The sequence below is a fragment of the Microbacterium sp. NPDC089190 genome, assembly GCF_040701795.1.
Taxonomy (GTDB): domain Bacteria; phylum Actinomycetota; class Actinomycetes; order Actinomycetales; family Microbacteriaceae; genus Microbacterium; species Microbacterium galbum.
In genome coordinates this window covers 1-114,247 of record NZ_JBFBHF010000003.1, presented here as the reverse complement: position 1 = coordinate 114,247, position 114,247 = coordinate 1, and the positions used below count along the sequence as shown (strand labels likewise).

General features: G+C 70.4%; 100 protein-coding genes, 1 tRNA gene and 1 riboswitch (1 of these 102 cut by a window edge). Of the genes, 36 read left to right on the top strand and 65 right to left on the bottom strand.

Going from position 1 to position 114,247, the window contains the following annotated elements:
- On the bottom strand, nucleotides 1-669 hold the 5' portion of the coding sequence (locus tag AB0230_RS10430; RefSeq protein WP_366375616.1) for an AzlC family ABC transporter permease. It extends 60 nt beyond the left edge of the window; 669 of the gene's 729 nt are visible here — the first part of the coding sequence; its start codon is at nucleotides 667-669; its stop codon lies off the left edge, out of view.
- Nucleotides 670-735: 66 nt separating this feature from the next.
- On the opposite strand from AB0230_RS10430, the gene AB0230_RS10425 reads away from it, so the two are divergent.
- The 4 genes from AB0230_RS10425 (at nucleotide 736) to AB0230_RS10410 (ending at nucleotide 8,304) form a co-directional block, all read left to right on the top strand.
- Complete coding sequence (locus AB0230_RS10425; protein ID WP_366375614.1) at nucleotides 736-1,287, top strand: helix-turn-helix domain-containing protein; 552 nt, start codon at nucleotides 736-738, stop codon at nucleotides 1,285-1,287.
- A gap of 258 nt (nucleotides 1,288-1,545) precedes the next feature.
- Nucleotides 1,546-4,470 (top strand): Ig-like domain-containing protein, encoded by a 2,925-nt coding sequence (locus AB0230_RS10420; RefSeq protein WP_366375612.1) that lies wholly within the window; start codon nucleotides 1,546-1,548, stop codon nucleotides 4,468-4,470.
- Between the two features lie 439 nt (nucleotides 4,471-4,909).
- Entirely contained in the window at nucleotides 4,910-7,819 is a 2,910-nt protein-coding gene (locus tag AB0230_RS10415) for an Ig-like domain-containing protein (protein ID WP_366375610.1), read from the top strand.
- 116 nt (nucleotides 7,820-7,935) lie between these two features.
- Nucleotides 7,936-8,304, top strand: a complete 369-nt coding sequence (locus tag AB0230_RS10410; protein ID WP_366375608.1) for a DUF2200 domain-containing protein — start codon at nucleotides 7,936-7,938, stop codon at nucleotides 8,302-8,304.
- A gap of 4 nt (nucleotides 8,305-8,308) precedes the next feature.
- Here AB0230_RS10410 and AB0230_RS10405 read toward each other — a convergent pair whose 3' ends face one another.
- From AB0230_RS10405 to AB0230_RS10385, 5 genes are read right to left on the bottom strand one after another with little or no spacing between them, the layout of a single operon-like run.
- Nucleotides 8,309-9,508: an amidohydrolase family protein gene (locus AB0230_RS10405; RefSeq protein WP_366375606.1), complete on the bottom strand. Its 1,200-nt coding sequence runs from the start codon at nucleotides 9,506-9,508 to the stop codon at nucleotides 8,309-8,311.
- Between the two features lie 4 nt (nucleotides 9,509-9,512).
- A complete protein-coding gene (locus AB0230_RS10400; RefSeq protein WP_366375604.1) occupies nucleotides 9,513-10,787 on the bottom strand; it encodes an ABC transporter permease in 1,275 nt (424 codons plus the stop codon).
- Nucleotides 10,784-11,872 (bottom strand): ABC transporter permease, encoded by a 1,089-nt coding sequence (locus AB0230_RS10395; RefSeq protein ID WP_366375602.1) that lies wholly within the window; start codon nucleotides 11,870-11,872, stop codon nucleotides 10,784-10,786. The genes AB0230_RS10400 and AB0230_RS10395 overlap by 4 nt, the downstream gene beginning before the upstream one ends.
- The gene (locus tag AB0230_RS10390) at nucleotides 11,869-13,401 is read right to left on the bottom strand and encodes an ABC transporter ATP-binding protein (protein ID WP_363392159.1); all 1,533 of its coding nucleotides are present in this window, start codon (nucleotides 13,399-13,401) and stop codon (nucleotides 11,869-11,871) included. Before AB0230_RS10390 ends, AB0230_RS10395 begins: the two co-directional genes overlap by 4 nt.
- Nucleotides 13,401-14,447 carry a BMP family ABC transporter substrate-binding protein gene (locus AB0230_RS10385; RefSeq protein ID WP_315995361.1) on the bottom strand — a complete coding sequence of 349 codons (1,047 nt, stop codon included), beginning with the start codon at nucleotides 14,445-14,447 and terminating at the stop codon, nucleotides 13,401-13,403. Before AB0230_RS10385 ends, AB0230_RS10390 begins: the two co-directional genes overlap by 1 nt.
- Before the next feature lie 181 nt (nucleotides 14,448-14,628).
- On the opposite strand from AB0230_RS10385, the gene AB0230_RS10380 reads away from it, so the two are divergent.
- Nucleotides 14,629-15,657, top strand: coding sequence for a LacI family DNA-binding transcriptional regulator (locus AB0230_RS10380; RefSeq protein ID WP_366375599.1), 1,029 nt, complete (start codon nucleotides 14,629-14,631; stop codon nucleotides 15,655-15,657).
- On the top strand, nucleotides 15,654-17,057 hold the full coding sequence (locus AB0230_RS10375) for an amidohydrolase (RefSeq protein ID WP_366375597.1): 1,404 nt from the start codon (nucleotides 15,654-15,656) through the stop codon (nucleotides 17,055-17,057). The genes AB0230_RS10380 and AB0230_RS10375 overlap by 4 nt, the downstream gene beginning before the upstream one ends.
- 8 nt (nucleotides 17,058-17,065) lie before the next feature.
- On the opposite strand, the gene AB0230_RS10370 is transcribed toward AB0230_RS10375, so the two are convergent.
- The 11 genes from AB0230_RS10370 to AB0230_RS10320 all read right to left on the bottom strand — a co-directional run bounded on the left by AB0230_RS10370 (nucleotide 17,066) and on the right by AB0230_RS10320 (nucleotide 31,750).
- Nucleotides 17,066-17,791 carry a creatininase family protein gene (locus AB0230_RS10370; protein ID WP_366375595.1) on the bottom strand — a complete coding sequence of 242 codons (726 nt, stop codon included), beginning with the start codon at nucleotides 17,789-17,791 and terminating at the stop codon, nucleotides 17,066-17,068.
- On the bottom strand, nucleotides 17,791-19,704 hold the full coding sequence (gene typA / locus AB0230_RS10365; protein WP_315995357.1) for a translational GTPase TypA: 1,914 nt from the start codon (nucleotides 19,702-19,704) through the stop codon (nucleotides 17,791-17,793). The genes AB0230_RS10370 and typA overlap by 1 nt, the downstream gene beginning before the upstream one ends.
- A 159-nt stretch (nucleotides 19,705-19,863) precedes the next feature.
- On the bottom strand, nucleotides 19,864-21,540 hold the full coding sequence (locus AB0230_RS10360) for an ABC transporter family substrate-binding protein (RefSeq protein ID WP_315995356.1): 1,677 nt from the start codon (nucleotides 21,538-21,540) through the stop codon (nucleotides 19,864-19,866).
- Between the two features lie 4 nt (nucleotides 21,541-21,544).
- Nucleotides 21,545-23,737, bottom strand: a complete 2,193-nt coding sequence (locus AB0230_RS10355) for a dipeptide ABC transporter ATP-binding protein (RefSeq protein ID WP_366375593.1) — start codon at nucleotides 23,735-23,737, stop codon at nucleotides 21,545-21,547.
- The gene (locus AB0230_RS10350) at nucleotides 23,730-24,653 is read right to left on the bottom strand and encodes an ABC transporter permease (protein WP_363392168.1); all 924 of its coding nucleotides are present in this window, start codon (nucleotides 24,651-24,653) and stop codon (nucleotides 23,730-23,732) included. Before AB0230_RS10350 ends, AB0230_RS10355 begins: the two co-directional genes overlap by 8 nt.
- Before the next feature lies 1 nt (nucleotide 24,654).
- On the bottom strand, nucleotides 24,655-25,635 hold the full coding sequence (locus AB0230_RS10345) for an ABC transporter permease (RefSeq protein ID WP_315995353.1): 981 nt from the start codon (nucleotides 25,633-25,635) through the stop codon (nucleotides 24,655-24,657).
- A 217-nt stretch (nucleotides 25,636-25,852) separates the two neighbouring features.
- Nucleotides 25,853-26,401: a PH domain-containing protein gene (locus tag AB0230_RS10340; protein ID WP_366375590.1), complete on the bottom strand. Its 549-nt coding sequence runs from the start codon at nucleotides 26,399-26,401 to the stop codon at nucleotides 25,853-25,855.
- Nucleotides 26,402-26,439: 38 nt separating this feature from the next.
- Entirely contained in the window at nucleotides 26,440-28,104 is a 1,665-nt protein-coding gene (locus tag AB0230_RS10335; RefSeq protein WP_315995351.1) for an ABC transporter ATP-binding protein, read from the bottom strand.
- Nucleotides 28,101-29,048: an ABC transporter permease gene (locus AB0230_RS10330; protein WP_366375588.1), complete on the bottom strand. Its 948-nt coding sequence runs from the start codon at nucleotides 29,046-29,048 to the stop codon at nucleotides 28,101-28,103. The genes AB0230_RS10335 and AB0230_RS10330 overlap by 4 nt, the downstream gene beginning before the upstream one ends.
- A complete protein-coding gene (locus tag AB0230_RS10325) occupies nucleotides 29,038-29,967 on the bottom strand; it encodes an ABC transporter permease (protein WP_315995349.1) in 930 nt (309 codons plus the stop codon). Before AB0230_RS10325 ends, AB0230_RS10330 begins: the two co-directional genes overlap by 11 nt.
- A gap of 163 nt (nucleotides 29,968-30,130) precedes the next feature.
- The gene (locus AB0230_RS10320; protein ID WP_315995348.1) at nucleotides 30,131-31,750 is read right to left on the bottom strand and encodes an ABC transporter substrate-binding protein; all 1,620 of its coding nucleotides are present in this window, start codon (nucleotides 31,748-31,750) and stop codon (nucleotides 30,131-30,133) included.
- A 164-nt stretch (nucleotides 31,751-31,914) separates the two neighbouring features.
- Here AB0230_RS10320 and AB0230_RS10315 point away from each other — a divergent pair, with 164 nt between their 5' ends.
- The gene (locus AB0230_RS10315) at nucleotides 31,915-32,790 is read left to right on the top strand and encodes a type II CAAX endopeptidase family protein (protein ID WP_366375586.1); all 876 of its coding nucleotides are present in this window, start codon (nucleotides 31,915-31,917) and stop codon (nucleotides 32,788-32,790) included.
- A 53-nt stretch (nucleotides 32,791-32,843) separates the two neighbouring features.
- Here the strand turns inward: AB0230_RS10315 and AB0230_RS10310 are convergent, their stop codons facing one another.
- The 8 genes from AB0230_RS10310 to AB0230_RS10275 all read right to left on the bottom strand — a co-directional run bounded on the left by AB0230_RS10310 (nucleotide 32,844) and on the right by AB0230_RS10275 (nucleotide 43,469).
- Nucleotides 32,844-34,589, bottom strand: a complete 1,746-nt coding sequence (locus AB0230_RS10310) for an ABC transporter substrate-binding protein (RefSeq protein WP_366375584.1) — start codon at nucleotides 34,587-34,589, stop codon at nucleotides 32,844-32,846.
- A gap of 173 nt (nucleotides 34,590-34,762) precedes the next feature.
- Nucleotides 34,763-37,642, bottom strand: a complete 2,880-nt coding sequence (gene gcvP / locus AB0230_RS10305) for an aminomethyl-transferring glycine dehydrogenase (RefSeq protein WP_366375582.1) — start codon at nucleotides 37,640-37,642, stop codon at nucleotides 34,763-34,765.
- Complete coding sequence (gcvH, locus tag AB0230_RS10300) at nucleotides 37,639-38,013, bottom strand: glycine cleavage system protein GcvH (protein ID WP_315995344.1); 375 nt, start codon at nucleotides 38,011-38,013, stop codon at nucleotides 37,639-37,641. Before gcvH ends, gcvP begins: the two co-directional genes overlap by 4 nt.
- Entirely contained in the window at nucleotides 38,010-39,242 is a 1,233-nt protein-coding gene (locus AB0230_RS10295) for a glycine cleavage system aminomethyltransferase GcvT (protein WP_366375580.1), read from the bottom strand. Before AB0230_RS10295 ends, gcvH begins: the two co-directional genes overlap by 4 nt.
- Nucleotides 39,243-39,399: 157 nt before the next feature.
- A riboswitch (glycine riboswitch) is annotated at nucleotides 39,400-39,494 on the bottom strand.
- 60 nt (nucleotides 39,495-39,554) lie between these two features.
- Nucleotides 39,555-40,049, bottom strand: coding sequence for a hypothetical protein (locus AB0230_RS10290; protein ID WP_366375578.1), 495 nt, complete (start codon nucleotides 40,047-40,049; stop codon nucleotides 39,555-39,557).
- Nucleotides 40,033-41,847: an alpha/beta hydrolase gene (locus tag AB0230_RS10285; protein WP_366375576.1), complete on the bottom strand. Its 1,815-nt coding sequence runs from the start codon at nucleotides 41,845-41,847 to the stop codon at nucleotides 40,033-40,035. Before AB0230_RS10285 ends, AB0230_RS10290 begins: the two co-directional genes overlap by 17 nt.
- Nucleotides 41,844-42,140: a hypothetical protein gene (locus tag AB0230_RS10280; RefSeq protein ID WP_315995340.1), complete on the bottom strand. Its 297-nt coding sequence runs from the start codon at nucleotides 42,138-42,140 to the stop codon at nucleotides 41,844-41,846. The genes AB0230_RS10285 and AB0230_RS10280 overlap by 4 nt, the downstream gene beginning before the upstream one ends.
- A 153-nt stretch (nucleotides 42,141-42,293) precedes the next feature.
- A complete protein-coding gene (locus AB0230_RS10275; protein ID WP_363579485.1) occupies nucleotides 42,294-43,469 on the bottom strand; it encodes a MarP family serine protease in 1,176 nt (391 codons plus the stop codon).
- Nucleotides 43,470-43,702: 233 nt separating this feature from the next.
- Between AB0230_RS10275 and AB0230_RS10270 the strand changes: the two genes are divergently transcribed.
- The 6 genes from AB0230_RS10270 to AB0230_RS10245 are packed head-to-tail and all read left to right on the top strand — an operon-like array spanning nucleotide 43,703 to nucleotide 50,142.
- Nucleotides 43,703-44,437 carry an NUDIX domain-containing protein gene (locus AB0230_RS10270; protein WP_366375573.1) on the top strand — a complete coding sequence of 245 codons (735 nt, stop codon included), beginning with the start codon at nucleotides 43,703-43,705 and terminating at the stop codon, nucleotides 44,435-44,437.
- Nucleotides 44,438-44,449: 12 nt separating this feature from the next.
- Nucleotides 44,450-45,781, top strand: a complete 1,332-nt coding sequence (gene nadA / locus AB0230_RS10265) for a quinolinate synthase NadA (RefSeq protein WP_366375571.1) — start codon at nucleotides 44,450-44,452, stop codon at nucleotides 45,779-45,781.
- Nucleotides 45,778-47,271: an L-aspartate oxidase gene (nadB, locus tag AB0230_RS10260; RefSeq protein ID WP_366375569.1), complete on the top strand. Its 1,494-nt coding sequence runs from the start codon at nucleotides 45,778-45,780 to the stop codon at nucleotides 47,269-47,271. Before nadA ends, nadB begins: the two co-directional genes overlap by 4 nt.
- The gene (gene nadC, locus AB0230_RS10255) at nucleotides 47,265-48,122 is read left to right on the top strand and encodes a carboxylating nicotinate-nucleotide diphosphorylase (protein WP_366375567.1); all 858 of its coding nucleotides are present in this window, start codon (nucleotides 47,265-47,267) and stop codon (nucleotides 48,120-48,122) included. Before nadB ends, nadC begins: the two co-directional genes overlap by 7 nt.
- On the top strand, nucleotides 48,119-49,249 hold the full coding sequence (locus tag AB0230_RS10250; RefSeq protein ID WP_366375565.1) for a cysteine desulfurase family protein: 1,131 nt from the start codon (nucleotides 48,119-48,121) through the stop codon (nucleotides 49,247-49,249). Before nadC ends, AB0230_RS10250 begins: the two co-directional genes overlap by 4 nt.
- The gene (locus AB0230_RS10245) at nucleotides 49,246-50,142 is read left to right on the top strand and encodes a glycosyltransferase family 2 protein (protein WP_366375563.1); all 897 of its coding nucleotides are present in this window, start codon (nucleotides 49,246-49,248) and stop codon (nucleotides 50,140-50,142) included. The genes AB0230_RS10250 and AB0230_RS10245 overlap by 4 nt, the downstream gene beginning before the upstream one ends.
- A gap of 158 nt (nucleotides 50,143-50,300) precedes the next feature.
- Here AB0230_RS10245 and AB0230_RS10240 read toward each other — a convergent pair whose 3' ends face one another.
- Nucleotides 50,301-52,238: an ABC transporter ATP-binding protein gene (locus AB0230_RS10240; protein WP_366376227.1), complete on the bottom strand. Its 1,938-nt coding sequence runs from the start codon at nucleotides 52,236-52,238 to the stop codon at nucleotides 50,301-50,303.
- A 200-nt stretch (nucleotides 52,239-52,438) separates the two neighbouring features.
- Between AB0230_RS10240 and AB0230_RS10235 the strand changes: the two genes are divergently transcribed.
- Entirely contained in the window at nucleotides 52,439-53,932 is a 1,494-nt protein-coding gene (locus tag AB0230_RS10235; protein ID WP_366375561.1) for an MDR family MFS transporter, read from the top strand.
- Nucleotides 53,933-54,489: 557 nt separating this feature from the next.
- Nucleotides 54,490-55,038, top strand: a complete 549-nt coding sequence (locus AB0230_RS10230) for a type 1 glutamine amidotransferase domain-containing protein (protein WP_315995330.1) — start codon at nucleotides 54,490-54,492, stop codon at nucleotides 55,036-55,038.
- 343 nt (nucleotides 55,039-55,381) lie between these two features.
- On the opposite strand, the gene AB0230_RS10225 is transcribed toward AB0230_RS10230, so the two are convergent.
- A complete protein-coding gene (locus AB0230_RS10225) occupies nucleotides 55,382-56,209 on the bottom strand; it encodes a DNA-formamidopyrimidine glycosylase family protein (protein WP_366375559.1) in 828 nt (275 codons plus the stop codon).
- Between the two features lie 13 nt (nucleotides 56,210-56,222).
- Nucleotides 56,223-57,632, bottom strand: a complete 1,410-nt coding sequence (locus AB0230_RS10220) for an SPFH domain-containing protein (RefSeq protein WP_315995328.1) — start codon at nucleotides 57,630-57,632, stop codon at nucleotides 56,223-56,225.
- A 177-nt stretch (nucleotides 57,633-57,809) separates the two neighbouring features.
- On the opposite strand from AB0230_RS10220, the gene AB0230_RS10215 reads away from it, so the two are divergent.
- A complete protein-coding gene (locus AB0230_RS10215; protein WP_366375557.1) occupies nucleotides 57,810-58,220 on the top strand; it encodes a glucose-6-phosphate dehydrogenase in 411 nt (136 codons plus the stop codon).
- A 72-nt stretch (nucleotides 58,221-58,292) separates the two neighbouring features.
- On the opposite strand, the gene AB0230_RS10210 is transcribed toward AB0230_RS10215, so the two are convergent.
- Both AB0230_RS10210 and AB0230_RS10205 read right to left on the bottom strand, forming a co-directional pair.
- A complete protein-coding gene (locus tag AB0230_RS10210; RefSeq protein ID WP_363579505.1) occupies nucleotides 58,293-59,261 on the bottom strand; it encodes an aldose 1-epimerase family protein in 969 nt (322 codons plus the stop codon).
- A gap of 98 nt (nucleotides 59,262-59,359) precedes the next feature.
- On the bottom strand, nucleotides 59,360-59,530 hold the full coding sequence (locus AB0230_RS10205; RefSeq protein WP_074697048.1) for a CsbD family protein: 171 nt from the start codon (nucleotides 59,528-59,530) through the stop codon (nucleotides 59,360-59,362).
- 172 nt (nucleotides 59,531-59,702) lie between these two features.
- Here AB0230_RS10205 and AB0230_RS10200 point away from each other — a divergent pair, with 172 nt between their 5' ends.
- Complete coding sequence (locus AB0230_RS10200; protein WP_366375555.1) at nucleotides 59,703-61,019, top strand: D-alanyl-D-alanine carboxypeptidase; 1,317 nt, start codon at nucleotides 59,703-59,705, stop codon at nucleotides 61,017-61,019.
- Nucleotides 61,020-61,053: 34 nt separating this feature from the next.
- On the opposite strand, the gene AB0230_RS10195 is transcribed toward AB0230_RS10200, so the two are convergent.
- Nucleotides 61,054-61,749, bottom strand: a complete 696-nt coding sequence (locus AB0230_RS10195; protein ID WP_366375553.1) for a hypothetical protein — start codon at nucleotides 61,747-61,749, stop codon at nucleotides 61,054-61,056.
- On the bottom strand, nucleotides 61,733-62,266 hold the full coding sequence (locus AB0230_RS10190) for a sigma-70 family RNA polymerase sigma factor (protein ID WP_366375551.1): 534 nt from the start codon (nucleotides 62,264-62,266) through the stop codon (nucleotides 61,733-61,735). The genes AB0230_RS10195 and AB0230_RS10190 overlap by 17 nt, the downstream gene beginning before the upstream one ends.
- A 220-nt stretch (nucleotides 62,267-62,486) precedes the next feature.
- On the opposite strand from AB0230_RS10190, the gene AB0230_RS10185 reads away from it, so the two are divergent.
- Both AB0230_RS10185 and AB0230_RS10180 read left to right on the top strand, forming a co-directional pair.
- Complete coding sequence (locus AB0230_RS10185; protein WP_363392212.1) at nucleotides 62,487-63,197, top strand: CHRD domain-containing protein; 711 nt, start codon at nucleotides 62,487-62,489, stop codon at nucleotides 63,195-63,197.
- A gap of 113 nt (nucleotides 63,198-63,310) precedes the next feature.
- Entirely contained in the window at nucleotides 63,311-63,838 is a 528-nt protein-coding gene (locus AB0230_RS10180) for a class F sortase (protein ID WP_363543303.1), read from the top strand.
- Nucleotides 63,839-63,844: 6 nt separating this feature from the next.
- On the opposite strand, the gene AB0230_RS10175 is transcribed toward AB0230_RS10180, so the two are convergent.
- From AB0230_RS10175 to AB0230_RS10165, 3 genes are read right to left on the bottom strand one after another with little or no spacing between them, the layout of a single operon-like run.
- The gene (locus AB0230_RS10175; RefSeq protein WP_315995320.1) at nucleotides 63,845-64,459 is read right to left on the bottom strand and encodes a response regulator transcription factor; all 615 of its coding nucleotides are present in this window, start codon (nucleotides 64,457-64,459) and stop codon (nucleotides 63,845-63,847) included.
- Entirely contained in the window at nucleotides 64,456-65,838 is a 1,383-nt protein-coding gene (locus AB0230_RS10170; protein ID WP_366375548.1) for an ATP-binding protein, read from the bottom strand. The genes AB0230_RS10175 and AB0230_RS10170 overlap by 4 nt, the downstream gene beginning before the upstream one ends.
- The gene (locus tag AB0230_RS10165; RefSeq protein ID WP_366375546.1) at nucleotides 65,839-66,399 is read right to left on the bottom strand and encodes a hypothetical protein; all 561 of its coding nucleotides are present in this window, start codon (nucleotides 66,397-66,399) and stop codon (nucleotides 65,839-65,841) included.
- A gap of 179 nt (nucleotides 66,400-66,578) precedes the next feature.
- Between AB0230_RS10165 and AB0230_RS10160 the strand changes: the two genes are divergently transcribed.
- Nucleotides 66,579-67,448, top strand: coding sequence for a hypothetical protein (locus AB0230_RS10160; protein WP_315995317.1), 870 nt, complete (start codon nucleotides 66,579-66,581; stop codon nucleotides 67,446-67,448).
- A 143-nt stretch (nucleotides 67,449-67,591) separates the two neighbouring features.
- Here the strand turns inward: AB0230_RS10160 and AB0230_RS10155 are convergent, their stop codons facing one another.
- The 6 genes from AB0230_RS10155 to AB0230_RS10130 all read right to left on the bottom strand — a co-directional run bounded on the left by AB0230_RS10155 (nucleotide 67,592) and on the right by AB0230_RS10130 (nucleotide 72,688).
- On the bottom strand, nucleotides 67,592-68,341 hold the full coding sequence (locus tag AB0230_RS10155) for a hypothetical protein (protein ID WP_315995316.1): 750 nt from the start codon (nucleotides 68,339-68,341) through the stop codon (nucleotides 67,592-67,594).
- 79 nt (nucleotides 68,342-68,420) lie between these two features.
- A complete protein-coding gene (locus AB0230_RS10150) occupies nucleotides 68,421-68,960 on the bottom strand; it encodes a hypothetical protein (RefSeq protein ID WP_366375544.1) in 540 nt (179 codons plus the stop codon).
- A gap of 97 nt (nucleotides 68,961-69,057) precedes the next feature.
- Nucleotides 69,058-69,933, bottom strand: a complete 876-nt coding sequence (locus AB0230_RS10145) for a hypothetical protein (RefSeq protein WP_366375542.1) — start codon at nucleotides 69,931-69,933, stop codon at nucleotides 69,058-69,060.
- Between the two features lie 67 nt (nucleotides 69,934-70,000).
- Nucleotides 70,001-70,759 (bottom strand): response regulator, encoded by a 759-nt coding sequence (locus tag AB0230_RS10140; RefSeq protein ID WP_366375540.1) that lies wholly within the window; start codon nucleotides 70,757-70,759, stop codon nucleotides 70,001-70,003.
- 47 nt (nucleotides 70,760-70,806) lie between these two features.
- Entirely contained in the window at nucleotides 70,807-71,898 is a 1,092-nt protein-coding gene (gene ychF / locus AB0230_RS10135) for a redox-regulated ATPase YchF (protein ID WP_366375538.1), read from the bottom strand.
- Nucleotides 71,899-71,938: 40 nt separating this feature from the next.
- A complete protein-coding gene (locus AB0230_RS10130; RefSeq protein WP_315995314.1) occupies nucleotides 71,939-72,688 on the bottom strand; it encodes a class I SAM-dependent methyltransferase in 750 nt (249 codons plus the stop codon).
- 236 nt (nucleotides 72,689-72,924) lie between these two features.
- Between AB0230_RS10130 and AB0230_RS10125 the strand changes: the two genes are divergently transcribed.
- Complete coding sequence (locus tag AB0230_RS10125) at nucleotides 72,925-73,518, top strand: 3'-5' exonuclease (protein WP_366375536.1); 594 nt, start codon at nucleotides 72,925-72,927, stop codon at nucleotides 73,516-73,518.
- 137 nt (nucleotides 73,519-73,655) lie between these two features.
- A complete protein-coding gene (locus tag AB0230_RS10120; RefSeq protein WP_366375534.1) occupies nucleotides 73,656-75,044 on the top strand; it encodes a DNA recombination protein RmuC in 1,389 nt (462 codons plus the stop codon).
- Between the two features lie 544 nt (nucleotides 75,045-75,588).
- Here AB0230_RS10120 and glpX read toward each other — a convergent pair.
- Nucleotides 75,589-76,578 carry a class II fructose-bisphosphatase gene (gene glpX / locus AB0230_RS10115; RefSeq protein ID WP_366375532.1) on the bottom strand — a complete coding sequence of 330 codons (990 nt, stop codon included), beginning with the start codon at nucleotides 76,576-76,578 and terminating at the stop codon, nucleotides 75,589-75,591.
- A gap of 177 nt (nucleotides 76,579-76,755) precedes the next feature.
- On the opposite strand from glpX, the gene fbaA reads away from it, so the two are divergent.
- Nucleotides 76,756-77,784 carry a class II fructose-bisphosphate aldolase gene (gene fbaA / locus AB0230_RS10110; RefSeq protein ID WP_315995310.1) on the top strand — a complete coding sequence of 343 codons (1,029 nt, stop codon included), beginning with the start codon at nucleotides 76,756-76,758 and terminating at the stop codon, nucleotides 77,782-77,784.
- A gap of 247 nt (nucleotides 77,785-78,031) precedes the next feature.
- Here the strand turns inward: fbaA and AB0230_RS10105 are convergent, their stop codons facing one another.
- The 5 genes from AB0230_RS10105 to AB0230_RS10085 are packed head-to-tail and all read right to left on the bottom strand — an operon-like array spanning nucleotide 78,032 to nucleotide 81,527.
- Nucleotides 78,032-78,577: an MOSC domain-containing protein gene (locus AB0230_RS10105; protein WP_366375530.1), complete on the bottom strand. Its 546-nt coding sequence runs from the start codon at nucleotides 78,575-78,577 to the stop codon at nucleotides 78,032-78,034.
- Nucleotides 78,578-78,618: 41 nt separating this feature from the next.
- Nucleotides 78,619-79,320 (bottom strand): zf-HC2 domain-containing protein, encoded by a 702-nt coding sequence (locus tag AB0230_RS10100; RefSeq protein WP_366375528.1) that lies wholly within the window; start codon nucleotides 79,318-79,320, stop codon nucleotides 78,619-78,621.
- Nucleotides 79,317-79,823, bottom strand: coding sequence for a sigma-70 family RNA polymerase sigma factor (locus tag AB0230_RS10095; RefSeq protein WP_366375526.1), 507 nt, complete (start codon nucleotides 79,821-79,823; stop codon nucleotides 79,317-79,319). The genes AB0230_RS10100 and AB0230_RS10095 overlap by 4 nt, the downstream gene beginning before the upstream one ends.
- A 52-nt stretch (nucleotides 79,824-79,875) precedes the next feature.
- A complete protein-coding gene (locus tag AB0230_RS10090) occupies nucleotides 79,876-80,469 on the bottom strand; it encodes a DUF6264 family protein (RefSeq protein WP_366375524.1) in 594 nt (197 codons plus the stop codon).
- A complete protein-coding gene (locus AB0230_RS10085) occupies nucleotides 80,466-81,527 on the bottom strand; it encodes a 4-hydroxy-3-methylbut-2-enyl diphosphate reductase (protein WP_363579539.1) in 1,062 nt (353 codons plus the stop codon). The genes AB0230_RS10090 and AB0230_RS10085 overlap by 4 nt, the downstream gene beginning before the upstream one ends.
- A gap of 128 nt (nucleotides 81,528-81,655) precedes the next feature.
- Here AB0230_RS10085 and xseA point away from each other — a divergent pair, with 128 nt between their 5' ends.
- The 7 genes from xseA (at nucleotide 81,656) to AB0230_RS10050 (ending at nucleotide 88,118) form a co-directional block, all read left to right on the top strand.
- Nucleotides 81,656-83,008 carry an exodeoxyribonuclease VII large subunit gene (xseA, locus tag AB0230_RS10080; RefSeq protein ID WP_363392242.1) on the top strand — a complete coding sequence of 451 codons (1,353 nt, stop codon included), beginning with the start codon at nucleotides 81,656-81,658 and terminating at the stop codon, nucleotides 83,006-83,008.
- Nucleotides 83,009-83,018: 10 nt separating this feature from the next.
- Nucleotides 83,019-83,249, top strand: coding sequence for an exodeoxyribonuclease VII small subunit (locus AB0230_RS10075; protein WP_295780378.1), 231 nt, complete (start codon nucleotides 83,019-83,021; stop codon nucleotides 83,247-83,249).
- On the top strand, nucleotides 83,249-83,881 hold the full coding sequence (locus AB0230_RS10070) for a DUF4245 family protein (protein WP_366375521.1): 633 nt from the start codon (nucleotides 83,249-83,251) through the stop codon (nucleotides 83,879-83,881). Before AB0230_RS10075 ends, AB0230_RS10070 begins: the two co-directional genes overlap by 1 nt.
- Nucleotides 83,882-83,889: 8 nt before the next feature.
- The gene (locus AB0230_RS10065) at nucleotides 83,890-84,534 is read left to right on the top strand and encodes a carbonic anhydrase (RefSeq protein WP_366376225.1); all 645 of its coding nucleotides are present in this window, start codon (nucleotides 83,890-83,892) and stop codon (nucleotides 84,532-84,534) included.
- Between the two features lie 74 nt (nucleotides 84,535-84,608).
- A complete protein-coding gene (locus AB0230_RS10060) occupies nucleotides 84,609-86,003 on the top strand; it encodes a class II fumarate hydratase (protein WP_315995302.1) in 1,395 nt (464 codons plus the stop codon).
- A gap of 46 nt (nucleotides 86,004-86,049) precedes the next feature.
- Nucleotides 86,050-87,465, top strand: coding sequence for a HAMP domain-containing sensor histidine kinase (locus tag AB0230_RS10055; RefSeq protein WP_366375519.1), 1,416 nt, complete (start codon nucleotides 86,050-86,052; stop codon nucleotides 87,463-87,465).
- A complete protein-coding gene (locus AB0230_RS10050; protein WP_363392250.1) occupies nucleotides 87,462-88,118 on the top strand; it encodes a response regulator transcription factor in 657 nt (218 codons plus the stop codon). Before AB0230_RS10055 ends, AB0230_RS10050 begins: the two co-directional genes overlap by 4 nt.
- Nucleotides 88,119-88,433: 315 nt before the next feature.
- Here the strand turns inward: AB0230_RS10050 and AB0230_RS10045 are convergent, their stop codons facing one another.
- Both AB0230_RS10045 and AB0230_RS10040 read right to left on the bottom strand, forming a co-directional pair.
- Nucleotides 88,434-89,795 (bottom strand): PhoH family protein, encoded by a 1,362-nt coding sequence (locus AB0230_RS10045; protein ID WP_315995299.1) that lies wholly within the window; start codon nucleotides 89,793-89,795, stop codon nucleotides 88,434-88,436.
- Between the two features lie 247 nt (nucleotides 89,796-90,042).
- Complete coding sequence (locus tag AB0230_RS10040) at nucleotides 90,043-90,825, bottom strand: isoprenyl transferase (protein ID WP_315995298.1); 783 nt, start codon at nucleotides 90,823-90,825, stop codon at nucleotides 90,043-90,045.
- Nucleotides 90,826-90,980: 155 nt separating this feature from the next.
- Here AB0230_RS10040 and AB0230_RS10035 point away from each other — a divergent pair, with 155 nt between their 5' ends.
- Nucleotides 90,981-91,673, top strand: a complete 693-nt coding sequence (locus tag AB0230_RS10035) for a hemolysin III family protein (protein ID WP_363392295.1) — start codon at nucleotides 90,981-90,983, stop codon at nucleotides 91,671-91,673.
- Nucleotides 91,674-91,764: 91 nt separating this feature from the next.
- On the opposite strand, the gene AB0230_RS10030 is transcribed toward AB0230_RS10035, so the two are convergent.
- A complete protein-coding gene (locus tag AB0230_RS10030) occupies nucleotides 91,765-92,040 on the bottom strand; it encodes a hypothetical protein (protein WP_315995297.1) in 276 nt (91 codons plus the stop codon).
- Nucleotides 92,041-92,103: 63 nt separating this feature from the next.
- Here AB0230_RS10030 and AB0230_RS10025 point away from each other — a divergent pair, with 63 nt between their 5' ends.
- Together AB0230_RS10025 and greA are read left to right on the top strand one after the other, a co-directional pair.
- Nucleotides 92,104-92,499: a DUF4307 domain-containing protein gene (locus AB0230_RS10025; protein WP_315995296.1), complete on the top strand. Its 396-nt coding sequence runs from the start codon at nucleotides 92,104-92,106 to the stop codon at nucleotides 92,497-92,499.
- 106 nt (nucleotides 92,500-92,605) lie between these two features.
- Nucleotides 92,606-93,097, top strand: coding sequence for a transcription elongation factor GreA (gene greA / locus AB0230_RS10020; protein WP_295840371.1), 492 nt, complete (start codon nucleotides 92,606-92,608; stop codon nucleotides 93,095-93,097).
- A 445-nt stretch (nucleotides 93,098-93,542) separates the two neighbouring features.
- On the opposite strand, the gene ilvA is transcribed toward greA, so the two are convergent.
- Both ilvA and AB0230_RS10010 read right to left on the bottom strand, forming a co-directional pair.
- On the bottom strand, nucleotides 93,543-94,772 hold the full coding sequence (gene ilvA / locus AB0230_RS10015) for a threonine ammonia-lyase (RefSeq protein WP_363392254.1): 1,230 nt from the start codon (nucleotides 94,770-94,772) through the stop codon (nucleotides 93,543-93,545).
- Nucleotides 94,769-95,959: an AI-2E family transporter gene (locus AB0230_RS10010; RefSeq protein ID WP_366375515.1), complete on the bottom strand. Its 1,191-nt coding sequence runs from the start codon at nucleotides 95,957-95,959 to the stop codon at nucleotides 94,769-94,771. The genes ilvA and AB0230_RS10010 overlap by 4 nt, the downstream gene beginning before the upstream one ends.
- Nucleotides 95,960-96,028: 69 nt before the next feature.
- Between AB0230_RS10010 and AB0230_RS10005 the strand changes: the two genes are divergently transcribed.
- Nucleotides 96,029-97,270: a crosslink repair DNA glycosylase YcaQ family protein gene (locus AB0230_RS10005; RefSeq protein ID WP_366375513.1), complete on the top strand. Its 1,242-nt coding sequence runs from the start codon at nucleotides 96,029-96,031 to the stop codon at nucleotides 97,268-97,270.
- 45 nt (nucleotides 97,271-97,315) lie between these two features.
- Here the strand turns inward: AB0230_RS10005 and AB0230_RS10000 are convergent, their stop codons facing one another.
- The 11 genes from AB0230_RS10000 to AB0230_RS09950 form a co-directional block, all read right to left on the bottom strand.
- Nucleotides 97,316-97,885: a LemA family protein gene (locus AB0230_RS10000; RefSeq protein ID WP_315995292.1), complete on the bottom strand. Its 570-nt coding sequence runs from the start codon at nucleotides 97,883-97,885 to the stop codon at nucleotides 97,316-97,318.
- Nucleotides 97,886-97,987: 102 nt separating this feature from the next.
- Nucleotides 97,988-98,060, bottom strand: a tRNA-Leu gene (locus tag AB0230_RS09995).
- Between the two features lie 214 nt (nucleotides 98,061-98,274).
- Complete coding sequence (locus tag AB0230_RS09990; RefSeq protein WP_315995291.1) at nucleotides 98,275-99,675, bottom strand: FAD-dependent oxidoreductase; 1,401 nt, start codon at nucleotides 99,673-99,675, stop codon at nucleotides 98,275-98,277.
- Nucleotides 99,672-100,991, bottom strand: coding sequence for a S8 family serine peptidase (locus AB0230_RS09985; RefSeq protein ID WP_363392259.1), 1,320 nt, complete (start codon nucleotides 100,989-100,991; stop codon nucleotides 99,672-99,674). The genes AB0230_RS09990 and AB0230_RS09985 overlap by 4 nt, the downstream gene beginning before the upstream one ends.
- Nucleotides 100,988-101,506, bottom strand: coding sequence for a DUF501 domain-containing protein (locus tag AB0230_RS09980; protein ID WP_315995289.1), 519 nt, complete (start codon nucleotides 101,504-101,506; stop codon nucleotides 100,988-100,990). Before AB0230_RS09980 ends, AB0230_RS09985 begins: the two co-directional genes overlap by 4 nt.
- Before the next feature lie 100 nt (nucleotides 101,507-101,606).
- Nucleotides 101,607-102,224, bottom strand: coding sequence for a septum formation initiator family protein (locus AB0230_RS09975; protein WP_366375510.1), 618 nt, complete (start codon nucleotides 102,222-102,224; stop codon nucleotides 101,607-101,609).
- A gap of 296 nt (nucleotides 102,225-102,520) precedes the next feature.
- Complete coding sequence (gene eno / locus AB0230_RS09970) at nucleotides 102,521-103,801, bottom strand: phosphopyruvate hydratase (RefSeq protein WP_315995287.1); 1,281 nt, start codon at nucleotides 103,799-103,801, stop codon at nucleotides 102,521-102,523.
- Nucleotides 103,802-103,863: 62 nt separating this feature from the next.
- Nucleotides 103,864-104,544 (bottom strand): O-methyltransferase, encoded by a 681-nt coding sequence (locus tag AB0230_RS09965; protein ID WP_366375508.1) that lies wholly within the window; start codon nucleotides 104,542-104,544, stop codon nucleotides 103,864-103,866.
- Nucleotides 104,545-104,575: 31 nt separating this feature from the next.
- Entirely contained in the window at nucleotides 104,576-105,367 is a 792-nt protein-coding gene (locus tag AB0230_RS09960; protein WP_366375506.1) for a cytochrome c oxidase assembly protein, read from the bottom strand.
- A gap of 123 nt (nucleotides 105,368-105,490) precedes the next feature.
- Nucleotides 105,491-106,300, bottom strand: a complete 810-nt coding sequence (locus tag AB0230_RS09955) for an SGNH/GDSL hydrolase family protein (protein WP_315995284.1) — start codon at nucleotides 106,298-106,300, stop codon at nucleotides 105,491-105,493.
- Nucleotides 106,301-106,415: 115 nt separating this feature from the next.
- On the bottom strand, nucleotides 106,416-107,858 hold the full coding sequence (locus AB0230_RS09950; protein WP_363579561.1) for an MFS transporter: 1,443 nt from the start codon (nucleotides 107,856-107,858) through the stop codon (nucleotides 106,416-106,418).
- A gap of 122 nt (nucleotides 107,859-107,980) precedes the next feature.
- Between AB0230_RS09950 and AB0230_RS09945 the strand changes: the two genes are divergently transcribed.
- The gene (locus AB0230_RS09945) at nucleotides 107,981-108,838 is read left to right on the top strand and encodes a helix-turn-helix transcriptional regulator (protein ID WP_363392271.1); all 858 of its coding nucleotides are present in this window, start codon (nucleotides 107,981-107,983) and stop codon (nucleotides 108,836-108,838) included.
- A 45-nt stretch (nucleotides 108,839-108,883) separates the two neighbouring features.
- Here the strand turns inward: AB0230_RS09945 and hisS are convergent, their stop codons facing one another.
- Together hisS and AB0230_RS09935 are read right to left on the bottom strand one after the other, a co-directional pair.
- Nucleotides 108,884-110,131 carry a histidine--tRNA ligase gene (gene hisS / locus AB0230_RS09940; RefSeq protein WP_366376223.1) on the bottom strand — a complete coding sequence of 416 codons (1,248 nt, stop codon included), beginning with the start codon at nucleotides 110,129-110,131 and terminating at the stop codon, nucleotides 108,884-108,886.
- 127 nt (nucleotides 110,132-110,258) lie between these two features.
- Complete coding sequence (locus AB0230_RS09935) at nucleotides 110,259-110,864, bottom strand: MazG family protein (protein WP_366376221.1); 606 nt, start codon at nucleotides 110,862-110,864, stop codon at nucleotides 110,259-110,261.
- 336 nt (nucleotides 110,865-111,200) lie between these two features.
- On the opposite strand from AB0230_RS09935, the gene AB0230_RS09930 reads away from it, so the two are divergent.
- On the top strand, nucleotides 111,201-113,873 hold the full coding sequence (locus AB0230_RS09930; protein WP_366375503.1) for a phosphoenolpyruvate carboxylase: 2,673 nt from the start codon (nucleotides 111,201-111,203) through the stop codon (nucleotides 113,871-113,873).
- The last annotated feature ends 374 nt before the right edge of the window (nucleotides 113,874-114,247 follow it).

Here is a 114,247-nt window from a genome sequence, read left to right as displayed (position 1 = left end):
GAACAGGCCCACGGCCACGGCCACCCCGGCCGCGGCGATGACCGGAATGCCGGGCATGAGCACGGGTGTGAGGAGCGCCGCCACGACGCCCGCACCGGCGGCGACCGCGAGCGGCTGTCGCCCGCGTAAGCGCGGCCACAGCAGGGCGAGGAAAGCTGCTGCCGCCGCCGCATCCAAACCGTACGCGCGCGGGTCGCCGAGGACGTCGCCGAGAAGAGCACCGAGCAGCGTCGAGAGGTTCCAGCCGATCCAGATCGCCACCCCGGTGACCCAGAACCCGGCTCGGCGCGCGCGCGGCTCGGTCTGGGCCAGGCCGACGGCGACGGATTCGTCGATCGTGAATTGCGTCGCGCCGGCCTTCCGCCAGAAGCCTCCCGCCACCACCGGGGCCATCCGCATCGCGTAGGCCGCGTTTCGCACGCCCAGCAGCACCGCCGAGGCGATGGCAGCGGGGGCGGCGGCAACTCCTCCGGCGGCGATCACGCCGACGAAAGCGAACTGCGACCCACCCGTGAACATCAGCAGGCTCAGCACGCAGGTCTGCCAGACATCGAGACCGGATGCCACCGACAGAGCGCCGAACGAGATGCCGTATGCGCTGGTGGCGAGAGCCACGGCAAGCCCTTGGCGGGCCGCGACACCCTCGGGTGTTCGGAAGAGCGAACGCATGGCCATCATCGTGAACGATGGTCGCGCCGTTCGTCAAGTCGAACAATCGCCAAGCAGAATGAACGCATGACCGAGCTCGGCGACCGCATCGCGACGACGCTCCGCCGCGAGCGAGAGAGACGCGACCTCAGCGTCTCGGAGCTCGGTCGGCGCGCCGGGGTCGCGAAGGCCACGATCTCCCAGCTCGAGAACGGCGGCGGTAACCCCAGCGTCGAGACGCTCTGGGCGCTGGCGAGCGCTCTCGACGTCCCCTTCGCCGTCTTCGTCGACGAGGGCGTCCGCTCCCCCACCCTCATCCGCGCCGGAGAAGCGGCCACGGCGGTGCCGTCCTCGGCATCCGACTATTTGGCCGTTCTGCTGTCGGCGAGCCCTCCGCACGCGCGCCGTGACATCTACCTCCTGAGTGCCGAACCGGGCTCGCCGCGCGTGTCCGACCCGCACCCCCGCGGCACCGTCGAGCACCTCGTGATGGTCAGCGGTCGCGGGCGGGTCGGTCCCGCCGACGCCCCCTACGAGCTCGCCCCGGGTGATTATCTGTCTTACGCGGGTGATGCTCGCCATGTGTTCGAGGCGCTGACCCCGGGCATGAGCGCCGTCTGCGTCGTCGAGTCGCACTGACCGCGCCTCGGACATCCGCACTCTCCGTCGTCCGGGCAATCGCGGGGATTCAGAGGATTCACCCCTCGTCTCGACGAGGTGGCCGGGAGGCGACAGAGCGCCAAGATGCGTGTCCTCCCCGCTTTTCCCCGTCAGTTCACCTCAGCCCGGAACTCATGCACACATGTGCGCCGATCAGATGAGATGGCCGAGCGTGCGGATGCCACTGCGCCGCCGCTTCTCGCCCGCTCTCCTCACGAACCCGGGGTACACATCGCCATGACCGCACCCTCGTCGACGCCCGCGCCCACCCCGACAACCCCCACGCTGTCGCGCCGCCACGTGCTCGCCGGTGCGGCCTGGGCGGTCCCCGCGATCGTCACCGTCACCGCCACGCCGGCCTTCGCCGCCACCTCGTCCGACGCGACCACGACCGTCACCACTCCGAACATGCAGGCGCCGGCTTCCGGGACCGTTGTGGTCACGGCCGTCGTCACGAACGCATCGGGCCAGCCCCTCGCGGGCCAGTCCGTGGCCTTCTCCGGACCTGCGGGCTCGACCTTCTCGCCCGACACCGCCACCACCGACGGCTCCGGCATCGCGACGAGCACCCTCACCACTGCGGATGCCTGGGCACTGCCTGGGAGCAGCGTGACCGTCACCGCGCTCAGCAACGGCGCCTCCGGCACCGCGCCGTTGACCGTGCTCGGCGCGAACGCTTACTCGGTGGGCGCGAACTGGTCGGATGCGACGCCCGGAACGCGCGACGACAACTCCGTGGCGCAGCTTCGACAGGACTTCCCCTCCCCCATCGTCGCCATCGCCTCCAGCCTCGCCGCCGGCGAGAGGCCGCTCTTTCCCGACAGCGACACCTACAACGTCCCGAGAGTGTTCACGCTCGCGCTCCTGCGCGATGGCACGGTATGGGCCGTCGGCAGCAACGCGGAGGGGCAGCTCGGAGACGGCACCACCATCGACCGCGCTACCTGGGCACCCATCCCCGGACTCTTCGACGTGAAGCAGATCTCCACCCAGGAGGGCACGGGATATGCCCTCCTCTCCGACGGCACCATCCGCTCCTGGGGATCGAACGCGCACGGAAGCCTCGGCAACGGCACAGACGTGAGTTTCTCGACCACCCCGGTCGCCGTGTCCGACATCTCCACCGCCACCCGCCTGGGCAACGGAATCGCCCTCCTCGCCGATGGCACCATCCGCACCTGGGGCTCCGGCTACGCGGGACGTCTCGGCAACGGCTCCGGCGTGGACCACAACGTCCCGGTCGCCGTCACCGGGATCGACACAGCGGTCCGCGTCGCCGCGAACGCGAAGTGCGGCTTCGCCGTGCTCGCCGACGGGAGCGTCAGGGCGTGGGGCGCGAACCAGAACCGCGAGCTCGGCGATGGCACCACCGAGCTTCGCGAAGAGCCCGTCAGCGTCCTCGACATCAGCACCGCCGTCGACATCGCGTGCGCGGGGTCGAGCGCGTACGCGTTGCTGAGCGACGGCACGATCCGCGCCTGGGGCATTAACGGCTACGGACAGCTCGGCGACGGCACCACCGAAGAACGCACCGCTCCCGTCGCCGTGAAGGGAATCTCCACCGCCGTTGCCATAACGGGCACGTCGGACGGGGGCTTCGCCCTCCTGAACGACGGGACCATCACGGCATGGGGAGGTGCCCCGGGCATTCCCGACTCAGGCCCCGGCACGATCACCGGAACGCAGAACGTGACCACGCTGGCCGCCAACGGATACACGTTCACGGGCTTCTTCATCGTCGGCGAGCGGGTTTTCGATGTGTACGGCGTGGTCGTCGAGGCCGGCGGCGATTACAACTACGCCTACGTCTTTCTCAAGAACGCAGAAGGCGAGAATCTGGTCGGCGGTCAGATCATCACGATGACCGCCCCGAGCGTCCTGTCCGTTCTGGTTCCAGACCGGGACGGTAACTTCGTCCACGGGAACTCGGCCGTCAGCAGGAACCCCTATACGCTTTTCGGCCTGGCCGCCCCCGACCCTTGGACTACCCCCGGGACAACCCTCGATCTCACGGTCAGCAGCGCAGGCGCCAGTGCCATTGCTCCCGCGAGCGTCGTCGGCGCGAACGCTTACGCTGTGGGCGCGAACGATTTCCAGGAGTCGGGAACCCCGTCTTCGGCATCCGTCCTGTCGGAGCCGACCCAGCTCCGCAAGAGGTTCTGGTCTCCGATCACCGCGGCTGCCAGCGGAAGGCGTTTCTCCGTCGTTCTCCTCTCCAGCGGACAAGTGCTGATTACGGGTGACAACCGTTACGGACAACATGGCGCCGGTTCCAACGACCCGATCGACGGATACTGGACGCTCGTCGACGGCATCGACGACGCCGTCGGCATCGCCGTTGCAGGCGACACCTGTATCGCTCTGCTCTCCTCTGGAAGCGTGGTGCAGTGGGGCAGGAATCTCAACCCTCACGACGACGACTCATTCGTGACGACGCCTACCCCGGTCGATGGCATCACCGATGCCATCCAGATCGCCGGCTCGAGCACGGCGTTCTTCGCGCTCCGCCCTGACGGAACGGTCTTGGCCTGGGGGTACAACGAGACCCTGGAGTTCGGCGTCGGGTGGCCCGTGGTGTACCGCTCCTCCCCCGAGGCCGTTCCCAACCTGTCGAATGTCGTCGAGGTTCAGGCCGCATCGCATACCGTATTCGCGCGCCTGTCGACCGGGGAGGTGTACTCCTGGGGCTCCAACGATGGCGACGGCACCCTCGGAAACGGCACCGCGAACGAATACACGGAGGGCTCGGTCGGAGTCCCCATGCAGATGACACCCGGTCCGGTCACGGGCATCGACAACGCCATCCGCATCGCGGCAGGCCCCTCGACCGGGTATGCCCTGCTCGCCACGGGACAGATCGTCGCATGGGGGGGAAATTCCTCCGGGGAAGTGGGCGACGGCACCACCGACATCCGCAGAACGCCCGTCCCCGTCTCCGGCATCGCCAACGCGGTCACGATCGGCGCCGGGTACTACTGCGGATACGCGATCCTCGCCGACGGCACGTCGCGCGCGTGGGGAAACAATGAGCTCGGACAGCTCGGTGACGGCACTACGACGAGCCAATCCGCACCGATACCGCTCCTGCCCCAGGGTCGCCCGCTGAAGGGCTTCTCTACCAGCGTGCAGTGGGCGAGCTCGATCTTCATCACCGTCCCCTGACCGCCCTCCCCCGCTCTGTCGGGGTGTGCGTCTGACCACGTGCACCCCGACAGGTCCTCCTCGAGGAGCAGTGGCATCCGTGTCGGTGGTCGCGGGTGAAAACCGCACGCACATCAGGCGAAGGTGAGCTTGCCTCACGGCAGCCGTGACGCGCGTCGCGCCCGTATCGTCACCCGCCCCGCCTGCCGGGACGCCGCACGCACTGCGCACCGATCACGCCGTCCTCCTCGAATACGGAGACAACCGGGCTCCTTATCGAGGATCTCCGTGGACGCAATGCCGACCCGCCGCCACGGTCCGCGGGTCATCCCGCGCCGCTTCACCTCACCCGAGGCGGAACCGGGGCGGCGTTCCGTCTCGGCTAGACAGTCCAGATAGCAGGGTCTCGTTGAACCTCGCTCCTCCTCGCTCTCCGACCGCACCCGAGGTGTCCACCGCCATGACCGCATCCGTGCCCAGCCTGAATCCCGCCACACCCGCACTGTCTCGCCGCACCGTCATCGCCGGGGCCGCGTGGTCGATCCCCGTGATCGTCGCCGTCACCGCGACCCCCGCGTTCGCCGCCGCCTCGAACGTTCCCACCGTCACCACGACGACGCCCAGCATGCAGGCTCCCGCCGCAGGGCAAGTCCTCGTCACCGCCGTGGTCAAGGACGCCTCCGGCGCCCCGCTCTCGGGTCAGCCGGTATCGTTCACCGGGCCGTCGGGCACGACCTTCTCCCCCTCGACGGCGACCACCGACGGGGCGGGTACCGCCGCGAGCACGCTGACCACGAACGACGCGTGGGCCCTCCCCGGAAGCAGCGTCACCGTCACCGCGCTCAGCAACGGAGTGTCCGGCAGCGCGCCCCTCACCGTGCTGGGCGCCAACGCCTACGGCCTCGGCGACAACACGAATGGGATGATCGGAAACGGCTCTTCTGCGTCGCAGATCAGTCCCGCGGCGCAGCTGTCGTATTCCTTCCCCGCGCCTCTCCTGCAGATCGCCTCTGGGAACGCGTTTTCACTCGCCGTTCTGAAAGACGGCACGGTCTGGACAGTCGGAGCCAACGACGCGGGCCAGCTCGGAGACGGCACGACAAGCCCTCGCACGACCTGGGCACAGGTGCCGAGCGTGACCGGCGTGGTCCAGGTAGCCGCGGCGATGACCACGAGCTACGCCCTCCTCTCGGACGGCACGATTCGCGCCTGGGGCGGAGGAGGCGGGAGCGCCGACGACAACACCCAGACTCTCAACCAGCTCGGCAACGGAACGAGCGGCGGCAGCAGCGTCCCTGTCGTCGTCTCCGGAATCACGACTGCCACGCAGATCTGCGCGAGCGGGATGACCGCAATGGCCCTACTCGGCGACAGAACAGTCCGCGTCTGGGGCGGAAACGGAACCGGCCAGTACGGTACAGGGAGCTACGACGAATCGGACGTTCCGGTGGCGGTGCCCGGCCTCAGCGGCGTCGTCCAGGTCGCAATGGGCGGTTTCAACGGTTATGCGTTGCTGTCTGACGGCACGATCCGCTCGTGGGGTGCGGGATGGGACGGCGCCCTCGGCAACGGCACCACCAACCCGAGTCTCACTCCTACTGCCGTCGCCGGCATCACCACCGCCACCCGGATCACCGCGGGGCAGTCGACCGCATACGCGCTCCTGGCAAGCGGTGAAATCCGCGCTTGGGGACGTGGGCAGGAGAACCAGCTCGGCAACGGCGCAGCCAGCGACAGCAGCACCCCCGTCGCCGTCGCCGGCATCAACACCGCTACTCAACTCGCCTCTGGATACGAATCCGCGTACGCCATCCTCGCCGACGGCTCCGTCAAGGCCTGGGGAAACGGGCGGAGCGGCCAGCTCGGCGATCCGACCATCTCCTCCGCATCCACCCCCGTCACGCTCGCGGGAACCACCAACGTCACCCGCGTCACCGGCAGCGGCAACCCGGCGAACACCTTCCTCATCGTCGGAGATCGCATCGTTTCGTTCTCTTCGGCCGCCCCCACCACCATCACCGCCGGCGAGATCGCTCCCCTGCAGGTGACGGTCGGGACGAACCCCGACGGATCGCCGCTCGCCGGGCAGACCGTCGCGTTCACCGCAGGTGCAGGGACGAATTTCAATCCCACGAACGCGAAGACGAATTCGAGCGGATCGGTCGCGACGACCCTGTTCTCGACCGACCCGTGGGCCACGCCGGGAAGCACCCTCACCGTGAGCGCGTCGAGCGGCGGGTACACCGCGACGAAGGAGCTGACCGTCTTGGGGGCTAACGCTGTCGCCGTCGGTGACAATCGGGCCGGCCGCACCGGCACGGGCACCCCCAGCGCCGTCGTGGGCGCGCCGTGGCAACTCATGCGCGTCTTCCCGTCACCGATCACGGCCATCGCGGGCGGGGAGCAGTTCACTCTCGCGCTGCTGGCGGACGGCACTGTGTGGGCCGTCGGTTCGAACGACAGCGGTCAGCTCGGCGACGGCACGACGAACGACCGGTCGACCTGGGCGGTCGTCCCCGGCATCAGCAACGCGGTCGGCATCGCCGTCGCCACACGCACCGGCGTGGTCCTCCTGGCGAACGGCACCGTGATGCAGTGGGGAGCCAGCCTTGACGAGTTCAACCGCAGCACGACACTGACTCCCACCGCGGTTCCGGGCGTCAGCGACGCCGTTCAGATCGCGGCGGCGGGTATGACGGTCTATGCAGTTCGACCGAACGGCAGCGTCCTCGCCTGGGGGAGCAATTTCACATGGCTACTGGGTGACGGTTCGACAGGTCAATACCGCGCGGCCCCAGGACCGGTATCGGGCATCACCAACGCAATCGAAGTGACTGCGACGAACAACACCGCTCTCGTGCGGCTCACCACCGGGGAGATCTACGCGTGGGGATCGAATGGCAGCGGCGCGCTGGGGAACGGCACCGAAAACGATCGCTCCAGACCCGGCTCGGTCTCCGTTCCCAGCCAGAAGTACCCGCAGCCGGTCACGGGCATCACGACAGCGAAGAAGATCGTCGCCGGAGGCTATGCGGTCTACGCGCTGCTGACCTCGGGCGAGATCCGCTCGTGGGGCTGGAACTCCTCAGGGCAGCTGGGTGACGGCACGATGACCGATCGCACCACCCCGGTCTCCGTCTCCGGCATCCGCAATGCCGTCACGATCGGCGCAGGATTCGAAAGCGGATACGCAATCCTCGCCGATGGGACGAGCCGGGCCTGGGGCGGCAACAGAGACGGTCAGCTCGGCGACAACACGACGACGAATCAAAGCACTCCGATCGTCATCTCCCCCTCGGCGCCCGCCGGAAAGCCGCTGAAGGGCTTCGGCTCCCGGCCCGCCTGGACCACGACGCACTTCATCTTCTGATTCTTCGAACCCCGAGACGCTCCGGAGCCCCGCCGTACGCTCCGGAGCGTCTCGGCGTCGTGGCCCTGGCGGCTGCGACCGGTGCGCCTGCACGCATCACGCCCTACGGTGGACCCATGTCCCGCGTCTTCGACATGGCGTTCTCGTCGGTCTACCCCCTCTACCTGGCGAAAGTCGAGCGCAAGGGGCGCACGAAGGACCAACTGGATGCCGTCATCCGCTGGCTGACCGGGTTCGACGACGCCGCGCTCGCGCGGCACATCGAGGGAACGACGACCTTCCGCGCCTTCTTCGACGAGGCGACGCTCAACCCGCACGCGAATCAGGTCACGGGAGTGATCTGCGGCATGCGGGTCGAAGAGATCGAGGATCCGCTGATGCACCGCATCCGCGTGCTCGACAAGCTCGTCGACGAACTCGCGAAGGGACGGCCGCTCGCGAAGGTCCTTCGGGGCGGAGAGGGCGTCTCGTCACCCGCGGGGTGAGCCCCTATCCGGGGAGAGAGCCCGCCACCAGCCGTCCGCGCGCCACGACGGCGACGACCGACTCGGCGCGGAGCGCCCCCGCGTCTTCCCAGGGGCGCCCGCGGACCACCACGAGGTCGGCGGCGAAGCCGTCGGCGATGCGGCCGAGGTCGTGGCCACGGCCGATCGCGGCGGCCGCGCGCGACGTCGCCGACTGCAGCGCGCGAGCGGCATTCCAGTCGAAGACCCGCGCCATCGCGCGCAGCTCCTCCCACTGGTCGTCGAAGCCCACGTGGAAACCGTTCGCGTCGGTGCCGAGGACGAACTCCACCCCGGCCGCCGCGGCGGCGCGGAAGACGGGGTCGCGCCCCGAGACGAGCTCCTGCGCGATCTCGCGCTGACCGGGGGCCACCGGCACCGATCCATCGGCGATGCGGTCGTTGATGAGCAGGGTCGGTGCGACCGTCGTGCCGCCGGCGACCATCTGCGCCGCCAGGGCGGCCGTGAGCTTCGTCGCGTGCTCGACCGAGTCCACGCCGTGGGCGAGGGCGCGGCGGATGCCGTCCTCGGTATGGGCGTGCGCGGCGACGCGCATCCCCAGCGCGTGCGCCTCGTCGACGATCGCCGCGATCTCGGCATCCGTGTAGTTGCGCCACGACGCCTTGTCGCCGACGGAGAGCACCCCACCGCTGACGGGGACCTTGATGCCGTCGGCGCCCGAGCGCGCCCAGCGGCGCACGAGAGCCCGACAGGCGTCGGGGCCGTCGGCCACCGGCTTGCGGTCGACCACCGCGGGCGGGGTGAAGAGGTCGCCGTGGCCTCCGGTCATGTTGACCAGGCCGTGCGCGAGCACGCGAGGACCCTCGATCACGCCCGCCTCGAGGGCGCGGGAGAGCGAGAACTGGATGTCGTCCGCCGCAAGGTCGCGCACCGTCGTCACGCCCACGGCGAGCGCGCGCCGGGCGTGGGCGAGGCCGTGGAGCACCTGCTCCTCGGGGCGCGTCGTCAGCGGCCACGACAGGAAGTCGGCCGGGGTGTCGGAGGCGTTGCCGATGAGGTGGACGTGCGTGTCGATCAGACCGGGAATCACCGTCAGGTCCGCGTCGCCGGCGGACGCGGCGATGTCGACGGACGAGATCCGGCCCGCGCTCCAGCCCACCGTTCCGACGCCGCGATGCGCGTTCCCGTCCCAGATGTGGACACCGGATAGTTCATTGACGCTCACGCGATCACCTCGAGGAGTTCTGACGGGGGAAGAATCTGCCGAGGGCACGCGGCGGACGCATACGCGTCCCGGCCACCACGAGCACCGCGAGGGTGACGAGGTACGGGGCGGCCGTCGCGAGCGCGCTCGGGAGGGGCAGGACGAGGGCGGCGACCAGCAGGACCGCCCCGAGGATCAGGGACGGAACGGCCGCGCGGACCCCGAGGCGGCGGCGCAGACGCACCGCGCCGAGAACGACGAACACGGCGCCCAGGACGAACAGCATGCCGCGGAAGGTCTCCGGACGGCCGAGACCGACGGCGTCGCTGAAGCCGAACAGGGCCGATCCCGCGAAGACACCTCCCGGCATCCAATTTCCGAAGATGAGGGTCGCGAGGCCGATGAAGCCGCGACCGGCGACCTGGTTCTCGACATAGCCCTGTGAGATCAGCACGAGGTAGCCGCCGGCGAAGCCGGCCATGCCGCTGCCCACGAGCACGGCCAGGTAGCGCGTGCGGTGCACGTGTCCGCCCAGCGCCTGCAGCGCGGCCGGCTCCTCCCCCGACGCGCGCATGCGCAGACCGAAGCGCGTGCGCCACAGCACGAACGCGGTCAGGGGGATGAGGGCGAGGCCGATGATCGCGGCCAGGGACACATCCCGGGTGAGACCGCCGACGATGCCCGCGAGGGGTGAGAGAACCGGGATGCCGGTGGCCTCGAGATCGCGCAGAGGATCGGGGGTGCCGAAGCCGCCGGAGAGGAACGGCAGACTCACGCGCGGGACGTTGCCCTCGATGCGCGGCGAGCGCGCGACGTTGCCGCCGTCGAGTCCGCTGAAGACGATGTCGGAGAGGAAGCGGGCGAGGGCCGCGGCGAGCACGTTGATCGCGACACCGACGACGAGCTGGTTCAGGCCGAGCTCCAGGCACAGCACCGCCATCAGCAGCCCGAAGACGAGCCCGCCGACGACACCGCCGATCAGGGCGACCCACGGGCCGCCGAACCAGCCGAAGAGGCCGGCTCCCCACGTTCCGCCGATCATCATGCCCTCGAGGCCGACGTTGATGACGCCCGCGCGCTCGGAGTACAACGCGCCGACGGCCACGACGGCGATGGGGACGGTCAGGCGCAGGGCGGAGCCCCACGTCGACGAGGACGACAGGCCGGGTGCATCGCACACCCATTGCGCGATGAGGAGGAGTGCGAACCCGAGGAGCACCCAGGACAGGACGCTGCGCGCGCGTCGGCGCGCCGAGGAGGGGGCGCGGGATGCCGCGGGGGCGGTGGTCACTGCGGTCATCTCGTCGACGCCTCCTTCGCACGACCGACGCGGGTGCGCCGGATCGCCGCCATGAGCGCCAGACGACGCTCGCCGTTCTCCACGACCCAGTAGCCGAGGGCCGAGCTCAGCAGCACGACCGCGAGGAAGAGCGTGCCGACCTCGGTGGGGAGCTTGACGATGCCGAGCACCTGGGCGCTGCGCTCCACGAACGCCAGGACCAGGGCACCCAGCGCCGTGCCGATCGGGTGCGAGCGGCCGAGCAGGGCGGCGGCGAGCCCCGTGAACATCAGGTCGGTCGGAAGGGTGCCGTCCAGCCGGTGCGCGGTTCCGAGCACGTGCGGCAGGCCCACGAGACCCGCGATGGCGCCCGAGGCGAGAAGCGAGGTGACGATGCGGCGCCGGACCGAGATGCCGGCGGACTCCGCGGCATCCGGAGACAGGTTCGCCACCGTCACGGTGTAGCCCCACACGGTGCGCTCGTGCAGGAGGAAGAACCCGATGCCGAGCAGCACGGCGAGCGGGAGGAAACCCGAGATCTGCACGCGTCCGCCGAGGTCGATGAGCGCGGGCATCGAGCCGTTCCCGCCGATCGGCGCCGAGCCGGTGTTCTGGCCCCCGCCGGAGCGGAACACGTCGGCCAGCAGCACGGCGACGACCGTGGTGGCGATCGCGTTCATGAGGATCGAGGTGATGACCTCGTTCACCCCGCGGTACACCTTCAGCAGGGCGGGCACGAGAGCCCACGCGGCCCCGGCCGCGGCACTCGCGAGCAGCGTCAGCGGGAGGGTGATCCACAGCGGGAACGGCAGCGAGGCGGCGACGACGGCGCCCACGAGCGCCGCGACGCGGTACTGCCCGTCGACACCGATGTTGAACAGCCCCATGCGCAGCGAGAAGGCCGCCGCGATCCCGGCGAAGTACAGCGGGATGGCGTTGTTGACGGTGGATGCCAGGGACTCCGGCGTCGTGCCGTAGGTCCACATCACCTCGAAGGCGGATGCCGCGGAGTATCCGGACACGGAGAGGAACAAGGCCGTGACGACCAGCGCGAGCACGATCGCGATGACCGGGCCGGCGACGGTGCGGAGGATGCGGGAAATCATGCGGCCTCCTCCCCGCCGCGCGCGCCGGTCATGTACTCGCCGACGGTGCCCGCGTCGACGCCGCGGGCGTCGAGCTCGGCCACGATGCGTCCGCGGTGCAGCACCAGGATGCGGTCGGACAGCGCGAGGATCTCGTCGAGGTCGGCCGAGACGAGGAGGGTCGCGAGGCCGCGGTCGCGGGCGGCGGTGAGCTCGCTCCAGATCGCGGCCTGCGCGCCGATGTCGACGCCACGCGTGGGATGGGCGGCCAGGAGCAGGCGCGGGGAGCGCAGGAGCTCGCGGCCCACGATGAACTTCTGCTGGTTTCCACCCGACAGGGTCGCCGCTCTCGTGGCGGGCCCCCCGCCGCGCACATCGAAGGCCGCGATGATCTCGGCCGCCGCCGTCGCGGCGGCGGCACGGGAGAACCAGGGCCCGCGCCGCACGGGGGCGAGCTGCTGGTAGCCGAGCACGGCGTTGTCGCGGAGGGGCAGTGGCAGCACGATCCCGTCGCGGTGGCGGTCCTCCGAGATGTAGCCCATGCCGCGGGCCCGCCGCTGAACGGTCGTCGCCGCGCTGACGTCGTCGTCGTCGAGGAGCACCGTGCCCGTGGCATCCGCTCGTCCGATGAGGGCGGCGAGCAGTTCGGACTGCCCGTTGCCCTCGACCCCGGCCACGCCGACGATCTCGCCCGCGTGCACGCGGAAGGCGACGTCGGAGAGCAGCGGGACGGCTTCGATTCCCGCGACCGTCAGCCCGCGCGTCTCGAGGACCACCCGGTCCGAGACGGGCGACTCGCGCGGGGTCACGACGGGCATCTCGGATGCCACCATCAGCCGCGCCAGCTGGGGTGCAGTCGTCTCGGCGGGCACGGCGGTGCCGACCACCCGACCCGCGCGGATCACCGTGATGTCGTCGGCGAAGGAGAGCACCTCGTCGAGCTTGTGGGAGATGAAGATGACCGCCGCGCCGGCGCGCGTGAAGTCGCGCATCGCGGCGAAGAGGGCCTCGGCCTCGGCGGGGACGAGCACCGCGGTCGGCTCGTCGAGGATGATGATGCGCGCGTCGCGGTACAAGACCTTGAGGATCTCGACGCGCTGCCGCGTACCGACGCCGAGATCCTCGGTCTGGGCGTCGACGGGGACCGGGAAGCCGGTGCGCTCCGCGAGCTCGCCCACCTCACGGCGTGCGCGCGCTGCGTCGATCAGCACCGGCGGACCGGGTTCGTCGGCGAGGACGACGTTCTCCCACACCCGCAGGGCGGGAGCGAGCAGGAAGTGCTGGTGCACGATGCCGATGCCGGCCGCCTGCGCGTCGCGCGGCGAGCGGAAGGTCACGGGAGCGCCGTCGATCTCGATCGTCCCCTCGTCGGGGCTCTCCTCGCCGGAGAGGATCTTCATGAGCGTCGACTTGCCCGCGCCGTTCTCACCCACCACCGCGTGCACGCTTCCCGCGCGGACCGTGAGGTCGATCCGGTCGTTCGCGGTGAACGTCCCGAAGCGCTTCACGATGCCGCTCAGGCGCACCAGCACCTCCTGCTCGTCGGTCATCACAGGGCCGTCGGAACCGTGATCTTGCCGTCGACGATGTCCTTCTCGATCGCGGCGAGCTGGTCGGCGTACGCGTCGAGGAAGCCACCCGAGGTCGAGTATCCGACACCGTCGTTCGACAGGTCGTAGCGCACCTCGCCGGGCTGGAGCGAGCCGTCCAGGAACTCCGAGATCGAGGTCTTCACCGCGACGTCGACGTTCTTGATCGCCGAGGTCAGGATGAACGGCTTGATGGTGTCGGAGACCGTCTGGTAGACGTCGGCGTCGACACCGATGGCCCAGTTCTTCTTGGCATCCGTCGAGCTGGCGGCCGCTTCTTCGTAGACGCCCTGACCGGATCCACCGGCGGCCGCGTAGACGACGTCGGCGCCGCCGGCGTACATGGACGCCGCGGCCTCCTTGCCCTTCGTCGGGTCGGAGAAGCCGGTGAAGTCGCCGAGGGGCGCGAGGTAGGTCTTGTCGACGACGATCGACGGGTCGACCGACTTCGCTCCGGCCTCGAAGCCGGTGAAGAAGTTCTGGATGCTGGGCTGGTCCACTCCGCCGACGAAGCCGACGTGCTTCGAGGTCGAGGCCAGGGCCGCCGCGACCCCGACGAGGTAGGACGACTGCTCGGCCGCGAAGGAGATCGTGGTGACGTCGTCGATGACCGTGCCGGTGTCGGCGTCGACCTGCACGAAGGCGGTGTCGGGGTGGGCGGTCTCGGACATGGGCTGCTGCCACTGGAAGCCGATGCCGATCGCGAGGGACGCGTTCTGCGACAGGGCGAGGTCGACGCGGTCCTGGTAGTCGTCGGTGTTGGGGCTGGAGAGCTCCAGCGGCGCGAACGAGTCCTCCTGCTGGGCCTCGGTGAACCCCTTGTAGGCGCTGTCCATGAAGGAGAAGTCACCGGTGGTGCCGTACAGCAGCGCGATCGTCGGTCCGTCGGACGCGGCCGAGGCCGACCCGGTGTCGGCGGTCTTGCCGCCGCAGCCGGTGAGCGCCAGAGCGGCGACGGTGAGGACGCCGCCCATCGTGAGCAGGGATCGGGTCAGGGGGCGTGACATGGGGACTCCTTCGGTTCGGGTGGGGCGCAGGTCATGTAATCGATTGCACACTGGTCGGACGAATGAGGGGGATGCGACCGAGAGTCACCTTACTCATACCCGTCATTGCTGCCGATTTCAGTCGTGTTGCGGTTCGATTTCGTCACACGTGGGTTGGTAATCGATTGCGTACGCTGAGCGAGTGACCGATTCCGCGCCCTCCGACGAGCTCGCCACCCTCGCCGATGTGGCCTCCGAGGCAGGGGTCTCGACGGCGACCGTGTCGCGCGCGCTCTCGGGATCCCGACCCGTCTCCCCCGACACCCTCAAGCGCGTCCGCGCCGCCGCCGCGCGTCTCGGGTATCGCCACAACGCCGTCGCCAGCGCGCTCCGCTCGAACCGCACCCAGAGCGTGGGGATCGTCCTCCCCCGCTACGCCACGGTCTTCCTGTCCGCCCTCATCGAATCGGTGACCGAGAGTCTCGACGCCCAGGGCATCGGGGCCCTGCTCCGGTACGTCGCGCCCGACGGCGCCGACCACGACGAGCGCGTCGCCGACCTGCTCGACCGCCGGGTCGACGGGCTCATCGTCTGTCCTCCCACCATCGAAGCCTCGGGCCACGCCCAGCGCCTCTCGCACGGTCTGCCCATCGTGCAGGTGGGGCGCTTCCTCGATCCCGACACCCCCAGCGCGGTGAGCCTCGACGAGACGAGCTCGGCCGGTCTCCTCGCGCACCACCTCGCCCGCACCGGCACCCGCAAGATCATCACGGTCGGCCTCGATCCCGACGCGCCCGCTGACGCGACGCGCATCCGCTCGGTCGAGGACGCGTGCGCCGCGCGGGGCATCGCGCCCGGCGCCGTGGTGTACCGCGGCAGCGATCTGCTCGCCGGAGTGACCGCGGCGGAGGAGTTGTGGGATGCCGTCACCCCGGGCGAGACGCTCGTGTGCGCCAACGACGACGTGGCCACCGGTGTACTCACCGTCCTGCGGGCGCGCGGCGTCCGCGTCCCGGACGACGTGCAGATCGCCAGCCTGCTGCAGCTGTATCCCGACGCCCAGGGCACGCCCCTCACCTCGCTCCGGCACCCCTGGCGTCAGATGGGCGCGGAGGCCGTCGAGATGCTCGAGCACGCGCAGCGCTCGCGCGTCGCCGCGCGGCGACGCACCGCCCTGAGCGCCGACCTCGTCGTGGGTGCGAGCACCCGGACCCCTCAGGAGGAGTCATGACCGCACCCGTGGACCTCGTCATCCGTCACGCCCGCGTCGCCGCCGAGACGCACCGCCCCGCTCCGGGGTACCCCGACCTGCCGCGCGCGGACACCGCCTCGAGGGGCGGTGTCCGCGATCTGCCCGGTCACAGCATCGGTGTGAGCGCGGGACGCATCGCCTGGATCCTCCCCGACGACGAGGTCGACCTCGCGGCACTGACCGACGCGGAGATCATCGACGCAAGCGGCCTCGTCGCCCTCCCCGGCCTGGTGAACAGTCACACCCACACGCCGATGGTCATGTTCCGCGGCGCGGCCTCCGACGTCCCCACCGCCGAGTGGTTCAACGACCACGTGTGGCCCATGGAGGTCAACCTCACCGACCGCGACATCCGCCTCGGCGCGCGCATCGCGATCGGCGAGCTGCTCCTCGGCGGCGTCACCACCTTCGCCGACCATTACTTCGGCATGTCGACCATCGCCGAAGAGGTCGAGGGCTCCGGCATCCGGGCTCTGCTGGCCGACACCTTCTTCTCGTCCGAGGGCGCGGCCGGTCGCGAGCGCAGCGCGGCGTTCGCGCGCGACGCCGCAGGCTCGGCGAACGGACGCATCACCACGGCCCTCGGCCCGCACGCGCCCTACACCGTCGACGACGACGACCTGCGGGCGACGGCCCGGGATGCCGAGCGCCTGGGCGTGCGCATCCACATCCATGCCGCCGAGAACCTCACGCAGACCGCGTCCAGCCGCTCGCGCGACGGCCGCACCCCGATCGGCATCCTGCATGAGACCGGCGTGCTCGAAGCCGGCGCGCTCATCGCCCACGGCGCGGGCATCGTCGCCGAGGACGCGGAGCTGCTCACCCCCTACGCCGACCGCGTGGGTGTCGCGTCGTGCACGAAGACGTATCTGCTCCACGCGCAGGAGGGCACCACTCCTCTGCGTCTCCTTCACGACGCCGGCATCAGCGTCGGCATAGGCACCGACGGAGCCGCGGGCAGCATGACCCTCGACGTGTGGGAGAACATGCGCCTTCTCGGCATGATCGAGAAGTACGCGTCGGGGGATGCCACCTGGGCGACCTCCGCGCACCTGCTCGACCTCGCGACGCGTCAGAACGCCGAGGTGCTCGGCCTCGCCGGCGAGATCGGCGCGCTACGGCCGGGGCTCCGCGCCGACATCGTGCTCGTGGACTTCCGCACCCCGCACCTGCAACCCGTGCACGACCTCGCGCACTCGCTCGCCCTCAGCGCGCACCAGGGAGACGTGACGACCGTGATCGTCGACGGCCGGGTCGTCGTCCGGGACCGTCGGCTGCTGACGATCGATCTCGAGGAGGCTGTCGAGGAGCTCTCGGAGCGTCTTCCGGCGCTGACCGACCGCTCGCACGGACGGCGCGTCCAGGACTACGCGCCCTGAGCCCGGCCTCAGCCCGCGACGAAGCGCTCGACCTGCGCGACGGCGGCGTCGGTCACCGCGGCGAAGAGGCGCTCGCCCTTCGCCGCGGTGGCCGGACGAGGGTCTCCGAAGACCGCGCTCGCGCCGATCTCGTGCAGACGCACGGGCCGTAGTCCGAAGTCGACCGGGAACGCGGGATACTCCGGCTCCGCGCGCTCCATCCGCACGAGCTCGGGTGCGGATGCCAGCACCATCGAGGTCTCGATCTCTTCGGCGTGGTTCATCCCCGGCGCGGCGGGGGCGCTCTCGCGCACCGCGTCGGCGGCGTCGGCGAGACCGGGGTGGTCGAGCACGAGGACCCGCAGGCCCTCGGCGGCGAGGTCGCGCGCGGCAGCCGCGAGCGGGAGGCGGTTGCCGAAGTCGCCGTTGACGATGACCACGCGATCGAGGCCGGACGCCGCCGCGCCGCGGACGATGTCGAGAGCGAGGGCCCGCACGGTCTCGGGCGACAGCGATATGGTGCCCGGGTACCCCGACGTCGCCCACGTCTCGCCATAGGCGATCGCCGGCAGAAGGGCCCCGTCGCAGCGCTCCGCGACCGCCCGCGCGATGCGCTCGGCGACGATCGTGTCGGTGCTCAGGGGCAGATGCGGGCCGTGGGCCTCGAGGGCGCCCACGGCCAGCACGGCCAGGCGCCCGCCCGCCGCGACGTGTTCACGCACATCGGCGGACGAGGCACCGGCCAGTTCGAGCATCAGGCGTTGGCATCCTGGCGCTTGGCGCGCGAGGCGGCGCGGCCGCGCTCGGTCGCGTCGAGCACGACCTTGCGGATACGCACCTTCTCGGGCGTGACCTCGACGCATTCGTCGTCGCGGGCGAACTCGAGCGACTCCTCCAGCGTGAGCACGCGCGGGGGCGTCATCGACTCGAAGGAGTCCGAGGTCGACGAACGCATGTTCGTGAGCTTCTTCTCCTTGGTGATGTTGACGTCCATGTCGTCGGCGCGCGAGTTCTCGCCGATGACCATGCCCTCGTAGACCTCTTCGGTCGGCTGCACGAAGAAGCTCATGCGCTCCTGCAGGGCGATCATGGCGAACGGGGTGACGACGCCCATGCGGTCGGCGACGATCGAGCCGTTCTGGCGGGTCGTGATCGATCCCGCCCAGTCGTCGTAGCCGTGCGAGATGGCGTTGGCGATGCCGGTACCGCGCGTGATCGTGAGGAACTCGCTGCGGAAGCCGATGAGACCACGCGAGGGCACGACGAACTCCATGCGCACCCAGCCGGTGCCGTGGTTGGTCATGTTGTCCATGCGGCCCTTGCGCGCGGCCATGAGCTGCGTGATCGCGCCGAGGTGCTCCTCGGGGGCGTCGATGGTGAGGTGCTCGTACGGCTCCTTGAGCTTGCCGTCCTCGCCGCGCTTGGTGACCACCTGGGGCTTGCCGACGGTGAGCTCGAAGCCCTCGCGGCGCATGTTCTCGACGAGGATCGCGAGAGCCAGCTCACCGCGGCCCTGGACCTCCCAGGCGTCCGGGCGTCCGATGTCGACGACCTTGAGCGAGACGTTGCCGATGAGCTCGCGGTCGAGGCGGTCCTTCACCATGCGGGCGGTGAGCTTGTGCCCCTTGACCTTGCCCATGAGAGGCGAGGTGTTGGTCCCGATGGTCATCGAGATGGCCGGGTCGTCGACCGTGATGGCCTTGAGCGGGCGCACGTCCTCGGGGTCGGCGATGGTCTCGCCGATCGTGATGTCGGGGAAACCGGCGATCGCGACGATGTCGCCGGGGCCGGCGTCTTCGGCGGGGAAACGCTCGAGGGCGCGGGTCTTGAGCAGCTCGGTGATGCGGGCGTTGCTGGTGGTGCCGTCGGCGCGCACCCAGGCGACGGTCTGGCCCTTCTTGAGCGTGCCGTTGAAGACGCGCAGCAGCGCGAGGCGGCCGAGGAAGGGGCTCGAGTCGAGGTTGGTGACCCAGGCCTGCAGCGGCGCTTCGTCGTCGAACGACGGAGCGGGCACGTGCTCGAGGATCGCGCCGAACAGGGGCTCGAGGTCGTCGTTGTCGGGCAGCGCGCCGTTGTCCGGACGCGTGAGGGATGCCGCGCCGGCACGGCCGGAGGCGTAGACCACCGGCACGTCGAGCAGCGCGTCGACGTCGAGGTCGGGCACGTCGTCGACCAGGTCGGAGGCGAGGCCCAGCAGCAGGTCGTGCGCCTCCTCTTCGACCTCGGCGATGCGCGCGTCGGGGCGGTCGGTCTTGTTGACCAGGAGGATGACGGGGAGCTTGGCCTCGAGGGCCTTGCGCAGCACGAAGCGGGTCTGCGGCAGCGGACCCTCGGACGCGTCGACGAGCAGCACGACACCGTCGACCATCGACAGACCGCGCTCGACCTCGCCGCCGAAGTCGGCGTGGCCGGGGGTGTCGATCACGTTGATCGTGACGGGGACCTCGGTGTGGACACCGTTGTACTCGATCGCCGTGTTCTTGGCGAGGATCGTGATGCCCTTCTCGCGCTCGAGGTCGTTGGAGTCCATCGCGCGCTCTTCGACGTGCGCGTGGTCGCCGAACGAGCCGGTCTGGCGGAGCATGGCGTCGACGAGGGTCGTCTTGCCGTGGTCGACGTGCGCGACGATCGCGACGTTACGGAGGTCAGGACGAAGGGCGTGCGCCATGGAGGGTCTCCAGGAAAGTGAGGGGTGGCGCCCGGAATCGGGCCCTCACAGTCTACCGGGCGCCCGCAACACTCCCGGCAGCGCACGTTCAGGAAGCGCGCACGCACGCGAAAGGGGCGGGATCCCGTGGGATCCCGCCCCCGCATCGCCGAGTCGGACTCAGCTGTTCTGGAAGCCGACGATCGTCCAGTCGACGGTCTCGAACTGGGTGGCGCCCCAGTTCACGAGGCCCTGCTTGACGGCCCAGACGTTGGGCAGCGGCGCGATCGGGATGATCGGCACCGACTCCCACAGGACCTTGTCGATCTCCTGCGCGGTCTCGAGGCGCGCGGCCGGGTCGAGCTCGTTGTTCGCCTGCTCCCACAGGGGGCCGAGACGGTCATCGGCGATGCCGGTGAAGTTCTGCTCCGAGTCCACCGGAGTGAACAGCGAGCGCGTAGACGAGATCGGGTAGGCCGTGCCGACCCACGAGAAGGTCACCATCTCGAAGTCGCCCGGGATGATGTAGTCGCTGAAGTAGCCGCCCACGGGCACCGAGTTCAGCTCCACGGGGATGCCGAATTCGCTCAGGTCGGCCTGGATCTGCTCGGCGCGCTGGATGTTCGTCGCGGTGTCGGCCGGAACCGTGACCGAGAACGTCAGCGGCGTGCCGTCCTTGACCCAGGAGTCGCCGTCCTTGGTGTAGCCGGCGTCTTCGAGGTACTTCGCGCCCGCGTCGGTGTCGTAGGGCAGCGCCTCGTCGGTGTAGCCCTCCTGACCGGGCATGAAGATGTAGCTGCCCTGGGTGATGGCAGGGACACCCACGGGCGCGTTCGCCGTGTTGGCGATCTGCTCGCGGTTGACGATGGATGCCACGGCCTTGCGGACGTTGACGTCGGCGAGCGGGCCATCGGAGGCGCGCATGGTGATGTGCGTCCAGGTCAGGCCGTTCGAGGCCTCGATCTGGGCACCCTGCACGTTCTGCGCGGTCTGGTAGAGGTCGGCGTTGGCCGAGATCTCGACGGCGTCGATCTCACCGTTGCTGAACGAGGAGCCCTGCTGGTCCTGGCTCACCGCGCGGTAGACGATCGTCTCGAGCTTGGGGGTCTCGCCCCACCAGTTCGGGTTGCGCTCGAGCGTCGCGATCCCGGCGGTCGCGTCGATCGAGCTCACCTTGAAGGGGCCCGACGACGGCACGGCCTGCGAGGTGTAGCCGGTGTTGAAGGTCGTCGGGTCGGCGGTGACGCTGGCCTTGAGCACGGGGCTCAGCAGCGACTGCCAGTCGGCGAACACCGACGAGAAGGTGATCTTGAGGTCGAACTCGTCCGTGCCCTGCTCGACCGAGGAGACCTGGTCCCATCCGGTGGTCGAGGTGACGATGTACTCGGGGTTCGAGCCGTTGTTGGCCTTCCACATGCCCTGGTAATCGGCGACGGTGATGGGCGTGCCGTCCTCCCAGACGGCATCCGGGTTCAGCTTGACCTCGACGACCTGCGGGTCTTCGCTGACGAGCTCGGCGGAGGAGGCGTAGTTCTCGTCGACGACGGGCTCGCCCGATTCGTCGATCTTGATCGGACCGCCGCTCATCGTCGTGTAGATGTCGTTGGTGTCGCGCTCGTTGCCGTCGATCTGGTAGATGTTCCAGTTCACCGGCAGAGACGACACGGCGAGCGTCAGCGAGCCGCCGTCCTGCACGTCGGCCGCGTCAGCGCGCACCCACGCGGTCGAGGGCAGGGAGTTCTGGTCGTCGGGGTTCGCCGACGGGGCCGCGGTGTTGCCCGGCGCACAGCCGGCGACGGCCAGGGCGGCGGCGCTCAGCAGCGCGAGTGCGCCGAGAGCCTTCGCTTTGCGGATCATGTGATCAGTCCTCTCGTTGGTGATCGGGGAGGGTCTGCGACGACATGGTGCCGTCGGCCGCAGACGTTCGGGGGGACGCGGCCGATGCCGTCTCGAGGACGAGGTCGGAGCGTTCGGCGTAGTGGCACGCCACCTCGGAGTGCGCCGAGGGGCGCAGACCGGGGTCGTCGGAGTCGCACCGACGCCGGTCGGCGTCGGGCAGCAGGCGATACAACGGGCACCGCGTGCGGAAGCGGCATCCCGAGATCTCCTGCGTGGGGCTCGGCAGATCGCCGTCCAGCAGGATGCGGGTGCGTGAGCGCTCGATCCGCGGATCCGGGATGGGCGCCGCCGAGATGAGGGCCTTGGTGTACGGATGCCGCGGGTCGTCGAACACCGCGTCGACCGGGCCCTGCTCGACGATGCGCCCGAGGTACATGACCGAGACGTCGTCGGCGATCTGACGCACGACCGCGAGGTCGTGGGCGACGAACAGGAAGGACAGGCCGAGGCGCTCCTTGAGGTCTTCGAGCAGGTTGATCACGCCCGCCTGGATCGACACGTCGAGCGCCGAAACGGGCTCGTCGAGCACGACGACGGCGGGGTCAGTCGCGAGCGCACGGGCGATGCCGATGCGCTGACGCTGGCCGCCCGAGAACTCGTGCGGGTAGCGGTCCGACATCGCCGGGTCCAGGCCCACCAGCTCCAGCAGCTCGGTCATCTTGCGATCGCGTTCCGCGCGCGCAACGCCCTGCACCAGCAGGGGCTCGGTGATGACCTCGCCCACCGGCAGGCGCGGGTCGATCGCGCCCATCGGGTCTTGGAAGACGATCTGGATGCCCTTGCGCAGCTGCGCCTTGTCTTTGCGGCTCACGGTCGCGACGTCGGTGCCGTTGATACGGATGCTGCCGCTCTGCGGGGCGACCATCTCCATGATTTCGAGGATGGTCGTGGTCTTCCCGCACCCGGACTCCCCCACCAGCCCCATCGTGCGACCGGGCTGGATCGAGAACGAGACGCCGTCGACCGCGCGCACCGTGCCGACGCGCCGCGGGAAGACGGCGCCCTTCATCAGCGGGAAGTGCTTGGTGAGGTCGGTGACCTCGACCGCCGGCGTGACATCGGGCCGCAGCGGCGGGATCTCGCCCAGCGGCTCGGGGCGGGGGAAGATGTCGGGCCGCGCAAGGGCGCCGGAGGCGATCTCGCCGGCGCGGATGCACGCCGAGACGTGGTCGGGGTCGGCGCCGTGCACGACGAGCTCGGGCTCGACCTCGCGGCACGCATCGATCGCGATCGGGCAGCGCGCGGCGAACGGACAGCCCGTCGGCAGGCTCGCCAGGGACGGCGGTCGCCCCTCGAGCGGAACGAGCCGGTGCGACCCCGCGGTCTGCATGTTGGGGACGGAGCGCAGCAGGCCCACCGTGTACGGCATGTGCGGGTCGTGGAAGATCTCGTCGACCGAACCGCGCTCGACGAGCGTGCCCGCGTACATCACCGCGACGCGATCGGCGTGACCGGCGACGACGCCGAGGTCGTGCGTGATGAGGACGACCGCCGCCCCGGTCACCTCGCGCGCCTTCTGCAGCACGTCGAGGATCTGCGCCTGGATCGTCACGTCGAGCGCCGTGGTCGGCTCGTCGGCGATGATCACGCGCGGGTCGTTCGCGATCGCCATGGCGATCATCGCGCGCTGGCGCATGCCGCCCGAGAACTCGTGCGGGTACGCGCGGGCCCGGCGCTCGGCATCCGGGATGCCGACGAGCTTGAGCAGCTCCACCGACCGGGCGTGCGCGGCCTGGGCCGACAGCGCGCGGTCGTGCAGCCGCAGGCCCTCGGAGATCTGGTCGCCCACGGTGTACACCGGGGTCAGTGCGGACAGCGGGTCCTGGAAGACCATCGCCAACTCGGCGCCGCGGATCTTCGACAACTGGGCGTCGTTCATCGAGAGCAGCGAACGCCCGTCGTAGAGGATGTCGCCCTCGACGCGCGCGTTCGACGGCAGCAATCCCATCACCGCGAGCGAGGAGACGCTCTTCCCGGAGCCGGACTCGCCGACGATCCCGAGGAACTCCCCCTCGTGCACGTCGTACGAGATCCCGCGCACGGCGCGGACGTCGCCGCCCTCGCGCTGCGGGAAGGTGACGCTGAGGTCGCGGACCGACAGCAGAGGGGTGCGTCCGGTGGAGGACAGCAGGGTGGCGGAACGGGTGTCAGTCACGGTTCGCTCCCGAGGTGGGGTCGATGGCGTCGCGCAGGGCGTCGCCGATGAGGCTGATGGCCAGGAGCAGCACGATCAGCACGCCGGCGGGGTACACGAACAGCCAGGGGCGGGTCACGGCCGCCGACGTGCCGGCGGCGAGCAGCGTGCCGAGCGAGACGTCGGGCGCCTGGACGCCGAAGCCGAAGTAGCTGAGCGAGGTCTCGGCCATGATGGCCGCGACGATGCCGAGGGTCGCGTCGATGATGAGCAACGACGCGATGTTGGGGATGATGTGGCGACCGAGGATCTTGCGCGTCGGCATGCCCATGTAGCGAGCCGCGCGCACGAAGTCGCGGTTGCGCAGCGAACGCGTCTGGTTGCGCACCACCTGGGCGAGGATCATCCAGCTGAACACCGCGAGGAAGAATGTCAGCGCCAGCCAGGACAGGCCGCGCGTCAGCGGGCTGAGCAGCACGAGGATGAAGAACGAGGGGATGACGAGCAGCAGGTGGATGAGCCACCCGATGACCGCGTCGATCTTCCCGCCGAGGTATCCGGCGACCGAGCCCACGGCGGCGGCGATCAGCGTCGCGCCGATGCCGGCGAGGGCGCCGATGATGAGCGACTTCTGCAAGCCGACGAGGGTCTGGGCGTAGATGTCCTGACCGATGCCGTTCGTGCCGAACCAGTGCAGCTGGGTGGGTCCCAGGCCGACGTTGAGGAAGTCGCGCTCCGTGGCGTCGTAGGGGTAGACCAGGGGGCCGATGAAGGCCCACAGCACGATGAACACGAGGATGCTCGCGCCGACCCAGAAGCGGGGCATCTTGCGCAGCCGGGCCCGCACGAGCGCTCCGCGGGAGAGCGCCTTGCGTTCGCGGGTCACGGGGCTGGTGGCGACGAGCGTGCCGTCCACGGCCTCTTCCTGCATCGTCATGTCAGCTCCTCACTCTCGGGTCGAGTGCGGCGTAGAGCACTTCGGACAGGGTCGACGACAGCAGCACGAGCACCGCGACGAAGAGGGTCGAACCGGCCACCGCGTTGATGTCCTGCTGGGTCACGGCGTTGAGCTGGAACTGCCCCATGCCGCGCCACGAGAACACGATCTCGAGCATGGTCGAGCCCGCGATCAGGGTGCCGAAGCTGTAGGCGAAGAACGTCGACATCGGGATCAGCGCGATGCGCACGCCGTGGCGGAAGAGCGCCTGCGTGCGCGGCAGTCCCTTCGCGCGCGCGGTGCGGATGTAGTCGGCGCCGAGGACGTCGAGCATCATGCTGCGCTGATAGCGCGAATAGGACGCGGCACTGATGAGCACGAGCGCGATCGTGGGCAGCAGCAGATGAACGGCGCGATCGGCGACGACCGGCCAGAAGCCCTCGATGCCGGCGGTGTACTCGCCCGTGAAGCGGATGACCTGCGTTCCGAGGGCGTTGTTGAACCCGGTCGCGGCGATCATGAGCAGCACGCCGATCACGAAGGTGGGCGTCGCGAACACGAGGTACGAGGCGTACGTCGTCACCTGGTCGCTCGCGCGGTACTGCCGCACGGCTCCCCACACGCCCACGAGCACGCCGACGACGGCGCCGATGAGCGAACCGATGAGCAGCAGACGCAGGCTCGTGCCGGCGCGGGCGGAGATCTCGGCCATGACGTCCTGGCCGCCGATGGTGGAGCCGAGGGAGAACTTCGTGAACAGGTTCACGAGCCAGTTCCACAGTCGAACGAGGATCGGCACGTCGGGGTTGGCCCCGAGCGCGTTCAGACTCGCGATGATCGAGTCCTCCGGCGGCCGCGGGTTCATGCCGTAGAAGCGATCCTGGGGTCGCAGCAGCGCGGACCCGAGCACGTACGCGAGGCAGGTCGCCAGCAGGCTCAGAACCGCGTAGTTCAGGAACCGGCGCAGGACGTACAACGTCATGAGGCGCGCAGGCCTGTCCGGAACATGTCGATGATCTGCATGGTGGTCCTCTCGCCTTCGAGATCCCCGCCGATTCTTTCGCCTGGCTAAGGATCTTCAGAGACCCTACGTCGGCACCTCGCGGAATGTGTGCCGGGGGAACACACTTTTCACGACCGTAACAAAGCCCTTACATGGCGCTTTGTCACGAGCGGTTGATGCTGGCGCAGCACTGCGCTCAGCGGACACCGCCGGAAATGAACAAAGCGATAATAACCCAGAGGATCAGAACCACCAGGGAAATCAGCGAAGGAATGTCCCAGAAACGACGAACGACGCCGCCGGCGGTCGCATTCGTGCGGGCGGACTCCCACGCGTCCTGGATGATCTGAAGATCACGGATGGCGGGGGGCTCGCGCCGCCCCCGCTCGTCGTCACGGCGAAGCGCGGGGCGCCCCGGTCGTCCGGCCACCGGGCCGCCGAAGGCCTTCACCACCCGCGGTTCGTCGGTGCGCACCTCGAGCTGCCACCGCATGTCGATGTCGCTCACGCGCGCCCACGCGATCTCGGTGACGCGCAGAGGATTGTGGATGCGGATGCCGCGGGCGTCGATGCGCACGTGCGGGACGAACAGCAGGGCGTACACGCCCCACAGCGCCAGCAGCACCCAGGGCGCGAGGAGCAGCATCTCGCCGACGCCGGCGCGGAGCGCGGCATCCCCGAGGAGGACGACCGCGAGCACCGCGCCGAGCACGAGCCCGAAGAGGGAGGACGGGGCGCGGAACACCCGTGGGTGCTCCGCGCCCCGGAAGCGCTCGTCTCGCGTCACGCGCCGCCCAGCTGGAGGGAGGCGCCGGGGATGGCGTCGAGGAGACGCCGCGTGTACTCCTGCGACGGCTGCGCGAAGATCTCGTCCACGGTGCCCTGCTCGACGAGCTTGCCCCGCTCCATGACGCACACCAGGTCGGCGGCGACACGGACGACGGCGAGGTCGTGCGTGATGAACAGGTACGTGAGACCGAGCTCGGACTGCAGCTCCGCGAGCAACTGGAGGATCTGCGCCTGCACGAGCACGTCGAGCGCCGAGACGGCCTCGTCGAGCACGAGGATGTCGGGCTTGAGCGCGAGCGCGCGCGCGATGGCGACACGCTGACGCTGACCACCGGACAGCTCGTTCGGGTAACGCGACGCCAGCTCCTGCGGCAGGGCGACCTGCTCGAGCAGCTCCTCCACCCGCTCGCGACGCGAGGTGGTGTCACCCACCTTGTGGATGTTGAGCGGCTCGGCGATGAGGTTGCCGATGCTGCGCAGCGGGTCGAGCGAGCCGTAGGGGTCCTGGAACACGGGCTGCATGCGGCGACGCAGGGCGAAGGTGTCCTTCGCGCTGAGCCTGCCGGTGTTCACGCCGTCGACCTCGATCGACCCCGAGGTGGGCTCCTCGAGCTTGAGCACCATCTTGGCGATGGTCGACTTGCCCGAGCCCGACTCCCCCACGAGCGCCAGCGTCTTGCCGCGCGGGATCTCGAACGAGACCCCGTCGACCGCGCGGAACTGCTCGCTGCGGAACCCGCCCTGGCGGATCTTGTACTCCTTGACCAGGTCGGTCACCTTCACGGTCGCCGGAGCGTCGAGGTCGGCCTCACGGAGGATGCCACGGTCCTCCGCCTTCGCCTGAATGCGCTGCGACGCGATGCTCGGCGCCGCGGCGACCAGCCGCTGGGTGTACGGGTGCTGCGGGTTCTCAAGGATCTCGCGGCTCGGACCCGACTCGACGATCTCGCCCTGGTTCATCACGACGATGGTGTCGGCGCGCTCGGCGGCCAGACCCAGGTCGTGCGTGATGAGCAGCACCGACGTGCCGCGCTCCCGCGTGAGGGACGCCATGTGGTCGAGGATCACGCGCTGCACCGTGACGTCGAGGGCCGAGGTCGGCTCGTCGGCGATCAGGAGCTTCGGATCGGCGGCGAGGCCGATGCCGATGAGCGCACGCTGACGCATACCGCCCGAGAACTGGTGCGGGTACTGGTGCAACCGGCGTTCGGCATCGGCGAGACCGGCTTGCTTGAGCACCTCGATGGCGCGCTTCTCGACCTCTTTCCGGCCGGTCGCGATCCCGTTCGCGCGGATCGCCTCCTTGACCTGGAAGCCGATGCTCCACACCGGGTTGAGGTTGGACATCGGGTCCTGGGGGACGTATCCGATGTCCTTGCCGCGGACGGACTCGAACTGCGACGAGGTCAGGCCCGTCAGCTCGCGTCCGTCGAGCGTGATGCTGCCGCCGGTGACGTGACCGGTGCCGGGGAGCAGCCCGATCACCGCGGAGGCGGTGGTGGACTTGCCCGAACCCGACTCGCCCACGATGGCCACCGTCTGGCCGGGGTAGACGTCGAGGCTCACGCCGTGCAGGACCTGGCGGGAACCGCCCTGACCTTCGAAGGCGACCTTGAGGTCGCGCACGGACAGCAGCGGCGTCATGGTGGCGTCGCTCATCGGCGGGCCCTCGCTCTCGGGTCGATGGCGTCTCGGATGAGCTCGCCCAGCATGATGAACGCCAGCACCGTCACGGTCAGCGCCAGCGACGGCCAGATCAGCGCGGCCGGCGCGACGCGCAGCGACTGCTGGGCCTGGCTGATGTCGTTACCCCACGACATGGTGTCGCCGCCGAGGCCGACACCGAGGAACGACAGGGTCGCCTCGGCCACGATCGCCGCCGCGAGGCTGATGGTCGTGACGACCAGCAGAGGGGCGATGGCGTTGGGGATGACGTGGGTGAGCAGCGTCTTGAAGCGCGACTGCCCGAGGGCCTGGGATGCGGCGACGTAGTCCGCCTGACGCACACGCAGCACCTCGGCGCGCACGACGCGTGCCGTGGAGGCCCACGCGAACCCGCCGATCGCGAACGCCAGGGTGAAGACGTTGCGGTACTGCGAGAACACGCTCATGACGACGATCGCCGCGAGGATGTAGGGGATCGAGAAGAAGATGTCGCCGACGCGCGAGATCACCGCGTCGAGCCATCCACCGTAGAAGCCCGACAGCGCGCCCATGATGAGGCCGATGATCGTGCCGATCGCCGTGGCGAGCAGACCCACCGACAGCGAGGTGCGCGCACCCCACACGATGCGGGAGAACGTGTCGCAGCCCTGGAAGGTGAAGCCGAGGATGTGACCCGCGGTCGGGCCGCCGTTGCTGTTGGACAGCTTGCAGTCGTTGTTCGGCGGCACCTGGGTGAACAGCGTCGGGAACGCCGCCATCAGGATCACGACGGCCATGACGGCCAGGGCGATCCAGAAGGTGGGCCGACGGCGCAGGTCGCGCCACGCGTCGAGCCAGAGGTTGCTCTTGCGGGCGGCGACGCGCACGGCGTCGACCGAGATGGTCTCGGTCTTGATGGGGGCGACGAAGTGCGGCGCCGGGAAACGATTACTTGACATAGCGGATCCTCGGGTCAAGGAGACCGTACAGAAGGTCGACGACGAGGTTGACCAGCACGTAGATGATGACGAAGACGGTCACGAAGGACACGACCGTGGGGCCCTCGCCGCGGATGGTCGCCTGGTAGAGCGTGTTGCCGACGCCGGGGATGTTGAAGATTCCCTCGGTCACGGTCGCGCCCACCAGCAGCACACCGAAGTTGGTCGCGGAGTTGGTGATCACCGGGATGAGCGAGTTGCGCAGCACGTGCACGGGGATCACGCGACGACGCGAGAGACCCTTGCTGTACGCGGTGCGCACCCAGTCCTGGTTGAGCGTGTCGATGACCGACCCGCGCATCAGGCGCATGCTCGTCGCGAAGAGGCTCAGGCCCAGGACGATCGCCGGGAGGATGAGATCCCCCCACCCGTTCTGGGCACCGACCGTCGGGCGGAACCACCCGAGTTGGACGGCGAGGAAGTACTGCGCGAGGAAGCAGGCCACGAAGATCGGCAGGGCGACGAACAGGAGCGCCACGATGAGGGCGACGTTGTCGAACAGCTTGCCCTTGCGGATGGCCGAGATGGTGCCGACGACGATGGCGAGCACGAACTCGATCGCGAGGGCCATCACGGCCAGTCGAGCCGTCACCGGCAGGGTGCGGGCGAGGACCTCGTTCACGGACTGGCCGGAGAAGGTCGTCCCGAGGTCGCCTTGGAAGATGCCGCCGAGGTACAGGAAGTACTGGACGATGAAGGGCTGGTCGAGGTGGTACTGCGCGCGCAGGGCTTCGACGACCTGCGGGGCGGGGGTCTTGTCGCCGAAGAGCCCGAGGATCGGGTCTCCCGGCATGGCGAAGACCATGAAGTAGATCAGCAGCGTGGCCCCGAAGAACACGGGGAGCACCTGCAGCAGACGTCTGAGGATGTAGCCGAGCATCCGCTCTCTTTTCGAACGTGGGAAACGCCTCATCGGACGTCACGTGGGGGGCCGGGCTCAGAAGAGCCCGTGCTGTTTTATCACACGTCGTGATGAGGCCTGGCTGGCAGACCGCGAGGCGGTGACGAATCCGTCACCGCCTCGCGGCCAGAGATCGGAAGGGTTACTTCGTGATCTCGTAGTACAGCGGAACCGAGTTCCACCCGAACTTGACGTTGTTCACGCCGTCGGCGAATCCGCCGGTGACGTTGGAGTACCAGAGCGGGATGGCGGGCAGGTCCTGGAGCAGGATCTCCTGCGCCTTCTGGAAGTCGGCGTTCTGCGCGTCGACCTCGGTCTCGGCGATACCGGTCGAGAGCAGGCTGTCGAACTCGGGGTTCGAGTAGTCACCGTCGTTCGACGAGGCGTCGGTCGCGTAGAGCGGTCCGAGGAAGTTGTACAGACCGGGGTAGTCGGCCTGCCAACCGGTGCGGAAGGCGGTCTGGATGCTGCGGTCGGTGATGGCCGAACGGGCTTCCTTGAACGTCGGGTAGGGAGCGCCCGACGCGTCGATGCCGAGGGTGTTCTTGATCGAGTTGGTCACCGCGTCGACCCAGGTCTGGTGACCACCGTCGGCGTTGTACGCGATCTGGAAGGTACCGGTCCAGGGCGAGATGGCGTCGGCCTGGGCCCACAGCTCCTTCGCCTTGGCCTCGTCGTACTGCAGCACGTCGGCGCCGGTGAGCGAGTCCGACCAACCGTCGATGACCGGCGAGGTGAAGTCGCTGGCCGGGGTACGGGTGCCCTGGAAGATCGTCTTCGTGATCTCGTCGCGGTTGATGGCCATCGACAGCGCCTGACGACGCAGCTTGCCCTCTTCGCCGCCGAAGTGCGCGAGGCGCTCCGGGATGGTGAACGACTGGAACACCGCGGCCGGCTGGTTGACCGCGCGGTCGCCCAGGTCGGACTCGAAGGTCGCCTGCGATGCCGGCGGGATCGCGTCGATCACGTCGACGTTGCCGCCGAGGAGGTCGGCGTAAGCGGCATCCTGGGATGCGTAGAAGACGACCGTCAGGCCGCCGTTGGCGACCGTGCGACCACCCTGGTAGTCGTCGTTCTTGACGAGGTCGATCTGCACGTTGTGCTGCCATGCGCCGTCGCTGGCGAGCTTGTACGGACCGTTGCCGATCGGGTTCTCACCGAAGGCGGCCATGTCGTCGAACGCGCTGTCGGGCAGCGGGAAGAACGCCGAGTAGCCCAGGCGCAGCGCGAAGTCGGCGGCGGGCTTGGACAGGGCGATCGTGAAGGTGTAGTCGTCGACCTTCTGCAGACCGGTCAGCTCCGAGTCGGCGTCGTAGCTGAAGCCGACGATGTCCTCGAAGAAGTAGCTGTTCAGCTGGTTGTTCGACAGCTGAGCGCCCCAGTTCCAGGCCTTGATGAAGTTGTCGGCCTTGACCTCGGTGCCGTCCGTGAACTTCTGGCCCTTCTTCAGGGTCACCGTGAGGTTCTGCGCGTCGTTGGTGACGATGGACTCGGCCATGTCGTTCACCGGGGCGCCGTCGGCGTCGTAGTAGACCAGACCCGCGAAGATCGAGTCGAGGATCTTGCCGCCGCCGACCTCGTTGGTGTTGGTCGGGATCAGCGGGTTCTGCGGCTCCGAACCGTTGGTCCGGATGATGGCCGAGGCGTCGCCGCCCGAGGCCGAGCCGCTGCCGCCGTTGTCTCCGCCCGAGCAGCCGGCGAGCATGAGCCCGACAGCTCCCAGCAGGGCGAGACTGGAGAGGGCAATCTTGTTGCGCTTCACAGTTCCTCCAGGGAAGGGATGATCATCGCCCGGGCAGAGTTTTCACGCAGCACAAGATGCGGGGAAATCCGTTCGGGCAGGATGAGAACACACTAGGCACGTTTACCCAGGTGCCCCAAACTTCTTGGATAAACGTTACAGAGGATTTACTCGGGAGGCCCTTGATGTGGCAATCTGACAAGTCGTCGCGCCCCACGGGTCCCGCGGACTGGTCATATCCTCCGACTCTGGCGGCGTCCGAACGGTACGCGCGCTCGCGTCTGATCTGGGAGATCGCGCTGGTGCTGCTGATCAGCGTGGGCCAGTCGGCGATCTATTCGGTGGTGTCGTTCGTGAGAGCGGCGACCCGTGCGCCGATCTCCCAGCAGCAGACGCAGCTGAATCCGTCGCGCAGCGCCGAGCCCCTGTGGGACGCGATCTACCAGTTTCTCGACATCTTCTTCTCGCTCGCTCTCGTCGCCCTGGCGCTGTATCTGCTGTGGGAGCCGGCCAACAATGCTCTGCGCCGCATCGGCCTGGATTTCCGCCGCCCGGGCTCCGACATCGCCCGGGGGCTGCTCCTGGTCGCGCTGATCGGCGCTCCGGGCATCGGGGTCTACGCGATCGGCCGGGCCATCGGGCAGAGCATCACGGTCGTCCCCGCGCCGCTGGACTCGTCGTGGTGGGTCATCGCCCTGCTCGTGCTGGCGGCGCTGCGGGCCGGATTGACCGAGGAGGTCATCTTCCTCGGATACCTCTTCGACCGCCTCCGCCGGCTCGGGTGGTCGTGGACGGGCATCATCGTCTCCACCGCGCTGCTGCGCGGCAGCTACCACCTCTATCAGGGCTGGCCGTCGGCGCTGGGCAACGTGGTGATGGGCCTCGTGTTCGGGTGGTGCTACAAGCGTTGGGGGCGGGTCATGCCGCTCGTCGTCGCCCACACGGTCATCGACATCGTCGCCTTCGTCGGCTACCCCCTGGCCGCGGCGTGGTGGCCGGGGATCTTCGCCCCGCCCGCGTCGACCCCGACGCCCACCGCGACGCCGTCGCCGACGGCCTGAGGCTCGCGGCGACAGGTCCCGCAGCGTGCCGTGACGGCATCCGGGATCCGACCTCAGCGCTGCGGCGGGGACCAGGTCCAGAACGCGGGGGGCACCCCGTCGGGCTCGGAGGTGTAGGCCACTCCCCCGACGCCCTCGGCGGTGACGACCGCGCCCGTGCGCTCGAGCAGGGGCACCCCGGCGTAGGCGGCGAAGAGCGAGCGGTCGATCTCCTTGGCCTCGGACAGCACGTCGACCGGATCGGTGTGGACGGTCAGCTCGTCGAACAGCGCGTTCGTCTGCGCCCCCTCGATCCCCTCGGCGATGCGGTCGCGCGCCGAGCGGTAGAGGCTCTCGTCCTCTCCCACCCAGGCCAACGTGGCATCCGCCTCTTCGGGAGTGGTCGCCAGGCGCACGGCGATCCCGGCACGGGCTCCCATCGACACCAGTCGAGGGAAGACCTGCGCCGAGACGTCGTCGGTGGTGTCGTAGGCCACGCGCAGCACGGCCGCACGATCGCCCAGGGCACTGCGCGCGCCGTCGACGTCGCTCCCCGTGCCGGGGGCGCCGTTGCCGGAGACGAGGTCGGCGTAGAGCGAGCCCGCCGCGGGCGACGACAGGAACGACTGCAGGGGCTGCGCGTCGGGGCGCACCGCGCCGAGGACGTCCTGCACGAGGGAGCCGCGGTCGATCGCGAGCGTCATGGCCTGACGGAGGTCGGATGCCGTCCCCTCGGCGAACCGCAGGTGCAGCGTCTGGGTGGTCGGACCGACCTGCACCTGGTATCCGGCCTCGGTCAGGGTCTTGTTCTCCGCCACGTCGATGTCGCCGACGTTGGCCACGTCGACCTGACCCGCCTCGACCGCGGACAGCTGGGCCGCACGGTCGGCGAAGAAGCGGACGGTCAGCTGCTCGAGCCCCGGGAAGTGGGCGCCCTGATACGAATCGCGGCGCGCGAGCTGAACCGTGTCGGCGGTGATCTCGGTCACCGTCCACGGTCCGGCCGAGACGACGCTGGCGGGGTCGGGGGTGGAGCCGGGCGCGATGTCGAACCCGGTGTTCCAGGTCTGAGCCGCGGCGAGCAGCACCGGGTTCGGTGTACGCGGCTGTTCCGGGTCGCCCGCGGGAGTGGTGAGGATCGCGGTGAGCAGATCCTTGACGCTGACGCCTGCTCGCTGTGCGATGACGTGGACGGGCCGGTCGAGCAGCCACTGACGGTTCCAGTCGGCGAACGGCTGCTCGTAGGTGAGGGTGAGGGTGTCGTCGGCGCGGTCGATGCTCGGGCGGGCGGTCCGTGCATTCGGGTCGGCGGGCATGGCCGTGTTGAAGTACCGCGTGCCCGAGACGATCTGGCCGGTCGCGTCGTAGGTCGCGTCGTCGAAGTAATGCGAAGTGACGGCCCAGCCGAACAGCAGGTCGTCGAGGGTCACCGGGGTGCCGTCCGACCACACGCGGTCGGAGAAGAGCTCGTAGCTCACCTTGAGCGGGTCGCCCTGCACGCGGGTGATGCGGCCCAGACCGTCGTTGGGCACCACCTGGAGGTCGCCGTCGAGCGAGCCGAGCCGCTCGTCGAGGAGCGCGGACAGGGCGCGGTTGGCGGGGGTGTTGCCCGTGGCGCTGGCGGCGTTGAGGCTGGTCAGCGACCCCACGACGCCGAGGGTCAGGCTCGTGGGCGCTTCTTCGACCGGAGCCGGGGCGGGCTCGGGGGCCGCGCACCCGGCCAGGACGACACCGGCGGCCATCAGAAGGGCCAGCAGCCGTCCCGCCCCGCGTCGTCGTCGAGTCGGTCGAGGAACGTCGTTCAGCCCACGGTGCAGCACAGGGGCACTTTACTAAACGCCTCCTGTGGGATCCCCGGGCCGCGCGCGCCCGTCGACGCCGGGCCGCGCCCCGGACGGGCGCGCGAACGGCGCGGCACGGTGCGGCCGAGGGGCCGGGCACGCTAGACGCGGCGACGGCCCCGGATGCCGGGAACCGCCGCCGCGTCGGATCGTCAGGCGAACGCCTCCGGAGGGGGGCACGAGCACACCAGGTTGCGGTCGCCGTAGGCCTGGTCGATGCGGCGCACCGGGGGCCAGTACTTGCCGCGAATGAGCGAGCGCACGGGGTATACGGCGGTCTCGCGCGAGTACGGGTGCTCCCACTCCCCCACCACGACCGTCTCGGCGGTGTGCGGGGCGTTCACGAGAGGGTTGTCGTCGGCGGGCCACTCCCCCGCGGCGACCGCGAGGGCCTCCTGCTTGATCGCGATCATGGCATCCACGAAGCGGTCGAGCTCGGCGAGGTCTTCGCTCTCGGTCGGCTCCACCATCAGGGTGCCGGCGACCGGGAACGACATCGTCGGGGCGTGGAAGCCGTAGTCGATGAGGCGCTTCGCCACATCGTCGACGGTGACGCCGGTCTGCTCCTTGAGGGGACGCAGGTCGAGGATGCACTCGTGTGCGACGAGGCCCCCCTCACCGGCGTACAGCACCGGGTAGTGCTCGCGCAGACGCGTGGCGATGTAGTTGGCCGAGAGCACCGCGGCGGCCGTGGCCTGGCGCAGACCCTCGGCGCCCATCATGCGCACGTAGGCCCACGAGATCGGCAGAATGCCGGCGGAGCCGTGCGGAGCGGCAGACACCGGGCCCCCGTCGAACGTGCCGCCGGCGTGCTCGGCGCGCTGCGAGAACGGGTGCGAGGGCAGGAACGGCGCGAGGTGCGCCTTCGCCGCGACCGGACCCACGCCCGGACCTCCGCCGCCGTGCGGGATCGCGAACGTCTTGTGGAGGTTCAAGTGCGACACGTCGCCGCCGAGGTCGCCGAAGCGGGCGAAGCCGAGCAGGGCGTTGAGGTTCGCGCCGTCGACGTAGACCTGTCCGCCGGCGTCGTGCACGGCCTGCGTGATCTCGAGCACGTCGTGCTCGTACACCCCGTGAGTGGAGGGGTACGTGATCATCAGGGCCGACAGCTCCGCCGCGTGCTGCGCGATCTTCGCGCGCAGATCGCCGAGGTCGACGTTGCCGGCCTCGTCGCACGCGACGACGACGACCTTCATCCCCGCGAGGATCGCCGAGGCGGCGTTCGTGCCGTGCGCCGACGACGGGATGAGGCACACCGTGCGCGCGGTGTCGCCGTTCGCGAGGTGGTAGCCGCGGATCGCGAGCAGGCCCGCGAGCTCGCCCTGCGAACCTGCGTTGGGCTGCAGCGACACCGCGTCGTAGCCGGTGACCTCGGCGAGCCAGCGCTCGAGCTGGTCGATCATCGCGAGGTACCCGTGCACGTCGGCTTCGGGCGCGAACGGATGCACGCGCGAGAACTCGGGCCACGACACCGCTGCCATCTCGGTCGCCGCGTTGAGCTTCATCGTGCACGAGCCCAGCGGGATCATGCCGCGGTCGAGCGCGTAGTCGCGGTCGGCGAGCGTCTTGAGGTAGCGCATCATCGCGGTCTCGCTGCGGTGACTGTGGAACACCGGGTGCGTGAGGTACTCGTCGTCGCGGTGGAGGGCCTCCTCGACCCCGCGCAGCGCCTCACCCTCGGACAGTTCCTCGCTCGCGAAACCGAAGGCGTCGAGGATCGCCGAGAGATCGGCATCCGTCGTCGTCTCGTCCACCGACACGCCCACGGTCGCATCGTCCACCCACAGCAGCTGGTAGCCGCGCTCGCGGGCGCGATCGACGACGTCCTGCGCGCGCCCCGGCACGTGCACGCGCACGGTGTCGAAGAACGCGTCGCTCGCGAGGGTGAGGTCGTACGAGCGCAGAGCGGATGCCAGGGCATCGGCCTTGCGCGCGACCCGCGTCGCGATCGCGCGGAGCCCGTCGGGCCCGTGGTACACCGCGTACATCGCGGCCATCACCGCGAGCAGCACCTGGGCGGTGCAGATGTTCGACGTGGCCTTCTCGCGGCGGATGTGCTGCTCGCGCGTCTGCAGGGACAGGCGGTAGGCGGGGGCGCCGACGGCATCCTGCGACACGCCGACGAGGCGGCCCGGAAGCTGTCGTTCCAGGCCCGCACGCACGGCCATGTAGCCGGCGTGCGGTCCGCCGAAGCCGAGGGGCACGCCGAAGCGCTGGGTCGTGCCGACCGCCACGTCGGCGCCGAGGGATCCGGGCGAGCGCAGCAGCGTCAGGGCGAGCAGGTCGGCGGCGGCCACGACCAGGCCGCCGTTCGCGTGCACGGTCTCGGCCACGGCGGAGAAGTCCCAGATGCGCCCGGTCGCGCCGGGGTACTGCACGAACGCGCCGAAGGCTGCGGGGATCTCGCCCTCGAACGACGTCTCGACGATCTCGATGCCGACGGCCGCCGCACGGTGATGCAGCAGCGCCTTCGTCTGCGGCAGGGAGTCGACGTCGACGAGGAAGACGTCGGTCTTTGCCTTCGACGCGCGACGGGCGACCAGCATGCCCTCGACGACCGCGGTGGACTCATCCAGCATCGACGCGTTCGCCGTGGCGAGCCCGGTCAGGTCGGTGACCATCGTCTGGAAGTTGATCAACGCTTCGAGACGCCCCTGCGAGATCTCGGGCTGGTACGGCGTGTAGGCCGTGTACCAGGACGGGTTCTCGAGGACGTTCCGCGCGATCACCGACGGCGTGAAGGTGTCGTAGTAGCCGAGACCGATCATCGGGCGGGCGGAACGGTTGGCGGATGCCAGCTCCCGCAGCTCGGCCAGAGCCTCCGCCTCGGTGGCCGCGGTCGGGATCGAGCTCGTCGCGCGGGGCTGCACGTGGATGGATGCCGGCACCGCGGTCTCGACGAGTACCTCGACGCTGTCGTACCCGACGACCTCGAGCATGTGCGCCTGGGCGTCGGGACCGATGCCGATGTGGCGGTCGGTGAAGGCGGCCGGGGTCCCCGCATCCGTGCGAGGAGGAAGGACGGAGGTCATGCGGTGAGGTCCTCGTATGCGGCGCGGTCGAGCAGGTCGGCGGGCAGGTCGCCCTCGACGCGGATCTTGATGAGCCAGCCGCCGGCGAACGGCTCGGCGTTGACCAGCGAGGGGTCGTCGACGACGGCGTCGTTGACCTCGACGACCGTGCCGGTGATCGGCGCGTAGAGCTCGCCGACGGACTTCGTCGACTCGATCTCGCCGCAGACATCACCGGCCGAAACGGCCGAGTCCGCGCCGGGCAGCTCGACGAAGACGACGTCACCGAGCTTGTCGGCGGCGAAGTCGGTGATGCCGACGGTGGCGATGTCGCCCTCGAGGGCGATCCACTCGTGCTCGGAGGTGTAGCTGAGGGCGGTGAGGTCGGTCATGCGTTTCTCCGATAGAAGGGAAGGGCGGTGACGGTCGCGGGGATGCGGGTTCCGCGGACGTCGATGGACAGTTCGGTTCCGATGGCGGATGCCGCGGGTGCGACGAACGCCATGGCCACGGGGTGGCCGAGGGTGGGGCTGAGGGCGCCGCTGGTGATCTCGCCGACGGTGTCGTCGCCGTGCAGCACCGAGTAGCCGGCGCGACCCGCGCGGCGGCCCTCCGAGACCAGACCGACGAGGACCGGGGCATCGGCGGGTCCGGACGACAGGCCGTCCTTTCCGACGAACGCCTCCTTGTCGACGGCGACGACACGACCGAGGCCCGCCTGCGCGGGGACGATGTCGCGTGAGAGCTCGTGGCCGTACAGCGGCATGCCGGCTTCGAGTCGCAGCGTGTCGCGCGCGGCGAGACCGCACGGAACGAGACCCCGATCGGCGCCCGCGGCGAGCGCGGCATCCCACAGGGCGGCGGCTTGGGCCGTGGGGATCATCAGCTCGTAGCCGTCCTCGCCGGTGTAACCGGTGCGGGCGACGAACAGCGGGGCCCCGTCGAAGGTGCCCTCGGTCCAGGCGTAGTAGCCGAGCTCGTCGAGTGCGGTGCCGGTGATCTCGACCCCCGGGGTGGAGCTCAGGATGCCACGGGCCTCGGGGCCTTGGAGGGCGATGAGGGCGTAGTGGTCGGTGACGTCTTCGACGGTGAGGCTCCCGCGAGCGTCGGTCGTTGAATCTATCGAAGCGTCCGACGCGGGGGTTCCGATCCCTTCGACGGGCTCAGGGACCTCGGTTGCGCCGTCAGGGACCGCGGTCGACGCGGGGACCCACGTGCGCTGAGCCAGGTCGAACGCCGCGGCCACGGCATCCCGGTTGCCGGCGTTCGAGATGACGAGGAAGCTCTGCTCCCCCGTGCGGTAGACGATGACGTCGTCGACGATGCCCCCGCTCTCCGCGAGGACCAGCGAGTACTTCGCCTTGCCGATCTTCATGGTCGACAGGCGTCCGGCGAGCACGTGGTCGAGGAAGGCGGCCGCGGTCTCGCCGTCGACGCGGAACTCGGCCATGTGCGAGATGTCGAACAGACCTGCGGCCGCGCGGACGGCGTGGTGCTCGGCGAGGTCGGATGTGTAGCGCACGGGCATGTTCCAGCCGCCGAAGTCGGTGAACGAGGCGCCGAGGGCCTCGTGCCGATCGTGCAGCGGCGACGTGCGCGGTGGAGCCGGGGTTTCGGTCATGAGTTCTGCCGTTCGCGATGACGGACAGACGCCGGTCGGCGCCTGAAGAACTCCCCCTCTGTCATGGGCCTGAGAGTTTCACTGCCGCGTCCTGAACGCACAGCTTTCACCGTCGGCGGATCCGGCGCGGTGCACCCGGATCACTTTCCAGAGTGGCCCGATCGACGCGGTACGCGTACCTGAGAGATTGGCGGGGAGGCTTGCTCCTTCGGTGCCCGGCTGCGTTCGCCGGAGCTCTCCCGCATCGATCATGGGGCCGGTGTGGACTTGTGGGGTCAGCCTAGCGGAGCTTCGGTCGGCGTCGTGAGATGTTCAGCCGTTGTCCTGTTTGCGGAGTTCGTCGGCGTCGCCGGGGACGCAGAGGGATTCGCCGGCTATGTAGTAATTGCCGGGGGACGTCGAGAACGAGAGGCCCTCTACAGGACCACCCGTGCCGTAAACGACGTACGCAGGAGCGTCGACGATGCGAACCTCCATTCCCAACGAACGCCAATAGTCCGCGACTGTTCGCGCATTGGCGGCATGGTCACTATCGGGCGCCGGGGCCCCGTAGCCATATGTGTAGTTGACACGCTCGCCGCGCTGGGCGGCGCAGTTGCCGACCTCCGCCGCACCATCTCGATTCCATCCTTGAACCTCGAGCTGTGCCGCGGTGTCTTGGATGGTGCGGATCAGTGTGTCGCGCGCCACGGCCGGGCTCATGGTCGCCTCCTTGGAATTGGTGCATGCGGCCAGCATCATCACAGAGCCGGTGAGTACTGCGATCAGCAGGGTCCGCGCGAATAGTCGTTCAGTACGTAGGGCCATCGGACAGTCCTTCGATAAGTGCTTTCTGAAGGGGCGTTGAGTCAGGAGCCGTGTATAGCGAGACCAAATCCCCGTGGCCTGTCGTCGCCAGCGCCACGTTACGCAAGGACTCGGTTCGCCTGTCGAGATAGCCCGCTTCGTCGGAGGTCACCGCTCCGTGATCCGTCACGGGGTTCAGGCCCTCGCCACCTGCGACGCTGAAAGGGTGCGTTCCGAATCCGTCGTTCATCGGATTGACCGAGTGATCAGGCGCGGCCCGCCCCGTCCACGCCCACTGATCTCCTCCCGCCGGGTCGATTGCCCAGACGTCCTGCGCTTGGCCCGAATAGACAGCGTCGGCGTGAAGGACAGAAGCGTTGCTGATGGTGGAAGGGAGACCGGCCGACCCCAATGTCACGTACGACTCGACGTGCACTCCCTCTCGAGTAAGCGCCAGGGATGAAGTGGTCGTACCGTACGAGTGGGCCACAACATTGACGTCCACTCCGTCGTTCACGGTATCGAATGCGATGAGATCACGAGCCAAGTTCGCGGCGCCGGCTTCGGCAGAATCGTTGAACATGACATCGAAACCCCCCTCGATGAGGGGAATCGGGGGCGTCTTGTATCCGATCCAGGCGACGACGGCGTGCGTACGTTCGGGGTCGAACCGGGCCTGTTCGTCTGCGATGTTCTGCGCAGCGCGCACCCAACCGTCCATCCCCTCGGTCGTCGTACCCATGCCGGGAACCGCAAAGGTGACATCCCCTGCTCTGTCGAGGTCGCCGATGGACACCGCCGCCAGCGGCGGCGCATCAGCGGTGAGGGACATGAGGAACCTCGGCGCTTTGCCCTCCGGTGCCCCCAGTGCAGCCTCGATCCCCTCCAACCCCGCCATCCGCGCCCGGGCCCGCTCGAGACGCTCCGCGATCGCCGCCGCCCCGGCGTAGCCGCCGGGAAGCTCCGGGAACGACAGCGGCTTCTCCGCCTCCGCCAACGCCGCACGCGCCTCCTCGAGCTGGGTGCGCAGCCATATCCTATTCGCCTCGTCACGGGCGGTGTAAGCCACACCGCCGAGGTTGCCGATCACCGCGGGGGCGGCGTGGATGAGCGCGTGCTTCTGCCCATCGTCGAGCGCGGCCCACCACGGCGCGACCGCGGACGGCTCCGCCTGGCTGAGGACCTGTGCAAGCGCGGGCCGCGCGTGCAGCACCGCGGCCAGGCTCGGGCCGTCGGCGCCGGCGATCGCGTCCAGCGCCTGAGAGGCGGACACGCATCCGGTGAGCACGGCGAGCCACTCGTCTGCGTCGAGCCCGGGGGTTGCGATGGCGCGGCGGAGGGCGGCGGCGGTGTGCTCCGCCGCCCTGTCGAGCGCGGACCGCGCGTCGTCGAGGATCGACCGGGCTTCGCTCCGCGGTTCCAGGCTGCGCAACGGCTGCCGATCCGGCGCGGGAAAGCTCGTCGTCACGGGCGGAGCGTCATCCAGGGCGTCAGCGCGGTTCCACAGATCGACGGCGTCTCCGGCGCGGGCACGGGCGGACTCCAGCGCCGCAACGAACTCCTCCAGCGCCGCCTGAGCGACGCGAAAGGCTGAGGCCATGGCATCCCACCGCGAGGCTGCGGCCGAGACGCGTCGCTCGTAGGCGTCCGCCGCTTCGCCCGCCCATTCCGGCACCGAGCGCACCCGCCGCAGCCTGGCGGCGGACTCTTCCGCGTCGACCGCACGAGCCGTCCACAGGGCGACCGTTCGATGGAGAGCGGCCGCATTCCCGGGGATGAGCCGTACCGGATCCGTGGACTGACCGAGTTCCGCCGTCACGGGAGGCTCCATCCGGCGGCCGATGCGAGCGCGCGGATCCCCTCGACGGCTGCGGTCTCCGTGCCTTCGAAGAGATCCGCGACGTCGCGCAGCCCTGCCGCCGTGGCGTCGATCTCGCGCTCCCGTTCGGATCGACAATCGTTCAGGCAGGCGACGAATTCGGCCAGCGCGAGCGAGAGATCGGGCTGACCCGGGACGCTCAGCAGCGGGAGGGGACTCAGGCCCGCCGAGACCTCTTTGACCTTCGTCGCGGCTCGTCGCACCTCGTCGACCGAGAGGGAGATGAGCGGCATGGGAGCGATCGTAGGGAGAGCGCGGGCCCCACCGGATCACCCTGTGGACAACTTCTCCCTTGCGCGTGCGCGGCCTCGCGAACGCCGTCGGTCCCGCTGTCCGAACGCTCTTCGGCGCCCGCGCTGCCTCGCGCAGATACCGGCATCCCGCGGTCAGCCCCGGGTGCAGCTTCCGGATGCCACGGGCGTCGACAGCGCATCGATCTGCGCCATGACCGGGAGGAGCTCGGCAGGGGTCATGGCGTAGCCGACGTTGTCGTCGGTGTCGGAACGCGCGAAGACGATGCCGGCGACCTCTCCCGAGGTGGTCAGAAGCGGTCCGCCGGAGTTGCCGGGGCGGACGATCCCGGCGATCGCGTAGATGTCGCGGGGAGAGGACGCTCCGTCGTAGATGTCGGGGACGGGCACCGTCCCCTCCGAGAGGATCTGCGCGCTGCCCGACGTGAACGGGCCGCCGCCGGGGTAGCCCTGCACGACGGCGGATTCCCCCACCGCGAGCGTCGACACGATGGGGAGGGCCGCGGCGTCCAACTGATCCACCGAGATCACGGCGATGTCGTCGGTCGGGTCGAAGTAGGTGACGCGACCCTCGCGGGCGGGCTGACCGGGAAGCTCGACCAGCGGGGCGTCGACTCCGGCGACGACGTGGGCGTTGGTGACGACGCGGTCGTCGGCCACGACGAAGCCCGACCCGCTCGAGGTGATGCCGCACGCGTAGGCGGTGCCGGAGATGCGGGCGACCGACTGGGCAGCCTGGGTCAGGGCCGGGTCGTCGAGCGCGATCTCGGGCGCGCTGGGCACTGGGCCGATCTGGATGAGCGAACCGAAGCTCGGTATGCCGCCGGCGAACACCTGTCCGCGGAGGTCGGCGAGCGCGCCGCGCACGGGAGGCGGCGTGAGGTCGTCGATCGTGCGCACCACCGTGGAAGAGCCCAGAGCAGCCGAGACCACGGGCAGACCCACGGGCGTGAGGGATCCCGCGACGAAGGAGATCGTCAGAGCGGCGGCGGCGACGTTCACGACGCCACCGAGCAGACGCTCGGGCACGCGAAGCTTGATGCGATCGGCGCCGCGGCGGAAGAATCCGCCGACCGCGCTGCCGAGACCCGAACCGATCATCAGCAGCAGGATGCCGGCGAGGATCATCGCGGGGCCACGCCAGGCCGGGGCTGTGACCCATTGTCCGACGAAGGGCGTGACCCAGTACGCGGCGACGGCACCCGCCGCGAGCCCGGCGAAGAAGCCGATCGTGGCGAGGAATCCGCGCGACAGGCCCACGATGAGAGCGACCGCCAGAAGGGCGATCAGAACGATGTCGATGATCGGCATCCGACCTCCTGAGTCCTCCCCGAGGCTAGGCGGCGCGTCTGAGAGAACCCTTTCGACGCGCGGGGCCGGGCAGGCGCCGATCCTGCGACCGGGCGCTGAAGTCGCCGGTGGCCCCGGGGCTTCGGAGATGGCCCCGGGGCCACCCCGCGACACGGTCTTCGACAGGAGGTGCCCGGAATCATCGCGCGATTCGCCCTTCGGGTCGGAATGACACTAAGATCGATCCCGGAGATATGGTCACCATGACACGAACCCCTCGCCCCGAGCCCCGCTACGCCGACGTGCGCGTCGCGGTGTCGACCGTCATCTTCAGCGTGCGCCGCGACGCCGACGACGAACCCGTGCTCTCGCTCCCCCTCGTGCGCCGCACGCGCGATCCGTTCGATGGGCGCTGGGCACTGCCCGGCGGATGGCTCGACGCGACCGAGGACCTCGACGCCGCGGCATCCCGCACGCTCGCCGAGACGACCGGCCTCACCCCCAGCTACCTCGAGCAGCTCTACGCGTTCGGCGCCGTGGACCGCTCCCCCACCCGCGTCGTGTCGATCGTGTACTGGGCACTGCTGCGCTCCGACGAGGTCGACGCGCAGGTCGCGGCCCACGCGCGGGAGGGCGACGCTCCCGAGAACGTCGAATGGTTCGACGCGACCGATCTGCCGACGCTCGCGTTCGACCACAACGACATCGTCGAATACACGCTGTGGCGCCTTCGCAACAAGGTCGGCTACAGCCGCATCGCTCACGGGCTGCTGCCCGACGAGTTCACGCTCGCCGACCTTCGCGAGGTCACGGAGTCGATCCTCGGCAAACGCCTCGATCCCGCGAACTTCCGCCGACAGGTCGACACGAGCGACACGCTCATCCCGACCGAGCGCTTCCGCACCGGAAGCCATCGCCCTGCCCGCCTCTACCGCTACAACCGCGACGTGGAGCTCGCCGACCGCGGCCCGCTCCCGTCCCGTCACTGATCGGAAACGCCCATGTCCGTCACACCCCTCACCCTGCAGCCGCGTCCGGCCGTCGACCCCAGCGTCGACCACGCCATCCAGGCGATCGTCTCGGGCGCGTCGACCGACGCCACCTGCACCACGGACCTCGCCGTGGGCCCCTGGGACTTCGACACGCGACCGGGGTACGGCCCGGGCTCGTCGATGGGCGACGTCATCCCCACCGGCGCTCCGCGGCAGGGCGAGCTGCCGCAGGACTACCGCGACGCCTCCGACGACGAGCTCGACGCCCGCATCCGCGCGGCGAAGCAGACCCTCGGCGAGCGCGTCGTCGTGCTCGGGCACTTCTATCAGCGCGAGGAGGTCGTGCGTCACGCCGACTACGTGGGCGACTCGTTCCAGCTGGCCAATGCCGCGAAGGAGCGCCCCGAGGCCGAGGCGATCGTGTTCTGCGGCGTGCACTTCATGGCAGAGACGGCCGATCTGCTCTCACGCCCCGATCAGGCCGTGATCCTGCCGAACCTCGCCGCGGGATGCTCGATGGCCGACATGGCCGACATCGACCAGGTCGAGGAGTGCTGGGAGCAGCTGGAGGAGGTCCTCGGCGATCTCGAGACCCCGGATGCCGAGGGCCTCGTCCCCGTCATCCCGGTGACGTACATGAACTCCAGCGCCGCCATCAAGGGCTTCGTCGGGCGCCACGGCGGGATCGTCTGCACCTCGTCGAACGCGCGCACGGTGCTGGAGTGGGCGTTCGCGCGCGGACGGCGCGTGCTCTTCTTCCCCGACCAGCACCTCGGCCGCAACACGGCCAAGGCCATGGGCGTGCCGCTCGAGCAGATGCCGATGTGGAACCCGCGCAAGGCCCTCGGCGGCTCGACCGCGGAACAGCTCGCAGACAGCCGCGTCATCCTGTGGCACGGCTTCTGCTCGGTGCACCGCCGCTTCACCGTCGACCAGATCGACAAGGCGCGCGCCGAGCACCCCGGCGTCCGCGTGATCGTGCACCCCGAATGCCCGATGGACGTGGTGGACGCCGCCGACGAGGCGGGGTCGACCGACATCATCCGCAAGGCGATCGCTGCGGCGACCGAGCCCACGACCTTCGCGATCGGCACCGAGATCAACCTCGTGCAGCGCCTGGCCGCACAGTATCCGCAGCACGAGATCTTCTGCCTCGACCCGGTGGTGTGCCCCTGCTCGACGATGTACCGGATCCACCCGGGCTACCTCGCGTGGGTGCTCGAGTCGCTCGTGGCGGGCGAGGTCGTCAATCGCATCACCGTCCCGGCCGATGTGGCCGAGCCCGCGACCGTGGCCCTCGAGCGCATGCTCGCCGCGAAGCCGAACGGCGCAGTGAAGTGACCACCGTCGTCGTGGTGGGCAGCGGCATCGCCGGTCTCACGGCGGCGCTGCACGCTCACGAGGCGGGATGCCGCGTCACCGTCGTGACCAAGGGCGCCCTGCCCGACACCAATACGCGCTGGGCGCAGGGGGGTATCGCCGCCGTCACCGACCCGGCGGACACCGTCGCCTCGCACGCGGCCGACACGATAACCGCGGGTGCGGGATTGAACGACTCGGATGCCGTGGAGGTGCTCGTCGGCGAGGGACCGGCGCGCATCGCCGAGCTCGTGGACCGCGGGGTCGGCTTCGACCGCACCGCGGACGGCGATTTCTCGCGCGGTCTCGAGGCGGCGCACGCCGTCGCCCGCGTGCTGCACGCCGGTGGGGACGCGACCGGCGCCGCCATCCAGGCCGCCCTGGGCGAGGCGGTGCGCGCGGAGGGAATCCCTGTGCGGGAGCACGCTCTGCTCCGCGACCTGATCGTCGAGCGCGGCCGTGTCACGGGCATCGAGCTGGCCGACGGCGACCGGCTCACCGCCGACGCCGTCGTCCTCGCCACGGGTGGAGCGGGTCAGCTGTACGCCCACACCACCAATCCCCTCGGTGCCACCGGCGACGGCATCGCCGCGGCCATCCGGGCCGGCGCCGCCGTGGCCGACCTCGAGTTCGTGCAGTTCCATCCGACGGCGCTCGCCGTCGGGACGCCCTTCCTGGTGTCGGAGGCCGTCCGCGGCGAGGGCGCCGTTCTCATCGATGACGCGGGACGCCGCTTCGCGTTCGACGCGCACCCCGACGGTGAGCTCGCCCCCCGTGACGTCGTCGCCCGCGCCAACGCCCGCGCCATGGCCGCGCAGGACGGTCACCCCGTCCGCCTCGACGCCACCGCCCTGGGCGCGGAGCGCTTGGCTCGGCGCTTCCCCACGATCGACGCCGCCGTGCGCGAGCGCGGCCTCGACTGGGCGCACGAGCCCATCCCGGTCACCCCCGCGGCGCACTACCTCATGGGCGGCGTCGTGACCGACCTCGACGGGCGCACCACGGTGCCCGGACTGTACGCGGTGGGCGAGACGGCGCGGACCGGCGTGCACGGGGCGAACCGGTTGGCATCCAATTCGCTGCTCGAAGGGGCCGTGTTCGGCGCGCGCGCCGGGGATGCCGTCGCCCGTGACCGCGACTGGCCGATCCCCCCGGTCGCCCCCGCGCGACCGGTGCCCGTGGCGGTCGACACCGCTGCCGAGGCATTCTCCCGCGCGGCTCTGCAACGGCTCATGTGGGACGACGCGGGACTCGTGCGCGACGCCTCCGGGCTCGACCGCGCCGCGGCGACACTCGCCGCTTGGCGAGCGGCGGGACTCCTCCCGTCGGTGGAGGACGACAACCTCCTCCTCGTCGCCACCCACGTCGTGGATGCCGCGCGGGCGCGTACCGCCTCCGTCGGCGCCCACCACCGCTCGGACGCCGCCGAACCGGCATCCCTTTCCGCCCCTCCGGAGGTCCTCGCATGCTGACCCGCGCCACCATCGACCGTGTCGTCTCCGCCGCCCTCGACGAGGACGCCCCCTGGGGCGACCTCACGAGCGAGACCCTCATCCCGGAAGACGCGACGGCGCGCGCCGAGCTGGTCGCCCGCGTCGACGGCGTCTTCAGCGGAGCCGCCGTCTTCGCCGCGGCGTTCACCCTCACCGATCCGTCGACCACGGTCGAGCAGCGCGTCGCCGACGGGGCGCGCTTCTCCCCCGGCGACACGCTCGCGGTGGTGACCGGTCCCGCTCGCGCGGTGCTCACGGCGGAGCGCATCGGACTGAACTTCGTGCAGCGCATGTCGGGCATCGCGACCCTCACCAGCCGCTACGTCGCCGAGGTCGCCCACACCGGCGCCCGCATCGTCGACACCCGCAAGACCACCCCGGGCCTGCGCGCCATCGAACGACAGGCGGTGCGCGACGGCGGCGGCCACAACCACCGCTTCTCGCTCTCGGATGCCGTGATGGCGAAGGACAACCACCTCGCCGTGCTCACCGCGAACGGCCTGTCGGTCACCCAGGCTCTCGAGAGTGCGATCGCGCGGCTGCCGCACACCACGCATGTCGAGGTCGAGGTCGACCGTCTCGAGCAGATCGACGCCGTGCTCGCCGCGGGCGTCGGAACGATCATGCTCGACAACTTCTCGCTCGACGATCTGCGCACCGGCGTCGCCCGTGTCGCGGGAGCAGCGCAGGTCGAGGCCTCGGGAGGGGTCACCCTCGACACGGTGCGCGCCATCGCCGAGACCGGCGTCGACGTCATCTCCGTCGGCGCGCTCACGCACTCGGCGTCGTCGCTCGACCTCGGACTCGACATCCGCATCGAGACGGCGTGAGCCTCTACCTCGACAACGCCGCGACGACGCCCGTGCGCCCCGAGGTGCTCGAGGCGATGGCCCCGTACCTCACGCGGTACTTCGGCAACCCGTCGAGCCATCACGAGGTCGGGGAGGCAGCGGCATCCGCCCTCGACGACGCCCGATCGCGGGTGGCCGCCGTCCTCGGGATGCGGACGGGAGACGTGACCTTCACCTCCGGCGGCACGGAGTCCAACAACGCCGCCATCAAGGGCCTCGTCCTGGGATCGGGGAAGAGGCACCTCGTCACGACGGCGATCGAGCACGAGTCTGTGCTCGCCTCCGCCGATTACCTCTCCCGCCTGCACGGGGTCGCGGTGACGCACGCCCCGATCGACGCCACGGGAACGCTCACCCCCGACGCGCTCGCCGCGAGCCTGCGCGCGGGCACCGCGCTCGTGAGCGTCGGCTACGCCAACAACGAGATCGGCACGGTCCAGGACGCCGCCGCCCTCGCCGCCGTCGCCCACGAGCGCGGAGTGCCCCTTCACCTGGATGCCGTGCAGGCGGCCGGGTGGCTGCCCCTGGCCGGCCTCGGGGCGGATGCCGTGACCGTGGCGGGCCACAAGGTCGGCGCCCCCAAGGGCACCGGCATCCTGGCCGTGCGCGGGCGACTTCCGTTCGAACCGCTGCTGCACGGCGGCGGCCAGGAGCGCGGACGCCGGTCGGGGACGCCGGATGTCGCGGGAGCCGTCGCCATCGCCACCGCCCTCACCCTCGCCGAGGCGGAGCGCGCGGAGGAGGCCGCCCGCGTCGCGGGGCTGCGCGACGCGTTCGTCTCCCGCGTCCTCGCGCTCGTGCCCGACGCGCGCGTCACCGGCCACCCGACCCGTCGCCTCCCGGGCACCGCGAGCTTCGTCTTCCCCGGCACGAACGGCGAGACCGTCCTGCTCGAGCTGGAACGCCGCGGCGTCGTCTCCTCGAGCGGCTCGGCGTGCGCGGCCGGCAGCAACGAGGCGTCGCACGTGCTGCTCGCGATCGGCCTGGAGCACGATACGGCCCGCACCGCCGTGCGCTTCACGCTGCCGCACGGCCTCACGGCATCCCTCGATCCCGTCGCGGATGCGGTCGCCGCGGCCGTGACGGCCGTAGGATCGCGCGGGTGAGCTCCACCCCGGTCACCGTCATCGTCCCCGGTTTCGACGTCGCCGAGTACGCGACCGAAGCCCTCGATTCGCTCCGCGCGCAGACGCACCCGCACTGGACGGCGGTGCTCGTCGACGACGCCTCGACCGACGACACGGCCCGCATCTTCGCCGAGGCCGAGGCCGACGACCCCCGCTTCCGTCTCGTCCGCCACACGGAGCAGCGCGGCCTCGGCGCCGCCCGCAACACCGGACTCGCGCGGGTCGACACGCCCTACACCGCCTTCCTCGACGCCGACGACATCCTCCGTCCCGACGCGCTCGCCCGCCTCGCCGACGCCCTCGATCGCACCGGGAGCGACTTCGTCGTGGGAGCGTACGTGCGCCTGCGCCCGGATGCCGAGGGCCCGGGATACACCGCCGGCGACGTGCAGCCGTGGGTCGCGGCGGCCACCGACCCGGCCCGCTCGGGGACGACGCTGACGCAGCACCCCGCGGCATCAGGGAACATCGTCGCGTGGTCCAAGCTCAGCCGCACCGCCTTCTGGCACGAGCAGGGTCTCCGCTTCCCCGAGGGGCGCTACTACGAGGACCAGGTGCTCGCCCAGCGTATGTACGCCTCGGCGGCGGCGTTCGACGTGATCCCCGAGGTGATCGTCGAGTGGCGCCAGCGCCGCGACGGCGGGTCGATCACCCAGCGCCTGGGCGAGGTCGACGTGCTGCGCGACTACCTCGAAGCCCTCGGCGAGGGCATCGCCGTGCTGCGCGCCGCCGGGGCCGACGCGGCCGTCGAAGAGCGCGGGCGGCTGATCCGCACGCTGGATCTCCCGCCGCTGCGGCGCATCGCCGAGACGCATCCGGACGCCTCGTACCGCATCGCGCTCAAGGCGTTCATGGAGTCGCTGCCGGGCTGAGGCCGGGGGCGGCGGCCTGTGCCGGGCCGCGTCACGTGTGCGCAGACACAACGGCGGGCGGAGTCCCCGACACGCCGACACCGGATTCTGTCATCCGGCGCGCTTCGAACACCTCGCGCCGTCGTGCACGGAATGCGGCGGGTCCGAACCGCGTCGAGCTAGGCCGGCGCCTCGTCCGCCCGGCGCGCAGGAAGGGCGGCGCGGGCCAGACCCGCCTCGTCGAGCTGCTCCTCGGCGAGCACGAACGAGGCCGCGAGCTGCTCGGCGGCGAGGCTGGCGTACAGTCCCCCGCGCGCCAGCAGTTCGCCGTGCGTGCCGGATTCGACGATGCGTCCGGCATCCACCACGTGGATCTGATCGGCACCGATCACCGTCGACAGGCGGTGGGCGATCGACAGCGTGGTGCGACCGTGCGAGGCGGTCTCGAGGGCTTCCTGCACGATGCGCTCCGAGACGGTGTCGAGGGCGCTCGTCGCCTCGTCGAGCAGCAGCACGGGCGGGTCTTTCAGCAGCACCCTCGCGATCGCGATGCGCTGCTTCTCGCCGCCCGAGAGGCGGTATCCGCGTTCACCGACGACCGTGTCGTACCCGGCCTCGAAACCGGCGATCACGTGGTGGATGTTGGCCGCCCGACACGCGGCATCGATCTCGTCGTCGGTGGCGTCGGGACGGGCGTAGCGCAGGTTCTCGCGGACGGTCGCATGGAAGAGGTAGGTCTCCTGCGAGACGATGCCGATCTCGTCGATGATCGAGGCGCGCTCGAGCGAACGCACATCGGCTCCCGAGAACAGCACCGCGCCGCCGCTGGCTTCGTACATCCGCGGCGTCAGGTACAGGATGGTCGTCTTCCCCGCGCCGGACGGCCCGACGAAGGCGACGTGCTGGCCGGGCTCGACCGTGAACGACACGCCGTCGAGGGTCGGTCGCGCCTGCGCGGGGGCGTCCGGGTACCGGAACTCCACGTCGCGGAACTCGATGCGCCCGAGCGGTCCGGGCGCGGCCGAGACGGGAAGCGCATCGGGCACGTCGACGATGGCCGGGCGCAGGTCGAGGTACTCGAAGATCCGGGCGAACAGCGCCGACGAGGTCTGCACGTCGAGCGCGACACGCATGAGGCCCATCAGGGGCATGAGCAGCCGCGCCTGCACCGTGGTGAAGGCGACGATGGTGCCGGCGGTGATCGCCCCCGCGCCGCCGCCGATGAGGTATCCCGAGACGAGGTAGATGACCGCGGGCACGCTCGACATGATCACCTGCACGACGGCGAAGAAGCCCTGACCGCTCATCGCGCGGCGCACCTGCAGGCCCACCTGGTTGTCGTTCTCGGCGTCGAAGCGCGCGGATTCGGTGCGCTGGCGGTTGAACGACTTCGACAACAGGATGCCCGAGACGCTCAACGTCTCCTGCGTGATCGCGGACAGCTCCGACAGCGACTCCTGCGTCTCACCCGCGATGCGGGCCCGCACCTGGCCCACCCGTCGTTGGACGAACAGCAGGAACGGCATGAGCGCGACCGCGATGAGGGTGAGCCGCCAGTCGATGAGGATCATGGCCACGAGCGACGCGATGACGGTGACGGCGTTGCCGAGGATGCTGGTGACGGTGTTGGTCAGCACACCCGACACGCCGCCCACGTCGTTCTGAAGACGCGATTGGATGACGCCCGTCTTCGTGCGGGTGAAGAACCCGAGCTCCATGTTCTGCAGGTGGTCGAAAAGACGGGTCCGCAGGTCGCCGGTGACCCGATTCCCCACGGTGGCCGTCAGCCAGGTCTGACCGACGTTGAGAGCCGCGGAGACGAGGAAAAGCCCGATCATGAGGCTCACGAGGACGGCGAGAAGGCGCAGATCGGGGTTCGAGCCGTCGACGGGGAACAGCGCGTCGTCGAAGATGCGCTGCACGAGCAGCGGCGGGATGACCGCGACCGCCGCGCCGACGACGACCAGTAGCGCCGTGAAGGCGATGCGGGCGCGGTAGGGGCGGAAGAGCTCGACGACCCGACGGCCCAGGTTCGCCACCCGCGGCGCCTGGGCGTTGCGCTTGCGCTGCACGTCGGCATCCACGCCGCGGAACATGCTCCCGCCCATTCCGCCCATGCTCATGCGGGCCAGCCTACGTCCGCCCACCGACATCGAGCCGCGGACGGCGATGTCGGAGCCCCTCGGTAGGGTCGCTACCGGATCATCTTCGATCCGATCGTCTCGATATCGGAATACCTCGGGCCGCCTGCCCGTTGTGACCGACGCAGTCGCCCTCCGTGGCGCCACGAAGCCCCCCGCGTGTAAAGGACCTCGTCATGGCCGCCACCGGCACCATCCCCGTCTCCCGACCGACGACCGCGTCGACCCCGTCGATGCCGACGCACCGCCCCGGCCCGGTGATCGCGCTGCTCGTGGTCGCCGCCTTCGTCGTCATCCTGAACGAGACCACGATGTCGGTCGCGCTCCCGGCGATCATGGCCGATTTCGGCGTGAGCGCGGCCACCGGCCAGTGGCTCACCTCCGCGTTCCTGCTGACGATGGCCGTCGTCATCCCCCTGACCGGCTTCCTCCTCGAGCGCTTCCCGATCCGCAGGGTGTTCTTCAGCGCGATGGGCGTCTTCGCCGTCGGCACGCTCGTCGCCGCGGTCGCGCCGGCGTTCGGCGTCCTGCTCGCGGGACGCATCATCCAGGCGATGGGCACGGGCGTCATGATGCCCCTGCTTTTCACGACCGTGCTCAACCTGGTCCCCGCGAACAGGCGCGGTCGGGTGATGGGCGTCGTCACCATCGTCATCGCCGTCGCACCCGCGGTCGGGCCCACGGTCTCGGGCCTCATCCTCTCGGCCCTCACCTGGCACGCGATCTTCTGGCTCATCCTGCCCATCGCGCTCGTCGCCATCGCTCTCGGTGCGCGCTGGGTCCGCAACGTCACCGAGACCCGCCCCGATGCACGTTTCGACGTCCTCTCGGTCGTCCTTTCGGCGATCGGCTTCGGCGGTCTGGTCTACGGCCTGAGCGCCATCGGCGAATCGGCCTCGGGCCACGCGTCCGTGCCGGTGTGGATCCCGCTCGCGGTGGGCGCCGTGTTCGTCGCGGTCTTCGTCCTGCGCCAGCTCCGCCTGCAGCGCTCGGACTCCGCTCTGCTCGACCTGCGCGTCTTCCTGAGCCCCTCGTTCCGGCTCGCCGTCCCCCTGGTCGCGATCGTGATGGCGGCTCTCTTCGGGTCGCTCATCCTGCTGCCGATCTTCCTGCAGCAGGCGCTCGGCCTCAGCAGCCTCACCGTCGGTCTCATGCTGCTTCCGGGCGGCGTGCTCATGGGGGTCATGGCACCGATCGTCGGTCGCCTGTTCGACCGCTTCGGCCCGACTCCCCTCGTCATCCCCGGGATGCTGATCGCCGCCGCCGTGTTGTGGACGATGGCGCTCACCTTCGGCCAGGGCACCCCGATCTGGTGGATCGTCACGGTCTACCTCGCCCTGAACCTCGGGCTGGGCCTCGTCTTCACACCTCTGATGACCTCCGCGCTCGGTTCGCTCCCCCGCCGCCTGTACTCGCACGGCAGTGCCGTCGTCGGCACCGCTCAGCAGGTCGCCGGTGCCGCGGGCACGGCCGGCTTCGTGGCGATCATGACCGTGTTCTCGAGCATCGCCCTCGCCGGTGGCACCGACCAGGCCGGCGCCGTCGCGTCCGGCGTGCACGCGTCCTTCCTCGTCGGCGCGGTGATCGCCACGGCCGCGGTCGTCCTCGCGTGCTTCGTGCGCAAGCCGGCGGAGGCGGAAGAAGCCGACGCGGCCGTCGTCGCGCACTGACCGGCATTCGAGGCGGGCGCGCACCGTGACGGTGAGCGCGCGTCTCGCGGTCTGAACTGACGGCCGGCGCCGCCGGCGTTACAGCGAGACCACGCGCAGATCCCGGCTCCCAACCAGAGTTGGCGACCGACATCGCCGCGCGGGGCGCGGACGCGTCGCGTCAGAAAGACGTCAGCAAGCGCTCAAAGAGAGCACGAGCCGCCACCGCAGCACTGCGAGGCGGAAGGAGCGTCGTCGTCGGATTCGACAACGGGGGCGTTCAGCAGCGTGAGAAGCGGCGTGGACGCGGGGGTCGTGTCAGACGTGGAGTCACCGGACATGCGCTCCATGCTACGCCTGCGCGTGCGGGCAGGGGCCGGTGCCGCGCCCGTCCCCCCGTCCCGCCGGGAGCGACCGGACCAGTGAACGTGCGGGCACACCCCGGCACCGGCCGTCGATCGACACGGTCGGCCCGCTTCGCGGCTAACCCCTGCACGGGGCATCCGCAACCCCCGCCCTCGCGCCGTGTCTCGTTCCTAACGTGGAGAACCCCACCGACAACGAAGAGAGGCGTATCCATGACCGATCTCAGCGGCAAGCGCATCGCATTCCTGGCCACCGACGGTTTCGAAGACAGCGAGCTGACGAGCCCGTGGGAGGCCGTGACCTCCGCCGGTGCCGAAGCGGTGCTCGTCTCGCCGAACGAGGGAAGCATCAGCGGCGAGAAGGGGCATGAGCAGAAGGTCGACCTCGCCGTCTCGGGCGCCTCCGCCGGCGACTTCGACGCGCTCGTCCTTCCGGGCGGCGTGCAGAACGCCGACGACATCCGCATCGTGAAGGATGCCGTGTCCTTCGCCCGCGACTTCTTCGACCAGCACAAGCCCGTCGCCGTCATCTGCCACGGCGGGTGGATCCTGACCGAGGCCGATGTGCTGAAGGGGCGCACGCTCACCAGCTACCCCACGCTGCAGACCGACCTCCGCAACGCCGGCGCCACCTGGGTCGACGAAGAGGTCCACGTCGACCAGGGCCTCGTCTCCAGCCGCAACCCCGACGACCTGCCGGCCTTCAACGCCAAGCTCGTCGAAGAGGTCGCTGAGGGCACGCACTCCGGTCAAACCGCCTGAGCGCGATCGTCGGAAGGGCCCCGGACCACGGTCCGGGGCCCTTCCGCGTGCCGCCGGGCCCACGCATCGTCCCTGTTCGGCGCAGCGTCAGACCGGATACTCGAGAGCCGGCTGACCCTGCGCCGGTCACCGGCCCCGCGCAGATCATCGACCTGGGCGGAACACCGACCCTGCGCCGATCACCGACCTGCTGCCGGTCACCGACCCGATGCAAGTCACTGAGCTGCTGCCGGTCGCCGCGATCGCCCGCGGGCACGGCTCCGATCTCGGCACCCACCGACCTGATGGGCCCCTCCGCGAACCGACCCCGACGCCCCGGGTCTCCCGCCCCGCGGTCCGTCCCTCAGCCGCCCTGGCACGACGGGCACCACTGGCCGCCGCCCTTCGTCCCGGGAATGTCCTCGATCACGCCGCCGCACCCCGGACACGGCTCACCCGTGCGACCGTGCACCTTCATCGCCGCCACCTTCGCGGCCTTCTGCTCGGCGATCGGCACTCCGCGACGCGACGCCACGGCCCTGCCGAGCGTGTCGAGCAACGCCGCGAACAGCCGCGTCACCTCGTCGTCCGTCAGCGACGAGGCGTGGGCGACCGGCGACAGTCGCGCGGCGAAGAGGATCTCATCCGAGTACGCGTTGCCGATCCCGGCCAGCGTCTCCTGCTCCTGCAGGAGGGCCTTCACCTGCTTTCGTCGCCCGCCCAGCGCCGCCCGAAGCATCTCGAGCGAGTAGTCCGGGTCGATGGCATCCGGTCCGAGCTTCGCCACCGAGGGCACCTCGCGCGGCTCGTCGACGAGGTGCAGCTGGACGGACAACCACTCCCCCGCATCCGTGATGCCCAGCTCGCCGTCGTCGAACACGACCCGCGCGATGACGGCGGCGGCAGGGGATGCCGCGGCCTCGGCGAGCTGTGGTGCGGCGTCGGCGTCGGTCCACGTCGCCCACCCCGCCCGGCCGAACCCGAGCGAGAGATGCGCACCGTCCAAGTCGAGGTCGATGTGCTTGCCGAATCGCGTCACGGCGGTCACCCGGTGACCCACGAGCTGGTCGAGGGGACGGCCGCGGGTCTTCCACGCCCTCCCCTCGACGAGCTCGGTGCCGACGACCTCGCGACCGATCAGGCGCTCGCGCAGGAACAGCGCGAGCGCCTCGACCTCGGGGGCTTCGGGCATCGGCGGGTGCCGCTCAGACCCCGAGGTCCGACGCCGCGGGCGGCGCCGCGGGGGCGCTGGATGCCGGCGCCTCGGCCGCGGGGCGACGCGCCGACTCGGCGAACGCGTCGGCCACGGCGCGGCCCTGGATGATCTGCGTCAGGTCGATCCCCGTCGCCGCCTTCACGGCCTCGAACGAGGAGCGCAGGCCCGTCGCCGACTCGGTCGCGAGGTGGCCGCTCGCGCCCTCGCCGCCGAGGACGGTGACGTTGCCGACGCGGTCGTAGCCCTTGGCGAACTCGGCCATCATCGGCACCAGCGCCTCGAGAGCGCGCTGGGCGAGCAGGGCTTCCTGGTTCTGCGACAGGGCCTCGGCCTCGGCGCGGATCGCCTCGGCGCGCGCCTCACCGGCCAGGCGCACGGCCTGCGCGTCGGCTTCGGCGCGCACGCGCACGGCGGAGGCCTCCTGCTCGGCGATCTGAGCGCGAGCCTCTGCGGCCTTGATCTGCGCGTACGCCTCGGCGTCGGCATCCTTCTGGCGCTGGTACAGGTCGGCGTCGGCGACGCGGGAGACCTCGGACTCGAGGCGGGCCTGCGTGTTCTGCGCCTCCTGCTGCAGAACCGCCTGGCGACGCTCGGCGCGGGTGAGGGCCTCGGCCTGCTCGGCCTCGGCGTTGGCCCGACCGACCTCGGCCTTGGCCGCGGCGCTGTTCTTGTCGAGCTTCGTCTGCTCGATCAGGTTCGCCTCGTCGGTGGCGATCTGGCGTGCGCGGATCTCGCGAACCGCGTTGATGCGGGCGACCTCGGCCTCGCGCTTCACGCGCTCGACCTCGGTCGCACCGAGGGCGGCGATGTAGCCGTTGCCGTCGGTGACGCCCTGGATCTGGAAGGAGTCGAGGATGAGGCCCTGCGACGACAGGTCGCCCTTGATGCCCTCGGCGATCTGGTCCGACAGCCGCTGCCGGTCGCGCATGAGCTCCTCGACGGTCAGCGTCGCGACGACGCCGCGCAGCGCACCCTCGAGCTGCTCGGTCGTGAACTGCTCGATCGCCTTGTCCTGCGAGGCGAAGCGCTCGGCCGCGCGGCGCACCGACTCGGGGTCGGAGCCGATCTTGACCAGCGCCACACCGCTGACGTTCACGGTCACGCCGTTGGACGACTGCGCGGTCGGCTCCATCTTGATCTGACGAGCGCGCAGCGAGATCATCTCGCCGCGCTGCGTGAGCGGGTTGACGATCGCACCGCCACCGGTGATGACGGTGATGCGGGAGGATCCGCCGTCCGCGCCCTTCTGACGCTTACCGACGATCACCAGGGCCTCGTCGGCCTTGGCGACCCGGTACCAGCCGCGGATCAACCCCGCGATGATGAGGAAGACGACGATGACGACGACGAGTGCGATGACCACGACGATGCCGATCGCCCCCAGAGCAGCAAATTCCATGGTTCTCCTTCGACAGGCGCCGCACGAGAGCGGCGGCGCGGGGGAATTGCTTCCAACCTATCCGGCGCCCCGCGGGCACTGTCCAGCCCCGGAGCGCACGATCGGCGTCCCCAGGGGCCTGGGGAGGAGCGTACCGTTGAGGGTGAGGCGGCCCGAACCGCCGAAGAAGGGTCCCCCATGAAGATCGTTTCGTCGCAGGATTGGCGGGATGCCATCCGCTTCGACGCCCCCGTCCTCGTCGCCGACGTCGTACCGGGCGAAGCCACCCGGTGCGTCGCGTGCGGCACCGAGGGTCCGCTGTACGAGCGCACCGAGCTGTGGGCGGTGAAGCACCGCCACCCCAAGCACCACGGCGGATTCGTCCGCTTCTACTGCGAGGCGCACAAGCCCGTCGCCCCGCCCCCGCCGCCCGCCCCGACCATCGAGATGCGCCGTGCGCGCGCGGCCGCGCCGAAGGCCGAACGCCGCAGCACGAGCCCCAAGCCCACCCCGATCACCGACCGGCCCACGCGGGCGATGTGCCCGGACTGCTTCGTCGAGGTCTCGGCCGGCGGCGACTGCGGCATGTGCGGCACCCAGGTGGTCTGAGCTCGCGGACCGACCGCTCGCAACGACGAATCGCCCCGGACGGATCCGGGGCGATTCGCGTCTGCGGCCGGCTCAGCGCGCCGAGATCGTCCAGCCGGCCTCGTGCGACGCGCCCGGATCGAGCGAGACCACGCCGGTGGCGAAGTCGTAGGCGTCGTCGTTGAACGCATCGGGCGCGCAGGTCATCGGCTCCACCGCCAGCCCCGCGCGGTGCCCGGGCGTCCCGGGCCCGGCCGGCAGGTCGGCGGTGTGGATCTGCACCCACGGGCAGTCCTCGGCCCAGGTCATCGCCACCCCGGTGCCGGCGGGGTCGGTGAGGGTGACCGTGGCGCGGCCGTCGGCATCCCGGATCAGCCCGGTGTAGGCGTGGTCGATCTCGACGGCGCCGAGCACGCGCTCGTCGCGGTAGTCGAAGCGGTCGGCGTCGACCTCGACGGATGCCAAGGCCACCGGCGCGAGACGATCGGGCGTGACCTCGAGCACGGTGTCGGCCGGGAGCGAGAGCGACCATTCGTCGAGCGCGGCCGGACCGGCGACGAGGTAGGGGTGCGGGCCGGTGCCCCACGGCGCCGGGGTGTCGGACAGGTTGGTCGCTCGCACGGTCTGCGTCAGGCCGTCGGCTCCGAGACGGAACGTGGTGGACACGACGAGCCACCAGGGGTATCCGGCCTGAGCGGTCACGGTCGCGGTCAGCGTGACGGCGTCGTCGGAGGCGTCGAGCACGTTCCAGTCCACCCACGACAGCAGACCGTGCAGGGCGTGGCCGCGGTTCGGCTCGGTGAGCGGCAGCTGGTGCTCCTCGCCGTCGAAGCGATGGATGCCGTCCACCACCCGATTGGGCCAGGGCGCGAGCGTCGTGCCGCGATAGGCGGGTCGCAGTTCGTCGGCGTCGAAGGGGACCACGAGGTCACGGCCGTCGAAGGTGAGCGAGCGGAGGGACGCGCCGACACTGGCGATCGCGGCTTCGTAGCCGTGGGCGCGCAGGACGACGGGGGTGCCCGAGACGAGCGTGGGCGTCTCGGTGGGAACGGCAGCGGTCATTCCGCCATTATCGCGAACGCGGGCGCCTGCCTCCGGCATCCGTTCCGGAAACGACGAATGCCCCGACCGCGAGGGTCGGGGCATTCGGGGAGGGCGACTTACTTGAAGGCGTCCTTGACGTTCTCGCCGGCCTGCTTGGCGTGGGCCTTGGTCTGGTCCGCCTGGCCCTCGGCTTCGAGGCGCTCGTTGTCGGTGGCCTTGCCCGTGGCTTCCTTCGCCTTGCCCGCGATGTTCTCAGCGGCGTTCTTGATCTTGTCGTCGAGTCCCATGTCGGCACCTCCCGTTAGGTTTCCGGGTATCTCCCGATGTGCATCCACGCTAGATCTGCGCGCCCGACGCGGCGGGGGGCTTGAAATTCATGTGCGTGTGAGGCAAGCCGACGGGATAGGTTCGAGGCATGCGCCGGGGGGAAGCATCATTCGCGACGGGCGGTCGCACCTCATGACCGCGCCCGACACGCTCGCCGATTTCTCCAGTCTCCTCGACGAGGCACCGCGCGGGCCGGCACCTCCCGGGCGGGCCGGCCGGGTCGCGCTCATCGTCTTCCTCGTCGTTCTCCTCGCCACCCTCGGCGGTGGCGGCGGCTACGTCTGGTGGGCGTCGTCGGCGGCCCTGCCCGCCCCGACCGTCACCTCGCAGACGCCGACCGTGAACGCGGCGGGCCCGGCATCCCTGGTCCTGCCCTCCTCCGGCTCGGTGCGGATGAGCATCGACGGCGGCGAACAGTATCTCGGACCCGATGCGGCCGGGGTGTTCGCGTCGTCGGGGGGCGACGACGCCCGTCCCATCGCCAGCATCGCCAAGCTCATCACGGCTCTGGTCGTGCTCGATGCGCACCCGCTGGGCGACGCCGCCGATCCCGGACCCACCATCGCCTTCACCGAGGCCGACACCGACCTGTACGACCGTTTCTACGTGCAGGGCGTCACGATCGCGAACATGCCCGATGGCACCCGCATGCCGTTGCACGACGCCCTGGCCACGATGCTCCTGCCCTCGGCGAGCAACTACGCGGTCGCGATCGCCCGCTGGGGCTTCGGATCGGAGGGCGCGTACGTCGACGCCGCTCGGTCCTGGCTGACTCGCAACGGCCTGAACGACACCCGCATCGTGGATGCCACGGGCATCGACGCGCGCAACACCTCCACGCCCGGCGATCTGGTCGCCATCGCCCGCTTGGCCGGGGCGAACCCCACGATCGCCGCGATCACGGCGATGCGTTCGATCAGCGTGACCGGTGCGGGCACCGTGACCAATACGAACGATATGCTGGGCACGCTCGGGATCGACGGACTCAAGACCGGCAATCTCGGCGACGGCACGTTCAACCTGCTGTTCACGGCATCCCTCGATGTCGGCATCGGCAGCCCGCTCGAGATCACGGGCGTGCGCCTGGGCGGCGAGACCCACGACAGCACCGACGACGATGTGGCGCGACTGCTGCAGAGCGTCAGCGACGGGTTCCACGATCTGCAGGTCGGCAGCCTCGGCGAGACGATCGGTACGATCACCACGCGCTGGGGGTCGCAGGCGGAGCTTGTGCTCGCGAAGAATGCGGAGGTGCGCACCTGGTCGGACACCCCCGTGACCGTGACCCTCGACACCGAGACGCCGCGCACCTACGCCGACGGCGAGACGGTCGGGACCGTCACGTGGACGGCGGGTCCGCAATCGACCTCGGCCGACGTGAAGATCTCCGGCGCCATCGAGGAGCCCACGCTGCTGTGGCGTCTGACCCACCCGGGCGAACTGGGCTGACGCCCGGGCGGGCGCCCCCTCCCGCCATGACGTTTCAGACCGCGGGCAGGTCCGCGTGCGCGATCACGGCCTCGCCGGTGTCGCGCAATTCCATGCGCACGGCATCCCCCCGGAGAACGGCCGCGTTCAGACGGCAGACGATCGGCACCTTGGAGCCCAGCACCTCGCCCGCCGAGAACTCCGCGCCGTCGACCCCGACGAAGACCAGCTCGTAGGTGGCCCCCACGTCGAGCCCCGTCGCTTCGAGGTAGGCCTCCGTGCCCCACGTGTGCGCGACGACCTCGGCCGAGACGTCCACTCCGTCGCGGTCGTCGCTCACCGCGACGCGCTCGAGGGCGCCGAGGGTGCCGGGCGGGCCCGACGGCACCGAGGAGTCGAACAGCCCCACGCCGTTGACCCCGAGCACGACGCCCCCCACCAGGCACGCGGCCGCGACCACCGGCGTCACCCATCGGCGCTGTCGCTCCCGCGGTGCCGCGTGGGGCACCGGAGCCGGGGCCCCCAGCGAGGACTCGATCCGAGCGAACAGCTCGCCGCCGTCGCGCGGCGCGACCCACCCGACGTCGCCCTGACGGAGCCGTCCGGTGAGGTCCTCGAGGTGGGCGTACTCCTCGGCGCGGGCCGGGTCGGAGCGACGCAGCTCGTCGAACTCCGCCTCCTCCGCCGCGCTCAGCTCACCCGCCAGCGCGGCGGCGGCCAGTTCGGCCCAGCGGTCATCGGGAGTGCGCATCGGTCTCCTCCATCTCCTCGAGGTGCGTGCGGAGGGCGCGGAGCCCGTGGAACGTTCGTGTGCGCCACGTCCCGACAGGGACGCCCGTGGCATCTGCGAGCTCCTGATACGAACGACCGTGCAGGTGAATCGCCACGACCGCGGTGCGATGCGCCTCGCTGAGGATCGACAGCGCCTCGAGCATGCGCAAGCGGTCGAGCGGGTCGATCGCCTCGGCCGCCCGGCTCTCGAGCTCGCCTTGGTCGCCGATCACCGGCAGCCGCGCCCGAGCACGCAGGGCGTCGACGATCACGTTGCGCGCGATCGAGAACAGCCACGTGCGCTCGGATGCGGCCCGCGCGTCGAATCGGTCGCGCGCCCGCCACGCTCGGAGGAACGTCTCCTGCACGCAGTCCTCGGCCAACGGCCGGTCGCGCAGGGCGTTCACCGCGAATCCCAGCAGGGCGTGGCCGTTGTCGTCGAACGCACGGCGTAGGTCGAACGCGGGGCGTGTGCTCGGTCGCCGAGAGGCGCGCATCCGCAACTCCCCCTCGCGTCTTGTGGACTCGGACTCCGTCACCCGTGTCGTCCTCTCCGAGGGTAACCGTCGCCTGCCGACGGCCTCGTGGGGTGTACGACCGGGGCGGTGCCGGCGTTCACGGCGCGGAAGAAAATCCCGGATGCCGTGAACGCGCGGCCCCCGGCGGTCGTACTCCCCCGCAACCGGACACTCCGCGTCCCGATCGAAAGGCACGACGATGACGAAGAAGACGTACGCCCGCCCACTGACGATCGGCGCCCTGGCCGGCGTCGCCCTCCTGGCCGTCGGGCTCCCCGCGCACGCCGAGACCGAGGTGGCCGAACCCGCCGAGTTCACGAGCGCGTTCACGGTCATGGCCACCCCCGATCAGGTGATCAACAACGACGGCGTCGCCGCGCCCGGCGAGGAGGGCGCCACCGGCACGTACACGTTCCGCATCAATTCCGACCTCGACATCATCTGCTACGACATCCGCCTCGAGGGCGTCACCGGCGACTACCAGAGCCCCGCCAAGACCGCCACGCACATCCACGAAGCGGCCGTCGGCAAGCCCGGGCCGCCCCGCATCGCCTTCCCCAACCCCGCCCCCGTGGGCGACGGACCCCGCACCTCCTCAGGCTGCCTGCAGGGCCCCTTCACCACGGGCGTGGTCGCCGACGGCGTCGACACCGGCGAGGGCTTCACCCTGAAGCAGATCGAGGCCGACCCCGCCGGCTTCACCGGCGACTCGCACACCGTCGACTTCGCGGCCGGCGTCGTCCGCGGGCAGCTGTCGGCGATCCCCGTCGGCGGCGTCGACACCGGTGCCGGTGGCTCCGCCACGGCGGATGCCGGCGGGTGGGGTCTCGCCGCGGCAGCGGGCGGCCTGGGAGTCGTGGCCGCGGGTGCACTCGCGCTACGCCGCCGTCACGCGTCGTCGGCGAAGTGACCGACGCACGGCGCGGTGCGCGGCGGCCGTCCTTCTCGGGATGGAAGCGGCGCACCGCGTGCGTGCTCGTCGTCGGCGCGCTCACGACCGTCACCGGTTGCAGTTCCCCGCTTGTGGCCGATGAGCCGACGCCCCTCGTGACGACCGCGTCTCCCCCGGCGTCATCATCGCCCCCGACCTCGACGGCGTCCCCGGCCTCGGCTTCCCCTCCCGTGCGCGTGTCGATCCCGGCGATCAACCTGGACGAGTCACTGATCGACCTCGGCATCGCCGACGACGGCGCCATGGAGGTTCCCGCCGACTACGACGAGGTCGGCTGGTTCACCGGCGGAGGGCGCCCCGGGGGCACGGGCCCGACGGTGATCGCCGCGCACGTCGACTCGCCCACCGGTCCCGCGGTCTTCCAGGATCTCGAGGACCTCGTCGTCGGAGACGTCGTGGAGGTGCAGGATGCCGACGGCCGGACGCACGCGTACCGCGTCACCGAAGCGGCCGACTACCCCAAGTCGTCGTTCCCCACCGCGCGCGTCTTCGGGGCGACGGCGCGAGATGAGCTCCGACTCATCACGTGCGGGGGCGTCTTCGATCGCGATTCGGGGCACTACGTCGACAACCGCGTGGTCTACGCGGAGCGGGTCTGACGACCGTCACGTTCCGAGGTGATCGCGCGCCCACAGCGCCGCGCTCGTCCGGTCGGCCACGCCGATCTGGCGGAACACACTGCCCAGGTGCGCCTTCACCGTGCGCTCCGAGATGCCGAGCGCGTTCGCGACCTGCTTGTTGGCGAGCCCGTCGGCCACCAGGCGCAGCACCTCCTCCTCGCGGGCGCTCAGACCGCTGTCCACGGTGATCTCCTCGGGGAGCAGCGCGCCCGCGACGCGCGGATCCAGCGGGGCATGCCCGGCGTGCACGGCCCGCACCGCCGCACGGAGGTCGTGGGGCTCGGCATCCTTCAGCTGATACCCGGTCGCCCCCGCGGCGACGGCGCGACGCACCTGGTCACGGTCGCCGAAGGAGGTCAGGACGAGCACCCGGATGCCGGCGGCACGGGAGCGGATCTCGCGCGTCGCGGTGACCCCGTCCATCACGGGCATCGAGAGGTCCATGACCGCGACGTCGACGTCGACGTCCTCGATCGCCCGGAGGGCGTCGACGCCGTTCGCCGCCGTGGCGACGACGGCGATGTCGCCCTCGGCCGCGAGGACGGATGCCAGTCCCTCCCGCACCATCGAGTGATCGTCGACGACGAGGACGCGGATCATGGGATCTCCCGGGGGGTGTCGGTGAAACGCAGGCGCCAGCGCGTGCCGCGGCCAGGGGACGTCGACAGGGCGAGCTCGGCGCCCGCGTCCGTGGCGAGATCGCGGAGCACGCGCAGACCGAGGTGCCCCTCGGCCGGGGCGTCGAGCACCGCGGTGGCGTCGAAGCCGGGGCCGTCGTCGGCGACGACCAGGTCGATGCGTCCACGGTCGGCCGCGACCGCGATGGTCACCGTGCAGGGCGCGGCGTGGGTCACGGCGTTTCGCAGGGCCTCCTGGACGATCCGATAGATCAGGCGCTCGTGCGCCTCCGGCAGTGCATCGATGGGCGCGCGCAGGTCGAGGACGACCGGCACGCCACGCGTCCGGGCGGTCGCGGCGAGGTCGTGCAGCGCCGAGGACAGGCCCGACGCCGTGAGGCTCTCGGGGTAGATGTCGACGAGGAGCGATCGCAGAACCCGCACGTTACCGCGCACGGCGCCCGCGACCTCGCGCATGCCGGCGGCTCCCTCTTCCTCTCCGCGCGCGTCGGCGGCGACGGCGGCGGCCTCGGCCCCGTAACTGGTCGCGACGAGCTCCTGCACCGGGCCGTCGTGCAGTGATCCGGCGATCCGCCGACGCTCCGCGTCCGATGCGTCCACGGCACGCTGCAGCAGTTCCGCCCGGCGTGCCTCCGCGCCTCGGAGCTGGCGCAGCAACGTCCAGACGATCGGGGCCGTCAGCACGACGAACAGCAGCAGACTGCTCGTCGTCACCCCCGCGAAGCCGCGCCACAGCTCGGCGGAACGCGCGGCGACCGGCTCGTACGGGTAGTAGACCTCGAACAGCACCTGCTGCCCACTGGGTGTCCACATGGGCCGGTACACCTCGAGCAGCCGGGAACCGGTCTCGAACTCGTTCTCGTCCTCCGACAGATCCGAGACCGCCGCACGGGTCGACGGGGCGGCCAGGGCCGCGCGCTGTGCGTCGTCGAGGACGAAGGTGCGTCCGATCAGCTGCGGCTCGTCGGCGTACAGCACGCGCCCCTCGGTATCCCAGATCTTCACCCGGATGACGTCGTCTCCGAGGATCTGCGACCTCACCGTCTCGTCGAACGCGGCGAGCGCGGCGTCCTCCCCCGCCGCGAGTCCGTCGGTCAGGACCGGACGCACCACGGCGTCGGCGAGCACGTTCGTGACCTGCGCGGCATCGTTGACGGCTTCGCGTTCCGCGAGCCACTGCGCGCCGAACCCGGCGAGGGCGGCGACCGCGACGAGCACCGCGGCCAGGCCCGCGGCGAGGCGCACGAGCACTGCACGGGTCGACAAGCGGCGAGGTGCCGCCGACGCCGCTCGGGCCTCGACCAGCACCTGCCAGGGAGGGGCGGACGGGTCCGATGTCACTCAGTCGTCTCCCCCACGGCCACCACCGTCACCACCGTCGCGTCCTCCGTGGCGGCCGCTGTCATCGGAGCCGGAACCGCCGGAACCCGACCCGCCCGAGGCCGCGTCATCGCCGCCGTTCCGCGAGTCATCGGAGGCGCCGGCATCCGATGAGGCCCGGTCGTCGCTCTGTTCGACGCGAGCGTCGCGGGGGACCTCTCCCCCGCCGTCATCGGCCCCGGAGGGAGCGACGGGGTCGTCCGTGACGGCCGACCCGCCGTGGTCGTCGAGGTTCCCGGACACGGAGGAATCGTCTGAGGTCGAGCCGCGTCGTTCGTCCGCGGCGGCGTCGCCATCCGCGTCACGATCGTCCCCCGGCTCGCTCCGTCGGTCCCGGTCCCGATCACCGCCGTGGTCGTCCACGCTCGGGCCGGGGCTCGGAGTGAGGACGCCCACCTGGACCGACGTCGGCACGGGAACGGGAACCGATTCGGCGAACGAGGCATTGCCCCACAGCCCCACCGCCGCGGGGGCGGCGGCGAGCACCAGCGCACCCGCGCCGATGAGGATCCGCTTCTTCATGTCATCCATCCTTCCGCCCTCTGCATTGTCACCCGCGACGAGGACTGCCATGACCCACTGTCCGCGAAACAGCGCACCGGGGCCATCGGACGATGGTCGTAGTACCAAGGTCGCATTGCCCGGCCCGGGGTCGCGGACCGACGGTGGACACAGCTCGCCCACCGACGAAACGAGAGAGCATGAGCATCAGCACCCCGTCCCGCCGCCGCCTGGCCCGCGGCACCGCGATCCTCGCGGCCGCCCTGGTCGCGGCATCCGGACTCCTCCTCCCCACCGCGGCCCAGGCCAAGACGACCTCAGCGGGCGGTGACTACGCGGTCACCGTCAACGGCACCACCTACAACCCCGCACCCGGCAAGGACGCGAAGCTGAAGGACATCGCCGTCTCGGGCCGCATCACCGTGAGCGGGACGAACAACCGCTTCACGATCGACCCCGTGACCCTGGGCGTGTACGACTACACCCTGACCGGCGCCCCCGACACGCAGCGCATGGTCACGAGCCCCACCGTGGTGTTCGCGTCGAAGGTGCCGACGCTCACCGCCGCGCAGCGCGCGGGCACCCGCCTGTCGAGCCTCGAGGTGCGTGACGACGCGATCGTCGCGATCTTCACCACGGCGGCCGGCAAGCTCAAGATCCAGGCCAAGGACGGCGCGCAGGGCGGCATCTTCCAGATGGAGCCCGAGTTCGCCGCCCCCGTCGAACTCGTGCACACGCTCGGCCCCGGTCTGTTCTACTTCGTGAACCAGTACACGGGCAAGATCAACTTCGGAAACGGAGTGGATGCCGTCGCCTCCGGCGCGAATGCCCACCAGATGCTGCTCGGCAAGGACAGCCCCCAGGTCGCGACGAAGACGTATCAGGATGCCACCGTCACGAAGTGGACCGTGACCTCGGGCGGCCGCATGGGCGGCGTGCTCGGCGAGGATGCCGTGGAACTGTCGGCCGGCGCCACGAACTGCACGAGCCAGTGCCAGGCGCAGAACCGCATCAACGGTTCGCTCCCCGTTCCGCCCGACCCGACGAACCCGACGCCGATCGGCGGCTGAGTTCCCTGGGAACACAGAGACCCGAAGAACACAGCGCCCCCGGTCGGATGGCCGGGGGCGCTGTCGTGTTCCTCGCGACGGGCTCGCCGTGACCCCGCTCTCGACGGCGTGGACGGTCGGCGCTCGACTGCCACCGTTCGCGGTCAGAAGCCGGCGACGCCCTGCGGCCCCACCGTCGTGGGCGCGAACCCGGCGAATCCGTCGATGCGCTGCTGGGCCACGGTGGTCCCGAGCTCCGCGCGCAGATGCGGGTGCGTCCAGTAGAAGTGAGCCGCGGCATAGACCGCGCGCGGCGCCGCGTCGAGCGCGAACGTGGCGATCTGCCACGACCGCAGCTCGCCCGAGGCGAGGTCGACGTCACGCTCGATCCGCAGGACCGGGATCTTCACCGGGCGCGCCTGCTGCACCCCCGAGTCGTTCGTCGTCGTCGCGACCACTGCCTTCACCTCGGACCACGGGATGTTCGTGCCCACGCCTTGGAACCGCACCGCGATACCGCTGCGCCCGACCGCCACGCACTGACGGTTGCCCCACGATGAGCGGCTCCGCGAGGCGAAGAGCAGGCTGATGAACGAGATGAGGAAGAACAGCCCGATGAGCCCGAAGACACCCGCGATCACGTACGGGATCGGGCCCTCCATCGCCGGGGTGGTGCCGGCCTGCATCAACACGGCGACCACCACCCACCCGAGGAACAGGGTGATGACACCGGTCACGACGGTCAGGAACAGCGGAGGTTTCTTCAGCGGGGCGACGTGCAGCCAGTCGTCGGGCGCCCGCTCGAACGTCCGGTTGAACATCTCCGCGGGCAGCAGAGACAACCGCTTCTTGGATGCCGCCGGCCACACCCACCCGGGCGGAACAGAGGCGATGCGGGCGTCGGGGGTGTCCATGGAGCCCAGTGTAGGAAAGAGCATCCGACGACGGACGGTACGGGTGGCCAGGTCTCTGCCGCGTCGCGACGCATCGTCGCTAGGCGGACGGCGGACCGCCGAGCACATCGACGATCGTCCGCGGGTCGATGTCGAGATGCTCGGCGGAGACCGTCCGGCGCCGCCGTGTGCGTCCGTCGTGCCGCGTGAAGACGATGGCGGCCGTCGGCAGCAGTCCGGACGCCGGTCTGATCTCGGCGGTCGTCCCCTCCCGCGCCCACTCCTCGGCCGGCACTCGTCTAGCCACGCCGGACGGACGTTCGAGGGCCGGGAAATGCACGCTGGTGGGGGTGATCGCGACGGCCATCTCAGGTATGCGTGGTCGTCGCCGGAGCTGGCGCACACCGAAGACGCCGATGGCGAGGGGAACGAGGAGCAGCGCGCCGAAGACGACTACCAGGGTGGCGCTGGCCTGCCCGGCGACGGCCGCGGCGACGAGTGGGAGCAGCGTGACGAGTCCCCACACCGCGGCGAGGGCGATCGCCGCGATACCCTGCCCGCGCACGGCCTTCCGCAGGGCACTCTCCACGGCTGCCCGCTTGACTGCGTCGTAGCGCGCGACGATGTCCCGGGAAGTCATCGGCCGTCGCCCCTCACCCGAGCGTCAGTTGTTGAACCGGAACTGCACCGCATGCCTGTCATGGATGGGGACGATGGGCAAGCGCTCACGTCGAGAGTCAGCGATAGATCGCGATGGGCTTGATCACCAATATCGGTCCCTGCACCACGGACTCGCTCGCCTCAACGTCGACCCCTAGCCCCTTCGCAGGCTCGACGAAATGCTGCACCGCTTCCTTCAATGTGCCGATTTCAAGTGGCGTCGGGGGGACATCCTTCGTCAATCGTATGACGGGGTACTCGTCGTCAGCATCGACGAGCTGCACGACTTGGCCAACGATCCCGAAAGTTCCACCGAGTTGCCCGAGACGGCCGATTAACCATCTCCTAGACACGGAAAGTAGGACTGACGGACCCGGATCGCCTACTGGACTTGCCAGAAGCGGAACTTCGTCCTCGTCGTCCGACTCATCGCCCAAAATCTGTCTTATGTTCTTCGACGAAGCAATGGTCGTCTTTCTAGCCTCACCTCTTTGAGAGAACAAGTTGCCGTCGCGCGCCGCTTGCTCAGCAAACCAGAGGTACAGGCGCAGAACCGTCTGGAGCGGCCCCTGCGACAGCCGTGCCCTTAGCTCCACGGTGTCTCCAGGCTCAACGCCCTCAAGAGCGCTCTCGCCCCATCCGTCGAACGTACCCAGAGCCTTCCTGTCGTGCATGAGTCGGTACCAGGCATCGAAAATGGAGAAGCGAGTGCGCGTCCGGACCATCTCTTCCTCAATCTCAGACGAAGATTTCCTGCTACCACCGACACCTACGTCGACGACCGGAATCTTGACTTCGCCGCTGAATCCGCCCTCCCTAGCAGTGGTCGTTCTGGAGACGATCTCGTCCACTTTCCCGGATTCGAGGGCCGAAAGTGAATTGATCGCGACTTCGTCGTTCAGATAGAAGAAGTCGCGGTGAAGACGCTCCTTCGGAGTTTTGTAGACGGCCATGTCTACTTCGACCCGCCAGATGTGTTTTCGATACGGAACTCCACTACGTCGCCGCGCGACAACAAAATCACCCAAGCGCTCCCATCACAATTTCGAACAACTCAAACGGATTGTTCGTCGCACCCTGGCCACCGTGATCGATGACCTCGGCGACATGGCTTGGATGACGCGAGGTCGAGTAAACGATAACGGGTGTATTGTCACCCCGTTCTCTCATGGCATCGAGCAGGACGTAGCCTTCCCGATCACCTTCTACTCGCCCCATATCGGTCACTACGGCGCTGAACGAGTTGCCAGCGAGCAAACTGAGCGCTCGTTCTGTGTTTGATACCCAGACCGAGGAGACTCCCGCCGCCTTCAAGGTGTCTCGCTCGAGGCTGATCCAATCGACGTTGTCGTCAACCCAGAGGATTTGTTTGCCGCCCTTGGGCGCTGCCGAATATGCGACCGCTGCTTCCGCTGCTTCAACCTCGGACAAGGCACGGCTTGCCTTTGATTGCATTGTCTCGCCGAGCAGCCGAATGATCTCGATGGTATTGCCGTCGGCCGACCCGGCTCGCTCGGCCGCCGTGGAAGACGAGTCACCGATTTTCTCGAGAATTGCTTCAGATGCCGCCTTGTCGGTTGCCGATTGCCGTGTCTGATTTTGATAGATCAGGACCGTGATCCACACCGCCAGCAACGAGACGGAGAGCGAGAACAAACCCGCGAAGTTCAAAACCGACGGAGCGACCACCCATGGCCCGAAAACGAGTGCTCCGCCGACCAACACCGCAAGTGCGAGTGCAATAGCAACCCATCCCGCCCACCTCCAGGCTCGTGCCACGCCCACCGTTTCTGCGTCTACAGATGGCGTTGTATCCGGCTGGGGGGTCACTTCGAACTGCCAGATGTGTTTCCGATGCGGAACTCCACCACGTCGCCGTCCTGCATGACGTAGTCCTTGCCCTCGAGGCGCGCTTTGCCCTTCGCGCGGGCCTCGGCGACCGAGCCGAGCTCGACGAGGTCGGCGAACGAGATGACCTCGGCCTTGATGAAGCCCTTCTCGAAGTCGGTGTGGATGACACCGGCCGCCTGCGGGGCCTTCGCGCCCTGCGGGATCGTCCACGCGCGGGCCTCCTTGGGGCCGGCGGTGAGGTAGGTCTGCAGGCCGAGCGTGTCGAAGCCGATGCGGGCGAGCTGATCGAGGCCCGACTCGTCCTGACCGGTGGAAGCCAGAAGTTCGGCGGCATCCTCGGGGTCGAGGTCGATCAGCTCGGACTCGATCTTGGCATCCAGGAAGACGGCCTTCGCGGGCGCCACCAGCGCCGACAGCTCGTCCTTGCGAGCCTGGTCGGTGAGCACCGCCTCGTCGACGTTGAAGACGAAGATGAAGGGCTTGGCGGTCAGCAGACCCAGCTCGCGGATGGGCGAGAGGTCGAGACCGGATCCCGAGAGCAGCACGCCGCGCTGCAGGGCGTCCTGCGCGGCCTTGGCCGCGTCGAGGACGGAGGGGTCGAGCTTCTTGCCCTTGACCTCCTTCTCGTAGCGCGTGATGGCCTTCTCGAGGGTCTGGAGGTCGGCGAGCTGCAGCTCGGCGTTGATCGTCTCCATGTCGCTGGCGGGGTTGACCGCACCGTCGACGTGGACCACGTCGTCGTCGGCGAACCCGCGGACGACCTGGGCGATGGCATCCGCTTCACGGATGTTCGCGAGGAACTGGTTGCCGAGGCCCTCGCCCTCGCTCGCGCCGCGCACGATGCCGGCGATGTCGACGAACGACACCGCGGCCGGCACGAGCCGCTCGCTGCCGAAGACGTCGGCCAGCTGCTGCAGGCGTGCATCGGGAAGGTTCACGACCCCGACGTTGGGCTCGATCGTGGCGAACGGGTAGTTCGCGGCGAGCACCGAGTTCTTGGTCAGGGCGTTGAAGAGGGTCGACTTTCCGACGTTGGGAAGGCCGACGATTCCGATGGTAAGAGCCACGGGAGTCCAGGTTACCCGGCCCGGGCGGCGCCCACCCGCCTCACGGCCGCCGCGCGCGGAATGCGTGGGTGACGTACGGCAGCGCGACCGTGGCCCCGTCGGCCAATCCGGGGACGGATGCCACGACCTCGTCGACCGCGGCATCGATCCGCGCGCGGGTCTCGGGGTCGGCCGTGATGACGTCGCTGCGCGAGGAGACGAGCTCGCGCAGCAGGGGAAGGGTGATAGGCCGCTCCCAGCGCCACTGCTCGTGCTCGAGCGGCGCGAAGGGCTCCGCGACCCGTGGGCCGGTGGTCGCGAGGAGCACCTCGGCGTTCGACCCACCCATCGCCGCGGTGAGACGGCGCACCCAGTCGACGGCGTCGTCGCGGATGTTCCAGATCAGACCGAGGGACCCGCCGCTGCGCAGCACCCGCCCCACCTCGCGCGATGCCGCCTCGACGTCGACCCAGTGCCACGCCTGGCCCATCACGACCGCATCGAGACCGGCGTCGGGCAGCGGCAGACGCTCCGCCGTGCCGGCGAAGGTCGGCACGCCGTGGACGGAGGAGCGCAGGGCGGCGAGCATGTCGGCATCCGGGTCGATCGCCACCACGTCGGCACCGAGCTCGACGACCGCCCGCGTGAGCTTTCCCGTGCCCGCCCCCACGTCGGCCACGCGCAGGGCGCGCCCCTCTTCGCGCACCGGATCCAGCAGCCAGGCCACGGCTTCGGCCGGGTATCCCGGGCGGCCCGACTCGTACGCGGATGCCGCCTGCCCGAACGACGTCGACTTCTCACTCCCCGTCATGGCCTCGACCCTACGCCGCCCCTCCGACACGCACTCCATGCTCCCGCGCGCCGGCCCGCCCGGGAGCCACGGCCCCCACCGCGGCCCCGGATGCCATCGGCGGGCACGTCCGCCACGACCCCTGTGCGGCGCCATCGACGCGCAGTCGCGCCACGAGGACGTATCCGCACGCCGGTGCGACGCCGACCCCGGCGCGCCTCCCTCCCGACGCGGTCCCGGCGGCGCAGGGTGGATGCGTGGCTCTGGATTTCACCGCGATCGACTTCGAGACGGCGAATTCCAGCGGTGCGTCCGCGTGCGCCGTGGGCCTCGCCCGCGTCCGCGGAGGACGAGTGGTGGCGACCGCGGCGTGGCTCATCAAGCCGCCGCCCGGACACGACCACTTCGCGCCGATCAACATCGGCATCCACGGCATACAGCCCGCCCACGTCGTGGACGCGCCGTCGTGGAGCGCCCAGCTCGCACGGCTCACGGCCTTCGCCGGCTCCGACGTGCTCGTGGCGCACAACGCCGGGTTCGACATGTCGGTGCTCCGACGGGCGTGCGCGGCGACGGGCGACGAATGCCCGCCGTACCGCTATCTCTGCAGCGTGCAGATGTCGCGCAAGACCTACACGCTCGCTTCCTACCGGCTGCCGCTCGTCGCCGCCGAAGCGGGATGCTCGCCGTTCGCGCACCACGACGCGCTCGCCGACGCGGTCGCGTGCGCGGAGATCACGATCGACTGCGCCCGCCGCGCCGGGGTCGACGACGTGCAGGGTCTCGCGGCGCATCTCGGCGTGCGCATCTCGCAGATCGCCGTCGAACCGGCCGAGCGCGCCGTCGCCTGACCCCTTCCGGACGACGCCCTTCGGTCATCCGCACGCTCGCTCGCGGCCCGGGACCGCCCGCCCACTCCGCACCCGTCGCCCGAGCCCGCCCGGCCCGTCTTTCCGGCGATGTCGGAGGTGTGGGGCATGCTGACCCCATGGATGCCATCACCCTCGTCCTCGTGATCCTCGCCCTGGCGCTCGGCGTCGCCGGCGGCTGGTTCATCGCCGGTGCCCGCACGTCCGCGCGCAGCGCCGCCGAGCAGCGCGGTCTCGAGACTCGCGCGATCGCGGCCGAGACCGCGCGCGCCGGGTTGCAGCAGCAGCTCGAGCATCAGGCGGCGATGTACCGCGAGCTCGTGGGCCAGTCCCGGGCCGATCAGGCCGCACGCGAAGAACGAGAGCGTCGCGAGCAGACCGTGCTGCGCGCCCTCGACCCCGTCCGCGAGACCCTCGACGCGATGCAGCGCAAGGTCGACGGGCTGGAGCGCGACCGGGTCGAGCAGTACTCCGCGCTCGGCGAGCAACTGCGACTCTCCCGCGAGGCAGACGAAGCGCTGCGCGCCACCACCGAATCGCTCGCCTCGGCGATGCGATCGGGCACGACGCGCGGAGTGTGGGGCGAGACGCAGCTGCGACGCGTCGTCGAGGCCGCCGGGCTCACCCGCTACGTCGACTTCGACCTCCAGGCGGTGATCTCGAGCGACGCCGGCGCGGGCCGCCCCGACATGGTGGTGCGCCTTCCCGGCGGCAAAGCCCTCGCGGTGGATGCCAAGGTCCCTCTCGAGGCCTACCTCCAGGCCAGCGCCATCGCGGTGACCGCACACGGAGACGAGGGCGCGCGCCGCGCCGCCCTCCTCAGCAAGCACGCCCGAGCGGTGCGGGCGCACGTCGACGCCCTCGCGAAGAAGGCGTATTGGGCGGGCCTGACCACGAGCCCCGAGTTCGTGGTGTGCTTCCTGCCCAGTGAGTCGCTCCTGGCCTCCGCCCTCGACGAAGACCCGACGCTCCTCGAGTACGCCTTCGCGCGACGCGTCGCCCTGGCCTCCCCCGTCAACCTCTGGGCGGTGCTGAAGACGGTGGCCTTCACCTGGACGCAGCAGGACGTCTCCGACGAGGCCCGCACGCTCTTCCACCTCGGTACCGAGCTGTACGAACGCGTCGGGGTCCTCGCCGGTCACGCCAACGACCTGCGTCGCGCGATCGAGAAGACGGTCGACAGCTACAACCGGTTCGCGGGGTCGCTCGAATCGCGTGTGCTCGTCACCGCGCGCAAATTCCCCGGCATCGACGAGACGAAGCTCGCATCCGTCGCTGCTCCCCCCGCGCTCGACGCCGCACCGCGCCGCTGGACCGCGCCGGAGATGCTCGACCTCGGCACGACCACGGGCGATGACGACTCCGCCGGTGACGCGTCACCCTCCCGCGTGCCGCCCGTCGACGCGTCGCCCGCCGACACCGGCGGGTCGTCCGCGTACGCCGATCTCGGTGGCGTCCGCGCGCGAGCCGGGTTGCTCGACGAACCCGGAAATCGCTCCGAGCCCTGAGCACCGAGCACCCCGCTGCCGCCCCTCCACGCGAAACCGGGCCGACCCCAAGGGATCGACCCGGTGCGAGAACGCGAGACTCAGGCCCCGCCGGGAACCCAACTCAGCAGGCTGACCACGGCGGCGGAGACGGCGACGAATGCCCCGACCATCCACCACGCGCTGACTTCATGGCCCTCATCGCGACGGACGCGGAGAAGGACGTCGGGACGTCGAGCCGGGTCGACGGCGCTGGCGATGACCGCCTGCGCACCTGTCTGAGGTGCGGTCTGATTCGTCGGAGCTGTTGCCATGGACGATCCCCTTCGGGTCTCGGAAGAACACAGCGTCGCCGTTGACACTCCTTGGGATTCTGCCAGACGAGGTGCGCGCGACCGGTCACGCTTGCGCAACGACACGCCCGGCTGTAGCTGCACGTCGAAGCGGTCGGGCGCACCCGCCGCGGACAACGCCTCGCGTCTCCCGGGCCGTCCGGCGCGTCCGCCGCGGGCAGCGCCCCGCGTCCCGGGCCGTCAGGCGCGTCCGCCGCCGACGGCGCCCGGCATCAGAGCCACTTCGATGTCAGGTGCTCCGACGAGATCCGGCGCAGCGTGCCCGAAGCCCCACGGAGAACGACGCTCTCGGTGTAGATGAAGTCGCCGTCGCGCCGCACGCCCTGCACGAGCTGACCGTCGGTCACACCCGTGGCGACGAAGATCGTGTTCTTGCCCTTCACCAGGTCGTCGGCCTCGTAGACCGTGCCGTCGATCTTCAGGCCGGCATCCTGGCCCTTCTGCTTCTCGTCGTCGGTGCGGGGCGCGAGCACGCCCTGGATGTGACCGCCCAGGGCCTTGATCGCGCACGCGGTGACGATGCCCTCGGGGCTGCCGCCGATGCCGACGCACATGTCGGTGCGGGCGTTGTGCCGGGCGGCGTTGATCCCCCCGGCCACGTCACCGTCGCTCATGAGGCGGGTTCCGGCGCCGGCGTCGCGGATGTCCGCGATGAGCTGCTCGTGACGGGGGCGGTTGAGCACCGACACCACGATCTCGTCGACGGGCTTGCTGAGCGCCTTGGCCAGCAGACGGATGTTCTCGCCGATGGGCAGGCGGATGTCGACCACGCCGACACCGGCGGGGCCCGTGACGAGCTTGTCCATGTAGAAGACGCTCGACGCATCGAGCATCGTCCCCTGGTCGGACACCGCGATCACCGAGAGCGCGTTCTGCCGCCCGGCAGCGGTCAGCGACGTGCCGTCGATGGGGTCGACCGCGACGTCGCACCGGGGTCCGCGGCCGCTCCCGACGCGCTCCCCGTTGTAGAGCATCGGGGCGTTGTCCTTCTCGCCCTCTCCGATGACGATCGTGCCGTCGAAGTTCACGGTGCTGAAGAACGCGCGCATCGCGTCGACCGCCGCACCGTCGGCCGCCTCCTTGTCGCCCCGCCCGATGAAGGGAACGGCCCGGATGGATGCCGCCTCCGTCGCCCTCACCAACTCCAGAGCCAGGTTGCGGTCGGGGTGCAGAGGACTCATGTCGGCAGTCAGGCTCACCATGGGCCCACTGTATCCAGCAGAGTCGACACATTCGGCGGTTTTCCACCGCCCAGACCCGAAGGAATCGACGTTCTTAACGAATCGACAGAACTGCCCGGTTCCTGTCGCACCGACACCGTCACGATCCGGCGCCTTCGCTAGGCTGACGGTGTCCCGACAACACCAAGGAGCACCTCCATGCCCGTCGCTTCCCCTGAGCAGTACGCCGACATGCTGGACCGCGCGAAGGCCGGCGGCTTCGCGTACCCCGCGATCAACGTCTCGAGCTCGCAGACCATCAACTCGGTGCTCCAGGGCCTGACCGAGGCCGGCTCCGACGGCATCCTCCAGGTCACCACCGGTGGTGCCGACTACTTCGCCGGTCACACCGTCAAGGCCCGCGCCACCGGTGCCCTCGCCTTCGCGAAGTACGTGACCGAGGTCGCGAAGAACTACCCCATCACCGTCGCGCTCCACACCGACCACTGCCCCAAGGACGCCCTCCCCGGCTTCGTCCTCCCCCTGCTCGAGGCCTCAGAAGAAGAGGTCAAGGCCGGACGCAACCCGATCTTCCAGTCGCACATGTGGGACGGCTCGGCCGTTCCCCTCGACGAGAACATCGACATCGCCGCGGAGCTCCTCCCCCGCCTGAAGAACATCAACGCCATCCTCGAGATCGAGGTCGGCGTGGTCGGCGGCGAAGAAGACGGCGTGCAGCACGAGGGCTCGAACGAGGCTCTCTACACGACGGTCGCCGACGTGACCAAGGCCGTCGAGCGCCTCGGCCTCGGCGAGAACGGCCGCTACATCTCGGCCCTCACCTTCGGCAACGTCCACGGCGTGTACAAGCCCGGTGGCGTCAAGCTCCGCCCCGAGCTGCTGGGCGAGATCCAGGAGGGCATCGCTGCGAAGTTCGGCACCGGCCCCAAGCCCCTCGACCTGGTCTTCCACGGCGGCAGCGGATCGACCGACGAGGAGATCGCCCTCGCGGTCGCCAACGGCGTCATCAAGATGAACATCGACACCGACACCCAGTACGCCTTCACGCGCTCGATCGCGGGCTACATGTTCTCCAACTACGAGGGCGTGCTGAAGCTCGACGGCGAAGTCGGCAACAAGAAGCAGTACGACCCCCGCGCGTGGGGCAAGGTCGCCGAGTCGGCCATGGCCGTCCGCGTGGTCGAGGCCACGAAGCAGCTCGGCTCGTACGGCCAGTCCCAGAGCTGACCCCTCGTCACCCCGCGAACGCCCCGGCTCCGGTCGGGGCGTTCGTCGTTTCCGGATGCCGCGCCCCCGGCGCTCCACCCCGCCCCTCCCGCCACCCACGGCGAGACGGCATCCCGCCGACATCTCGGCGCCGGCCTGCACCCGAGACGTCAGCACCGCGCAGTCGCGCGCGCCGCAGCGGGACTGAGCCCGCAGGAGCGTCCCGGAGCGCGGGTCCCACGACGGCGGGCGCGCTCGGACGGGCGACTCAGCTGCGGTACACCTCGAGCACCGTCGGCGCCCCCTCGGGCGACGACACGACCTCGATCGCATCCCCCGCCCGCACCTCGCCCGCCCGGCGCACCCGCAGGTACGCTCCGAGCCGGCCCTCGTCCGAGAAGCGCTTGACCCACCCGCGCGCCGCCGCACCGCCGACCCAGCGTGCGAAGGTCGCGCAGGGCGTGCGGGGCATCGTCACCTCCACCTCGACGGTGTCGCCGATGCGCCACACCTCCCCGATGCGGGCCCCGTTGACATCGAGGCCCTCCACGCGCAGGTTCTCGCCGAACCATCCCGCGTGCAAGGTGCGACCGAGCTCGCCCTCCCAGAACGCGGCGTCCTCCGCCGCGTAGGCGTAGACCGCCTTGTCGGGGCCGCCGTGGTGCTTCCTGCTCGCCTGCACGTCCGCGCGCACGCCGAGGGTGCCCACGCGAACGGCGCCCTCGAGCGCGCGCTTGTCGATCGCGGTCACGCCGACGGAACCGGCATCCGGGTGCAGGGAGTGGACGGCGCACACGGCGACGAGACGGGGCATGGGTCGATGCTAGAGCGTCGGCACCGTGGGCCCGCACTCGGTCAGGGCGTCGAGAACTCCCGCCGCATGACGACCGTGTCGCCGTCGAGGGTACGGATCTCGACCGACCCGATGTCGGCGGCCGCCAGATCGGTGCCGGCGCTCAACTCGGTCGTCGATCCCGGACCGGCGCGCCAGGTCGACAACACACTCGTCGCTCCGGTGTCGTCGGTGATGGCGAGCGCGTACGGCCAGCCCCCGGGAGGAGCGTCGAGCACTTGGCCGGTGTACTGGCACACGAGGTCGATGCGCGTGCCCCACGGGGCCGAGGTCAGCTTGACCGACGCCTCCAGGGGCGCGCCCGCCACGCCGTCCAACGCGTACACCGTTCCCGACGACGACACGGCACTATTCACCGCGACGACGCCGGGCACGGCGATCGCGACGAGCGCGATCGATGCCGCGAGCACCCACCCGGTCGCGCGGCGTCGACGCCGGCGTCTCGCCGTGTCCAGCACGCGGGTGCGCAGGGTCGGGTCCGGGGCGGCCAGGGGCACGGGGCCCGTGCTGGGGCTGATCGCGCGGGCGCGCTCGGCCGACAGGCGGGACAGCAGTCCCGCGGTCGGCGCGAGCTCGGCGACCGCGGCGCGGCAGTCCGCGCACACGGCGAGGTGGGCCTCGAACTCCGCACGATCCGGAGCCGACAGCGCTCCGAGTACATAGGCGCCGTCCCAGCTCGACAGACGCTCGTGGTCGACGTTCACCGGGTCACCCCTCTCTCCTGCAGGGCGAGCCGCAGCGCTCGCACCGCGTAGTGCAGTCGCGACTTGACGGTCCCGGAGGGGATGCCGAGCTCCTCCGCCGTCTGAGCGACGCTGCGTCCGCCGTAGTACGCGCTGACGATCACCGCCCGGTGGTCGGGCGTGAGCGTCGCGAGCGCCTCCTCGACGAGGAGCGCGTCGAACATGGCATCCGTGTCGTCGTCCCGCGCCGTCTCGGGCAGCTCGTCGACGGGCTGCTCGTGCCGCCTCCGGGCGCTGCGCGCCTCGTCGATCACGAGGTTGCGGGCGACCGTGTACATCCACGACCGCAGCGATGCCGGGTCGTCGCTCATCACCCGCGGCGTCCGCCACGCCCGCAGCAGCGTCTCCTGCACGATGTCGTCGGCTCCGGCGTGGTCGCCGGTCAAGCTCACGACGTAGCGCCAGACGGGGGTGGCGTGCGCGTCGTACAGCGCCGTCAGCTGCGCGTGTTCGTCTCTCACCACGGCATCCCCTCTCCCTCGCTCACAGGGGACACGGGATGCCGGGCCTCGCGGTTCAGTTCGGAACGCTGTCGAGGATCGCCGACATGAAGGTCGCGTCGCCGACGAGGGCCATCGTCACGCAGATGCCGGCGATGAGCGCCGTCGCGACGAACCCGACGAGGGGGATCCAGAACGCGACCCGGCCGCGTCGCAGACGCCGCCAGGTGAACACGGCCGTCAGCAGCCAGCCGACGCCGTACACGAGGGCGGCGGCGGCACCCCAGACGTACCCGGCCGAGAGGTTCGTGAACGTCGCCGTCACACCCAGCATCTGGGCGCCGCGCTCGGCGTACTCGGGGAAGTTCAGCAGCTGCACGATGGTCGTGACCACCGAGAACAGGCCGTAGAAGAGCAGCCCGAAGGTGACGATGCGGTCCACGCGCGCCCCGCGCGTGGCGGGCGCGACGAAGCCCGCAGGCGCGTCCGCGACGGGGGCGGCCTGCGGCTGCGGCTGCGGCTGCGGCGCGACACCGGCGTCGAGCGCCTCCGTCACCTCGGGCCGCTGGATGCGGGCGCGCTGCTCCTCGGCCGTGGCGTATTCGCCGTACTGCGGGCGGGGACGCTCGACACCGCCACCCTCGCCCGACGAGCGGGAGTCGTCGCTCACGCGCGACCCCGGCCGCCGAGGGCCCGGCTGTCGCGCTTGCCGGTGGCATCCTGGCGCAGCTCCTTGGGGAGCGAGAAGATCAGGTCCTCCTCGGCGGTGCGCACCTCTTCGACGTCACGGTATCCGGCACCGGCGAGCTCCTCGAGCACCTCGGTCACGAGCACCTCGGGCACCGAGGCGCCACTGGTGACGCCGACGGTCTGAACGCCCTCGAGCCACTCCTGCTTGACCTCGTCGACGTAGTCGACGCGGTAGGCGGCCTTGGCGCCGTGCTCGAGGGCGACCTCGACGAGACGCACGCTGTTGGAGGAGTTCGCCGACCCCACCACGATCACGAGATCCGCGCCGACGGCGACCTTCTTGATCGCGACCTGGCGGTTCTGGGTGGCGTAGCAGATGTCGTCGGAGGGCGGGTCCTGCAGTTCGGGGAAGCGCTCGCGCAGGCGCCGGACGGTCTCCATCGTCTCGTCGACCGAGAGCGTGGTCTGCGACAGCCACACGACCTTCGACGGGTCGCGCACCTCGATGGTGTCGGCGTGGTCGGGCGAGTTGACGACGGTGACGTGCTCGGGAGCCTCGCCGGCCGTGCCCTCGACCTCCTCGTGTCCCTCGTGACCGATCAGGAGGATCTCGAAGTCGTCGCGCGCGAACCGCACGGCCTCGCGGTGCACCTTCGTGACGAGGGGGCAGGTCGCATCGATCGCCTGCAGACCCCGATCGGATGCCGCCGAGACCACCGCCGGCGAGACGCCGTGCGCGCTGAAGACGACATGCGCCCCGGAGGGGACCTCGTCGACTTCCTCGACGAAGATCGCCCCCTTCTTCTCGAGCTCGGTGACGACGTGGATGTTGTGCACGATCTGCTTGCGCACGTACACCGGCGCACCGTAGCGCTCGAGCGCCTTCTCGACGGCGATCACGGCGCGGTCGACGCCCGCGCAATACCCGCGGGGCGCGGCCAGCAGCACCTTCTTCTGTCCGTTGACGGGGATATCCTGGAGCCGCCCGCGTCGACCCGGGATACGGGGAACGGGCAGGTGGACGGCAGGTGAGCTCACCCCTCGATTCTACCGGGGCGCCCCTGGACACCGGCCGAACCTCCCCCCACCGCTACCCGCACGGATACGATGACCCCTTCCCCGCCCCGCCCCTCCCGCCGACGTCGGCATGCATTCGAGCGGACCTCATGACCTCCTTCCAACCCGAGACCATCCCCGGCCAGGCCCCACCGGCCGACAGCGTGCACCCCCGCGATTCGCGGACCGACGCGCCCACCTCCGTCTCGCGCCTGAACGACACCATCCGCGGCTTCATCGAGCGGTGGGGCTCCGTGTGGGTCGAGGGCGAGATCACCTCGTTCAACCGCCGCGGCGGCAACGTCTTCGGGCGGTTGAAAGACCTGGGCACCGAGTCGACGGTGTCGTTCCGGATCTGGTCGAGCACGCTCGCACGCCTGCCGAAAGACCTGCAGGTCGGCGATCACGTCGTGGCGTGCGTCAAGGCCGATTACTTCCCCCGCACCGGCGACTTCTCGTTCGCGATCTCGGCGATGCGCCACGTGGGCCTGGGCGAACAGCTCGAGCGTCTCGAGAGGCTGCGGGTGCAGCTGCGATCCGAGGGGCTTTTCGACCCCGCGCGTAAGAAGCGCCTGCCCTTCCTCCCCCAGTGCATCGGACTCATCACCGGCGAGAACTCGGACGCCGAGAAAGACGTGCATCGCAACGCCGAACTGCGCTGGCCGCGCGTGCACTTCCGCACGAAGCATGCGGCGGTGCAGGGCGACCGGTGCGTGCCCGAGACCATCGCCGCCCTGAAGGCGCTGGATGCCGATCCCGAGGTCGACGTGATCGTCATCGCGCGCGGCGGCGGCGATCCCCAGACCCTGCTCGGCTTCAGCGACGAGCGTCTGCTGCGCGCGGTGGCCGCGGCATCCACGCCGATCGTCAGCGCCATCGGCCACGAGAACGACCGCCCGCTGCTCGACGAGGTCGCCGACGTGCGCGCCTCGACGCCGACCGACGCGGCCAAGCGCGTCGTCCCCGACGTGAGCGAGCAGCGCGCGCTGGTGGCCCAGCTGCGCGCGCGGCTGACGGGGCGCCTGACGCAGCGCGTTGTCCACGACATCGCCCAACTGGAGCAGATCCGCTCGCGTCCTGCTCTGCGCACCCCGCACGCCATGCTCACCTCCCGCGCTCAGGAGCTGTGGATGCTGTCGAACCGCGGCCGCGACATCGTCGATCGCCGCCTCGAGAGCGAACGGCGGCGCACGCGCGAGCTGAGCGCGGGGCTGCGCGCCCTCTCGCCCGTGGCCACCCTCGCCCGGGGGTACGCCATCGCACAGCTGCCCGACGGGGCGGTGCTGCGCGACGCGGCCGATGCCCCCGCGGGGACCGCGCTGCGACTGACGCTCGAACAGGGCACGGTCGCGACGACCTCGGAGGGCGTCGTCCCGGATGCCGTTCCCCACGGTCCCTCCCCCGCCGCCGCTCCCTTCGACGACGAGGCACCCGACGCCGGCTCCGCCGGCGGGGCCGCCTAGAATGGATGCTATGACCGCGACGACCCCCGGCCCCGCTGCCGACGTCGCCTCCCTGTCGTTCGAGCAGGCCCGCGACGAGCTGGTGCGCGTGGTCGCCGAGCTCGAGCAGGGAGCCCCCACGCTCGAGGAGTCCCTGGCTCTCTGGGAGCGCGGCGAGAAGCTCTACGCGCGCTGCGAAGAGTGGCTGCTGGGGGCCAAGCGCCGCCTCGACGCCGCACGCGGCGAAGGGGACGACGACTGATGGCCCGCGTCGTCGCCCATCTCGGCCGCCCCGAGACCCCGCAGGAGACCGCCGACCGCAAGGCGGAGTCCTCGCGTCGGTACCGCTCGAGCAAGACCTTCCGCAACCTCATCGCCGCCCTGCTGGTGACGGTCGCCGTCGTGTTCGTGGTGGTCGCGGGCGTCCCGCGCGGTGAGCCGACGCCGCCCCCCGCCCCTGACGTGCCCGCCCTCGCGGCCGGCATCGAGGCGGACCTCGGGCGCCCCGTGCTCTCCCCGTCGCTCGGCGACGGGTGGCGGGTCAACCAGGCCACGACCGAAGGCGTCGGCGGCACCGAAGCGTGGACGATGGTCTACGTCCGCTCCGGCGAATCCGGGTTCCTCCGCGTCGCACAGGGGTTCGACGCCGACGAGAACTGGGTCGGGCAGGTGCTCGACGGCACACGCAGTGCCGAGACGGTCGACATCGACGGCATCACCTGGAACGTCTACCGCCCCGCCAACCCTTCCGGGACGGGCAACATCGACTACGCCCTGGCCACCCCGGCCGGCCCCGACTACGTCCTCGTGTACGGCGATGCCGCACCCGAGACCGCGGCCCTGGCGGCCGCATCCGTGACGTCGCAGATCGAGCAGTTGAGAGAGGTCCCGTGAGCGAGCGCATGACCCCCCGTCAGGCGTGGCAGCAGATGGTGGAGGGCAACCGACGCTTCGTCGCCGGCGAACCCGCCCACCCCCGTCAGGACGTCGAGCGTCGCGCCGAGCTCGCCAGCTCGCAGCACCCGACCGCAGCACTGTTCGGGTGCTCCGACTCTCGTCTCGCCGCCGAGATCATCTTCGACGAGGGGCTCGGCGACCTCTTCGTCGTGCGCAACGCCGGGCAGGTCATCTCGGACTCCGTCATCGGCAGCCTCGAATACGCCGTGGGTGTGCTCGAGGTCCCGCTCATCGTCGTGCTCGCACACGACGCCTGCGGCGCCGTCGGCGCGGCCATCGACAGCACGGGCGCCGACGCCCCGACCCTCCCCGCCTACATCTGGCGGCAGATCGCCCCGATCGTGCCGGCCGTGCGCCGTGTCCAGCGCGAGAACGCCGTCGACGGGCACCTGCCCGACCACGTCGACCCCGAGCTGGTGGGCCGTGAGCACCTGCGCCACACCGTGGCCGACCTGCTGCGCGCCTCGGAGCTGATCAGCGAAGCCGTGGCCGAGGGCCGCACAGCCGTCGTGGGCGCGAACTACCGTCTCGACGAGGGGGAAGCCTTCCCCGTCGTCATCGTGGGCGACGTCGACGACGCGCGCATCTGAGAACCGCGCACCCGAGACGCGCCCGACCCCCGCGCACCTGAGAAACCGAACGACTGACCTGGAGGAACGACGACGTGACCGACACCGAGTACCGCATCGAACACGACACCATGGGTGAGGTGCGGGTACCCAAGGACGCCCTGTACGCCGCGCAGACCCAGCGCGCGGTCGAGAACTTCCCGATCTCGGGGAAGGGTCTCGAGTCGACCCAGATCGCCGCTCTGGCGCGCATCAAGAAGGCCGCGGCGCTCGCCAACAAAGACCTCGGCACGCTCGACGGCGCCATCGCCGACGCGATCGCGCAGGCCGCCGACGAGGTCATCACGGGCCGCCACGACGCGCATTTCCCCGTCGACACGTACCAGACCGGTAGCGGCACGTCGTCGAACATGAACATGAACGAGGTGCTGGCGACGCTGGCCACGGGCATCCTGGGGTCGACCGTCCACCCCAACGATCACGTCAACGCCTCGCAGTCGTCGAACGACGTCTTCCCGACCTCGGTCCACATCGCAGTGACCCAGGCGCTCATCACCGACCTCATCCCGGCACTCGAGCACCTCTCGGTCGCCCTCGAGGCCAAGGCCGACGCCTGGAAGGGCATCGTGAAGTCGGGCCGCACCCACCTGATGGATGCCACTCCCGTCACCCTCGGTCAGGAGTTCGGCGGTTACGCGCGGCAGATGCGTCTGGGCATCGAGCGCGTGCAGGCGGTCCTCCCCCGCGTGGGCGAGGTGCCCCTCGGCGGCACCGCCGTCGGCACCGGGATCAACACCCCCCTCGGCTTCCCGCAGAAGGTCATCGAGCTGCTCGCGGAAGAGACCGAGCTGCCCATCACCGAGGCGAAGGACCACTTCGAGGCGCAGGCCAACCGCGACGGACTCGTCGAGGCCTCCGGCGCCCTCCGCACGATCGCGGTGTCGCTGACGAAGATCAACAACGACATCCGCTGGATGGGTTCGGGCCCGAACACCGGTCTCGGCGAGCTCCACATCCCCGATCTGCAGCCCGGCTCCTCGATCATGCCCGGCAAGGTGAACCCCGTCGTGCCCGAGGCCACCCTCATGGTGTGCGCCCGCGTCATCGGAAACGACGCCACCGTCGCCTGGGCCGGCGCGTCCGGTTCGTTCGAGCTCAACGTGGCCATCCCCGTCATGGGCACCGCGCTGCTGGAATCGATCCGCCTCCTCTCGAACGCGATGCGCGTACTCGCCGACAAGACCATCGACGGCCTCGAAGCCAACGTCGGCCGCGCCGAGGCGTTCGCCGGGATGTCGCCGTCGATCGTGACGCCGCTGAACAAGGTCATCGGGTACGAAGCGGCCGCGAAGATCGCCAAGCACTCCGTGGCGAAGGGCATCACCGTCCGCGAGGCCGTCATCGACCTCGGCTACGTGGAGCGCGGCGAGATCACCGAAGAGGTGCTCGACGCGAAGCTCGACCTGCTGTCGATGACCCACCCGGGCTGAATCGACACGCACCACCTCCGACGCCGAGGCGCGCCATAATCGAAGGATGAGCCCCGCGACGAGACCTGTCTCGACGCGGGTGCGACTCCTCGGGGCGCTCCTCGGCGTCGTGCTTCTCGGCATGATCGTCACGGGCGGGGTCACCTTCCTCGTCCAGCGCGACCGGGTGCTCGCCAACGCGCAGCGTCAGCTCGACGGGTTCGTCGCCACGGTCGCCACCAGCGACGAGACCGCGGCCGACCTCGTCGACGCGGTGATCCCCGGCCGCACCGACGGCACTCTCGCCGTCGACGACGCGCGCGTGCTCGCCGCGACTCCGTCACCCCCCGGTCTCGCCGTCGGGGATGACCAGGGGCTCGTCGATGCGCTCGATCGCGCGATCACCGACGGGCGCCTCACCGGCCGCCTCGACAGCACCCGAGGACCGGTCATGTACGCCGCCGCGGCGGCATCCGGCGGCTATGTCGTGCAGGTCATCTCGATCGACCAGCGCATGGAGCTGGTGGCGTTGTCCTCCGTCACCTATGCATCCACGGCCCTCGCCGTGCTCGTCGTGGTGGGCGCGGTCGGGTGGTTCGTCACCGGACGGCTCTTCTCCCCCCTGAGGCGTTTGCGCGACACAGCGGACTCGATCACGATCGACGACCTCGGCACGCGCTTGCGCGCGCACGGCAACGACGAGATCTCCGATCTGACCACGTCGGTCAACTCCATGCTCGACCGCCTCGCGATGTCCGTCGAGGCGCAGCGTCAGTTGCTCGACGACGTGCGCCACGAGCTGAAGACGCCGATCACCATCGTCCGCGGCCACCTCGAGATGATGGACCCGGCCGATCCGCACGACGTCGAGGAGACGCGTCAGCTCGGAATCGCCGAGCTCGACCGCCTCACGCGTCTGGTCGACGACATCGACACGCTCGCCGACGTCGAGGCCAATGCGTTGTCGTCCGAGGTGATCGACGTCGCCGCCCTGACCGACCGCGTCGCGGAGCTCGCCGGCGCTCTCCCGGGTCACCCTTGGAGCGTGGCGCAGCGCGCACGCGTGCGTATCGCGGGCGACGCCGACCGCCTGGTCCAGGCGTGGCTGCAGCTCGCCGACAACGCCGCGAAGTACACCCCCGAGGCGACACCGATCGAGATCGGCAGCACCGCTGACGACACCGCCGCGCACCTGTGGATCCGCGACCACGGTCCCGGCATCCCCCCGGCCGCGAGGCATCGGGTGTTCCGGCGGTTCGACCGCCTGTCGACGCGGCGCGGCGTCGACGGCTCGGGGCTCGGGCTCTCGATCGTGGATGCCATCGCCAAGGCGCACGGCGGTCACTGCTCCATCGGCGACACGCCGGGAGGCGGCGCCACCTTCACGCTGCATATCCCGCTCACGGGAGCGCAGTCCCCCGCCGCGCTGCCGACGCCCGTGCGCGCCGGCGACGTCGTCATGCAGAGAGAGGCCACCGGATGACCCGCATCCTCATCGCCGAGGACGAAGACCGCATCTCCGCGTTCGTGGCGAAAGGCCTCGAGTCGGCCGGTTACCAGACGCTCATCGTCGATGACGGCGCCGACGCGCTCGACACGGCCCTCTCCGGCGAGGTCGACCTCGTGCTCCTCGACGTCGGGCTGCCCTCTCTCGACGGCTTCGAGGTGCTGCGGAGCCTGCGCGGTCAAGGCTCCACCCTGCCGGTCATCATGCTCACGGCTCGGACGAGTACGCGCGACACCGTCGACGGTCTGGACGCGGGAGCGAACGACTACGTCGCGAAGCCGTTCAAGTTCGACGAGCTCCTGGCTCGCGTGCGGTCTCGGCTGCGCGAGCCCGTCACCCTCGGCACGATCACGGTGGCGCACGGCGACGTGTCGCTCGACGTCCTCGCCCGCCGCGCGACGGTGGGCAGCCGCGAGGTCGATCTCAGCGCCCGCGAGTTCGCCCTCGCGGAGGAGTTCATCCGTCACGCGGGCCAAGTGCTCTCGCGCGAGCAGCTGCTGAGCCGGGTCTGGGGCCTGGATTTCGACCCGACGTCGAACGTCGTCGACGTGTACGTCCGCTACCTGCGAGCCAAAGTGGGGCCCGCCCACATCGTCACCGTGCGCGGAGCCGGCTACCGCTGGGAGTGAGCCCGAACCCCCGAAAACCCCCGGCGGGGGGATCGACCGGGGGTTTTCGAGAGAGATCGCGTCGGTGGTCTTCCGACTCACCCGAAGAGCGGTGACCTGCGCGAGCGCGGACCTCGTGTTTTCTTAGGGGGAACCGCCGGGGCGGTGGCGAGGTCTCCCTCGCCGATGTGACCACTCTGTCTGGCGTTCGTGAGAAGCCGGAGAGCCGCAGATGAGAACCCTCTCATCTGCAGCGCTTCACGGCACGCTCCGGCAACCCGGCTCGCGCACGAAGGAGGGCCGGGATGCCGCGGCATCCCGGCCCTCCTTCTCGATTCACGACAGTTCGCCGGCCTCCAGCAGTTCCGTCACCAGTGCGGCGATGGCCGAGCGCTCCGAGCGCGTGAGCGTGACGTGCCCGAACAGCCCGTGACCCTTGAGCGTCTCGATCACCGAGGCGACGCCGTCGTGACGCCCCACGCGCAGGTTGTCGCGCTGCCCGACGTCGTGGGTGAGCACCACGCGGGAGTTCTGTCCGATGCGGCTGAGCACCGTGAGCAGCACGTTGCGCTCGAGCGACTGCGCCTCGTCGACGATCACGAACGCGTCGTGCAGCGAACGACCGCGGATGTGCGTCAGCGGCAGCACCTCGAGGAGCCCCCGCGCCAGCACCTCCTCGAGGACGTTGCCCGAGACCACCGAACCCAGCGTGTCGAACACCGCCTGACCCCACGGGCCCATCTTCTCGGCCTGGTCGCCCGGGAGGTAGCCCAGCTCCTGCCCGCCGACCGCGAAGAGCGGGCGGAACACGATGATCTTCTTCTGCTGCTGGCGCTCGAGCACGGCTTCGAGCGCCGCGCACAGGGCGAGGGCCGACTTCCCGGTGCCGGCCCGGCCGCCGAGAGAGACGATGCCGACCTCGGGATCGAGCAGCAGGTCGAGGGCGATCCGCTGCTCCGCCGAGCGCCCGTGCAGCCCGAAGGCGTCGCGGTCGCCGCGCACGAGGCGGTACTGCCCCTTGCCCGTCACGCGGCCCAGGGCCGATCCCCGCTCCGAGTGGATGATGAGCCCGGTGTTCACCGGCAGCCCCACCACCGCGTCGCTGACGGCGACCTCGCTCTCGTACAGGTCGGTGATCTCGTCGCCCGAGACGTCGATCGAGGCGATCCCGGTCCAGCCCGAGTCCATCGCCTGCTCGGCGAGGTACTCCTCCGTCGCGAGACCCAGGGATGCCGCCTTCACGCGCATCGGCAGGTCTTTCGACACCACGGTGACCTCGACGCCGTCCTTGGCGATGTTCATGGCCACCGCGAGGATGCGGCTGTCGTTGCCGCCGGTGCGCATTCCGGACGGCAGGACGGACGGGTCGGTGTTGTTCAGCTCGACGCGGAGCGTGCCCTCGTCGCCGACCGGCACCGGGAAGTCGAGGCGGCCGTGCTCGATGCGCAGCTCGTCGAGGTGGCGCAGGGCCTGCCGGGCGAAGTACCCGATCTCGGGGTCGTGACGTTTGCCCTCGAGCTCCATGATCACCACGACGGGGATCACCACGGAGTTCTCCGCGAAGCGGAAGAACGCCCGCGGGTCGCTCAGCAGGACGGAGGTGTCCAGGACGTACGTGCGCAGGGCCTGATCGGCTCCGGCTTCGGACTCGGTGCTCTCGACGACGTGACGCTGGTCGTACGGTGCTCGTGCAGTCACAACCCACTCCCGACCCGGGTGATGCACCCGGTTGTCACGAGTCGACCTGTGGGTCACGAGTCGCGATCCGAAGGTCGACTCGACCGGACTCCGTGTCCGATGTGATCACCGTACGACCCCGCGACACCCACGAGGGTCGTTAACACGCCGCGAATATGACGAGTTCGTGAACAGCGTGTTCGCGGCGTTCGCCGGTCGAAGATAGTTCACCGGATGCCGAGAACCCGGCGTCGTGCGTCGGCCCGGGCTACTGTCCGAAGCGGCGGTCGCGCGCCGCGAAGTCGCGGATCGCCCGAAGGAAGTCGACCTCGCGCAGGTCGGGGCCGAGCGCCTCGACGAAGTAGAACTCCGAGTGGGCGGACTGCCAGAGCAGGAAGTCGCTCAGGCGCTGCTCCCCCGAGGTGCGGATCACGAGATCGGGGTCGGCCTGACCACCGGTGTACAGGTGCTCGCCGATCTGCTCCGGAGTGAGGCTGTCGGCGAGCTCTTCGAGCGACCCGCCCGACTCGTCGTGCTTGACGATGATCGAGCGGACGGCATCCACGATCTCGCTGCGCCCTCCGTAGCCGACCGCGAGATTCACGTGCAGACCCTGGTGACCGCGGGTGCGCTCGGTGGCCTCGTGCAGCACTTCGGCCAGTTCCGGCGGCAGGCCCTCCGCCCGCCCGACGTGCTGGACGCGCCAGTCGGGCTCGCGCGAGAGCTCGCCGGCGAGCTCGGCGATGATCTCGAGCAGGTCCTGCAGCTCTTTGCTGTCGCGCTTGACGAGGTTGTCGTTCGACAGCAGGTAGAGCGAGACCACCTCGATGCCGAGATCGTCGCACCAGCGCAGGAACTCGTGCATCTTGGCCGCTCCGGCGCGATGTCCGTGCGCGGCGCTGTCGTAGCCGAGTTGTCGGGCCCAGCGCCGGTTGCCGTCGATCATCATGGCGACGTGGTGCGGCACGGTGGCCGGCATGCGACGACGCAGGCGCGAGATGTAGAGACGGTAGAGCGGTCCCCGCCCCTCGTTCTTCCACACGCGCGCCACCCGCCTACGCTACCGCGTCGGGCGCTTCCGACCGCATCGGATCGGGTGGTGCTTCCTGGGGGAAAGGTGAGCGCTGCCCCCATGTTCCTCCCGGGGCATGGGAGCGGACGTACTGTCGAGGAGTGATCCCCCGAACCCCGGCCGACGGCCCCGAGATGCCCCAGCTCCCCCTGCTCGAGGCGGGAGCCGTGGGGGCGCAGGCCGAGCTGAAGCCGACCTGGCGCGGCTGGATCCACGCCGGCACGTTCCCCGTCGCGATCGCCGCCGGGATCGTGCTCATCGCCCTCGCGCAGGGCGCTCCCGGCAAGTGGGCCGCGGCGGTGTTCATGGCGACCTCGATGCTGCTGTTCGGTAACTCCGCGCTGTACCACCGCTTCCACTGGAAGCCCCGGACCCTGGCGGTGCTCAAGCGCATCGACCACGCGAACATCCTGCTGCTCATCGCCGGCACCTACACCCCGCTCGCGGTGCTGGCCCTGCCCACACCGAAGACCGTGCTGCTGCTGTCGATCGTGTGGGGCGGCGCGCTGCTCGGCATCCTGTTCCGGGTGTTCTGGATCAACGCCCCCCGCTGGCTCTACGTCGCCCTCTACCTCGCCCTGGGCTGGGCGGCGGTGATGTACCTCGGCGACCTGCTGGCGGCGAACGTCGCCATGATGGTGCTCGTCGTCGTGGGCGGCCTGCTCTACACCGCGGGCGCCATCATCTACGCCCTGAAGAAGCCCAACCCCTGGCCCGGGCACTTCGGGTTCCACGAGATCTTCCACGTCTGCACGGTCCTGGCGTTCCTCTGCCATTGGACCGCGTGCCTGCTGATCGCCCTCGCTCCGGCGTATCACGGGGGCTGACCGCGCGCGTCGCCGGATCACGTCGCTTCCGAGCGACCGTTCCTGGCGACTGATTCGGAGGCTTCGGATGCCGCGGGCTCGCGGCCGTGGGTCAGCGGCGCGGAGCGGCCGGGTCGATGTCCTCGTCGTCGACGTCGCTGGCCCGCTCCGCTGCGAGCGCCTGCTCCTCGGCGTCCAGTTCCGCGTTGACCTCTTCGCGGTAGCGGCCGCGACGGATGCGACGCAGCATGTCCCACACGAGGAGGAACACGGCGATGCCGATGAAGGCGATCGCGGCGAATCCGAGCGGCCCGGGCGTGACGATCGACTCGTCGGGGGTGACGGCCGGGGAGGGCGTTGTCGCGAGAGCGACGATCACGGGGTGCATGGAGACCTTCTATCCGGGCGGAAGCGCGTAGCCTGGAAGTCCAGCCTAAAGCCCGGAGAGAGCATGACGACGCACGCCCGACTCGACGACCGTTACGGGCGCACGCGCTCTCCGCGACGACGTATCGTCGGCTGGTCCATCGTGGGCGTCCTCGCCCTCGGCGCGATCGGCTTCCTGGGCTGGACGACGGTGTCGAGCAGCCTGAACTCGGTGACCGCCACCGACACCGGCTACACCGTGGTGGACGACCGCACCGTCACCGCGACGTTCCAGATCACCGCGCCCACCGGCCGACCCGTCGCCTGCGCCCTCGAGGCCCGCGACGAAGAGCACGGAACCGTGGGCTGGCGCGTCGTCGAGTACCCGGCATCCGAGGACCACACGCGGGCTTTCACCGAGGAGATTCCGACGCTGTCGCTCGCGACCACGGGTTTTGTCAACGCCTGCTGGGTGCCGTAAACTCGCGGAATCACGACGCGCCCCGGCACGATGCCGGGGCGTTCGACATATCCCCCGCCGACGGCCCGACACCGCCCGCCGTCAGCGCCTCGACGAAGGAGTAACCGTGTCCAACGACGCTCAGGTGACGTTCCTCACGCAAGACGCCTACGACCGCCTGGCCAACGAGCTCGAGCACCTCTCGACCACGGGTCGCGAGGAGATCGCCAAGCGCATCGAGGCCGCTCGCGAAGAGGGCGACCTCAAGGAGAACGGCGGCTACCACGCCGCGAAGGACGAGCAGGGCAAGCAGGAGGCGCGCATCCGCACGCTGCAGCAGCTGCTGAAGGATGCCAAGGTCGGCGAGGCCCCCGAGAGCCACGGTGTCGTGGAGTCGGGAACCGTCGTCACCGCCGTCGTCGCCGGCGGCGAGGAGAAGTTCCTCCTCGGCAACCGCGAGATCGCCGCCAACTCGGAGCTCGACGTCTACAGCGAGGCCTCGCCTCTCGGGGCCGCCATCCTCGGCCTCAAGGAAGGCGACAAGGGCTCGTACACCGCGCCCAACGGCAAGGAGATCTCGGTCGAGATCGTCAAGGTCGAGACCTACTCCGGCCAGTAAGCCCGGTCCGCCCGCGAGCCGCTCCCCCGCCACCGGGGTGGCGGCTCGCGGCGTTTCGGGCGGCCTGCCGTGCACGACGGCACCAATGCCCGTCGCTCGAGCGATCCGCCCCCGCCCGAGCATGTGCCCTCGGTCCGTCGGCTGCCCACGCTCCGCGATCCGCCCACGCTCCGCGATCCGCCTCTGCGGGTCAGTCGCCCAGGCTCAGCAATCTGCCTCCCCTCAGCCCGACTCACGGCCCTCCAGCTGACCGAGCGCAGATCGCCGACGCTGCAACCCCCACGAGGCCCCCGCCAGGAATCTGCGCACGCTCAGCAATCTGCCTCCCCTCGGCCCGGACGACGGCCCCGCGACGCAGCGTGCGTACATCGCGGAGGGGACGACCCCGGAGCCGGTGACGATCGCCGCCGAGGTCGGCCCGGGACGACGCGACCCGTCGCCGACGTCAGTCCGGGACGACGGTCGCGACGAAGCCGGCATCCTCGAGCGTCTTGATGACCAGCGCGCGGTGCTCGGCGCCGCGGGTCTCGACGCTCAGCTGCAGGATCACCTCGCTGATCTGCAGCCCCTGCCCGTGCCGCGTGTGCAGCACCTCGATGACATTCGCCCCCACCTGCGCGAGGAGCTCCGAGACGCGGGCCAGCTGGCCCGGGCGGTCGGGAAGCGGAATGCGCAGCGACATATAGCGACCGGATGCCGACAGCCCGTGCGCCACGACGCGCTGCAGCAGCAGCGGGTCGATGTTGCCGCCCGAGAGGATCGTGACCGTGGGACCGCTCGCCCTGACCTTGCCCGCGAGGATCGCCGCGACACCCACGGCGCCGGCCGGCTCGACCACCTGCTTGGCGCGCTCGAGCAGCACAAGCAGTGCGCGGGCGATGTCGTCCTCGGTGACCGTGACGACCTCGTCCACATACTGCCGGATGAGCTCGAAGGGAAGGTCGCCCGGCCGCGCGACGGCGATGCCGTCGGCGATGGTCGGGGTGGTCTCGACCTGCATCGGGTACCCGGCGGCGAGGGAGGACGGGTAGGCGGCGGAGTTGTGCGCCTGGACGCCGATGACGCGCACCTGGCGCCCCTCCGCGGCCGCCCGCGCTTTGACCGCCGCCGCGACACCCGCGGCCAGCCCGCCGCCGCCGATACCGACGATGACGGTCTCGAGGTCGGGCATGTCCTCGACCAGCTCGAGCCCCAACGTCCCCTGCCCCACCACGATGTCGCGGTGGTCGAACGGGTGGATGAGCACCGCGCCGGTGCGCTCGGCGAATTCCGCGGCCAGGCGGAGCGGGGTCTCGACCGTCGCCCCCTCGAGGATCACCTCGGCGCCGTAGCCGCGCGTCGCGAGGAGCTTGGGCACGGGTACACCCAGGGGCATGAAGATCGTCGCCGCGATCCCGAGCTGCTGCGCCGCCAGAGCGACACCCTGAGCGTGGTTGCCGGCCGACGCGGCCACGACTCCACGGGCGCGCTCCTCGGCCGTCAGGCGCGACAGCCGGTATGTCGCCCCGCGGATCTTGAACGAGCCGGTGCGCTGCAGGTTCTCGAGCTTGAGGTTGACGGGCACGCCGAGCAGGTCGGTCAGGTGAAGCGACTCGTCGAGGGGCGTGCGCGTGATGATGCCGCGCAGAGCCTGCGCGGCATCCTCGAACTCGGCCAGGGTGGGAGTGTCGTTCATGATCTCCTTCCGCGCTCACGCGGGACGGTCTGCCAGATGAGATCTCGGGATGCCAGGGCCTGCCCGTCGTGCTGCCAGGCCTTCGAGCTGAGGTAGACGGCGACGACGTTGACGAAGGCCGCGAGGGGCACGGCGAACAGGGCACCGGCGATCCCGCCGATCATCGCGCCGCCGGCGACGACGAGCACGACGGCGAGAGGATGCACCTTGACCGCGGAGCCCATGAGGATCGGCTGCAGCACGTGGCTCTCGATCTGCTGGACGCCCAGGACGACGATCAGCATGAACAACGCGACGAGCGGACCGTTGTAGACGAGGGCGATGAACACCGCCAGGGCCCCGGTGGCCACGGCTCCCACGAACGGGATGAACGCGCCCAGGAACACGAGCACGCCGATCGGGATCGAGAGCGGGACACCGAGGAGGAACGCGCCGAGCCCGATGCCGATCGCATCGATGGTGGCCACAAGCAACTGCGTGCGGGCATAGCTCTTGACGGTCCGCCAGCCCGCGCGACCCGCGCCGTCGACCGCCGGTCGGGCGACACGGGGGAACAGGCGCGTGGTCCACCGCCAGATCCCCCCGCCGTCGGCGAGCAGGCACAGCAGGATGAACAGGGTCAGCAGCACTCCCGTGCCGACGTGGCCGAGAGTCGTCCCGATGGCGAGGGCGCCCGTCCACAGCACCTCGGCCTGCTGCTGCAGGAAGGTACCGGCCTGCCGCAGACCGTCGTCGATCTGCTGCGCGCTCAGGTGCAGGGGCCCGTCGATCAGGTACTGCCGGAACTGCGAGACGGCGTCGACCGTGCGCTCCCGGACCGACCCGAACTCGCGCGTGATCTGCCAGACGGCCAGCCAGACGAGTCCGGAGATGAGGGCGATGGTGCCGAGCACCGTCACGACGATGGCGAGCCACTTGGGCCACCGGTGCCGCAGGAGGAAGGAGAACGCGGGCCACACCAGCGCGGTCACCAGGATCGCCACGAACAGGGGCACCACGAGGAGCTTCAGCTGGATGACGAGGAAGATCACGACGCCGAGAGCGGCGGCGATCACGAGCAACCGCCAGGCGTACGCGGTGGCCTGACGAAGCGCCGGAGGGACCGGGGGCTGAAGGTCGCTCGAGACGGTGCGCCGCTTGAGGGCGTCGAGGAACGATCCGCGGGGTTCGGGATCGGTTCCACTCATCCCGTCAGCCTACCGCCGCGCACCCCCGGCGAACGCTGGATGTCGGAGGCGGTGGATACGGTGAAAGGCATGACCACGACGCTCCGTCGCGCCGATGCGCGCCGCATCGCCCTCGCCGCCCAGGGCTTCGCGAGACCGCGGCCCGAGACGGTCGGCACGCGCCAGATCACAGCGACCCTGCGTCGCATGCGCATCCTGCAGATCGACTCCGTCAACGTCTTCTCCCGCTCGCACTACATGCCGTTGTTCGCGCGCCTCGGCGCCTACGACACGGCCCTCCTCGACGCCCTCGCCTTCTCGCGCCGCCCGCGCTGGGTGGAGTCGTGGGCGCACGTGGCATCCCTCGTCTCCGCGGACGACTGGCCGCTCCTGCAGTTCCGCCGCGACGACCTGCGCCGCAAGTACGGCGACGACGCGTGGGCGCGGGCCAACGAGCCCCTCCTGCAGTGGTTGCGCGACGAACTCGCCGAGCGGGGGCCGCTGCGGCCCGCGCAGATCGATCACGACGCCCGCAGTGGCTCTCGCGGGTCGTGGTGGGGCTGGGACGACGTCAAGAACGGCCTCGAGCGCCTGTGGCTGTTCGGCGAGGTGGCCATCGCGGGGCGCCGCGGATTCGAGCGTCGGTACGCTCTGGCATCCGACGTGCTGCCTGCGGCCGCGCTCGAGACGCCCGTGCCCCGGGCCGATGCCATCCGCGAGCTCGTTCGGAGGGCGGCGGCGGCCTACGGCGTGGCGACGGCGTCCGACCTGGCCGACTACTGGCGCATCCGCGATCGGCCGGCGGTCACGGCGGCCATCCACGACCTCGTCGACGCGGGCGAGCTCCAGCCCGTGCAGGTCGAGGGATGGTCCGTCGCAGGCCGCCCCGCCAAGGCATGGCTGCATCGCGACGCGGCACGGCCCCGCACGGTCGACGCCACCGCGCTGCTCACGCCGTTCGACCCCGTCGTGTGGTTCCGCGATCGTGCCGAGCGCCTCTTCGATTTCGATTACCGCATCGAGATCTACACCCCGGCACCGCAGCGCCGGTTCGGCTATTACTCGCTTCCGGTGCTCGTCGGCGACGACGTCGTGGGCCGCCTCGACCTCAAAGCCGACCGCGGGGCGAATACCCTGCGGGTGCAATCGGCGTGGTGGGAGCACGGTGTCTCCCCGGATGCCGCGGAACGCGTCGCCGCCGAGCTGCGCACCGCCGCGCGATGGCAGGGCCTGGAGCGGGTGACGGTGTCGCGATGGGGAGACGCCGCCGATGCGATCGCCGGCGCGCTCTCGGCCGAGCGGCACGAGCACCCCGACGGGCGCTCCACGTGAGATGCGCCCCCTCCGTCGAGCGGAGAGGGCGCATCTGCGAGAAGGTCAGAACTGCACGCGAGGCGGCTCGGAGATGGCCGCGCCGTCGATGACCTCGAAGAACTCACGCTCGTGGAAACCGAGCTGACGGGCGAAGAGGTTGTTCGGGAACACCTTGATCTTGGTGTTGAGCTCGCGCACACCGCCGTTGTAGAACCGGCGAGAGGCCTGGATCTTGTCTTCGGTGTCGACGATGGCCTGCTGCAGCTTGAGGAAGTTCTGGCTCGCCTGCAGCTGCGGGTAGGCCTCGGCCACGGCGAACAGCGACTTCAGCGCCTGCTGCATGTGGCCCTCGGCGACACCCGCCTCGGCGGGGCTCTCGACGTTCAGCGTCTCGGCGCGGGCGCGGGTGACGTTCTCGAAGACCGCCTTCTCGTGCGCCGCATAGCCCTTCACCGTCTCGATGAGGTTGGGCAGCAGATCGGCGCGACGCTTGAGCTGTACCGTGATGTCACTCCACGCTTCGTCGACGCGCACGTTGAGCGAGACGAGGGCGTTGTAGGTGGCCCACAGGTAGATGCCGGCGATGACCAGGATGCCGACGATCACGATGACCGGTACGAGCCACTCCCACATAAGTCCCCACACTCCGTTCGAGAGATTGCCCTTCAGTGTAACTGCGGGCCGGTCGGCGTGACGGAGCCGGGCGGCGACTCCCAGCGGATGCGATGGATGCCGTACCCCCGGTGGGACTCGAACCCACACTGAAGCGATTTTAAGTCGCCTGCCTCTGCCATTGGGCTACGGGGGCCCGGCTCCCACCGTAGCGCGGGGCGGCAGCGTGGCCGTCGTCCCGCGGACCGCGGCCTTCACCTGCGAACCCCGGATGCCGCGACCCGGCGCGCCCGTCACGACGTCCGCAGAAGGGCCTCGCCCCGACCCTCCCGCGGCGCGAGCCGGCGGCGACCTCTCACGCGGAGACCCCCGCACCCACACGGGGCACGGGGGTCTCGAAATCGATGACGTTACTTCGCCGCGACGGGCTCGGCCTTCTTCTCGGCCGGGGCCGGGGCGTCGGCCGCGGGAGCCGCCGGGCGCGGACGTGCCGCGAACTCCTCGAACGCCGCGCGGGGCTTCTGCACGGCCTCGAGCGACACGACCTCACGGCCGTGGACGAAGTTCTGCATCCAGTCGCCGATCACGCGGAACTTGCGCTCCCACGTGGGCATGGCCAGACCGTGGTAACCGCGGTGGGCGAACCAGGCGATCAGACCGGTCAGGGCGATGTTGCCCGACTGGAACGCGCCGTTGTACAGGCCCAGACCGGCGACGGCGCCGAGGTTCTTGTGGTTGTACTGCTTGGGCTCCTCACCGCGCAGCACGGCCACGAGGTTCTTCGCCATCAGCTTGCCCTGACGCACCGCGTGCTGCGCGTTGGGAACGCAGAACCCGCCGACGCCGCCACCCGACAGGTCGGGAACGGCCGAGACGTCACCGGCGGCCCAGGCGCCCTCGACGATCTCCTCGTCGGTGCCGACGCGCAAGTCGGGACGGGTGCGGATGCGACCGCGCTCCTCCACGGGGAGGTCGCTGCCGCGCACCACCGTGGGGTTTGCCATGACGCCCGCGGTCCAGATGATGAGGTCGGTGGGCAGCTGCTCACCGGTGGACAGCTCGATGACGCCGTCCACGGCGCCCTTGACCTGCGTGTCAAGGTGCACGAAGGCACCCTTCTTCGCGAGGTCGGCGAGCACCCACTCGCTCGTCTTCTGCGACACCTCGGGCATGATGCGGCCCATGGCCTCGATGAGGTGGAAGTGCGTGTCGTCGAACGACAGCGTGGGGTACTGCTTCAGCAGCGACGACGCGTAGGCGCGCAGCTCGGCGAACACCTCGATGCCGGCGAACCCGCCACCGACGACGACGACCGTCAGAAGGCGGTCGCGCTCGGGACCGGCGGGCAGCACCGATGCCTTGTCGAAGTTCGACGTGAGGCGGTCGCGGATGGCCACGGCCTCTTCGATGGTCTTGAGACCGATGGCGTTGTCGGCGATGCCGGGGATCGGGAACGTGCGCGAGACGGCACCGGCGGTCACGACGATCTGGTCGTAGCCCTGCTCGAAGGTCTCGTCGCCCGCGATCGGGGTGATCGTGGCGGTCTTGGTCGCGTGGGAGATGCCCGTGACCTTGCCCGCGATGACGGTGGTGCGCTTGAGGTGGCGGCGCAGGCCGACCACGACGTGGCGCGGCTCGATCTCGCCGGCGGCCACCTCGGGAAGGAACGGTTGGTACGTCATGTACGGCAGCGGGTCGACGAGCGTGACTTCGGCCTCGTTGCGCCCGAGGAGCTTCTCGAGCTTCCAGGCGGTGTAGAAACCTGCGTAGCCCCCACCGACGATGAGGATTCTGGGCACGGTAGTGGTCACGATGGGAGGGACTCCTCGTTTGTGGTGCGGCTCGGCTCGCGGGAGGTGCGCGCCTGTCGGATTCGCCGGGCAGCAGCACTGACGCCGAGCGCAATCATTATAGCGGCCAGCGTGGCACCCCCGAGCGGCAGCGATCCGTAGAGCACGCTATCGCGTGAAGGCAGCAGAGGCGAACCGGCCTCGGGTGCGGATTCCACCGGCGGCAGAGCGGGGATCTCGACAGGGCTCGCCGTCGGTTCGGGCGCCGGCTCCGCGTCGGCGCGACGGTAGAGGCGGATCCATTCCTTCAGACTGCCCAGCGGGTTCTCGCTGACGGTATCGACCCTCGCCGACACCGCGCCGGCGGCATCCACCAGTCCGTAGCCGTACAGCTTGTCGGGAACGCTCGTCGCCCCGGCCGCGGGCTTCGCGGTCTGGATCAGCCGGTTGAGCACGTTGTTTGCGTCGAGGTCGGGGTGGGCCGAGCGCACCAGCGCGGCGATGCCCGCGACGATCGGCGCCGCCCCGCTCGTCCCGTTCCAGCCGACGAGGGTGCCGTCGGAGGAGACGCCGATGAGCCGCTCGCTGGGGGCGGACAGCCCGATCGTGATGCCCTGGGTGGAGGCGCTGCTGCTCGCGGTGCCGTTCGGGTCGACGCCGCCCACCGCGAGGACGCCCGGGATGGTCGCCGGGGCGCCCACGCGGTCGGTGCCACTCCCCCGGTTGCCTGCGGCGACGACCACGACCACGTCGTGATCGAAGGCGTACTCGAACGCGGTGTCCCAACTGGTGTCCCAGTCGAGGGTGTTGGTGGTCAGCGAGAGGTTGATGACGGTCGCGCCGTTGTCGACCGCCCACGTCATCGCCTCGGCGATCTGCTCCGAGAACGGCTTCGTGCTCGACGCGCCGAATCCGACCGAGATCGACAGCAGCTCGGCCTCGGGCGCCACGCCGATCATGCCGCGTCCGTTGCCCGTGCCGCGCGCCGCGGCGAGCGAGGCGACCCAGCTGCCGTGGTTGGCATCCACCGCTCCCACCGGCGTGCGCCCGTCGGACGCACCCACGCCGGAGACGTCGGTGCCGCCGGCCACCGCGCCGGTGAACTCGGCGGGACCGCGGGCGATCCCGGTGTCGATGATGGCGATCTTCTGCCCCGCGCCGCGGGTGGTCTTCCAGGCCTCCCGCACGCCGTACTGGTCGAGCCAGTACTCCGACGCGCGCACCGAGTCGGTGGGGTCTTCCGGCACCGGGCCCTGTGTCGCCGCGGGAGACGCCGTCGCACCGGTCATCACCGCCATCAGGATGACGGATGCCACGGCTGCGACGACGCGCTTCATCCGCCGGCCCCGGGGCTTTCGCAGACGCAGCGATCGGGCGACCAGGTGCCGCGCTCGAGAGCCCGGTCCCCGATCGGATTGACGCCCGGGCCGGCCGCCAGGGCGTGCCCGGCGAGAGCGTGCAGGCACTTCACGCGTGTCGGCATCCCCCCCGCCGAGATGCCCGCGATCTCCTCGGGCTCGCCGTACGCCGCACGGTCGCGCAGGTAGGCCTCGTGCGCGAGACGGTAGTCCTGCTGCAGCTCCTCGTCGGAGGCGAGTTCGTCGGAGAACTCCTTCATCACGTGGCCGGCCTCGAGCACCGACATCGCCGCGGTCGCTGCGGGGTGCGTCAGGTAGTAGAAGGTCGGGAACGGGCTGCCGTCGTCGAGCCGCGGCGAGGTCGCCACCACGGTCGGATTGCCGCACACGCATCGCGCGGCGATGCCGATGACCCCGCGCGGAACACGGCCGAGCTGCGCCTGCAGAACGGCGAGGTCGGCGTCGGAAGCGGGGGGAAGAGGTGCGGTAGTCATCCCTGACAGGGTACCCGGCGTGTCCGACACCGCGCCCGGTGCGGGCGGCGCCCGGCGCGGCTGCGGCTGGACCCGGCATCCGAGGGCGACCGGGGGGCGGTCAGCCGGTCGGCGGCTCGGTCGGGGCGGGGTCGGGCACGCCGATCTGGAGCGACGGGACGGCCACCTGCGCCGCACCGGACGCAGCCACCGAGCGCACGAGCTGCGCCATCCAGTCGGTGCGCGTCTGCCCGACGTCTTCGCTGACGTCGGCCTGCTCCTGGGGTGTCGCCGAGGCGGGCAGATCGTTGTCGATCAGGTAGACGACCTCGCCGGGGAAGGTGTAGCCCAGCCGCTCACGCGCCTGGGTGCGGATGTACGCCGGGTCCGACCACCGCTCGCGCTGCGTCTGCAGGTCGGCGACCTCCGACTGGCTGAGGGCGACGGCGCTGCGCAGTGCCTGGATCTGCTGGCGCTGGTCCATGTACGTGCCGACGGTGGGCACGAGCACGAAGGTGCCCAGCACGACCAGACCCAGCATGATGACGACGAAACCCGAGATGCGCACCTTCCCGAGCCACTCGCGCACGTCGACGCGCGGTCCGCCCGCCGACCGGGGCGGGGCCGTCGGGCGCCGCGAGGCGGTCGGATCGGGCTGGCGGCGCGGCGCCTTCTTGCCGGCGGGCGGCCGGGGGGCGGTCGTCTTGCGGGGAGGCAGTGTCGGTCGGTCCACGTCCATCCCCTCTCATCCGCCGGTGCACGCATGCCCGGACCGCAGGCGAGTCTACGTCGGCGGTCTCGGCGTTCCCGGTGGGCCACGCCGCGTGCTCGGTGGCCGGTGCCACGGGGTCGGCCCCCGCCGCGCGCCACCTGAAGCGGATGCCACGGGGTCGGCCCCCGCCGCGCGCCACCTGAAGCGGATGCCACGGGGTCGGGCTCGCGAACGCGGCCCCACCCCGCGGCGCGACATGGTCGTCGCCGGAAACGACGAAGGAGGGGGAGCCCGTGGGCTCCCCCTCCTCGGATGTCAGACGCTCAGCCCTTGAAACGGGGGAACGCCGAGCGGCCCGCGAAGACCGCGGCGTCGCCGAGGTCTTCCTCGATGCGCAGCAGCTGGTTGTACTTCGCGACGCGCTCGCTGCGCGCCGGGGCACCGGTCTTGATCTGGCCGGCGTTCACAGCGACCGCGAGGTCGGCGATCGTGGTGTCTTCGGTCTCGCCCGAGCGGTGCGAGAGCATCGAGGTGTAGCCCGAGCGGGTCGCCAGCGAGATCGCGTCGAGCGTCTCGGACAGAGTGCCGATCTGGTTCACCTTGACCAGCAGCGAGTTGGCGACACCGAGGTCGATGCCCTGCTGCAGGCGCTTGGGGTTGGTGACGAACAGGTCGTCGCCGACGAGCTGCACCTTGGAGCCGATGGCATCCGTCAGCTTCTTCCAGCCGTCCCAGTCGTCTTCGGCGAGGGCGTCCTCGATCGTGACGATCGGGAAGTTCGCGACGAGGTCGGCGAAGTAGTCGACGAGCGTGTCGACGCTCCACTCCTTGCCCTCGACGGTGTACACGCCGTCCTTGTAGAACTCGGTGGCGGCGACGTCGAGGCCGACGGCGATGTCCTTGCCGGGGGTGAAGCCGGCCTTCTCGATCGCACGGATGAGGAAGTCGAGGCCCTCGCGGTTGCTGGGCAGGTCGGGGGCGAAGCCGCCCTCGTCGCCGAGACCGGTGTTGTAGCCCGCGGACTTCAGCTCGCCCTTGAGGACGTGGTAGACCTCGGTGCCCCAGCGCAGCGACTCGCCGTAGGTGTCGGCGCCGATGGGCGCGAGGAAGAACTCCTGGAAGTCGATGCCGTTGTCGGCGTGCTCGCCGCCGTTGATGACGTTGAACAGCGGGACGGGCAGCAGGTGCGCGTTCGGTCCGCCGAGGTAGCGGAACAGCGGAAGGTCGGCGCTGTCGGCGGCGGCCTTGGCCACGGCGAGCGAGACGCCCAGGATGGCGTTGGCGCCGGTGCGCGACTTGTTGTCGGTGCCGTCGGTCTCGATGAGGATCTCGTCGATGATGCGCTGCTCGCTGGCCTCGACGCCCTCGATGGCGGGGCCGAGCTCGTCGACGACCGCAGCGACGGCCTTGAGCACGCCCTTGCCGCTGTAGCGGCTCTTGTCGCCGTCGCGCAGTTCGTAGGCCTCGAACGCGCCGGTGGACGCGCCGGAGGGGACGGCCGCCCGCTGGACGATTCCGTCGTCGAGGAGCACCTCCACCTCGACGGTCGGGTTACCGCGCGAATCCAGGATCTCGCGCGCGTTGACAGCCTCGATAAGTGCCACGAAGGACTCCTCGTTGGTTCTTGGGTGGAAGAGGGTGGAGCGTCGTCGGTCCACCGTCGAGTCTAGTGACCCGTCCCGCCGGGCGTGGGGTCGACGATGATCGCCACCGCGATCCCGTCCCACCCCTTGCGATCGAGGGTCTGCAACGCCGTCGCGTCGAAGCGCGGGTCGCTTCCGAGCATCTCGACGCCCCGACGAGCACCCTGCACCTTCGAGTCGGCGGTCCCGGCATCCGCCACCTCTCCCCCGCGCACGACGTTGTCGAGCACGACGACCGTGCCGGGGCGGCCCAGGCGCGCCGCCCAGTCGAGGTATCTGGTGTTCGACTCCTTGTCGGCGTCGATGAAGACGAGGTCGAAGGGGTCTCCCCCGTCGAGAGTCGGCAGCACGTCGGTGCCGCGACCGAGCAGGATGTCGACGCGCCCGGCCACTCCCGCCCGCTCCAGGTTCGCCCGCGCGACGGCGGCGTTGGCCGGTTCGGCCTCGATCGTCACGACGCGCCCGTGCGCCCCCACGGCCCGGGCGAGCCAGATGGTGGAGTATCCGCCGAGGGTGCCGATCTCAAGCACGCGGCGAGCGCCCGCGATACGCGCGAGCAGGTGCAGGAACTTCGCGTTCACCGGCGCGACCTCGATGGCGGGCATGCCGGCGTCGTGCTGTGCGCGCAGCGCCGCGTCCAGCGCGGGGTCGGAGCGGACGAGCGTCTCGGTCAGGAACGCATCGACGTCGTCGGAGGTGGGCACCCCTCCACCCTGGCGCGGCGGAGGGTGCGGGTCAACGCTCGCCGCGGAGGTGCGCGCGGGTCATCTCGTCGTACTCGTCGTCGGAGAGGTCGTCGAAGCCCTTCGCCTCGACGCGGTCCGACCGCATCCATCGGATCATGAGGATGACGAGGATCGGCACGTCGGCGAACTCGGCGATGAACCAGATCATGTCGCCCGCGAGGTGCTGGTCGTGCAGCAGCGACGGCCACCACGACACCGCCTGCGCGGCATCCGGGACGAGATCAAGCACCGAGTCGTTCAGGCGCATCAGCAGCCCCGGCACCGAGTCGATGAGCAGCTCGACGAACGCGAGCAGGAACTCGATCGCGATGAACGTGCCCGTGTGGACCGCGCCGAGCGCCATCATGGGCAGCACCATCGCCGACCCCACGAGCGGCACGACGACGCCGAGAGATGCCTCGACGAGGGGATTCACGCGCAGGATGCCGGCCACCGGCGTGAGGAAGAGGCAGAACACCGCGGCGATGACGACGGTGGCCACCATCGCGTTGCCGAAGACGCGCGTGACCCGTGCGGCCAGGAGGCGCTCGCGCACACCCCGGGGGACGAGGTCGAGCGGGCGTCCGGCGGCGATCCCGGCGGGGACGGCGAAGATCAGCAGCGCGATGCGGGTCGAGAACGCCCACCGCAGCTGCCCCGAGTACACGCCGAGGAATCCGAGCTCGATCACGGCGTACGGCAGCAGCCCGAGGGCGAAGAAGCCGATCGTGCGCCGGAGCGGCCAGGGCTCTCCCCGGCGACGCGACCGCCGCACGGCGAGCAGATAGGCCGTGGATGCCACGAGCAGCACGCCGAGCGTGAGGGGATCGGCGCGCCAGGTGCGGAGGAAGACATCGACGGGAGGCGTGAGGGAACGCTAGGCCGAGCAGCTATGCGGGAGCCGGGACCCGGTCCCCCGCAGCCCTCAGCGCTCCGCCCTGACCACGACCGGCGCGACCTCCAGCGCCGCCAGGACCGCCGGCAGCAGCGCCTCCGCGGTACGGCGGTACCCCAGGGCGCTCGGGTGGAAGCGGTCGACGCTGAACATCTCGTCGGGACGCTCGGCGAAGACCGGTCCCACCGCTCTCGCCAGCGCGACGACGCGACCTCCGGACCGGTGCACGGCCGCGGCCTGCGCGGCGGCCAGCTGCCGCGACGATCGCGCGGCCAGCGCCCGGAGCGGCTGCGGGATCGCCCGCAGCGTGCCGAGGTCGGGGCAGGTGCCCACGACGACCGGGATCCCGCTCCCCCGGAGCGCGCGCACGATCTCCTCGAGCTGCCCCGCGGAGCGGGAGGCCGGGATGCGGTGCGTCACGTCGTTCCCGCCGACCACGATGACCGCGGCATCCGGACGGTACCCCTCGGGCAGCGCCGCGAGCTGTCCGACCAACGCCGAGGTCTCCGACCCCACGACCGCCTCGGTCCGCAACCGCACCGGTCGCCCGGCCGCGCGGGCGATGCCCTTGGCCAGACGCGCCCCGAGGGTGTCGCGCCGATGTGCGGCGCCCAAGCCGGCCGCGATCGAGTCGCCGAGCAGCAGCAGCTCGACCGGGGGCCCCGGGTGCTTCTTGCGTCGCCAGACCCGGTCGGCGTCGAGCGCCTGCTCCCCCAGTGGTTTGCCGATGCGGCGCCGTGCGATCGCCGCCTGGCGGGCGATGAGGGTGCGCAGCCCCACGGCCCCGGCGCCCAGCAACGCGATCGCGGAGGCGGCGGTCACGGTCACCGGACGACGCATGCTCCGATGAGACCGGCCCGCGGTGAACGGCCGGTGGACACACCGTGACAGCGCGGCGACGGCGGGCTCCCGGCATCCTGGGTCTTCTCCGGATGCCGAAGCCCGACGCACCGATTCAGCCGGCGACGCGAGCGCCCCGCGCCCGCAGCACGAGGGCGAGAGCCAGCACCGCCACCGCGAGACCGATGTCGAGCGCGAGACCGGCGAGGAGTTCGTCGCGGCCGGCCGCGCCGGTGAAGGTCACGACACCCCCGATGACGATGACGCCGAACGACAGCGCGAGTTGCTGGGCGGTGCTGAACATTCCACCCGACAGCCCCGCCGCCTCGACGGGCACTTCGCGCACGACGAGCTGCGTGAGCGGCGAGAAGATGAGCGCCTGACCGACGCCGAGCAGCACGAGCGCCGGCTGCAGCCACAGCCCGATGTCGCTGCCCCACGCGACGCCGAGGGTCGCCGCCATCGCGATGAGGGCGACGATCTGCACGCTGACCCCGAGCACGAGCGTCGCGTCGCCCAGTCGGCTCTGCACCCGCGCGACCGCGAGCGACATGGCCGCGAACACCACGGCGAACGGCAGCAGCGCGAGCCCCGCCTGCAGGGAGCTGAGCCCGCCGGCCTCGACCGCGCGCGGGAAGACGTAGAGCAGAGCCGAGTAGCCGGCGAAGAACAGCGCGGCCGCGAGCAGGCCCAGCTGCAAGGGACGCAGGCGCAGCACGCTCGGCGGAAGCAGCGGCACGCGCCCCGACCGCTCGATGCCGTTCTGGTGCCGCCACATCGCCACGAGGGCGACGGCGGCGACGACAAGGGCGATCGCGACGGGCCACGACCAGTTCCACACCGGCCCGAAGGTGAAGGCGACCGAGGCCGCCAGGATGCCGACGGCGAGCGCCGCGGTGCCGACGAGGTCGATCGCGACCACCTCGTGCGAGCGGGAGCGGGGGGCGAGGGGCGCGAACGAGATCGCCGCGACCGCGATGAGGGCGACGACGACGAACACCGCGCGCCAGCCTTCGACGGGACCGAACGACAGGGCCGCGAGCGCACCACCGGCCACCTGCCCCACGGCGGCGCCGATCCCGCCGCTCGCCCCGAAGGCGGCGATCGCGCGGGTGCGCGCCGCTCCGCGCGAGGTCGCCTGGATGGTGCCGAGGACCTGGGGCGTGCACAGCGCCGCCCCCACGCCCTGCACCACTCGGGCGGCGATGAGCGTCTCGATGGAGGGCGCGAGGGCGCAGGCGATCGCCGACACCAGGAACAGCCCCATCCCGAGCGTGTAGAGGCGGTGGCGCCCGAAGCGGTCCCCGAGTCTCCCGCCGAGGATCAGCAGGACCGCGAACGGGATGCCGTACGCCGCGATGACGAGCTCGAGGGCGACGTCGCCGGCCCCGAACCGCTCGCGGAGCGTGGGGAGGATCACGGTGACGGCGTTGAAGGCGAACGTGCCGGCACCGGGGCCGAGCAGGAAACCGAGGTAGCGCCAGGTCGGCACGTCGTCGGCCTGGGGGCGGATCGGCGTCGGGGCGCTGCCGGTCGCCGGTTGTGCGGAGGTGGTCATGGTGCCAGCATGGAGCGCGTCGCATCCTGGTACCAGGAGCCCGCTCATCCTGGTACTGCCACCACTCCTCACGGGGCGGATGCAGGACGCAGGCGGTTCTAGGATCGCCGGAGGAGGATGCCATGACACGGTCCGACGATGTCCGCGCGGAATTCGCCGCGTTCCTGCGGAGCCGCCGCGCGCGCCTGCGCCCCGCCGACGTCGGCCTGCCCGACGGGACGCGCCGCCGGGTCGCGGGGCTGCGCCGCGAAGAGGTCGCGCAGCTCGCCGGGGTGGGGCTGACCTGGTACACCTGGCTCGAGCAGGGGCGCCCGATCGCCGCCTCGGCCCAGGTGGTGACGGCGATCGCCCGCGCGCTGCTGCTCAGCGACGACGAGCGCGACCACCTCTTCGACCTGGCCGACCTCCCCCTCCCCGACCGCGCGACGCGGACGTGCGTCGGGCAGACCCACCTCGACCTACTCGAGAAGCTCCTGCCCTACCCCGCCGCGGTGCAGACCGCGCGCTTCGACATCCGCGCGTTCAACCGTTCCTACCGCTACCTCTTCGACGACCTGGACGACCTGCCCGTCGACCGCCGCAACTGCGCCGTCCTGCTCTTCACCGATCCGGCGTGGCAGCGCGCCCACGTCGACCTCGACCACGCGCAGCGACGAATCGCCGCGCGCCTGCGCACCGCCTACGGCCGCCACCACGACGAGGCGTCGTGGCAGCGCTTCGTGGCCGAACTCGAGGCGATGTCGCCGCGCTTCGGTGAGCTGTGGCGATTGGGCGACGTGGGCGGGGAGCGAAACGCCCTCAAGCATTTGCTCCACCCCCGCGTCGGCGAGCTGCACCTCGAGATGTCGAGCCTGTGGATCGACGAGGCACTCGGCTCGCGCGTGGTGTGGTTCTCTCCTCGGGATGCCGCGACCGCCGAGCGCCTCGAACGGCTCGCCGCGGAGCGTCCGAGCGAGGCTCTGGTCAGCGTGGCGGCGTGAGGTCCCGGCGCGGCGCCGACCTCGGCCGCCCCGGCGACCCGAGCCTCACGACAGGGGCTTGAGCTCCAGCGACTCCACGGTAGTGTCGGACCCCACGGAGGCGAACGCGGTGTACCCGTCGGCCGCCGACCGCTCCAGCAGGGCCTTCATGTTCTTCACCCGCTGCTCGAGACGCACGCGCGCCCCGTCGGCGATGAGGCGGCCCTTCAGCGCGACCAGCCGATCGAGCGGAACGTCCCGGTCGTGCACGAGCACGACGGAGCGATCCCCGTCGGCCTCGTCGTCGGGCAGCAGGTCGACGATGCGCTCGAAGCCGATAGAGAAGCCCACCGCCGGCACCTGCTGGCCGAGGAACCGACCGATCATGCCGTCGTAGCGGCCGCCGCCGCCGAGCGAGTAGTCGACGCTCGGGTGCGCGAGCTCGAAGATCGTGCCCGTGTAGTAGCCCATGCCGCGCACGAGGAACGGGTCGAACACGAGCGGTGCGTCCGCACCGCGGGCGGCTGCCACCGTCTCCCCCAGGGCGACGAGGTGGGCGATGACCTCGTCCGGGATGCCGTCGGGCAGGGCCGCGCGGATCCCCGCGTCGTCGAAGGTCGGCGCACCCGCCGGCCGCTCGAGGTACGCAGCGAGGGCGTCCACGGCCGCGGGGGTCGCCGCGCGCTCGCGCAGCTCGGCGATGACGCCCGAGGGGCCGACCTTGTCGAGCTTGTCGATCGTGATGAGCACACCGGGGCGCTCGTCGGGGGCGAAGCCGAAGACGTCCAGCATGGCGTCGAGCACGCGTCGGTCGTTCACGCGGATCGATCCGCCCTCGAGGCCGAGCGCGTCGAGCACGTCGAGGCTCGCGATCATGAGCTCCGCCTCGGCGCGCGCGGACGCGTCGCCGATGATGTCGATGTCGCACTGCAGGAATTGGCGGTAGCGCCCCTTCTGCGGGCGCTCGGCCCTCCAGACGGGAGCCATCTGGATCGCGCGGAACACCGTCGGCAGCTGCGCACGGTTCGTCGCGTAGAAGCGTGCCAGCGGAACCGTGAGGTCGTAGCGCAGGCCCAGGTCGGCCAGCGCCGCCGGGTCGTCGGCCGCGGCGCGGATGCCCTCGGCATCCATCCCTCGCTTCAAGATGCTGAACGACAGCTTCTCGTTATCCCCCCCGAGACCGGCGTGCAGACGCGAGTACTCCTCCATGACGGGCGTCTCGATCTCGTCGAAGCCGTGCGCACGGTAGCGCTCGCGGATGACGGCGAGCACGCGCTCGCGACGGGCCTTGTCAGCGGGGAGGAAGTCGCGCATGCCGCGCGGCGGATTCACGGATGCCACGGTCCCATTGTTCCAGGCTCGAGCGCGGTCGAACGCTCCACCGAGACCGCATGCACGTGCCGAGACCGTAGGCGGATGTCGTCCTGCGCCTGCGGTGTCGTCAGCCGGCTGCGGTCTCGGCGGCCCGCACGTCGGCGCGAACGGTGCGCAGGCGCTCGCGCAGTGCGCGCTCGGCGTCCCAGCCGCGCTCCCGCGCGAGCTGGACGAGGGCGAGCAGGGCGTCACCGAGCTCGGCCTCGGAGGCGGGGTCGGCGAGTCGGTGATGCGGGGCGGGAACCCCGACCTGCGCGGCCTTGCCGATCACCTTCTGCGCGAGGCTGAGCGAGGGCATGTGATCGCTGACACCGTCGAGCACGCTCGTACGCTCGCGCTTCTCGGCCGCCTTCGCCGCGTTCCAGTGCACGAGCACCTCTTCGGGCGTGGATGCCACGGCACCCGCGAAGACATGGGGATGCCGCCGCACCATCTTCTCGGTCAGACCGCGCGCCACGTCGTCGATGTCGAAGGGGTCGTCGGGGTCGCCCGCCGCGATCTCCGCGTGGAACAGCACCTGCCAGAGCAGATCGCCGAGCTCCTCGCGCAGGTCGGCGCGCGTGCCCGCCTCGACGGCGTCGATGACCTCGGCACTCTCCTCGACGAGATAGGGCACGAGGTCGCGGTGGTCGATCTGCTGCGTCCACACGCACCGTTCGCGCACGGCGTGCATCGTCCGGGCGGCTTCTCGCAGGGCGTCGTCGCTCACGGTGTCTCCCTCCGCGGCCCCCGACGGGCCCGCTGTCGACGAGTATGCCCCGCGGAACTCTCGCGCGGCGCGCTCCTTCCCCGTTTCGTGGCCGTCGCGGTCGAGGCGGGGCCTGCGCCGCCCCGCGCGAGGTCGTCGATATCGACGTGACCGGAAAGACGGATGCCGATCCCGGAACGGGCCGAAATCCTGCGGCCCTCGCCACCCGTAGCCGGATATTGTCCGGAATACGCCGTGCGAGACCGCGGCCCCGCGTCACACGTGATCTGCGCGCAACAGGACGCGGATAATCTGGGGCGTGTGCGTGAACTGACCCCGACCGAGGCGATCGACCTCGTGGGCCGCTTCGAAGCCGGCCAGGAACTGCCCGAACAGATGCGCGCCGACGTGCGCCTGCTCGGATCGCTCCTCGGCCGCGTCCTTCAGGAGAGCGGCTCCCCCGGACTGTACGACGACGTCGAGCGGCTGCGCACGGCGACGATCCAGGCCTACACCGATGAGACGCCCGAAGCGTTCGAGCGGGCGGCGGCCATCGCCGACGGCTTGTCGATCGAGCGTGCCGACGAAGTGGCACGCGCCTTCACGGCGTACTTCCACCTCGTCAACCTCGTCGAGGAGCACCAGCGCGTGCGCGTGCTGCGCGAGCGCGGCGATCGCCCGTCGCGCTCCGGCACCCCCGACACGATTGCGACGGCGTTCGAGCGTCTCGCCGGCGAGGTCGGCGAAGAGACAGCGCTCGCGCGCCTGCAGGCCCTGCGCTTCCACCCCGTCTTCACCGCGCACCCCACCGAGGCCCGCCGCCGAGCGATCTCGACCAGCATCCGCCGCCTGTCCGAACTGCTCGCCGAGCACGACGACGCCGCCGGCAACGACAGCGAGAGCCGCCGTGCCGAGCGTCGCATGCTCGAGGAGATCGACACCCTGTGGCGCACCGCCCCGCTGCGGCGCGAGAAGCCGTCACCGGTCGACGAGGTGCGCTCGGTCATGGCCGTCTTCGACGAGACGCTCTACACCGCGGTCCCGCGCGTGTACCGCCGTATCGACGACATCCTCCAGGGCGAGAACGCCGGCGCCCGCGCGCCGATCGTGAAGCCCTTCGTGCGCGTCGGCTCCTGGGTCGGCGGCGACCGTGACGGCAACCCGTTCGTCACGGCATCCGTCACCCGCAAGGCGGCCGCGATCGCCAGCGAACACGTGCTCCTGGGCCTTGAGCGCACCACACAGCGCGTGGGACGGGGATTGACCCTGGATGCCGAGACCACTGCGCCCAGTGACGCCCTCGTCGCCCTGTGGCACCGTCTGCGCGCCGCCGACGAAGACGCCGCAGCGGAGATCGCCGAGCGCTCGCCCGACGAGCCGCACCGGCGCATCCTGCTGCTGCTCGCGCGGAAGATCGCCGCGACCCGCACGCGGAACGCCGACCTCGCCTACCGCGACCCGGAGCACCTGCTCACCGACCTTCGGACCGTACAGGACTCGCTCGTCGCCGCGGGTGCCGCGCGTCAGGCGTACGGCGCTCTGCAGCGCCTGGTGTGGCAGGTCGAGACCTACGGCTTCCACCTCACCGAACTCGAGGTGCGCCAGCACTCGGCGGTCCACCGCAAGGTGCTCGACGAGCTGCGCGCGGGCGGTGCCCGCAGCGAGCAGGCCGACGAGGTCCTCGAGGTGTTCCGCTCGATCGCCTACGTGCAGGAGCGCTTCGGCCCCCGCGCCGCCGGCCGCTACATCGTGTCGTTCACGCAGTCGGCGGAAGACCTCGCGAACGTGCACGAGCTCGCCTCCTACGCGATGGGGCCGGGCGAAGCGCTGCCCGTGCTCGACGTCATCCCGCTGTTCGAGACTTTCGCCGACCTGCAGGCGGCCCCCGGCATCCTCGCCGAGATCGTCTCGCACCCCTCGTTCGTGAGCCGCCTGGATGCCACCGGCCGCCGCCTCGAGGTCATGCTCGGCTACTCCGACTCGTCGAAGGACGTCGGACCCGTCGCCGCCAACCTCGCGCTGTACGAGGCCCAGGCCGAGATCTCGACATGGGCCGAGGCCGAGGGCATCGAGCTCACCCTCTTCCACGGTCGCGGCGGAGCGCTCGGGCGCGGCGGAGGACCGGCGAACTCCGCCATCCTCGCGCAGCCCCCGCACTCGGTCGACGGCCGCTTCAAGCTCACCGAGCAGGGCGAGGTCATCTTCGCGCGCTACGGCGACCCCGACATCGCCATGCGACACATCGACCAGGTCGCGGCGGCCGTGCTCACGGCGTCCTCCCCCTCCATCGAACGCCGCAACCGCGGGGCGGCGGACGCCTTCGCCGACGTCGCGAAGAAGATGGACGTCGCCTCGCGCGAGCGGTTCTTCGCGCTGGTGAAGGCTCCGGGCTTCGCGCCGTGGTTCGCGACGGTCACGCCGATGGAGGAGCTGGGGCACCTGGCACTGGGCTCGCGGCCCGCCCGTCGCGGTCTCTCGGTGGAGTCGCTGGAAGACCTCCGAGCGATCCCGTGGGTGTTCTCCTGGACGCAGGCGCGTATCAACCTCGCCGGTTGGTTCGGCCTGGGCACGGCGCTCGACGCCGTCAACGACGAGCAGCGTCTGCGAGAGGCGTACGAGCAGTGGCCGCTGTTCCGCACGATGATCGACAACGTCGCGATGAGTCTCGCGAAGGCCGACGAACGCATCGCCCGGCGCTACCTCGCCCTCGGTGACCGCGACGACCTCGCCGACCTCGTCATGGACGAGATGCTGCTCACCCGCTCCTGGGTCGAGCGGATCACCGGCGGCGACCTGCTGGGGAACAAGCCGATCCTGCAGCGGGCCGTCAAGATGCGCAGTCCGTACGTCGACGCACTGTCGCTCCTGCAGCTGCGCGCACTGCGCGCCCTGCGGGACGTCGATGCCGAGAACCCGACTCCGGATGCCGAGCACCAGCGCCTACTCCTCCTCTCGGTGAGCGGTGTCGCGGCCGGCCTTCAGAACACCGGCTGAACCGCTCCACCCCCCGCGATGCGTCGGCCCCTCACCCGGGGTCGGCGCATCGTCGTTTTCCGGCGGCGTCGATGCGCACACGACCTTCGGTGGCGTCGATATCCACACGACCGCGCGAGCACGACGACGCCACCACGACGACGTGACGACGACGTCGAGCGACGGCGTCGGGCTGAACGTGCGGTTCTGAACCCAGGTGTGCGAAGGCATGCCGCGTCCGCGGGCTGTTGCCACGCACAGCGTGACCGCGCGCCGACGTACACCAAACGGGTCGCTCCGCGGGTACGGCGAAGCGCCGGTACGCGTCCCCCTCCGATACCAAAAGGAAGGGGGGTGCGTACCGGCGCTGTCACCGTACGGGCAGAATGTGCCCG

What these genes read in the sequence shown, in the direction of transcription:
- AB0230_RS10425 (WP_366375614.1), top strand. Translation starts at nt 736, where the DNA reads ATGACCGAGCTCGGCGACCGCATCGCGACGACGCTCCGCCGCGAGCGA.
- AB0230_RS10420 (WP_366375612.1), top strand. Translation starts at nt 1,546, where the DNA reads ATGACCGCACCCTCGTCGACGCCCGCGCCCACCCCGACAACCCCCACG.
- AB0230_RS10415 (WP_366375610.1), top strand. Translation starts at nt 4,910, where the DNA reads ATGACCGCATCCGTGCCCAGCCTGAATCCCGCCACACCCGCACTGTCT.
- AB0230_RS10410 (WP_366375608.1), top strand. Translation starts at nt 7,936, where the DNA reads ATGTCCCGCGTCTTCGACATGGCGTTCTCGTCGGTCTACCCCCTCTAC.
- AB0230_RS10400 (WP_366375604.1), bottom strand. Translation starts at nt 10,787, where the DNA reads ATGACCGCAGTGACCACCGCCCCCGCGGCATCCCGCGCCCCCTCCTCG.
- AB0230_RS10395 (WP_366375602.1), bottom strand. Translation starts at nt 11,872, where the DNA reads ATGATTTCCCGCATCCTCCGCACCGTCGCCGGCCCGGTCATCGCGATC.
- AB0230_RS10390 (WP_363392159.1), bottom strand. Translation starts at nt 13,401, where the DNA reads ATGACCGACGAGCAGGAGGTGCTGGTGCGCCTGAGCGGCATCGTGAAG.
- AB0230_RS10385 (WP_315995361.1), bottom strand. Translation starts at nt 14,447, where the DNA reads ATGTCACGCCCCCTGACCCGATCCCTGCTCACGATGGGCGGCGTCCTC.
- AB0230_RS10375 (WP_366375597.1), top strand. Translation starts at nt 15,654, where the DNA reads ATGACCGCACCCGTGGACCTCGTCATCCGTCACGCCCGCGTCGCCGCC.
- AB0230_RS10370 (WP_366375595.1), bottom strand. Translation starts at nt 17,791, where the DNA reads ATGCTCGAACTGGCCGGTGCCTCGTCCGCCGATGTGCGTGAACACGTC.
- typA (WP_315995357.1), bottom strand. Translation starts at nt 19,704, where the DNA reads ATGGCGCACGCCCTTCGTCCTGACCTCCGTAACGTCGCGATCGTCGCG.
- AB0230_RS10360 (WP_315995356.1), bottom strand. Translation starts at nt 21,540, where the DNA reads ATGATCCGCAAAGCGAAGGCTCTCGGCGCACTCGCGCTGCTGAGCGCC.
- AB0230_RS10350 (WP_363392168.1), bottom strand. Translation starts at nt 24,653, where the DNA reads ATGACGATGCAGGAAGAGGCCGTGGACGGCACGCTCGTCGCCACCAGC.
- AB0230_RS10345 (WP_315995353.1), bottom strand. Translation starts at nt 25,635, where the DNA reads ATGACGTTGTACGTCCTGCGCCGGTTCCTGAACTACGCGGTTCTGAGC.
- AB0230_RS10335 (WP_315995351.1), bottom strand. Translation starts at nt 28,104, where the DNA reads ATGAGCGACGCCACCATGACGCCGCTGCTGTCCGTGCGCGACCTCAAG.
- AB0230_RS10330 (WP_366375588.1), bottom strand. Translation starts at nt 29,048, where the DNA reads ATGTCAAGTAATCGTTTCCCGGCGCCGCACTTCGTCGCCCCCATCAAG.
- AB0230_RS10325 (WP_315995349.1), bottom strand. Translation starts at nt 29,967, where the DNA reads ATGCTCGGCTACATCCTCAGACGTCTGCTGCAGGTGCTCCCCGTGTTC.
- AB0230_RS10315 (WP_366375586.1), top strand. Translation starts at nt 31,915, where the DNA reads ATGTGGCAATCTGACAAGTCGTCGCGCCCCACGGGTCCCGCGGACTGG.
- gcvP (WP_366375582.1), bottom strand. Translation starts at nt 37,642, where the DNA reads ATGACCTCCGTCCTTCCTCCTCGCACGGATGCGGGGACCCCGGCCGCC.
- gcvH (WP_315995344.1), bottom strand. Translation starts at nt 38,013, where the DNA reads ATGACCGACCTCACCGCCCTCAGCTACACCTCCGAGCACGAGTGGATC.
- AB0230_RS10295 (WP_366375580.1), bottom strand. Translation starts at nt 39,242, where the DNA reads ATGACCGAAACCCCGGCTCCACCGCGCACGTCGCCGCTGCACGATCGG.
- AB0230_RS10290 (WP_366375578.1), bottom strand. Translation starts at nt 40,049, where the DNA reads ATGGCCCTACGTACTGAACGACTATTCGCGCGGACCCTGCTGATCGCA.
- AB0230_RS10280 (WP_315995340.1), bottom strand. Translation starts at nt 42,140, where the DNA reads ATGCCGCTCATCTCCCTCTCGGTCGACGAGGTGCGACGAGCCGCGACG.
- AB0230_RS10275 (WP_363579485.1), bottom strand. Translation starts at nt 43,469, where the DNA reads ATGCCGATCATCGACATCGTTCTGATCGCCCTTCTGGCGGTCGCTCTC.
- AB0230_RS10270 (WP_366375573.1), top strand. Translation starts at nt 43,703, where the DNA reads ATGGTCACCATGACACGAACCCCTCGCCCCGAGCCCCGCTACGCCGAC.
- nadA (WP_366375571.1), top strand. Translation starts at nt 44,450, where the DNA reads ATGTCCGTCACACCCCTCACCCTGCAGCCGCGTCCGGCCGTCGACCCC.
- nadC (WP_366375567.1), top strand. Translation starts at nt 47,265, where the DNA reads ATGCTGACCCGCGCCACCATCGACCGTGTCGTCTCCGCCGCCCTCGAC.
- AB0230_RS10240 (WP_366376227.1), bottom strand. Translation starts at nt 52,238, where the DNA reads ATGGGCGGAATGGGCGGGAGCATGTTCCGCGGCGTGGATGCCGACGTG.
- AB0230_RS10235 (WP_366375561.1), top strand. Translation starts at nt 52,439, where the DNA reads ATGGCCGCCACCGGCACCATCCCCGTCTCCCGACCGACGACCGCGTCG.
- AB0230_RS10230 (WP_315995330.1), top strand. Translation starts at nt 54,490, where the DNA reads ATGACCGATCTCAGCGGCAAGCGCATCGCATTCCTGGCCACCGACGGT.
- AB0230_RS10225 (WP_366375559.1), bottom strand. Translation starts at nt 56,209, where the DNA reads ATGCCCGAAGCCCCCGAGGTCGAGGCGCTCGCGCTGTTCCTGCGCGAG.
- AB0230_RS10220 (WP_315995328.1), bottom strand. Translation starts at nt 57,632, where the DNA reads ATGGAATTTGCTGCTCTGGGGGCGATCGGCATCGTCGTGGTCATCGCA.
- AB0230_RS10215 (WP_366375557.1), top strand. Translation starts at nt 57,810, where the DNA reads ATGAAGATCGTTTCGTCGCAGGATTGGCGGGATGCCATCCGCTTCGAC.
- AB0230_RS10210 (WP_363579505.1), bottom strand. Translation starts at nt 59,261, where the DNA reads ATGACCGCTGCCGTTCCCACCGAGACGCCCACGCTCGTCTCGGGCACC.
- AB0230_RS10205 (WP_074697048.1), bottom strand. Translation starts at nt 59,530, where the DNA reads ATGGGACTCGACGACAAGATCAAGAACGCCGCTGAGAACATCGCGGGC.
- AB0230_RS10200 (WP_366375555.1), top strand. Translation starts at nt 59,703, where the DNA reads ATGACCGCGCCCGACACGCTCGCCGATTTCTCCAGTCTCCTCGACGAG.
- AB0230_RS10195 (WP_366375553.1), bottom strand. Translation starts at nt 61,749, where the DNA reads ATGCGCACTCCCGATGACCGCTGGGCCGAACTGGCCGCCGCCGCGCTG.
- AB0230_RS10190 (WP_366375551.1), bottom strand. Translation starts at nt 62,266, where the DNA reads ATGCGCGCCTCTCGGCGACCGAGCACACGCCCCGCGTTCGACCTACGC.
- AB0230_RS10185 (WP_363392212.1), top strand. Translation starts at nt 62,487, where the DNA reads ATGACGAAGAAGACGTACGCCCGCCCACTGACGATCGGCGCCCTGGCC.
- AB0230_RS10175 (WP_315995320.1), bottom strand. Translation starts at nt 64,459, where the DNA reads ATGATCCGCGTCCTCGTCGTCGACGATCACTCGATGGTGCGGGAGGGA.
- AB0230_RS10165 (WP_366375546.1), bottom strand. Translation starts at nt 66,399, where the DNA reads ATGAAGAAGCGGATCCTCATCGGCGCGGGTGCGCTGGTGCTCGCCGCC.
- AB0230_RS10160 (WP_315995317.1), top strand. Translation starts at nt 66,579, where the DNA reads ATGAGCATCAGCACCCCGTCCCGCCGCCGCCTGGCCCGCGGCACCGCG.
- AB0230_RS10155 (WP_315995316.1), bottom strand. Translation starts at nt 68,341, where the DNA reads ATGGACACCCCCGACGCCCGCATCGCCTCTGTTCCGCCCGGGTGGGTG.
- AB0230_RS10150 (WP_366375544.1), bottom strand. Translation starts at nt 68,960, where the DNA reads ATGACTTCCCGGGACATCGTCGCGCGCTACGACGCAGTCAAGCGGGCA.
- AB0230_RS10145 (WP_366375542.1), bottom strand. Translation starts at nt 69,933, where the DNA reads ATGGCCGTCTACAAAACTCCGAAGGAGCGTCTTCACCGCGACTTCTTC.
- AB0230_RS10130 (WP_315995314.1), bottom strand. Translation starts at nt 72,688, where the DNA reads ATGACGGGGAGTGAGAAGTCGACGTCGTTCGGGCAGGCGGCATCCGCG.
- AB0230_RS10120 (WP_366375534.1), top strand. Translation starts at nt 73,656, where the DNA reads ATGGATGCCATCACCCTCGTCCTCGTGATCCTCGCCCTGGCGCTCGGC.
- glpX (WP_366375532.1), bottom strand. Translation starts at nt 76,578, where the DNA reads ATGGTGAGCCTGACTGCCGACATGAGTCCTCTGCACCCCGACCGCAAC.
- fbaA (WP_315995310.1), top strand. Translation starts at nt 76,756, where the DNA reads ATGCCCGTCGCTTCCCCTGAGCAGTACGCCGACATGCTGGACCGCGCG.
- AB0230_RS10105 (WP_366375530.1), bottom strand. Translation starts at nt 78,577, where the DNA reads ATGCCCCGTCTCGTCGCCGTGTGCGCCGTCCACTCCCTGCACCCGGAT.
- xseA (WP_363392242.1), top strand. Translation starts at nt 81,656, where the DNA reads ATGACCTCCTTCCAACCCGAGACCATCCCCGGCCAGGCCCCACCGGCC.
- AB0230_RS10075 (WP_295780378.1), top strand. Translation starts at nt 83,019, where the DNA reads ATGACCGCGACGACCCCCGGCCCCGCTGCCGACGTCGCCTCCCTGTCG.
- AB0230_RS10070 (WP_366375521.1), top strand. Translation starts at nt 83,249, where the DNA reads ATGGCCCGCGTCGTCGCCCATCTCGGCCGCCCCGAGACCCCGCAGGAG.
- AB0230_RS10065 (WP_366376225.1), top strand. Translation starts at nt 83,890, where the DNA reads ATGACCCCCCGTCAGGCGTGGCAGCAGATGGTGGAGGGCAACCGACGC.
- AB0230_RS10055 (WP_366375519.1), top strand. Translation starts at nt 86,050, where the DNA reads ATGAGCCCCGCGACGAGACCTGTCTCGACGCGGGTGCGACTCCTCGGG.
- AB0230_RS10050 (WP_363392250.1), top strand. Translation starts at nt 87,462, where the DNA reads ATGACCCGCATCCTCATCGCCGAGGACGAAGACCGCATCTCCGCGTTC.
- AB0230_RS10035 (WP_363392295.1), top strand. Translation starts at nt 90,981, where the DNA reads ATGCCCCAGCTCCCCCTGCTCGAGGCGGGAGCCGTGGGGGCGCAGGCC.
- AB0230_RS10030 (WP_315995297.1), bottom strand. Translation starts at nt 92,040, where the DNA reads ATGCACCCCGTGATCGTCGCTCTCGCGACAACGCCCTCCCCGGCCGTC.
- AB0230_RS10025 (WP_315995296.1), top strand. Translation starts at nt 92,104, where the DNA reads ATGACGACGCACGCCCGACTCGACGACCGTTACGGGCGCACGCGCTCT.
- ilvA (WP_363392254.1), bottom strand. Translation starts at nt 94,772, where the DNA reads ATGAACGACACTCCCACCCTGGCCGAGTTCGAGGATGCCGCGCAGGCT.
- AB0230_RS10010 (WP_366375515.1), bottom strand. Translation starts at nt 95,959, where the DNA reads ATGAGTGGAACCGATCCCGAACCCCGCGGATCGTTCCTCGACGCCCTC.
- AB0230_RS10005 (WP_366375513.1), top strand. Translation starts at nt 96,029, where the DNA reads ATGACCACGACGCTCCGTCGCGCCGATGCGCGCCGCATCGCCCTCGCC.
- AB0230_RS10000 (WP_315995292.1), bottom strand. Translation starts at nt 97,885, where the DNA reads ATGTGGGAGTGGCTCGTACCGGTCATCGTGATCGTCGGCATCCTGGTC.
- AB0230_RS09985 (WP_363392259.1), bottom strand. Translation starts at nt 100,991, where the DNA reads ATGAAGCGCGTCGTCGCAGCCGTGGCATCCGTCATCCTGATGGCGGTG.
- AB0230_RS09980 (WP_315995289.1), bottom strand. Translation starts at nt 101,506, where the DNA reads ATGACTACCGCACCTCTTCCCCCCGCTTCCGACGCCGACCTCGCCGTT.
- AB0230_RS09975 (WP_366375510.1), bottom strand. Translation starts at nt 102,224, where the DNA reads ATGGACGTGGACCGACCGACACTGCCTCCCCGCAAGACGACCGCCCCC.
- AB0230_RS09955 (WP_315995284.1), bottom strand. Translation starts at nt 106,300, where the DNA reads ATGCGTCGTCCGGTGACCGTGACCGCCGCCTCCGCGATCGCGTTGCTG.
- AB0230_RS09950 (WP_363579561.1), bottom strand. Translation starts at nt 107,858, where the DNA reads ATGACCACCTCCGCACAACCGGCGACCGGCAGCGCCCCGACGCCGATC.
- AB0230_RS09945 (WP_363392271.1), top strand. Translation starts at nt 107,981, where the DNA reads ATGACACGGTCCGACGATGTCCGCGCGGAATTCGCCGCGTTCCTGCGG.
- hisS (WP_366376223.1), bottom strand. Translation starts at nt 110,131, where the DNA reads ATGCGCGACTTCCTCCCCGCTGACAAGGCCCGTCGCGAGCGCGTGCTC.
- AB0230_RS09935 (WP_366376221.1), bottom strand. Translation starts at nt 110,864, where the DNA reads ATGCACGCCGTGCGCGAACGGTGCGTGTGGACGCAGCAGATCGACCAC.